The organism is Mycobacterium nebraskense (genome assembly GCF_002102255.1).
GTDB classification, from domain to species: domain Bacteria; phylum Actinomycetota; class Actinomycetes; order Mycobacteriales; family Mycobacteriaceae; genus Mycobacterium; species Mycobacterium nebraskense.
Genome location: NZ_LQPH01000188.1, coordinates 1 through 95,448, shown reverse-complemented (window position 1 = coordinate 95,448; position 95,448 = coordinate 1). Strand labels below are relative to the sequence as shown.

The window sequence follows — 95,448 nt, the reverse complement described above, 5'->3', positions numbered from 1 at the left end:
GAGTTCATCACCCAGTTGGGTCGCAACTTCCAGGTGATCTACGAGCAGGCCAACGCCCACGGGCAGAAGGTGCAGAGCGCCGGCAACAACATGGCCAGCACCGACAGCGCCGTTGGGTCCAGCTGGGCCTAACCCCAACTTCAGGCGCGGCAGCACACCACCCGTCGGTGTGCTGCCGCGTCCTGCGGTTACCGTGCACTTTGAACCCTTGAGGTATTGATGGACCAACAGACCGCCCGCACCGACATCACCGTTAACGTCGACGGTTTCTGGATGCTCCAGGCTCTCCTGGACATTCGGCATGTCGCGCCGGAGTTGCGGTGCCGACCATTTGTTTCTACCGACTCGAGCGACTGGCTCAACGAGCATCCCGGCATGGCGGTGATGCGCGAGCAGGGCATCGTCGAAAACGGTCAGGTAAACGAACATGTGGCCGCTCGGTTGAGGGTGCTCGCCGCGCCGGACCTCGAGGTCATCGCCCTGCTGTCGCGGGGCAAGCTGCTCTACGGCGTGGTCGACGACGAGAACCAGCCCCCCGGGTCACGCGACATCCCCGACAACGAGTTCCGGGTGGTGCTGGCCCGCCGCGGCCAGCACTGGGTGTCGGCGGTACGGGTCGGCGGCGACATCACCGTCGACGACGTCGCCATCGCCGACAGCGCCTCGATCGCGTCCCTGGTCCTGGACGCGCTGGAGTCGATACACCACGCAGAGCCAGCGGCGATCAACGCGGTCAACGTGCCGCTGGAAGAGATGCTGGATGCGACCAAGTCTTGGCAGGAGTCGGGCTTCAACGTGTTCTCCGGCGGCGACCTGCGGCGGATGGGCATCAGCGCCGCCACCGTGGCCGCGCTGGGACAGGCCCTCTCGGATCCGGCGGCCGAGGCCGCGGTGTACGCGCGTCAATACCGGGACGACGCGAAGGGCCCCAGCGCCTCGGTGCTGTCGCTCAAAGACGGTTCCGGTGGCCGCATCGCGCTCTACCAGCAGGCGCGAACGGCCGGGTCGGGGGAGGCCTGGCTGGCCATCTGCCCGGCGACCCCCCAGTTGGTGCAGGTGGGCGTCAAGACGGTGCTGGACACACTGCCCTACGGCGAGTGGAAAACCCACAGCAGGGTGTGACATTCGACGAAACACAAAGTTCACCAATGTCTTTGCACTCAACATGCGGTTGAGATGCCAACACGGCATACTTCTCTAAGAGATTCAGCAAATCTCAAACCACTGTCACCGAAGTTTTAATCGCAAGGCGGGGTAGATGGAATTCGGAATAGTCGAGCTGCACTTTCCCGGGGGCCGCAGCGCCTCGGAGAGTGGGCCGGCACAGACTCCCGCCGGGCTGGCGGCACGGGATTACACGTTCACGACGGTAAGGGGTTCAGGGCGATGACTGCGGTTGTTGAAGCGCTACAGCCTGACGTTGAGGGAATTTCGCAGCCTCGGGCGGTCGTGGTCGGCGTTATGGCCGGGACGGGCGTACAGATCGGCGTCCTGCTGGACGCCAACGCCCCCGTCTCGGTGATGACCGAGCCGCTGCTGAAGGTGGTGAACAGCCGACTCAGGGAACTCGGGGAGACCCCGTTGGAGGCCGCGGGTCGCGGCAGGTGGGCGCTCTGCCTGGTTGACGGCACCCCGTTGCGGGCCACCCAGTCCCTGACCGAGCAGGACGTCTACGACGGCGACCGGCTGTGGATCCGGTTCATCCAGGACACCGAGCATCGCTCGCAGGTCATCGAGCACATCTCCACCGCGGTCGCGGCAGACCTGAGCAAGCGGTTCGCCGCGATCGACCCGGTCGTTGCCGTGCAGGTCGGCGCGTCGATGGTGGCGGCCGGGGTGACTGCCGCCTCCGGCTTGCTGCTCTGGTACCGGTGGCACCACAACTCTTGGCTGCCGACGGCGTATTCCGCGGTGATCGCCGCGGTGGTGCTGGGCGTTTCCCTGATGCTGCTGATGCGGGCGCGCACCGACCAAGATCGCCGCATCGCCGACATCATGCTGCTGAGCGGCCTGGCGCCACTCACGGTCGCCGCGGCGGCGGCACCGCCCGGCGGAGTGGGATCGCCACACGCGGTGTTGGGCTTCGGCGTGCTCACCATCGCCGCGATGCTGGCCCTGCGTTTCACCGGACGCCGGCTCGGCCTCTACACCGCGCTGGTCACTGTCAGCGTGGTTACGGCGATCGCGGCCCTGGCACGAATGGTCGCGATGACCAGCGCCGTGACGCTGCTGACCAGCGTTGTCCTCGTGTGCGTGCTCGTCTATCACACGGCGCCGGCGCTCTCGCGCCGGCTGGCCGGCATCCGTCTTCCGGTGTTCCCCTCGGCGACCAGCCGGTGGGTGTTCGAGGCCCGGCCCGACCTGCCCACCACTGTGGTCCGCTCCGACGGTGGGCCCCCGGTCCTCGAGGGCCCCGCGTCCGTCCGCGATGTCTTGGTGCAGGCCGAACGCGCCCGCTCCTTCTTGACGGGCTTGCTGGTCGGACTGGGTGTGTTGATGATCGTCTCGTTGACGGCGTTGTCGGACCCGCACACCGGGCAGCGCTGGCTGCCGCTGTTGCTGGCCGGTTTCAGCGCCGGGTTCCTGATGCTGCGCGGGCGCTCGTACGTCGACCGCTGGCAGGCGATCACCCTGGCCGTGACCGCCGTCCTCATTGTCGGTGCGGTGGTGGCGCGGTACGCGCTCGTGTTGCAGTCGCCCCTGGCCGTGTCGATCAGCGCGGCGATCCTGGTGCTGCTGCCGACGGCCGGCCTCACGTCCGCGGCCGTGGTGCCCAACACGATCTACAGCCCGCTGTTCCGCAAGTTCGTGGAATGGATCGAATACCTCTGCCTGATGCCGATTTTCCCGCTGGCATTGTGGTTGATGAATGTCTATGCAGCAATCCGCTACCGGTAGTAGCAAGGTGTGGCGAGGGCGCGCATCCGGTGCGGCCCTCGCCGCAATCTTGCTTGCCTCAGGAGCATTGGCCGGCTTACCGCCCGCTTATGCGATTTCGCCGCCGACGATCGATCCGGGCGCGGTGCCGCCTGACGGTCCGCCCGGGCCGCCGGCGCCGATGAAGCAGAATTCATACTGCACCGAGGTCGGGGTGCTGCCCGGCACAGATTTCCGGTTGCAGCCGAAGTACATGGACATGCTGAACTTGCAGGAGGCGTGGCAGTTCGGCCGTGGTGCCGGCGTGAAGGTGGCGGTCATCGACACCGGTGTGAGCCCGCACCCCAGGTTTCCGCACCTGATCCCCGGCGGGGATTACGTCATGGGCGGTGACGGATTGTCGGACTGCGACGCGCACGGCACGATCGTGGCCTCGATGATCGGCGCCGCGCCGGCCAGCGGCGCGGGGGTGCCGCCGGCCGCACCACGCCGGCCGGTCACCATTCCCACCACCGAACCGCCACCGAAAGCGCCGCCGCCCCAGACGGTGACGCTGTCGCCCTTGCCACAGACCGTGACGATGGTTCCGCCCTCGCCGCAGGAGCAGCAGCCTGCTCCGGGACCGTTCGGGTTGCCGCAGCCGGCCGCGCCCGCGCCCGCGCCCGCGGGTCCACCGCCGGGGCCACCGCAGGGCGGCCAACCGGCACAGCCCGGTGGGCAGGCCCCGGCGGGCAGCCACGGCGGCGGGACGGTGACCATACCCAGCTACTCCGGTGGGAGCCACGTGGTCGGCGTCGACAACCCACGCGGCCCGCGCCCGCTTGACCCGCCGCCACCTCCGCCGCCGGCGCCGCCGGCGCCCTCGGCTGGTCCCGACGCGTTCAGCGGTGTCGCGCCCGATGTCGACATCATCGCGATCCGCCAGTCCAGCCAGGCCTTCGGCCTCAAGGACGCCTACACCGGCGACGAAGACCCGCAGACTCGGGCGAAGATCGACGACGTCCAGACGATGGCCCGGGCGATCGTGCACGCCGCCAACATGGGCGCGCAGGTGATCAACATCTCGGATGTAACCTGCATGAGCGCGCGCAACATCATCGACCAGCGTGCGTTGGGTGCTGCGGTGCGCTACGCGGCGGTCGACAAGAACGCCGTCATCGTGGCCGCGGCCGGGGACACCAGCAAGAAGGACTGTAAGCAGAACCCGGCGCATGATCCGTTGCAGCCCAACGATCCTCGCAACTGGAACTCCGTCACCACCGTTGTGACGCCGTCCTGGTTCAGCGACTACGTCCTGACGGTGGGCGCCGTCGACGAAGATGGCCGGCCGATGACCCAGGGCAACCAGGGTCAGGCATCGACGAGCGTGGCCGGTCCGTGGGTGGGCATCGCCGCACCCGGCACCGACGTCATCGGGCTATCCCCGCGGGACGACGGCGTCATCAACGCGATCGACGGACCGGACAACACGCTGCTGGTTCCGTCCGGCACCAGCTTCTCGGCCGCGATCGTGTCCGGCATCGCCGCGCTCGTCCGCGCCAAGTTCCCCCAGCTGTCGGCCTACCAGGTCATCAACCGGTTGACCCGCACAGCCCGTGCACCGGCGCGCGGCGTGGACAACCAGATCGGGCACGGCATCGTCGACCCGGTGGCGGCACTGACGTGGGACGTGCCCGAAGGACCGTTGAAGCCGCCGCAGCAACTTTCGGCGCCGCTGAACATACCGAAGCCGGTCCCGCCCCGGGATATGGTGCCAGTGTGGGTGGCCACCGGAGGCTTGCTCGGGGCGTTACTGATCGGTGGGGGCGTGTTTGGTACGGCGATGCTGATGAAGCGATCGCGGAAGCAGCAATAAGGGCGGAGCAGCAACAGTCATGAAAGCTCAGCGCAGGTTCGGGTTGTCATTGTCGTGGCCGCGGGTCACCGCGGTATTCCTGGTCGACATCGCCATCTTGGTGGTGGCCAGCCACTGCCCAGAGTCCTGGCAGGGCACCCATCGCATCGCGTTCTGGGTGGGTGTCGGCCTCGCGGCGTTGATCGCCCTGTTCTCGCTGGTCACCTATCACGGCATCACGGTGACGTCGGGATTGGCCACCTGGCTGTGGGATTGGTCCGCCGATCCGGGCACCGCGCTCGGCGCGGGCTGCACACCGGTGCGCGACTACCAGCGCCGCTTCGGACGCGACAAGGTCGGCGTGCGCGAGTACGAGGGCCAGCTGGTCACGGTGATCGCGCTGAATGTGGACGATGACGACGCGTCGTCGCGCCACCGGCACCGGACGTCACCGCCCACCCTGCTCGTGCAGGCGGTGGCTGATGGGTTGCGGCAGTTCGACATTCACCTCGATGACATCGACATCGTGTCGGTCAAGGTGCGCCGCGGCGGCAACGCCGCCGAGCTGTCGAAGCTCGAGGACTGGGGCCCCGAGGAGTGGGAGGTGGCGAACGGTGAGCCCACCTCGTACGTTCGTCGCACCTGGCTGGTGTTGCGGATGAGCCCGCAGCGCAACATCGCCGCGGTCGCCGTCCGCGATTCGCTGGCTTCGACGTTGGTCGCGGCCACCGAGCGGCTGGCCCAGGATCTCGACGGACTCACCTGCGCCGCGAGACCGTTGACCGCCGAGGAGATCACCGAGGTTGACCGCGCGGTGCTGGCCGACCTCGAGCCCACGTGGAGCCGGCCCGGCTGGCGCCACCTCAAGCACTTCAACGGCTTCACCACCAGCTTCTGGGTGACGCCCTCCGACATCACCACCGACACGCTCGACGAGCTGTGGCAGGCGGACACCGTCGCCACCGTGCTGACGGTCCGGCTCACCGCGCGCGCGGGCCGGCCGCAGGTGTCGGCCTGGGTGCGATTCCACAGCGAGAAGCGGCTGCCCCGAGACGTATCGGCCGGCCTCAACCGGCTCACCGGACGCCAGCTGGCCGCGGTCCGCGCCAGCCTGCCCGCCCCGGCGACACGCGCCCCGCTTGTCGTGCCGAGCCGTCCCGTGCATGACGACGACCTGGTGTTGTCGGTTGACCAGCTGCGAGGGAGCCCGGCGGGCGCGCCTGTAGCGCAATGACGCGGCCGCAATCAACCGCTGAGGGCGCCCGCAATGCGATGGTCGCCGGGCTGTTGGCATCGGGGATATCCGTCAACGGGCTGCAGCCGAGTCACAACCCGCAGGTGGCATCGCAGATGTTCACCACGGCCAGCAACCTGGACCCCGCGATGTGCGACGCCTGGCTGGCGCGGTTGCTGGCGGGGGAGCGGAGCATCGAGGTACTTGCCGGTGCGTGGGCGTCGATCCGGACGTTCGGGTGGGAGACCCGCCGGCTCGGGGTCACCGATTTGCACTTCCGTCCACAGGTCTCGGACGGGTTGTTCCTGCAGCTGGCCGTGACCAGTGTCGAGTCACTGGCGTGTGCCTACGCGGCCGTGCTCGCCGAGGCCAAACGCTACGAGGAGGCGTCGGAGCTGCTCGACGGGGTGGAGCCGCGCCAACCGTTCGAGCAGGAGTTGGTCGACTACGTCCGGGGCGTGCTGTATTTCCGCACCGGACGGTGGCCGGACGTGCTCAACCAGTTCCCAGAGGGCAAGGTCTGGCGTCAGCCCGAACTGAAGGCCGCCGGCGCGGCGATGGCAACCACGGCGCTGGCGTCGCTCGGCGTCTTCGAGGAGGCGCTACGGCGCGGCCAGGACGCCGTCGAAGGTGACCGGGTGCCGGGCGCGGCCAACATCGCCCTGTACACCCAGGGCATGTGCTTGCGACACCTGGGCCGCGAGGACGAAGCCGTCGAACTGCTGCGCCGGGTGTACTCGCGGGATCCGAAGTTCAGCCCGGCCCGTGAAGCGCTGGACAACCCGAACTATCGACTGGTCTTGACCGACCCGGAAACCATTGAGGCACGGACGGATCCATGGGACCCGGACAGCGCGCCGACCCGGGCGGAGACGGAGGCCGCCCGCCACGCCGAGGAGGCCGCAAGGTATCTGGCCGAGGGCGACGCGGAGCTCAACGCGATGCTGGGCATGGAGCGCGCCAAGCGGGAAATCAAGCTCATCAAGTCGACGACGAAGGTGAACCTGGCGCGCGCCAAGATGGGCCTTCCCGTGCCGGTGACGTCGCGCCACACCCTGCTGCTGGGTCCGCCCGGAACCGGAAAGACGTCGGTGGCGCGGGCCTTCGCCAAGCAGCTGTGCGGCCTGACGGTGCTGCGCAAGCCGGTGGTGGTGGAAACCAGCCGCACCAAGCTGTTGGGCCGATACATGGCCGACGCGGAGAAGAACACCGAGGAGATGCTCGAGGAAGCTCTGGGCGGGGCGGTCTTCTTCGACGAGATGCACACGTTGCACGAGAAGGGCTACCAGCAAGGCGACCCCTACGGTAACGCGATCATCAATACGTTGCTGCTGTACATGGAGAACCATCGCGACGAGCTCGTCGTCTTCGGCGCCGGTTACGCCAAGGCGATGGAGAAGATGCTCGACGTGAATCAGGGTCTGCGGCGGCGGTTTTCGACCGTCATCGAGTTCTTCAGCTATACGCCCGACGAGCTGGTCGCGTTGACGCGGCTGATGGGGCAGGAGAATGAGGACCTGATCACCGAGGAAGCGGCCCAATCGCTATTGCCTTCGTACACCAGGTTTTATCTCGACGAGAGTTACTCCGAAGACGGGGACCTGATCCGCGGCATCGATACGCTCGGCAACGCCGGCTTCGTGCGCAATGTGGTGGAGAAGGCCCGCGACCACCGCAGTTTCCGTCTGGACGACGAGGACCTGGACGCGGTGCTGGCCAGCGACGTCACGGAGTTCAGCGAGCGTCAACTCCTGCGATTCAAGGAGCTGACCCAAGAGGACCTCGCCGAGGGCCTCAGCGCGGCAGTCGCCGAGAACAAGACCACATAGGTCGCGGGCGATCCGAGTTCAGCTACTACTCGCCTGGCGTCACGGCGTAGCGGCGGATCGCACGAGGATTTAACAAACTCACGCGCCGCTACTGGCGGCAGCAGCGGCGGCTGCTCCGGCGGTTTTTACAGACCGCTTTTGAGAAAACGCGCACGTTAGGCAACGCCATAATGGTTGACGCGGAGCAGCCAGCACCCCTGAAAAAATGCCGATGAGCAGCGGAAACTGGCCTCCCAGGAAATTGTCAGCAGCTAATCAGGGGCGCGGCAGAGTAGCTCGTTTACCCTTCGCGAGGGTGAACAGAAGGGCAACGGCATGGCAATCGACCATCTATTCGGTGACATAGACGCGCACGGCGCCGCCATTCGCGCCCAGTCGGCCTCGTTGGAGACCGAGCATCGGCCATCGCTCGCAATGTGCCGGCTGCGGGTGCCTTCTGCGGGGGCGCCGGTTCGGTGGCATGCCAGGAATCTGTCCCCCGGGCTGAGTCGCAACTTCCAGGTGATCTACGAGCAGGCCAACGCCCTCGGGCAAAAAGTGCAGACTGCCGGCAGCAACATGGCCAGCACCGACAACGCCGTCGGTTCCGGCTGGGCGTAATCGCGTCCGACATTGAGGTAATTGCTTCGGGTTGACACGCTCGCTATGAGCTTGCGGGTGTAAGCCGTCCGGCGTTTCGCGGAATTGTCGGATACGGGTGTTTTCGCTGTTTTGCAATATGGTGGTAGGAGGTTTTATCTCTCGAGATTGTGCATTCATTTAGATTAAAATCAATTCAGCGTGATCAGCAATCATCTCGATCCGCAGGCGGCCAATCTCTAATATGGCGGTTTGCTAATTCCCTAGTAGACCGTTGCCGGGTCATGCCTGTAACGCGGGTCACCACGGTGTATGTAATATCACAGAAATAGCTAGGTAGACAAAAGTTCTCACATGATGAAACCGCGCTGTGACATTCCCTTTTTACATTACGTTACCTGGTGGGAACGCCAGCCGAATACGTTGCGGTCACGATGATCTTATATTCGTGGAACGGCCGCAGAGATGGCCGGTTGCCAATTTTCGGGAGAGATTTCGGCTAGGGAGAGAATGGTCCGTTGTTTGATGGATGTGAAATAACCTCATGGCTTCAATAGCGGATTCGATGCCTTTCATTAGAACCATGGCGCGGATGCGGCAGGGGCAGCAAAGCCGCGCCTACCATGGCGGCCACTTGGGGGACCGGAGGTAGTAGATGCTGGATTTCGGGGCGCTTCCGCCGGAGATCAACTCGGGGCGGATGTATGTCGGGGCGGGGTCGGGTCCGCTGCTGGCGGCCGCGGGGGCGTGGGACGAATTGGCCGCCGAGTTGCAGGCTGCCGGCGCGTCGTACAGCTCGACCATCGAGACGCTGGCGACGGGGCCGTGGACGGGTCCGTCGTCGATGGCAATGGCGGCCGCCGCCGCGCCGTATGTGGCGTGGATCAACGCCACCGGCGCCCAGGCCGAGGTGGCAGGGGCCCAGGCCAAGCTGGCCGCGGGCGCCTACGAGGCGGCGTTCGCCGCCACGGTGCCGCCACCGGTGATCGCGACCAATCGCGCCCTGCTGGCGACGTTGATCGCCACCAACATCCTCGGCCAGAACACCCCGGCGATCGCCGCGACCGAAGCCCAATACATGGAGATGTGGGCACAGGACGCCGCCGCGATGTACGGCTACGCGGCCTCCTCGGCGACCGCATCGCAATTGACACCGTTCGCCGAGCCGCCGCAGACCACCAACGAGTCGGCCACGCAGATGCAGGCGGCCGCGGTCACCCAGTCCAGCGCGCAGTCCAGCTCGAACACCGCCTCCCAGCTGTCCCAGCTGAGCACGACGATGCAAACCGTGGTGAATGCCGGCAACGCGGCGCCGAATGCCGGAACAACGGGGACTGGTGTCACCACTGGAATCGGGCAAAACCTGGACTACTGGAACAACATCTGGTCGGTGCTGACGGGCCCGTACTCCCCCCAGTCATGGAGCAGCGTTCCGGGTGGGCCGTTCCTATCGTTCGGTCAGGCGTACGCCTGGGGCCAGAACGGCCAGAGCGCCGCTGCCTACTTGTCCGGCCCGAAGGCGATCTCCGGCGCTCTCGCTCCGCTGACCAGTGGCCCGAGCGCGGTGAGGCCGATGCTCAGCTCTGCCGCGGGGCCGGTGTCGGGGTCCATGGGGAAGGCGGCCCTGGTTGGCAGCATGTCGGTGCCCCAGGGTTGGACGGAAGCCGCTCCGGCGATCCGAACGCTCGCCCAGGTGCTGCCGACCAACATGGCGGCCGCCCCAGCCGCTCTGGCCGGCGAAGAAGGCGTCTTCAGTCAGATGGCCCTGTCCAGCTTGGCGGGACGCGCGATTGCCGCCACCGCGACCCACTCTGTCGGCTCCGCCGCGGCGGCCGGCTCACTGGGCGGCGTGGTGGCCGAGGCTGACCCCGCCGCAGCCACCATCATCGTGATCCCTTGCATCGAGGAGTGACAGCGATGATCACCACGCACAGTAGTCCGGCACCGTCGACCCGAGCGCCTGAGTAAGGGGATAGCAATGTTTTACGGAGCTTTTCCGCCTGAGTTCAACTCGGGCCGGATGTACAGCGGTCCGGGAGTGGGTTCGCTGGTCACTGCGGCGACGGCCTGGGAGAACCTGGCCACCGAATTGCAGTCCACCGCTAGTGCCTATTCGTCGGTGATCTCAAGCCTGGCCAGTGGGCCGTGGGTGGGTCCGGCGTCGATCGCCATGGCGTCGGCGGCGGCTCCTTACGTGGCCTGGATGCAGCAAACCGCGGCCCAGGCGCAGGAAGCCGCGACCCAAGCCTCTTCAGCGGCGGCCGCCTACGAGACGGCGTTCGCCGCCCACGTGCCGCCCCCGGTGATCGCGGAAAACCGTGCCCTATTGGCGCAGCTGATGGCGAGCAACCTCTTCGGACAGAACACGGCGGCGATCGCAGCCACCGAGACCCAGTACGGCGAAATGTGGGCCCAGGACGCCGTGGCGATGGACACCTACGCCAGCTCGTCGGAGGCGGCCACGCGGTTCGCGCCGTTCACCGAACCGCCGCAGACCACCACCGGCACGGGCACGACGATGCAAGCGGCCGCGGTGAGCCAAGCCGCGGGCACGTCGGCCGGTAGTGCGGGGTCGACCATCAACGCGGCAGCCACCTCGCTGACTGCGGGCCCGGGCAACCCGATACTGGCATGGCTCTCGCAGCTCGCCACCGAATACAACACCGCCGTCAGCACCTTCTTGAAAGGCTTCGGCACGACTCCTGGCGGCACCCCATTGATCACGGCCATGTACAACGCGGTCAAGGTGCCGTTGGGGCTGACCACGCAGTTCAACGACGTCGGGCTGCTGATCAACTTCCCCCTGTCGCAATGGCTCAAGTTCGCCCCACCCGCCGGCTACGGCGCGCTGCCGAAGGATGCGCTGGGAGCCGGGCTCGGGGCCCTGGGCTTCGGCCGGGGCACCCTGTACAGCGCCATCAGCCCGACGGCGGGCTTTGCGCGAGGCACTTTGGTGGGGCAGTTAACCGTTCCGCCCAGCTGGGCCTCGGCCACGCCGGCCATCAGGACGGTTGCCGCCGCATTGTCGGCCGCCGGGCCCGAGGCGGTGCCGGCCGCCGCGCTGGGCGAGGGCAGCCTGTTCAGTTCGATGGGGATGGCGGGGATGCTGGGCAGCGCCCTCGGCTCCGGGGGGCCCACCGTGGTCGGCGCCGGCGTGCGCAACCGGATGAAGCCGATCAAGGACCTCCAAGACAAACAATCGCCGGAACAACTGAAGCGTCTGGTCGCACAGATATCGGAGAAACCCGAAACCGTGCAGCACCACAATGTCGACCAGGAAGGTCTCGACGCCCTGCTCGAGCAGCTGGCGAAGAAACCCGGCATCCATGCGGTGCATCTGAAAAAGGGCGACAAGTCCAAAGGCTTGCCCGCCGATGCCCAATTGGGTTAGGGGGCAACATGACTCAGGACTCCACAGCTACCCGCGATAACGGAAGGTGGGCAATGAAACGGTTACTGGTTCTATTGGGCATCCCCGTCATGATCGGCCTGGCCGCACCGGTGTACGCCGATCCTCCACACGTACCGGACGGCGATGACGGGGCCTTCCTGGCCGCCCTGCATCAGGCCGGCTTCGGCTTTGCCAGTCCGGATGCGGCCGTTGGGGCCGGCCGGGCGGTGTGTTCGTGCCTGAACAACGGGGAATCGGGCCTGGAGTTGGTTCACGACGTGAAGATGCACAATCCGGGCATGGACATGGAGATGGCTTCGAACTTCGCCATGATTTCCGCGAAGTACTACTGCCCGCACCAACTCAGCAAAGCCTGATTGAGGCTCGCCGATTGCCGTATTGCGCTGGCCGATGGGGTGTTTCGGCAACTGGAGCCAGCGCTGCAGCCCGCGCCGCACCATGAGACAATCACCGGTTATGAGGCTGCTGGTGGCGCTGATCGGCGTTTCGGCTGTGCTCGCGCTTGCCGCGCCCGCGTACGGCGAGCCCGACGCGGGCGGCGTCGACGAGGCGAGCTTTCTCGCGTCGCTGCGAAGCGCGGGCATCACCTACAAGACGCCGGAGGCAGCGGTCCAATTCGCTCAAGCGGTGTGCACTGCAATGGGCAATGGCGAGTACGGCCCCCAGATGGTCAACGATCTGAAAGGTCAAAACCCGGGGCTCACTACGGATCACGCCACGTCGTTTCTGGCGATAGCCGCGAAGTTTTACTGCCCCCAGCAACTCAACAAGAGCTGACCAGGCGCCGCCACAACATCCGCCGGTTGCCCAGAGGTTTCGCGCACGTGGCCGCATCGCATCCGGTTCCGTTGGGGTCCACCCACTGTTTACCTGGGCCTGGTTAGCTGCGGCGAGCCGCATGCGGGCGCCGCGAACGAGGGGGAAGGAGTGCCGATGGAGACGCTGAGTGTCGCCGATTTCGCGCTCCGGCTCGCCGTCGGGGTCGGCTGTGGCGCCCTCATCGGCCTGGAGCGGCAATGGCGCGCGCGCCGGGCCGGCCTGCGCACCAACGCGCTGGTCGCCGGCGGCGCGACGTTGTTCGTCCTGTACGCCGCCGCGACCGCAGACACCAGCCCCACCCGGGTCGCCTCGTACGTCGTGTCCGGCATCGGATTCCTCGGCGGTGGGGTGATCCTGCGTGAAGGGGTCAACGTCCGGGGCCTCAACACCGCCGCCACCCTGTGGTGCTCTGCGGCGATTGGCGTCCTGGCCGCGTCCGGGCATCTGGTCTTCGCGTTGATCGGCACCGGGACCGTCATCGCCATCCACGTATTCGGGCGCCCACTGGGCCGGCTCATCGACCGCGACAACACCGGCGACGAAGACGAAAGTCTGCGGCCCTACTTGGTGCAGGTGATCGCCCGCCCGAAACACGAGAAGTATGCGCGCGCCCAGATTGTCCAGCACGCGAGCGGTAACGACATCACGCTGCGCGGAATCCACACCGGTCAGGCCGGCGATGACGAGATCACATTGACCGCACACCTCCTCATGAACGGCGATGCTCCATCCCGGCTGGAGCGGTTGGTGGCGGAGCTTTCCCTGCAACCGGGAGTCCGCGCGGTGCAGTGGTACGCCGGGGACGAAGCGCAATCGGACGGGCCTCGCTAGGGGCGGGACTGCAGCTCAGGCGCCGCGGCGGCCAGCAGGTCGGCGCGGTTACCGGTCAGCGGCGGGTAGATCCGCCGGGTGTTGATCGTCCGCTTCGTATCCTTGGCCCGTGCGCCGTCCGACACCACCACCCGATCCCACCCTTCGGTATAGACCGCGCCGGCCGGTCCCAGATCGAGAACCGTGACATACCAAGGGATTCGGAGAGCCAACAGCGGCTCCCCGAACAGGTCGCTGATGACGTTGTACCCGGCATAGCGGCCCATCGGGCGGCCGTGTTGGCACGACATCACCGACAGGTGGTCGTCGTCCGTGCGGGCGGCGGCGACGTCGCCCGCGGCGAAGATCGCGGGCACCCCGATTACCCGCAGATAGTCATCGACGGGTACGCGCCCCAGGCCGTCGCGCACCACCGGCAGCTGCTCGGTCAGCGAGCTCGCCCGCATACCGGCGCACCACACCACCGTGCCCGCCGCCAGCTGTTCGCCCGAGGTGAGCGACACCCGGCGCTCGCTGATGGCGGCGACGGCCACTCCCGCCCGGGTCTCGACACCGTTGGCCGATAGAGCTTCTTCGATCACCGGACGCGCCGAGGCGCCCATGTCGGAGCCGATCCGGCTGCGATCCAGCAGCACCACCCGGAGAGGGACGTTGCTTCCAGCGAACAGCCGCCGCAACCTGTCCGGTAGCGCGCAGGCCACTTCGATACCGGTCAGCCCCGCCCCCGCCACGACGACCGTGCCCGCCGCGGCCGTCGGCGAACCGTCGGCGAGCCGACGCAGATGGTCCCGCAGCGCGAGGGCACCGTCATAGGTGTCGACGTCGAAGCCGAACTCCCGCAGGCCCGGTATGGCGGGTTTGAGTACGTGGCTGCCCGATGCCAGCACCAGCCGGTCATAGTCGTACGTCGCGCCACCCGATGTGGTGACGGTGTGGGCGTCGGTGTCGATGGCGGTCACCTCGGCGGTGACGTGCACCACTCCGACGGGGTCGAGGAGGTCGGCGAGCGGAATGCGGCAGGGGCTCAGGTCGGCCTCGTAGTTGCGCACCCGGATGTCGTGGAACGGTTGGGCGGCCAACATGGTGATATCGACCGTGCCGGGCGGGATGGCGAGCTCGTCGAGCCGGCGGGCGGCGCCGAGCGCCGCCCATAATCCGGCAAACCCCGAGCCGATCACCACCACAGCGGTCAACTGCTCAACACCTCACGTCGGTCGGTCCCGTCATCACAGTGTGGGCCGCATACCGGACCAAGGCGACCCGATGGTCCCGTCGATCGTCGTAGTCTTATGCGTGTGAATGCGCTCTCAGATTTCGTGTCCGCGCTGCCCCCGCAGATGCGGGATCCGGTGCTGCCCGCCATTCCGTTCTTCTTGCTGCTGTTGACGCTGGAATGGGCGGCGGCCCGCAAGCTGGACAGCATCACCGGCGACGCGCGGCCGGCCTCCGGCGCATATTTCACCCGCGACTCGATGGCCAGCATCTCGATGGGGCTGGTTTCGGTGGGCACCACCGCCGCGTGGAAGACCCTGGCTTTGCTCGGCTATGCCGCCGTCTATGCCAATGTGGCGCTCTGGCACCCCTCGGCGACCCGGTGGTACACGTGGTTCATCGCGATCCTCGGCGTCGACCTGCTGTACTACGCCTATCACCGGATCGCGCATCGGGTCCGGCTGATCTGGGCGACGCACCAGGCCCACCACTCCAGCGAATACTTCAACTTCGCCACCGCGCTGCGCCAGAAGTGGAACAACAGCGGCGAGATCCTGATGTGGGTCCCCCTGCCGCTGTTGGGGATTCCGCCCTGGATGGTGTTCTTCAGTTTCTCGATCAGCCTGATCTACCAGTTCTGGGTGCACACCGAGCGGATCGGCAAGCTGCCACGGCCCTTCGAATTCGTCCTCAACACCCCGTCGCATCATCGAGTGCACCACGGAATGGACCAGATCTACCTCGACAAGAACTACGGCGGGATCCTCATCATCTGGGACCGGCTTTTCGGCAGCTTCCAGGCCGAGTTGTTCCGCCCGCACTACGGCCTGACCAAGCAGGTCGACACCTTCAATATCTGGAAGCTACAGACCCGCGAATACGTCGCGATCGCCCACGACTGGCGTTCGGCGACCCGCCTGCGCGATCGGCTGGGCTACGTTTTCGGTCCGCCCGGCTGGGCGCCGCGCACCGCGAGCCAGATCGAGGCGGCCGTCCCGGTGGCGACTTCGACGTAACACCGGCCGCGGACGGCGCGAAGACTTCTGCGTAACCGAAAGTCACGCCGTAATCTCAAATCGGTCGAGATTTGGCCCCGACGGATCGGAGTTAATGGTGCGTCGCCTGGCAATGCGCGCATTCACCGCGTCGATCACCGTCGCCGCGCTCGCGCAATCGCTGCCGCCTGTGCCCGCTGAAGCCGACCCCGTCATGGTCTATCCGGGCATGGAGATCCATCAGGGCAACCGCGTCTGCACGCTCGGCTACGTCGACCCCGGCCTGAAGATCGCGTTCACCGCGGGGCACTGCCGGGGCGGCGAGGGGGTCGTCACCGACCGGGGTGGCGCGGTCATCGGCCGCCTGGCGGCCTTCCGGGACAACACTCCCAGCGGTACGACGGTGGCGACCGACCAGTTGATCACCGACTACGAGGCGATCGTGCTGGACAACGGCGTCATGGCGAACAACGTCCTGCCGGGCGGGCGTCAACTGATCTCGAATCCGGCGGCGGCGCTGGCCCCCGGACAAGCGATCTGCCATTTCGGCGTGAGCACCGGCGAAACGTGCGGGACGGTGGAAAGCGTGAACAACGGCTGGTTCACCATGTCGCACGGCGTGCAGAGCCACAACGGTGACTCCGGCGGCCCGGTGTACCTGCCTTCCAGCGGCGGTCCTGGGCTGCTCGTGGGGATCTTCAACAGCGTCTGGGGGGATTTTCCGGCTGCGGTGTCGTGGCGGGCCACGTCCGAAGAAGTCCGTGAGGACCTCGGGGTGGCGCGGGGCGGCGCGCGCTAGGCGACTTCAGCGGGGCGCGTCCGCCTCCGCGAGGGCGAACACCGGGATGGTGGGCGCGACAGCGCGGAACTGCTCGTCGGTGCTGTCCGGGGTCAGCCCCGCGACGTAATCCTTGACCTGCCAGTACCAGCGGTCCAGATAGCGTCGCAGCAGTTCCGGTTTGGCCGCGTCGGCCACCTCGCTGACTCGGGCGCGTCGCCTGCGCCAGCGCGGGCCCGTCTCGACGACGCCCGCGGCCCGGACGTTGCGTGCCCACTGGGTGTTGCCGCGGGGTGAGACCAGATAATCCACACCGTCGACGGTCAGCAGGTTGATGACGACCGCCCGCGGTTTTCCGCTTTTGCGCCCGCGCACCCGCAGCGCATGGGTCCCGGCGATGCTGATCCCCATCTCCGCCAGCCAGCGGATCACCGCGTTGGCGGCCCGCGTGACTCCGTTCGGCTCTTCGTATCGCGTGGCCATGACGCGTCCTCTCTCGCAGACCTATCGAGAGCAGTGCTCTCATAGCTGGGTAGGTTGCCACAGTCCTGGCCAGAAAGCAAGAGCGGTGATCTCGGTTGTGTCAGACTGACCGCGTGGGCAAACGCCAGGAAACCCGGGAGCAGATCGAGGCGCGCATCATCCAACTCGGTCGCCAGCAGCTGGTGGATCGCGGTGCGGCCGGACTGTCCGTGCGAGCGATCGCCCGGGACCTCGGCATGGTGTCGTCGGCCGTCTACCGGTACGTGTCCAGCCGCGACGAGTTGCTGACCTTGCTGCTGGTCGACGCCTACGCGGACCTGGCCGACACCGTGGACCGGGCCCGCGAGACGGTCGGGGACCTGTGGAGCGACGATGTCATCGCCATTTCCCGGGCGACACGGCGGTGGGCCATCGCGCACCCGGCCCGCTGGGCCCTGCTGTACGGCAGCCCCGTGCCCGGGTATCACGCACCGCCGGAGCGCACGGTGTCCGTGGGAACCCGGGTGGTGGCGGCCTTCTTCGACGCCGTGGCGTCCGGGATCGCCACCGGAGACATCCGCCTCACCGATACCGTTGCCCCCCAACCGATGTCGTCGGACTTTGAGCGGATTCGCCAGGAGTTCGGGTTTCCCGGCGACGATCAGGTCGTCGCCAAGTGCTTCCTGCTCTGGGCGGCGGTGATGGGTGCGATCAGCCTCGAGGTGTTCGGCCAATACGGGGCCGACACCCTGACCGATCCCGAGGCGGTGTTCGACGCGCAGCTTCGGCTGCTGGTGGACGTGCTGGCCCAGCATTGACGGCGGCGGGCCGCCGACCGGGAATTAGAACATGTTCACCCAGCCTTCGCGCAACGGCGGTCGCCCGCCACGGCAAAGTTTTCGTGGCCCTTTCTGGCGGCCGAGCCACTGGACTATCCTGCGAGACGATGACCCTTCCCGTTCAGTCGCCGACGCAGATCGCGTGGGTTACCCCCGACCTGGAGGCCACCGAAACCGCCCTCACCGGCTTGTTAGGTGTACGCAAATGGGTGCGGATACCCGATGTGCACTTTGCTCCGGACGCCTGCAGCTACTTTGGCGAGCCGGCCGATTTCGTCGCCAGCATCTCGCTGAGCTATCTCGGCGACATGCAGTTGGAACTGATCGAACCGGTCAGCGGCGAGAACATCTATAGTGACTTTTTGCGTGACGCCGGGCCGGGTCTGCACCACATCTGCATGGAGGCCGAAAGCCCCGAGCAATTCGACGCGGCGTTGGCCGAGGCCGTGGAATTCGGGGCCGCGGTCGTGCAGCAAGGCGTGATGCCCGGCGGGATCCAATTCGCCTACGTGTCAGCGCCGCAGGCGGCAGTGCCGTTTGTGGAGATCGCATACGTTGCGCCCGAGATGAGGGCGTTTTACGACTACATCAAACAGGAGCAGCGGTGAGCACGGAGATACCGGCAACGGTCAGCGCGGACGACGTCACATCGTGGTCCGATGACGTCGACGTGGTAGTGGTCGGCTTCGGCATCGCGGGCGGGTGCGCCGCCGTCAGCGCGGCGGCCGCCGGCGCGCGGGTGCTGGTGCTGGAGCGCGCCGCGGTGGCGGGTGGCACCACGTCGCTTGCCGGGGGTCACTTCTATCTGGGTGGGGGAACTGCGGTTCAGGAAGCGACCGGTCACCCCGACTCGCCCGAGGAGATGTACAAGTACCTGGTCGCCGTGTCCCGGCAGCCGGACCACGACAAGATCCGGGCCTACTGCGAGGGCAGCGTCGGGCATTTCAATTGGCTGGAAGACTTGGGTTTTCAGTTCGAGCGCAGCTACTTCCCGGGCAAGGCGGTCATCCAGCCCAACACCGAGGGCTTGATGTTCACCGGTAACGAGAAGGTGTGGCCCTTCCTGGAGAAGGCGGTGCCGGCGCCGCGTGGCCACAAGGTGCCGGTGCCCGGCGACACCGGGGGCGCCAGCATGGTGATCGATCTGCTGCTGAAGCGCGCCGCGAGCCTGGGCGTGCAGATCCGGTACGAGACGGGCGCCAGCGAGCTCATCGTGGACGGTTCGGGTGCGGTGACCGGCGTGGCGTGGAAGCACTTCTCCGAAACCGGTGCGATCAAAGCAAAGTCGGTGATCATCGCTGCCGGGGGATTCGTGATGAACCCGGAGATGGTTGCCAAGCACACCCCGAAGCTGGCCGAGAAACCGTTCGTGCTGGGCAACACCTACGACGATGGCCTGGGCATCCGGATGGGCGTATCGGCCGGTGGCGCAACCGAGCACATGGATCAGATTTTCATCACGGCTCCGCCGTACCCGCCGTCGATCCTGCTGACGGGGATCATCGTGAACAAGCTCGGACAGCGCTTCGTCGCCGAGGATTCGTACCATTCCAGGACGTCCGGGTTCATCATGGACCAGCCGGACAGCGCGGCGTTTCTCATCGTCGACGAGGCGCACCTGGAGCACCCCAAGATGCCGCTGGTCCCGCTGATCGACGGATGGGAAACCGTCCCGGAAATGGAAGCCGCGCTTGGTATTCCGGAGGGCAATCTGGTGGCGACGCTGGACCGTTACAACGCCAACGCCGCCCGCGGCGAGGACCCCGACTTTCACAAGCAGCCCGAATTCCTTGCGGCACAAGATCAAGGCCCCTGGGGCGCGTTCGACATGTCATTGGGCAAGGCGATGTATGCCGGTTTCACCATCGGTGGGCTGGCCACGTCCGTCGACGGCGAGGTGCTGCGTGCGGACGGCACCGTGGTGCCCGGCTTGTATGCGGCCGGCGCCTGCGCGTCCAACATCGCACAGGACGGCAAGGGCTACGCCAGTGGGACGCAGCTGGGGGAGGGCTCGTTCTTCGGCCGCCGCGCCGGAGCGCACGCGGCCCGAGGGCCCGGGGGAGCGGAGGCACGCTAAGACCCAGCGCCGGAGTGCACGCGGCCGGGGCGCGCTAGACCCTCGCAGGCTCTTTCTTTTCCTCCACGGGGCCCAACCGCCACGGGCCGCCGCCAAGCAACTGCAGCTCTTGTTCGTGGTGCTGCTCGACGGTGGGCCGATGGCTCACGCTGACCACCACGCAATCCGGCAGTTCGGTCCGCATCAGTTGGTACAGCGCGAATTCCAGCCCCTCGTCCAGCGCGGAGGTGGCCTCGTCCAGGAAGACCGCCTTGGGTTTGGTGAGCAGGATGCGCGCAAACGCGACGCGCTGCTGCTCGCCGGGGGAGAGCACCTTGGCCCAATCCCGCTCTTCGTCGAGACGGTCCAGCAGTGGCGCCAGGGCGACTTTGGTGAGCACATCCCGCAACTCGTCATCGGACACGTCGTCCGGCGGCTTCGGGTAGCACACCACGGTGCGCAGGCTGCCCAGCGGCACGTATGGCAACTGCGACAGGAACATCGTCGCGTTGTCGCCCTCCGGGCGGCAGAGGGTTCCCGAAGCGTACGGCCACAACTCGGCCAGGCTGCGTAGCAGCGTGGTCTTGCCGGCACCGGAGCGCCCGGTGATCACCAGCGAATCGCCCTCGGTGAGTTGAACATCGAGCGGGTCGATGAGCCGATCGCCGGCCGGCGTGCGCACTTCGATGTCACGAAGCTCGACGGCCGTCTCTTCGCTCGGCTTGACCAGTATGGTCGGCAGCGCGCGCCCCTTGTCGTTGGCGTCGACCAGCCCGTGCAACCGGATGATCGACGCCCGGAAAGCCGCGAATGCGTCGTAGTTATTGCGGAAGAACGACAGCGAATCCTGAATATTGCCAAAGGCAGTCGCGCTCTGCCCAACGTCGCCGAAGTCGATCCGGCCGGCGAACAGGCGCGGCGCCTGAATCACCCACGGCAGCGGAACGATTGCCTGCGACACCGACCAGTTCCAGCTGTTGAAGATGATGGTCCGGCGGACGAACTTGCGATAGTTGTCGATGATCGGGGTGAAGCGCCGCCACAATTGCGCCCGCTCGACTCGCTCACCGCGGTAGAAGCCCACGGCCTCAGCGGCATCCCGCAATCGGACCAGTGCATAACGGAACGCCGCGTTGAGCTTCTCGTTGTTGAAGCTGAGCCAGATCAGCGGGTGGCCCAGCCAGATCGCCACCAACGTGGCGACTAGCACATACACCAGAACGGTCCAGAACATCGCGCGCGGGAACTCGACTCCGAACACGTTCAGGCTTCCCGACAGGTTCCACAGGATCGCGGCGAACGAAATCACGGACGCCACCGCGTTGACGGCCCCGAACAGCAAGGTGCTGCCGGTCCCGTTCGACGGGATGTTCGGGGTGCCGCCCGCATTCGCGGTGAAGATGTCGATGTCCTGTTGGATGCGCTGGTCGGGGTTGTCGATCGTGTGGTCGATGAACAGGTCCCGGTAATAGGCCCGGCCGGCGAGCCAGTCGTCGGTGAGATTGGCCGTCAGCCACATGCGCCAGGCGATGATGAACCGCTGCGTCAGATAGATGTCGATCATGAACCGGATGACGTACAAGACCGCCAGCACGCTGAAGATCGCGATCGACATCCAGAAGCCGTGGATCCCGGATTGTTTGACCGTGTCGTCGTCGGCAGCGAGACCCTGCACTGCTTTTTGTACAGCCGTGTACAGGTCGTTGCCCTGGTAGCTGAGCAACACCATCAGTCGCACCGACAGGAGTACGGATAGCAACAGCACGCCCAGCATCAGCCACACACGCACGCTGTGCGCACCGACGAAGTACCCGCGGGTGATCCGCCAGAACTGCTGGCCCCACGGCGTGAGATACCTGAAAGCGATCAGCACGATGAAGAGCACTACCGCGCTGATGACCCACGCGATGGCTACCCACCGCAAGGAATCCACGGTGGCCGTCGACCAGTCGATCGACGGCTTGAACGGCTTCGGGCCCATGGTCGCTGTCTCCTCATGGTCGAGCTGGTGGACTCTGCTGGAACTTCAAATCCTCCGGCGAAGGTACCCGAAGGATCTGGATAGGCTGCGGTTATGAGCACCGACGCCATCCCCACACAAACATTGCATGCCGGCCGGCTCATCGCGCGGCGCCTGCGGGCCAGCGGGGTCGACACCGTCTTCACGTTGTCCGGCGGCCACCTGTTTTCCGTCTACGACGGCTGCCGCGAGGAGGGCATTCGGCTGATCGATACCCGCCACGAGCAGACCGCTACCTTCGCCGCCGAAGGGTGGTCGAAAGTGACGAGGGTGCCGGGCGTCGCCGCGCTCACCGCGGGGCCGGGCGTCACCAACGGGATGAGCGCGATGGCGGCCGCACAGCAGAACCAGTCGCCCCTGGTCGTGCTGGGCGGCCGGGCGCCCGCGCAGCGGTGGGGCATGGGCTCGCTGCAGGAGATCGATCACGTGCCGTTCGTGGCGCCGCTGGCTCGTTTTGCTGCCACGGCGCAGTCCGCCGGGGACGCCGGCCGACTCGTCGACGAGGCGTTGCGGGCGGCGGTCGGCGCCCCGTCGGGCGTCGGCTTCGTCGACTTCCCCATGGACCATGTGTTCTCCATGTCCGAGGATCACGGCCGCCGCGGCGCCCTCGCCGACCTGCCGCCGGGGCCTGGCGTGGACGACCTCGATGGCGACGCGCTCGGCCGGGCCGCCGGCCTGCTATCCGCCGCGAAGCGGCCGGTGATCATGGCGGGCACGAATGTCTGGTGGGGACACGGGGAGGCGGCCCTGCTACGCCTCGCCGAGGAACTGCGAATCCCGGTGCTGATGAACGGGATGGCGCGCGGCGCGGTGCCCGCCGATCACCCGTTGGCGTTCTCGCGGGTGCGGGGAAAAGCGTTGGGCGAGGCCGATGTTGCGCTGATTATCGGGGTGCCGATGGATTTCCGGCTCGGCTTCGGCGCGGTGTTCGGGCCACAAACCCGGCTCATCGTGGCCGACCGTGTCGAACCCGAGCGCAAACACCCCCGCCCGGTTGAGGCGGAGCTCTACGGCGACCTGTTGTCGATCCTCGCGGCGCTGGCCGCCGGGGGTCGGACCGACCACCAAGACTGGATCGACGAACTGCGGACGGCCGAAATCGCGGCCCGCGGAAAGGAAAAGGCCGAGCTTGCCGACGACCGCATCCCGCTGCATCCGATGCGGGTGTACGCGGAGCTGGCACCGATGCTGGACCGCGACGCCATCGTCGTCATCGACGCCGGCGACTTCGGGTCCTACGCCGGACGGGTGATCGACAGCTACCAGCCGGGCTGCTGGCTGGACAGCGGGCCCTTCGGCTGCCTCGGCTCGGGCCCTGGTTACGCCCTGGCCGCCAAGCTGGCGCGGCCGGACCGCCAAGTTGTCCTTCTGCAGGGCGACGGCGCCTTCGGCTTCAGCGGCATGGAGTGGGACACCCTGGTCCGGCACAACGTGCCCGTCGTCTCGGTGATCGGCAACAACGGAATCTGGGGGCTGGAGAAGCACCCCATGGAGGCGTTGTACGGCTATTCGGTGGTGGCGGAGCTGCGTCCGGGCACCCGCTACGACGAGGTGGTGCGCGCCCTGGGCGGTCACGGTGAGCTGGTCTCCGCGCCGGCCGAGCTGCGGCCCGCGCTCGAACGCGCCTTCACCAGCGGCCTGCCCGCCGTCGTCAACGTCCTCACCGACCCCAACGTCGCCTATCCACGCCGGTCCAACCTCGCCTGAGCTCACGCGGGTCGCGAGCGTGCACAGATGGTGCCGCTCGGCGTGTCGCGGACAAACACGCACGCTCGCGCCCGGTTGCGGCTCGCGTACCGTTGACCTGTGCCAAAGACCACCCACGCGCAACCCGGCCGCCTGAGCAGCCGATTTTGGCGACTGCTCGGCGCCAGCACCGAAAAGAACCGCAACCGATCCCTTTCCCAGGTCACCGACGCGTCCGAGTACGACGAGGAAGCCGCCCGCCTCACCGACGAGCAGCTGCGCAAGGCCGCCGGGCTGCTCAAGCTGGACGATCTTGCGGATTCCGAGGACATCCCGCAGTTCCTGGCGATCGCCAGGGAGGCGGCCGAACGAGCCACCACGCTCCGGCCGTTCGACGTGCAGCTGCTGGGTGCGCTGCGCATGCTCGCCGGCGACGTCATCGAAATGGCCACCGGCGAAGGCAAAACGCTCTCCGGGGCGATCGCGGCGGCTGGATACGCCCTAGCCGGGCGGCACGTGCATGTGGTGACCATCAACGATTACCTGGCCCACCGTGACGCGGAGTGGATGGGCCCGCTCATCGAGGCGATGGGGCTGACGGTCGGCTGGATCACCGCCGAGTCGACAAGCGAGGAGCGCCGCGCCGCCTATGGCTGCGACGTCACCTACGCCTCGGTCAACGAAATCGGTTTCGACGTGCTGCGCGACCAACTCGTGGTCGACGTCTCCGACCTGGTGTCACCCAACCCCGACGTGGCCCTGATCGACGAGGCCGACTCGGTCCTGGTCGACGAGGCCCTGGTGCCGCTGGTGCTGGCGGGGACCACGCACCGGGAGACGCCGCGACTGGAGATCATCAAGCTGGTCGGTGAACTGTCGCCCGAAACCGATTACGACACCGACTCCGACAGCCGCAACGTGCATTTGACCGACGTCGGCGCGCGCAAAGTGGAGAAGGCGCTCGGCGGCATCGACCTGTACTCCGAGGAGCACGTCGGCACGACCCTGACCGAGGTCAACGTCGCGCTGCACGCGCACGTGCTGTTGCAGCGCGACGTGCACTACATCGTCCGGGACGACGCCGTGCACCTGATCAACGCCTCCCGCGGGCGCATCGCGCAGCTACAGCGCTGGCCGGACGGCCTGCAGGCCGCCGTCGAGGCAAAGGAAGGGATCGAGACCACCGAAACCGGGGAAGTGCTTGACACCATCACGGTGCAGGCGCTGATCAACCGCTACGAAACCGTGTGCGGCATGACCGGCACCGCGCTGGCCGCCGGGGAGCAGCTGCGCCAGTTCTACAAGCTCGGTGTGTCGCCAATTCCGCCGAATAAGCCCAACATTCGCGAGGACGAGTCCGACCACGTCTACATCACCGCCGCCGCCAAGAACGACGGGATCGTCGCGCACATCGACGAGGTGCACGAGACCGGGCAGCCGGTGCTCGTCGGCACCCGCGACGTGGCCGAATCCGAGGAACTGCACGAGCGGCTGCTGCGCCGCGGCGTGCCCGCCGTGGTGCTCAACGCGAAGAACGACGCCGAGGAGGCGGAGGTCATCGCCGAGGCCGGCAAGTTCGGGGTGGTCACGGTGTCGACGCAAATGGCGGGGCGGGGCACCGACATTCGGCTCGGTGGCTCCGACGAAGCCGACCACGACCGGGTCGCCGAGCTCGGCGGGCTGCACGTGGTCGGCACCGGGCGGCATCACACCGAGCGCCTGGACAACCAGCTGCGCGGGCGCGCTGGACGCCAGGGCGACCCCGGCTCGTCCGTGTTCTTCTCGAGTTGGGAAGACGACGTCGTGGCGGCCAACCTCGACCGCAACAAGCTACCCATGGAAACCGACGAGGACGGCCGGATCGTCAGCCCCAAGGCGGCCGGCCTGCTCGACCACGCCCAGCGCGTCGCCGAGGGCCGGATGCTGGACGTGCACGCCAATACCTGGCGCTACAACCAGTTGATCGCCCAGCAGCGTGCCATCATCGTCGATCGGCGTAATACGTTGCTGCGCACCGCAACCGCGCGTGAGGAGCTCGCCGACCTGGCACCCAAGCGGTACAAGGAGCTGTCCAAGGACATCCCGGAAGATCGCCTGGAAAAGATCTGCCGGCAGATCATGCTCTTTCACCTCGACCGCGGCTGGGCCGACCATCTGGCGTACCTGGCCGACATCCGGGAAAGCATCCACCTGCGGGCGCTGGGCCGGCAGAATCCGCTGGACGAGTTCCACCGGCTGGCCGTCGACGCATTCGCGTCGCTGGCCGCGGACGCGATCGAGGCCGCGCAGCAGACGTTCGAGACGGCGAACGTCCTCGAAGAGGAACAGGGCCTGGATCTGTCCAAGCTGGCCCGGCCCACCTCCACGTGGACCTACATGGTCAACGACAACCCGCTGTCGGACGACACGCTTTCCACGCTGAGCCTGCCCGGGGTCTTCCGTTAGGCGCGAATCGTCGAATTGGCCGCCCCTACGGCCGGTCCGTCGTGCGGACCGCATCGTCACCGCGTTAAGGTCACGGCTTATGGAGCCGGCGCTTCCGCCCAACCGGGTGCTGACGGTGCCCAACGCGCTGAGCGCCATCCGCCTGGTGCTCATCGGAGTGTTCGTCTACGTCCTGCTGGTCGCGCACGCCAACGGATGGGCCGTCGGGATCTTGATGTTCAGCGGTGCGTCCGACTGGGCCGACGGCAAGATTGCCCGGCTGCTCAACCAGTCCTCGCGGCTCGGCGTTCTGCTCGACCCTGCAGTCGACCGCCTCTACATGGTCTGCGTCCCCGTCGTGATGGCCATGAGCGGGATCGTGCCGTGGTGGTTCGTCGCCGTCCTGCTGGCGCGCGACGGGTTGCTGGCCGCGACGCTGCCGCTGCTGTGGAGCCGCGGGCTGTCCGCGCTGCCGGTGACCTATATCGGGAAGGCCGCCACGTTCGCGTTGATGTCCGGCTTTCCGCTGGTGCTGCTGGGGACGTGGGACGCCCTGTGGAGCAGAGTCGTCGGGGCTTGCGGCTGGGCGTTCCTGATCTGGGGCATGTACGCCTACCTGTGGGCGTTCGCGCTGTATGTGGTGCAGATGACGCTGGTCGTGCGGCGGATACCCCGGCTCAAAGACGGTGCACGCCAGCCCGCCGCGCCGAAGACGGTCGAGCATGGCTGACCCGGACCGCCTGCTCGGCGGCTACGACCCCAACGCCGGCCGCAGCGCCCATGTGGCGTCGCGGCCGACGCTGATCCCGGTGCCGTCCCTGCTGCGCGCCCTGCTGTCCGAGCACCTGGATCCCGGTTACGCCGCGGCGGCCGAGAAACGTCGCGACGCCGCACCACGGCGCGGGCGGGAACGCGCCTTCGGCTGGCTGTGGCAGGCATCGGCGGCGCTGCTGATCGCCACGGTCTTCGCCGCCGCCGTCGCGCAGGCCCGCTCGGTTGCTCCCGGTGTGCGCTCCGCGCAGCAACTGCTGCTGGGCAACGTGCGCTCGACGGAGAACACCGCCACCAAGCTCGCCCAGCGCCGCAGCGAGCTGTCCTCTCGAGTCGACGACGTGCAGCGCCGCGCGCTGGCCGACGACGCCGAAGGGCAGCGGCTGCTGGCGCGTGTCGATGCGCTGGGCCTGGCGGCGGCCAGCACCGCGGTCATCGGCCCCGGCTTGAAGGTGACCGTGACCGATCCGGGCGCGAGCCCGAACCTGTCCGACGTGTCCAAGCAGCGGGTCGGCGGCAGCAGGCAGATCATCCTGGACCGAGATCTGCAGCTGGTCGTCAACTCGTTGTGGGCAAGCGGCGCCGAGGCGCTTTCGGTCGGCGGCGTCCGCATCGGGCCCAACGTGACCATTCGGCAAGCCGGCGGGGCGATCCTGGTCGACAACAATCCCACCAGCAGCCCGTACACGATCCTCGCTGTGGGGCCGCCCCGCGCGATGCGCGACGTCTTCGACCAGAGCTCCGGCCGACAGCGTCTTAAGCTGCTTGAAGTCTCCTACGGTGTCGTCGTCACCGTGGACGCCGCCGACGGGCTGACGCTCCCCGCCGGATCGATCCGGGAAATCAAGTTCGCCAAACAGATTGGGCCACAGTGAGAAAAGTCCTCGGCAGACAGCTCCCCCTGTGTGCGTCGCGGACGGGAAATCGAACATGATCGGCATCGCGGCGCTGGCGATCGGCATCGTGCTCGGCCTGGTTTTCCACCCCGCCGTGCCCGAGGTCGTCCAGCCGTACCTGCCCATCGCGGTGGTCGCAGCGCTCGACGCGGTATTCGGCGGGTTGCGCGCCTACCTGGAACGGATCTTCGACCCGAAAGTCTTCGTGATCTCGTTCGTGTTCAATGTCTTCGTCGCCGCCCTGATCGTTTATGTCGGCGACCAATTGGGCGTGGGCACGCAGCTGTCCACGGCGATCATCGTGGTGTTGGGAATCCGCATCTTCGGCAACGCCGCCGCACTGCGGCGCCGATTGTTCGGGGCGTGACCGCGCCGGCGACGATGCAGAGCTGAGTGATGTGGGGGTACCTCCCGCTTGCGGGGGAGAGGAGCGGCGCTATGACGGGGATGAGGCCAACGTGAGCCAGGACCCGGCAGACGGCGGCGCCGAAAGCCGTGATGCGGCAAGCCCTGCACAGCACGGTCGCCACGAACTGCCGGCGAAGCGCCCCCGCCCCGAGATCGGGCCGGTGCGCCGCACAGGGCTGGTCCGCGGCGGCCGTTCCCGGATGGCTTTTGGAACATTGGCGGTCCTGTTGTGTCTGTTGTTGGGCATCGCCATCGTCACGCAGGCGCGCCAGAACGAGTCGGGCGATTCGCTGGAAACGGCGCGCCCGGCAGACCTGTTGGTCTTGCTGGACTCGTTACGGCAGCGCGAGGCCACCCTCAACGCCGAAGTGAACGAACTGCAGAACACGCTGAATTCACTGCAGGCATCCGGCAACAACGACCAGGCCGCCATCCAGGCCGCGCAGGCCAGGCTGGCGGCGCTGTCCATCTTGGCCGGCGCGGTGGGCGCCACCGGGCCCGGCGTCACCGTCACGATCGACGACCCCGGGCCCGGGGTCTCGCCTGAGGTGATGCTGGACGTGATCAACGAGCTGCGTGCCGCGGGCGCCGAGGCGATCGAAATCAACGACGCGCACCAATCTGTGCGCGTAGGTGTCGATACCTGGGTAGTGGGTATGCCTGGCTCGCTGACCATCGACACCAAGACGCTGTCGCCCACGTATTCGATTCTGGCGATTGGCGATCCGCCCACCCTGGCCGCGGCGATGAACATTCCGGGCGGCGCCGAGGACAGCATCAAGCGCGTCGGTGCGCGGATGTCCGTCCGCCAGGCCGACCGAGTGGACGTGACCACCTTGCGACAACCAAAACCGCACCAATACGCTCAGCCCGTCAAATGAGCAATTCCGCGACAGAACAGGACTACTTGTGAGCGATATCCCGCCCGATCTGCACTACACCGCCGAACACGAGTGGGTCCGCCGAAGCGGTGAGGACACCGTGCGGGTCGGGATCACCGACTTCGCGCAGTCGGCGCTGGGCGATGTTGTCTTCGTTCAGCTGCCCGAGGTTGGCACCGAAGTGACCGCGGGTGAATCGTTCGGCGAGGTCGAGTCGACGAAATCGGTGTCGGATCTGTACGCCCCGGTATCGGGCACGGTGTCGGCGGTCAACGCAGATTTGGAGGGCGGTCCGCAGCTGGTCAACTCCGACCCGTACGGGGCCGGGTGGCTGCTGGATGTCCAGGTGTCGGATATCGCCGCGTTGGAGTCGGCCATTTCGTCGCTGCTTGACGCCGAGGCCTACCGCGGAACGCTGACCGAATGACGATTGCTAATGTGCCTGCCAGCCCCGCGCGGCGACGCGAGCGGTGCGGCAGACCGGCGGGGGAAAGGCGGGAAATCGGGCTTCCGATCGTCGGGTGGGGGGCACATTGCAGACCTACGCGCGGTACCGTCGACACATCGACACTTGAAGGCACCAGTCTTAGCAATCGGCAGTACCGGGCGGATAAACCCAGTGAGCAGCCGGCCGAGCGGCCCGGTCAGACAACGCCACAGCGGCCAGTGAGGAGCAGCGCGTGACGGACATGGACAACGACCAGACCTCAGACGAAGTCACGGTGGAGACGACCTCGGTCTTCCGTGCCGACTTCCTCAACGAACTGGACGCTCCCGCGCAGGCGGGCACCGAGAGCGCGGTATCCGGGGTGGAAGGCCTGCCGGCCGGCTCGGCGCTGCTGGTCGTCAAACGGGGACCGAACGCCGGGTCGCGCTTCTTACTCGACCAGCCCATCACCTCCGCCGGTCGGCATCCCGACAGCGACATCTTCCTCGACGACGTCACCGTCAGTCGCCGCCACGCCGAATTCAGGTTGGAAAACAACGAATTCAACGTCGTCGATGTCGGTAGCCTCAATGGCACCTACGTCAACCGGGAGCCCGTCGATTCGGCGGTGCTCGCCAACGGCGACGAGGTGCAGATCGGCAAGTTCCGCTTGGTGTTTTTGACCGGGCCCAAGCAGGGTGAGGACGGAGGATCCGGAGGCTAGTGAGCGCACCCGATAGCCCGGCACTGGCCGGGATGTCGATTGGGGCGGTCCTGGAACTGTTGAGGCCGGACTTTCCCGATGTCACGATCTCCAAGATTCGCTTTTTGGAGGCCGAAGGACTGGTGACGCCGCAGCGCGCCGCGTCGGGCTATCGGAGATTTACCGCGTACGACTGCGCTCGGTTGCGGTTCATCCTGACCGCGCAACGCGATCACTACCTACCGCTCAAGGTCATCCGGGCGCAATTGGACGCCCAACCCGACGGTGAGCTGCCGCCCTTCGTCTCGCCCTACGCCGCGCCGCGTCTGGTGTCCGTGGCGGGGGTCGGGGAGGCCGGCGCCGAGCCGGGCTCCGGGGCCGGATCCGACACGGCCGCGGTGGCGCCTTCGAGCATCCGGCTGAGCCGTGAAGATCTGCTGGAGCGCTCCGGGGTGGGCGCCGAGCTGTTGACGGCGCTGCTCAAGGCCGGGGTGATCACCACCGGCCCGGGCGGCTTCTTCGACGAACACGCCGTCGTCATCCTGCAGTGCGCGCGGGCGCTGTCGGAATACGGTGTGGAGCCGCGGCATCTGCGTGCTTTCCGCTCGGCAGCCGACCGGCAATCCGACCTGATCGCCCAAATCGCCGGGCCGGTAGTCAAAGCCGACAAGGCCGGCGCCCGCGATCGCGCCGACGACTTGGCCCGTGAGGTGGCCGCCCTTGCTATCACACTGCACACGTCGTTGATCAAATCCGCCGTTCGCGACGTTCTGCATCGCTGAGGACTAGACTTCGTCGATAGCTTGGCTTTCAGCGGCACGGCGATAATTCGGCGTCGCCGTTGCGCCAAGAACCGACACGGCAGCGTATGCGGAGGGCAGACACAAATGGGTGAAGTTCGTGTTGTCGGCATTCGCGTGGAGCAGCCGCAGAACCAGCCGGTCCTGTTACTGCGCGAAACTGACGGCGACCGATACCTGCCGATCTGGATCGGTCAATCGGAGGCTGCCGCCATTGCGCTCGAGCAGCAGGGTGTCGAGCCGCCCCGCCCGCTTACACACGATCTGATCAGGGATGTCATTGCCGCGCTTGGCCATTCGCTGAAAGAGGTGCGGATCGTCGACCTCCAAGAGGGCACCTTCTACGCCGATCTGGTCTTCGACCGCAACATCACCGTGTCGGCGCGGCCCTCGGATTCGGTGGCGATAGCGCTGCGCGTCGGCGTTCCGATCTACGTCGAGGAGGCCGTGCTCGCCCAGGCCGGCCTGCTCATCCCCGACGAGACCGACGAAGAGGGTGGCACCGCCGTCCGCGAAGACGAGGTGGAGAAGTTCAAAGAGTTTCTCGACAGCGTGTCTCCCGACGATTTCAAGGCCACGTAGGCGGTTTGAGGGCCGTTTTGGCGGGGCTTGGCGGGGCCCCGCTTGGGGCGTACTACCCTGGACAACGACATCACGGATCTATCTCATCTGGCACCTGGATGTCGACACGCCTGGCGGATAGCGCCCTCACTTAGCCCGGCAGCGGCCATACTTTGATCACGACTTAAGGGCGCGGTAGCTACTGAACAGCGTAAGCTCTCTAGCACTCGGGCCCGAGCAAACGTGGCTGCGACGCAGCCAGTGACGCAGCTGGAAACGATAGCGCGATCGGCGAGAGGAAGCACCGTGAGCGAGCAGCCACGCCAAGAACAGCTGGACCTAGCTGACCACGCGAACGCCGCACCGGAGGCACCCGTGCAACCCGGGCTCTTTCCCGACGACTCCGTGCCGGACGAGCTGGTCGGGTACCGCGGCCCGAGCGCTTGCCAGATCGCCGGAATCACCTACCGGCAGCTGGACTACTGGGCGCGCACCTCGTTGGTGGTGCCGTCGATCCGCAGCGCGGCGGGCTCGGGCAGCCAGCGGCTCTACTCGTTCAAGGACATCCTGGTTCTCAAGATCGTCAAGCGGCTGCTGGACACCGGGATCTCGCTGCACAACATCAGGGTTGCGGTCGATCATCTGCGCCAGCGCGGCGTGCAGGACCTGGCCAACATCACGTTGTTCTCCGACGGCACCACGGTTTACGAATGCACATCGGCCGAAGAGGTTGTCGACCTGTTGCAGGGCGGGCAGGGCGTGTTCGGCATCGCCGTGTCCGGCGCCATGCGCGAGCTGACCGGGGTGATCGCCGACTTCCCCGGTGAGCGGGCCGACGGGGGCGAGTCGATCGCCACCCCGGAAGACGAGCTGGCGTCCCGCCGCAAGACCCGCGACCGCAAGATCGGTTAAGCGCACCCGCGCCACCCGGCCGGGTAAACTGGGCCACGCATCGCACTAGTGCGGGAGAGTTCCGTGACGGCCAGTCACGGACGCCGAAGGAGCAACACCTCTCCGCTAACCTCTCAGGCACCCGGACCGCGCGAGTTAACGATGCCTCTGGAAAGCGGTGCTGATCCCCAGCGGTCAACACCCGCCGATGGGGAAAGGCGCTCAGACACCAGCGGGCGCCGAATCTCTCAGGCGCCCGGCGAACGGGTGAAGACAGAGGGAGAGGGCCGCTAGTCCCTTCCCTTTTGTGCCCTCTGCCGACGCCACCAGGAGTTTCGCCAGTGCCCGATCAAGCAACTTTCGCAGCCCGCCATATCGGCCCGGACGCCCAGGCCGTCGCGGCCATGCTGGCCGTCATCGGGGTCAACTCGCTCGACGAGCTGGCCGCCAAGGCGGTCCCGGCGGGCATCCTCGACAAGCTCGGCGGCAGCGGCGTGGCGCCCGGATTGGATGAGTTGCCCGCGGCCGTCACCGAGGCCGAGGCGCTGGCCGAGCTGCGGGCGCTGGCCGAGGCCAACACGGTGGCCGTCTCGATGATCGGGCAGGGCTACTACGACACGCTCACCCCGCCGGTGCTGATGCGGAACGTGTTGGAGAACCCGGCCTGGTACACCGCCTACACGCCGTATCAGCCCGAGATCAGCCAGGGCCGGCTGGAGGCGCTGCTGAATTTCCAGACGATGGTCGCCGACCTGACCGGACTGGAAGTCGCCAACGCCTCGATGCTCGATGAAGGCACCGCGGCCGCCGAGGCGATGACGTTGATGCACCGCGCGACTCGTGGCACGTCGAACCGGCTCGCCGTCGACGCCGATCTGTTCGCCCAGACGGCGGCGGTATTGGCGACGCGGGCCCAGCCGTTGGGCATCGAGATCGTCACCGCCGACCTGCGCTGCGGGCTGCCCCACGGCGAGTTCTTCGGCGTCGTCACCCAGCTGCCCGGCGCCAGCGGCCGGATCACCGACTGGGCGACCCTGGTGGAACAGGCCCACGAACGCGGCGCACTGATCGCCATCGGCGCCGACCTGCTGGCGTGCACGCTGATCGCTCCGCCCGGCGACATCGGTGCCGACGTCGCGTTCGGCACCACCCAACGATTCGGTGTGCCAATGGGATTCGGCGGCCCGCACGCCGGATACCTGTCGGTGCACTCCAAGCACGCCCGCCAGCTGCCGGGCCGGCTGGTCGGCGTGTCGTTGGATGCCGACGGGTCCCCGGCCTACCGGCTGGCACTGCAGACCCGCGAGCAGCACATCCGCCGCGACAAGGCGACCAGCAACATCTGCACGGCGCAGGTGCTACTGGCGGTGATGGCCGCCATGTACGCCAGCTACCACGGCGCCGACGGACTGGCCGAGATCGCCCGCCGCGCGCACGCCCACGCCGAGACCATCGCCGCCTCGCTGGGCGACGCGGTGGTGCACGACACCTTCTTCGACACCGTGCTCGCGCGGGTTCCGGGACGTGCCGACGAGGTGGTGGCCGCGGCCAAGGCGAAAGGCGTCAACGTGTGGCGCGTCGACGCGGACCACGTGTCGGTGGCCTGCGACGAGGCCACCACGGGCGCCGACGTGGCCGCGGTTCTGGAAGCCTTCGCCGTGTCGGCGGCCGAGCGCGTCGCCGTCGACATCGCGACCCGCACCTCGCAGTTCTTGACCCATCCCGCGTTTACCCAGTACCGCACCGAAACGGCGATGATGCGCTACCTGCGCACCCTGGCCGACAAAGATATCGCCTTGGATCGCAGCATGATTCCGCTCGGCTCGTGCACGATGAAACTCAACGCCGCCGCGGAGATGGAACCGATCACCTGGCCGGAGTTCGCCCGCCAGCATCCGTTCGCGCCGGCGGCTGACACCCCCGGGCTGCGTCGCCTCATCAGTGACCTGGAGCGCTGGCTGGTGCAAATCACCGGCTACGACGCCGTGTCTCTGCAGCCCAACGCCGGCTCGCAGGGCGAATACGCCGGCCTGCTGGCCATTCACGACTACCACGCCAGCCGGGGCGAACCGCACCGCAAGATCTGCCTGATCCCGTCCAGCGCCCACGGCACCAACGCGGCGTCGGCGGCGTTGGCCGGCATGCGCGTGGTCGTGGTGGCCTGCCACGACAACGGCGACGTCGACCTGGATGACCTGCGCGCCAAGGTCAGCCAGCACGGCAGCGAGTTGTCGTCGTTGATGATCACCTATCCGTCGACCCACGGTGTCTACGAGCACGACATCGCCGAGATCTGCGCCGCCGTCCACGACGCCGGCGGCCAGGTGTACGTCGACGGCGCCAACCTCAACGCGCTGGTCGGCCTGGCCCGGCCGGGGAAGTTCGGCGGCGACGTCAGCCACCTGAACCTGCACAAAACGTTCTGCATCCCGCATGGGGGCGGGGGGCCCGGGGTGGGACCCGTGGCGGTGCGTGCGCATCTGGCCCCGTTCCTGCCGGGCCACCCGCATGCCCCCGAGTTGCCGCAAGGTCATCCGGTGGCGTCGGCGCCCTACGGGTCCGCCTCGATCCTGCCGATCAGCTGGGCCTACATCAGGATGATGGGTGCCGACGGCCTGCGGGAGGCCTCGCTGACCGCGATCGCGTCAGCCAACTACATCGCCCGCCGGCTCGACGAGTATTTCCCGGTGCTCTACACCGGGGAGAACGGCATGGTCGCTCATGAATGCATCCTTGATCTGCGGCCGATCACCAAGTCGACCGGAGTGACCGTCGATGATGTCGCAAAGCGCTTGGCCGACTACGGCTTTCACGCGCCGACGATGAGCTTCCCGGTGGCCGGCACGCTGATGGTGGAGCCCACCGAGAGCGAGAGCCTGACCGAGGTCGACGCTTTCTGCGAGGCCATGATCGCCATCCGCGGCGAGATCGACCGGGTCGGTGCGGGGGAGTGGCCCGTTGACGACAATCCGCTGCGGGGCGCGCCGCACACGGCCGAGTGCCTGCTGGTCGCCGACTGGAAGCACCCGTACACGCGCGAACAGGCCGCCTATCCGCTCGGCAAGAACTACCGGCCAAAGGTCTGGCCGCCGGTGCGGCGCATCGACGGTGCCTACGGCGACCGCCACCTGGTCTGCTCGTGCCCGCCGGTGGAGGCGTTCGCGTAAATCCGCGTCACGCGCTGGGCAGGCAGTTCAGCCGAAACGCTCGATGATCGCCGCGGCGATCTGGTCTGGCGCATCCTCCTGGATGAAGTGCTTGGCGTTGGGCAGTTCGACCAGGACATGGTCGGGGAAGGCCGCGCGCATGCGCGGGATGGTGGGGCCGGGCCGAAACGCGAAGTCCTTCATCCCCCAAACGAACAGGGCGGGTTTGCCGCCCAGTTTTGCCGGCACGTCCCGGGCGAGCCGCGCCAGCAGGGGACCGGCGGCCAGGATCTGCTTGGGCATCTCGGCGACGCCTTTGCGGGCGTCGGGGCTGGGCTGTACCGCGCGGTAGTGCTCCATCACCGCTGCACTTGGTCGGTGCTCGGTGCCCGCGGGGACGAGACGCTCGACGAAGAAGCTGTGGCGCAGAATCGCGTATTGCATTGGGGGACTTGACATGACCCGGCTGAACATCTTCGTCGTGAATTCGTCCGTCGGCCAGAACCAGGTGTTGCCCAGGATGATGCCGCGCACCCGCTCGGCGCGCTCCACCGCGACCGCCATGCTGATGGGACCACCCCAGTCCTGGCCCATCGTCAGGTAATCATCGAGGCCGAGATGGTCGATGAACTCGCCGACCACCCGGGCGTGCTCCTCGATGGTGTAGCCGAACGCTGCGGGTCGATCCGAAAGCCCGAACCCGAGGTAATCCGGTGCGATGCAGCGGAACCTGTCACGCAGCGCGATGACGATGTTGCGGTACAGGAAGCTCCATGTCGGGTTGCCGTGGCAGAGCAGGATCGGCGGCCCGTCACCTTCGTCGATGTAGTGCATCCGTCCCTGCGAGCTGTCGAACCAGCGCGACTGGAACGGATAGAGCTGCGGGTCGGGGGTGAAATCGATGCTCATGGCGCTCCCGAGCTTGTGACGGCGGTTGCCGATCAGTATCTGCCGAAGGCCAGCGCGACGTTGTGGCCGCCGAACCCGAACGAATTGTTGATGGCGTACTGGTAGCTGCCGCGCCGCGGATTACCCGACACCACGTCCAAATCGATTTGCGGGTCCAGGTTCTCGAGGTTCAACGTCGGCGGAACGACCTGATCGCGCAACGCCAGCACAGTCAGTATCGACTCCACCGCGCCGACCGCGCCGACCGAATGCCCCAGGGCGGATTTGGGCGCGTACACCGCCGGCCTGTGGCTGCCCAACGCGTTGTTGATGGCCTTGCCCTCGGCCAGGTCACCGATCTGTGTTCCGGTGGCGTGGGCGTTGACGTGGTCGATGTCGTCAGGTGTGAGACCCGCTAGCTGGATGGCGCGCGTCATCGCCTGGCCGGCGCGGTTCCCGCTCGGGTCCGGCGCCACCATGTGGTAGCCGTCGGACGTGACGCCGGCCCCCATCAACCGGGCCAGGATGCGCGCCCCACGAGCCTTGGCGTGCTCCTCGGTCTCGAGGACCATCAGCGCGCCGGCCTCGCCAAACACGAAACCGTCGCGGTCCTTGTCGAACGGGCGACACGCCCCGGCCGGATTCTCGTTGTTCGTCGACATCACGATCCGCATGTTCGAGAAGGCGGCGATGGGCACCGCCTCGATCCTGGTCTCGACACCACCGCAGATGGCGACGTCCGCCTCACCGAACACGATCGCCTGCCAGGCGCGCGCGATGCCCTCCGAACCCGACGCGCACGCCGACACCGGTGTCATCACGCCGGCTCTGGCGTGCCGTTCCAGCCCCACCGCCATGGCGGCGGCGTCGGGCATGTACTTGCTGACAGCCAGTGGCGAGACCGCTTTGACGCCACGGGCGCGCAGGGTGTCGCGGGCGAATACCAGCTCCTCCCCGGAACCGAATCCGGTGCCGATGGACACCAGTAGGCGGTTGGGGTCGACCTCGGGGGAGCCCGCATGGTCCCACGCCCGCCGGCCGACGATGGCGGACATCCTCGCCAGGTAGCCCGTCCTGCGCAGCTCGGCCGGGGTCAGCTCACTGTCGAATTCCTCCAGCAGATGCCCGCCGATGCGAACCGGCAGGTCGAACTCCTCCACGAACGGGTCATCGAGCTCACGGATTCCACTCTGGCAGTCGAGTAACAACTTCCAGGTGGTCTCGGCATCGGTGGCCAATGCGGTGGTCATGGCGATCCCGGTGACGACTACGTTCGGAAGCGCTTGGCCGGTAACCAGATTCGTCATTGCAGTCGCGGATCATCCTTTCGCAGCGCCGCCTCGGCCGCGCCTTCACGGAGACGCGTGTCAAAGCGGACCTCCCGAATGGTGAAGGAAGGCGCTTGACCGGAAACCTTCGCACGCTCCCCTAGCGTTGGCCGTAGATTCACCCTCGGTCGAGCCTAGCGCCAACTTGCGGTCCCGCCCGGAACACCCGCCGAAACGTTCGCTTGCCCGTCCGTACGCGAGCGTACCCGGGCCTCAGCTCAGGAAGGCGTTGATGGCCGCGGCGAGGTCGGGAGACGCCGAGGTGGCGAGGTTCTGGTAGCCGCCGCCGCTGAGCTGGGCTACCGCTTCCCACGTTGCGCGGTCCGGATCGCCGCCGAAGTCGATGACGTTCACCGCGATCGGTTTGGCCGGGTCCGCGCTCTTGCGGATGAAATCCTGCAAACCGGGGCCGTCCAGGGTCTGGTCGGTGTGTGGGCCCGCCGTGATGACCAGTATCGAGTTGGTCTGGCCCGCGTGGTAGTTGGCCTGCAGGTCCTGGTAGAGCATCCGCAGCGTGGTGAACGAGACCGCACCACCGGCCGACGAGTACTGCTTGTCCAACGCGGCCGTCAGCGCCGCCGACCGCGGTTGGCCATTGGAGGGATTGACGGGGTCTCCCAGCGGCCCACCGGGCACCTCCGAACGACCCTCGTGGCCGTCGAACGTCCACAGGCCCACGACGGAGGTGGGCGGCAGCGCCCTGATCTTGTCCTGAAGTGCCGCAATGACGTTCGCCAGCCGGGACTTCCCGCCTTCCTGGCCGGGCATCGACTGGTCGAGCATGATGGTCGCGGCCAGTCCGCTCGACGGGGTGGCCATGGCCTCGGCCAGGGTCGCGCGCATCGCGTCGTCACCCACCGACAGCGCCGCGGGCAGCGCCGGGAACGTGGTGACCGGGCTGCTCGGCGGTGTGACTCCGTTGACCCGGAAGCCGGCCTTGGCCAGCTTGGCGAGTTGATCGGGCTTGTGCATGAAGCGGGCGAACTCGCTGGCGGCCGAGGTCTGCTCCTGGGTCAGCCACGAGCCGCTGAGCAGCACCGTGGGGTAGTCGGCGACCGGCACCGGCCCGGGCGGCAGCCAGGAAGCCAACGCGCCCTTGGCGTTTGGCAGCGACTGGCCGCGCTGGAACAGCTGCTGCTCGGTGGTGATCACCGCGTGCACCGGCGCGGTCGCCGCGTCACCGGGCTTGAGCAGGGCGTTCATCGCCTCGGTCAGCGAGTTGTCCGCGAGTTTGGGTTGCGCGCTCAGCAAGGTGCGCACCGCGCCGGTGCCCTGGGTCGCCGGCGCGCCGGAGGGTGCCGATGCGGCCGCCACCGCTTCCCCGGCCAGCAACGCCGCGTCACCGTTGCCGTTCATCGGCATGGCCAGCCGCAGCGACCCCCACGCGGGCAGGTTCACGCCGGCCAATCCGTTCGGGTTGGTCTGCAGCCCGGGCAGCGCCGCCCAGTTCTGGTTGGCCAGGGCTTGCTGGAGTTCCGGCCGAACGGCGAGCACCACCGGCGACGTCACCAGCGAGCGGCTGTCGGTGATCGTCTTCTGCGCCGTCGCCCCGGCGAGCCGCGCGGCCGAGACCGAGCTGCCTGGAACCCACAACGCCGGCTGCCCGCCCAGCTCGGCTGGCCACTTGCCGATGAATCCGTTCAAGACCGCATCGGAGCCCGCCGGTTTGACGCTGACCTCCACGCAGTGGTCGCCGATCGGGCCGGCTGTGGAGTTGTAGCTTTCCGCGAACTGCTGCACGGAATCGGCGATAGCCGGGTCGGCGATGACGGCGACCGTCTCCTTGCCGCCAACGCAGCGCCCGGCGGCCTTGTGCGAGCGGTTGGACAACGCGTCACCGAAGAAGCTCCACAGGATCACGCTGCCCACCACCACGACAACGGCGACGAGGGCCACGATCACGCCGATGCTGACGCCCCGGCGCCCGCCCTCGCTGCGGTGCCCGCCCCGCCAATCGCCGAGTCCCCGGTGGCCGCGGCTAAACAGCGACGGCGACGCAGCGGGCGGCTCCGAACTCGACGGGCCCGGCTGCCGCGGCGGAAACTCCGGGTACTCGTCGGCGTTGCCCGCCGGGAAGTCCTCGTCGGTGTAGGTGTCGTCTTCGGCGGAGAAGTCGTCCGCGCCCGCCGGGAAGTCCTCGTCGGGCGGGTAGTGACCCTCGTCCGAATAGTCCTCGGTGACAGCGTCCCGGTGATGATCGTCCGCCTCGCCGCTTTCGTGCGGCTCGTCGACGGAGTCCTCAGGGTCGGGCAAACTGTGCCTACCCATAGCGGTGCCCGTCGCCTTTCCGTCGATCCATCCGAAATGTTGTGAACCCGCCGCTGATCTTAGTCATCAGCGGCATCGATGCGTGGTGAGCCCGATTAAGGCACCAGCTCAATTTGATTGCGCCGCGCGGGCCTTGGCTTCGCGCCGACGCCGATGCAGGATCGGCTCGGTGTAGCCGTTGGGCTGCTGGGTTCCGGTCAGGATCAAGTCCTGGGCGGCCAGGAATGCCAGGCTGTCGTCGAAGTCGGGCGCCATCGGCAGGTACGCCGCATCCTTGGCGTTTTGCGCGTCCACCAGCGGCGCCATCCGCTCCAGGCTAGCCCGCACGTCCTCCTCGGTGATCACGCCGTGGCGCAGCCAGTTGGCCAGCAACTGGCTCGAAATCCGCAGCGTGGCACGGTCTTCCATGAGCGCCACGTCGTGAATGTCGGGCACCTTCGAGCAGCCGACGCCCTGGGCGACCCAGCGCACCACGTAGCCCAGGATCGACTGGCAGTTGTTGTCGACCTCCTCGCGGATCTCCTCGGGAGCCCAGGCCAGTTCCTTCGCCAGCGGGATGGTCAACAACTCCTCGATCTTGGTGCGCGTCTTGCCCGCGAGCTCCTCCTGCACGGCGCCCACGTCGACGTAGTGGTAGTGCATCGCGTGCAGGGTGGCCGCCGTCGGCGAGGGCACCCACGCGGTGGTCGCGCCCGCCTTCGGCTGGCCGATCTTCTGCTCGACCATGTCGGCCATCAACTCGGTCATCGCCCACATGCCCTTGCCGATCTGCGCCTTGCCCTTGAAGCCGGCGGCCAGCCCGATGTCGACATTGGCGTCCTCGTACGCCTTGATCCACGCGGTGTTTTTCATCGCACCCTTGCGGATCATCGGACCGGCTTCCATCGAGGTGTGGATCTCGTCGCCGGTGCGGTCCAGGAAGCCGGTGTTGATGAACACGACCCGGTTGGCCGCGGCCTTGATGCACGCCTTGAGGTTGACCGTGGTGCGCCGCTCCTCGTCCATGATGCCGACCTTCAGGGTGGCCTGCGGCAGGCCCAGGACGTCTTCGACGCGGCTGAACAGCTCGCAGGTGAACGCGACCTCGTCGGGCCCGTGCATCTTGGGCTTGACGATGTAGATCGACCCGGTGCGGCTGTTGGCCAGCGGGCCGTTGGCCTCGCCCGTCTTCAGCCCGTGGATCGCGGTCAGGCCGGTGAACAGCGCGTCCATGATGCCCTCGAACACCTCGTTGCCGTCGGCGTCCACAATCGCGTCGTTGGTCATCAGATGCCCGACGTTGCGGACGAACAACAGGCTGCGGCCCGGCAAAGTCAGCTGGCCCTCACCGTCGGGCGTCGTGTAGGTGCGGTCCTGGTTCAGCACCCGGGTGAAGGTCTTGCCACCCTTGGCGACCTCTTCGGACAGGTCGCCCTTGTTCAGCCCGAGCCAGTTGCGGTAGCCGAGCACCTTGTCGTCGGCGTCGACGGCGGCCACCGAGTCCTCGAAGTCCATGATCGTGGTGACCGCCGATTCCAGGACCACGTCCTTGATGCCGGCGCGGTCGGTCTTGCCGATCGGCGATTCGGGGTCGACCAGGATCTCGATGTGCAGGCCGTGGTTGACCAGGAGCACCGACCAGTCGGGGGAGCCGAGCTCGCCGGTGTAGCCGGCGAACCTCTCCGGGCTGGCCAGGCCGAGGGATCCGTCGGCGGTCGCGACCTTCAGCTGGCCGTCTTCTACGCTGAGTCCCGTCGCGTCGGCCCAGGACCCGGATTCCAGCGGCACCGCCTGGTCGAGGAAGTTGCGCGCATAGGCGATGACCTTGTCGCCGCGAACCTTGTTGTAGCTGGTGCCCTTTTCGGCGCCGTCGCTCTCGGGGATGACGTCGGTGCCGTACAGGGCGTCGTACAGCGAGCCCCAGCGCGCGTTCGCGGCGTTCAACGCGAACCGGGCGTTGAGCACCGGCACCACCAGCTGCGGGCCCGCGGTCGTGGTGATCTCGTCGTCGACACCCGAGGTCGTGATCGTGAAATCCCCGGGTTCGGGCAGCAGATAACCGATTTCGGCGATGAACTGGCGGTACGCATCGACATCGAATGGTTCGATCACGCGCTGCCGGTGCCACTTGTCGATCTGGGCCTGCAGCTCATCGCGGCGGTTCAGCAGGTCCTGGTTCTTCGGCGTGAGATCGTTGACGACCTTGTCGACTCCCGCCCAGAAGCTGTCCGGGTCGATGTCGGTGCCGGGCAGGGCTTCGTTGTTCACGAAGTCGTAGAGCACTCGGGCGACGCGCAGGTTCCCCGCCGACACGCGATCAGTCATGTTTCTCCTCCATAATGAAGCCTCACCAAGCCGCCATTGGCCCGGAGTGGCAATGTCTTCAGCGTACCGAGCAGCAGCCTGGTGAGCGTATCCGCCCGACCGGCCACACCAGGTCAGGCCGCGCTGACAGCTCCAACCATGCCGCTGCGGCGAGCCCGGGGATCGAATTCCAGCAACGCATCAGCGCGCCAGGGATCCTGCGCCCTCCAGCAGTTTCTTGACTGGTAGCCGTTGGAAATCATACGGGCTCTGGGCAGTCCGACCCGGCGACCAGTACCTCTACGCCTCGCGCATCGTGCCGACGAGGTCCTCAACCAGGTCTTCCATCGCGACCATCGCGACCACGTCGCCGCCCGCATCGGTCACCAGCGCCAGATGGCTGTTGCTGCGGCGCATCCGCGACAAGGCGTCGGCCAACGGCAGCGACCTGGGCAGCCGCGGAAGGGGGCGCACCATCGCCAGGTCGATCACGGCCCCGGGGTCGTCACCGAGCGTCAGCATGTCCTTGATGTGCAGGTAGCCGATGAACTCGCCATTGACGTTCGCCACCGGAAACCGCGAGTAGCCCGTCTGGGCCAGGGCTTCCTCGACGGCGCCGACCGTCGGGCCGGTGCCCGCCGCGACCACCGGCACCGCGTGGACATCGGCGAGCGGAACGGCAACGTCACCGACCACCCGGGTGCCGATCTGCAGCGCCCGGGTCAGCCTGCTGTGTTCCTCGCGGTCCAGCAACCCTTGGGACTCCGATTCGGCGATCATCTCGCTCAACTCGATGGGGGAGACGGTGATCTCGAGGCCCTCCTTGGGCTCCACGCCCAGCGCGCGCACCACGACGCTCGCGCACTTGTTGTAGAACACGATGAACGGCCGCGCTGCGCGCACATAGGCCAGGTAGGCCGGCACCAGCAGCATGGCCGTGCGCTCGGGACCGGCCAGCGCGATGTTCTTGGGCACCATCTCGCCCAGCAACACGTGCAGTGTGACCACGATCGCCAACGCGATCGCGAACGACAACGTGTGCAGCAGCGCCGGGTGAATGCTGGTCAGCCCCAACGCCGTACGCAGTAGATCGGACACCGCTGACTCGCCGATCCGCCCGAGCAGCAGCGAGGCGGCCGTGATTCCGAGCTGGGCCCCGGCCAGCATGGCCGGGAGCTGCTCTCCGGCGCGGATCACCGTGACCGCCCGGGCCTTGCCCTGTTCGGCCAGCGCTTCGAGGCGGTCGCGCCGGGCCGAGATCAACGAGAATTCCGCGCCGACGAAGAAGGCGTTGACGCCGATCAGCAGCATCGCCAACAACACGCCCAGGGTGTTGTTCATCGGTGCCCACCTGCCGCCGGGGTGTCGCCTTGACCCCGAAGCTCAATCAACTCCAGCAGGTCGATCCGGCGCCCCTCCATCCGGATGACGGTCGCTTGCCAGCGCAGCGAGGTGTCCAACAGCCCGTCGGCGTCCAAGGCCGGCAACTTCACCGTTTCACCGGCCACCGGGATGTGGCCGAATTCGCGCAGCGCCAGCCCGCCGATGGTCTCGTAGGGTCCCTCCGGGGCCCGGAAGCCGGTGGCGGTGGCCACCTCGTCGATGCGCAGCAAACCCGAGACGCGCCAACCGGTTCCGGCCGCCACCACATCCGGAGTGGCGTCGTCGTGTTCGTCGCGGACGTCGCCGACGATCTCTTCGATCAGGTCCTCGACGGTCACCATGCCCGCGGTGCCGCCGTATTCGTCGACAACCATCGCCGTCTGCAGGCTGTTGGCGCGGATCTCGGCCATCACGGCGTCGCCGTCCAGCGTCGACGGCACCACCGGAACGGGCTGCGCCACCGTGATCAGCGGCGTGCGCGCCCGGTCGGCCGCCGGAATGGCCAGCACCTGTTTGACGTGCACGATGCCGACGGTTTCGTCGAGGTCGCCGTCGACGATCGGGAATCGGGAGAATCCGGACTCGGCGGCCGCGGCCACCAGGTCGGCGACCGTGTCGTCGGTCTGCAACGCCACGATCTTCGACCTGGGTGTCATCAATTCCTCGGCGGTGAGGGCGCCGAATTGCAGGGAGCGCCGCACCAGCGACGCGGTGGCCGCATCCAGGGAGCCGCTGCGCGCGGACGAACGCACCAGCGACAGTAGTTCCTGCGGCGACCGCGCCGAGCGCAGCTCTTCGGCCGGCTCGATACCCAGCTGGCGCACGATCCAGTTCGCAGCGCCGTTGGTGAGTCGGATGGCCGGGGTGAAGAGCAGCGAGAACAGCAGCTGAACGCCCACCACGGCCCGCGCGGTGGACAGCGGCCGCGCAACGGCAAGGTATTTCGGGACCAGCTCGCCGAACACCATCGACACCGAGGTGACGATGACCAACGCCGGGAACGCCATGATCGCGTCGGCCACCCGGTCGGAAATCCCGATGGCGTCAAACCATGGGTGTGGGAGGTTGGCCAGCATCGGATCGGTCAGGTAGCCGGCCGCCAATGTGGTGGCGGAAATGCCCAATTGCGCGCCGGACAGCTGAAACGACAACCTGTGGTGCGCGCGCCGGATCGCGCGGTCGCGGCGTCCGCCGGCGCGGGCGTTGGCTTCCACCGCGCTGCGGTCCAGCGTCGTGAGCGAGAACTCGGCGGCGACGAAGATCGCGTTGCCGAAAATGAGCACGGCGATGGCCAAGACGCTGATCACGATGACGGCGACGTTCATGGATTACCGCCCCCCGCTGGCCGATTGGCCTGTCCGGCGGGCCGGGGGAGGCTCCGCATCGGGCGGCTCGTCCGACGGCTGCCGCGCTCGGAAGCCCATGGCCTGCATGGGTGCCTGCGGCACGTCGATCCCTTCGCTGCCTGAAACCGGTGCGGACGCGGTCGCTTCCGTCTTTGCTGACTTATGGTAGCCGGATCGCCCCCGCCCTCGGTCGACCACCGTTTTCGGGAAGCCGCGATCGCCTCTCATGAGGCGACCCGAGTATGGGTTGCCTAACCTTACCCAGTTATGCTCGCGCATTATGGCGTCCGAAGCCCCACCCGAAACCCGATCAGCTCACGTCCTGCCCCGCGAGCGCCTCGACCTCACCGACGAGATCGCGCGCGTGGCCCGGCCCCCGCTTCCCGCGCTGGATCCGCCCTTCGCGCTGCGCGTCGCGGAGCGCAACGACGCGGGCATGGTGTCGGAATGGATGAACCTTCCGCACCTGGCGGCGGCCTGGGAATACGACTGGCCGACGCCCCAATGGAAGCGCCACCTGGGCGCGCAACTCGACGGAACGTACTCGCTGCCGCTGGTGGGCAGCTTCCGCGGCAGGGATTTTGCGTACCTCGAATTATATTGGGGCGCAAAGGATCTGATTTCGGAGCACTACGATGCCGAGCCGTATGACCTGGGGCTGCACGCCGCCATCGCCGACCCGGCCCTGGTGCACCGGGGACTGGGCCTGATGCTGTTGCCGCGGATCGTCGCCAGCGTCTTCTCCGTCGAGCCCCGCTGCCGCCGCATCATGTTCGATCCCGATCACCGCAACACCGCGGCGCGCCGGGTGTGCGAGGAGGTCGGATGCGCGTTCCTCGGCGAGTACGACACGACGAACCGGCGCATGTCGCTGTACGCGCTGAAACGCCCCACCGCCGAGGCGTGACCCGGGATGGTGGCCCGGCGTCACCAACCCAGCGGCAGGGGATGGCCTTCGGCGAAGCCCGCGGTCGACTGTACCCCGACGACGGCTTGCTCATACAGGTCCGTCAGGTTGGCGGCGCCGACGTAAGTGCACGTGCTGCGCACGCCCGAGGTGATGTGGTCGATCAAATCCTCGACGCCGCCGCGGTCGGGGTCGAGCTCCATCCGCGACGTCGAAATGCCTTCCTCGAACAGCGCTTTGCGGGCGCGGTCGAAGGCGGTGTCGGCGGCGCTGCGGGCGACCACCGCCCGCTTGGACGCCATGCCATAGCTCTCCTTGTAGGGCTGGTCTTCGCGGTCGCGCATTAGGTCGCCGGGCGATTCGTAGGTCCCGGCGAACCACGACCCGATCATCACGTTGGACGCCCCGGCGACCAGCGCCAGCGCCACGTCCCGCGGATGCCTGACGCCGCCGTCGGCCCAGACATGCCCACCCAGCTGCCTTGCCGCCGAAGCGCATTCGACCACGGCGGAGAATTGCGGGCGGCCCACGGCGGTCATCATCCGGGTGGTGCACATGGCGCCCGGCCCGACACCGACCTTGACGATGTTCGCTCCGGCGGCGAGCAGGTCGCGGGTGCCTTCCGCCGAGACGACGTTGCCTGCAACCAGCGGCACACCGAGTTCGAGCGATGAGACCGTCCGGATCGCTTCGAGCGTCTTGACCTGATGCCCGTGTGCCGTATCGACGACAAGCACGTCGACGTTCGCCTCGACTAGGGAGCGGGCCCTTGCTCCTACATCGCCGTTGATACCGACGGCCGCGCCGATACGCAGCCGACCGCCGGCGTCGACCGCCGGGGTGTAGAGGCCGGTCCGGACGGCCCCGGTGCGGGTCAGCACGCCGGCCAGCGTGCCGTCCGCGTTCGTCACCACGGCGACCCCGATCGGGGCGTGCTCGAGCAGGTCGAAGATCTTGCGGGGCTCGGTGCCGACCGGGGCGGTGACGAAGTCGGTGATCGCGACGTCACGCACCCTGGTGAAGCGGTCCACGCCGAGGCAGCACGATTCGCTCACCAAGCCCATCGGGCGGCCCTCGAAGACGACGACGGCGACCCCGTGCGCGCGCTTGTGGATCAGCGCGGTCGCATCCGACACCGAATCGTCGGGCGACAGCACCACAGGGGTGTCGAGCACCAGATCACGGCTCTTGACGAACTCCACGGTCTGCTGCACGGCGGTGATCGGGATGTCCTGCGGCAGGATGACCAGGCCGCCCCGCCGCGCAACCGTCTCGGCCATCCGCCGGCCGGCCACCGCGGTCATGTTGGCGACCACGACCGGGATGGTGGTGCCCGAGCCGTCGTTGGTGGACAGGTCGACATCGAAGCGCGACGCGACCTCCGACCGGTTCGGCATGATGAAGACGTCGTTGTAGGTCAGGTCGTACCCGGGCCGATGCCCGTCCAGATATCTCATCGCCGTCGCCCCTGCCCCCTCGTGTCCTGTAAGTAGTACCCGGCTAGGCGGGTACTTCGCTGCGGTCTCCGCTCCACAGCGTGTGGAAGCGCTTGTCCGGGTCGTCGTCGGTCCGGCCGTAGGTGTGGGCGCCGAAGAAGTCCCGCAGGCCCTGGGTCAGTGCCGCGGGCAGCCGCTCGGTGCGCAGGGCGTCGTAGTAGGACAGCGCGGAGGAGAAGCCCGGGATCGGGATGCCCAGCTGCGTGGCGGTCACCACGACGCGACGCCAACCGTCGATCGCCGCCTCGATCGCGCTGCGGAAGTAGGGCGCGACGATCAGCGTCGGCAGGTCGGGGTCTTCGTCGAACGCGTCCTTGATACGGTTGAGGAACTTCGCCCGGATGATGCAACCGCCGCGCCAGATGGTGGCCAGGTCGCCCGGCGTGATGCCCCAGTCGTATTCGGCGCTGCCGGCCTGTATCTGGTTGAAGCCCTGCGCGTACGCGATGATCTTGGATGCGTAAAGGGCCTGCCGCACGTCCTCGACGAACTGCTTTGAGTCGCTCGGTTTGGCGCCCAGCTCGCCCGAGGCCAACCCCGTGGTGGCCTTGCGCTGGGTGACCGAGCCCGACAGCGCGCGGGCGAACACGGCCTCAGCGATGCCGGTGACCGGAACCCCGAGGTCCAGGGCCGACTTCACCGTCCAGCGGCCGGTGCCTTTCTGCTCGGCCTCATCGAGGATGACGTCGACGAGCGGCTTCCCGGTCTTGGCGTCGGCCTGGCGCAGCACCTGAGCGGTGATCTCGACCAGGAAGCTGTCCAGGTCGCCCTTGTTCCACTCGTCGAAGACGTCGGCGATCTCGCCCGCGGTCTTGCCGAGTCCGTCGCGCAGCAGCTGGTAGGCCTCGCCGATCAGCTGCATGTCGGAGTACTCGATGCCGTTGTGCACCATCTTGACGAAGTGGCCGGCGCCGTCGGGCCCGATGTGCGTGCAGCACGGGACGCCGTCGACGTGGGCGGAGATCTCCTCGAGCAGCGGGCCCAGCGACTTATAGGACTCGGCGGGACCGCCCGGCATGATCGACGGGCCGTTCAGCGCGCCTTCCTCGCCACCGGAGATCCCGGCGCCGACGAAGTGCAGGCCCCGGTCGCGCATCGCCTTCTCGCGGCGAATGGTGTCGGTGTAGAGCGCGTTGCCGCCGTCGATGATGATGTCGCCTTCTTCCATGGCGTCGGCGAGCTCGTTGATGACGGCGTCGGTGGGGTCGCCGGCCTTGACCATGAGGAGCACCCGCCGCGGCTTCTCCAGGGCGTCCAAAAACTCCGCGATGGTCTCCGACCGCACGAACTTGCCCTCGTCACCGTGCTCTGCGAGCAGCGCGTCGGTTTTGGCGACCGAGCGGTTGTGCAGCGCCACGGTGTAGCCGTGGTGGGCGAAATTGCGGGCGATGTTCGAACCCATCACCGCCAGGCCGGTGACGCCGATTTGCGCGGTAGCGGTCTTGGAACTCGGGGGGGTATCCGACGAACCCATGTCTTCGCCTCTCAAGTCGGAGAACTGTGCCGAAAAGCTTTCCGTCACACTGTGGCACAGCGGACATACGGCCGCCCGGGGTGATGGCTCCGGTGCTGCGTCAGAGGTTGAACAGGCGCCGCAGCTCCGTGAGCCACGGTACGGCCAACGCGACGGTGGGCACCACGAACACGGCTACCGCGGCCAGGTATGCGGCCGCCGACAACGCCAGGCTGTTGCCACCCCCGCACAGCCGGCGCACGCGGACCACCGTGCTGGTGCCGCCCGCCGCCAGTGCTCCGGACGGCGCCCGCCCGGACGCGCAGGCAACCAGCGCCCGCGCCAGGGGAGCGCGACCCTCCGCGCGCACGGCGGCGTCGTCGGCGAGCAACTCGACGAGCAGCTGTACCGCGCCGAGCGCGTTCGCGCTACGCACCAGCCGGGGAAACGCGGCGTGCACCGCGGTGAAGGCTTCCAGGACGAGGTCGTGCCGGGCCCGCAGATGCGCCCGCTCGTGAGTGAGGATCGCCGCGACTTCCGCATCGGCGAGCGCGCTCAGCGCCCCCTCGCTGACCACCACCCGACTGCGCACCCCCGGCAGGCAGTAGGCAAGCGGCTGCGGAACGTCCAAGACGCGGAGGTCGCGCGTACGGGCACAAGGCTGGCGAAGCGGCGCGCCGTGGCCGACTCCGACCAGATCGACCACCATGCGGTGATGGGCCCGTCGGCGCCGATTGGCGATGGCCACCCGGACAACGGCAACCATCAATCGGGCGCCGACCAGCACGGTCAGTGCGAAGACGCTGATGTATGCCCCCCACAGCGGCCACCCGAGCCGGCCGGCTGCGCCGATGATGCTGGCGGTGGGTCGCCCGTCGGGGCCGGGCATGAGCAGGCGACTGGCGGTCGCGATGCCGGCGCTGAACGCCGAGAGAACCGCGGCCAGCGCGATGGCCTGCCACAACACCATCGCGGCGCGGGGGGCGCGCAGCGGCCAGCTCGCGTGTGCCAACATGGCCGGCACCGGGCCGACCAGCAGCACCGCAAGGATGGTGAAGGCCAGCGCGGACACGCTGTCAGTCTCCCTCAGTCCTCCGTCGACGCGCCAGCGGATGGCGCATTATGGCGTGGATTGGCTTCCAATTCGGCGAGCGCTCGCCGAAGCGCGTCGGCCTCGTCGGCGCCCACCCGCTCGACGAAATGGACAAGCGCGGCCTGCCTGCCGCCGGAATCTTCGGCCTGGGCCAGCGCGTCGACCATGAGCCCGGCGACGAGCTCGTCGCGACCGTGCACGGGTGCGTACCGGTGGGCCCGGTCGTCGCGGATCTGGGAAACCAGATTCTTCTTGGCCAGCCGTTGCAGGACAGTCATGATCGTCGTGTAGGCAAGGTCGCGTCGCGCGGACAACGCATCATGGACCTGGCGGACCGTTTGAGGTTCCGGCGTGGACCACAAGTGATCCATCACGGCTCGTTCCAGATCCCCTAGCCGGGTCAGTTTCGCCATAGTGCGTTCTCTCCTGAGCGTCGACCTCATCGTACTCCGGGTTACTACCGACGGTCGTACCGCAGCGTCTCACCGCGCCGCCGAATAGGTCCTTGCAAAATTAGGGCAGGCTTGCCTATTCTAACCGGGTCGAGCGAACAACGACCGCGGCAGAGTCCTGAGGGCTGCAGTGACCCCCGGTCTACTCGATCGGCGAGCCCCGTGCCCGAGTGGCACGGGGCTCAGCCGCTTCCGGGACAAGGATTCCCGCCGCGAGCGCCGTCACCCGACCGATGGTGTAGACACAGAACGTGCCACAGCCTCCGGAGACGACCATCCCGCCGGATTTCACCGCACCCTTCGATCAGGAGATCGGGCTGCAATTCACCGAACTCAGCCCCGACGGCGCCCGGGCCCAACTCGAGGTCACCCCGAAACTGTTGCAGCCGATGGGCCTCGTGCACGGCGGTGTCTATTGCTCGATCATCGAAAGCATGGCCAGCGTGGCCGCCTATACCTGGCTCGCCACCCGCGGCGGTGGGAACGTCGTGGGAGTCAACAACAACACCGACTTTCTGCGTTCCATCGGCTCCGGCATGGTGTACGGCGCTGCCGAACCGATCCACCGCGGCCGCCGCCAGCAGTTGTGGCTGGTCACCATCACCGATGCCGACGACAAGGTGGTCGCCCGCGGCCAGGTGCGGCTGCAGAACCTCGAGGCGTAGGCGAACCGGGTGGGGTTGCGCGAGCGGGCGCGGGTGGAGGCGAAGGGGTGGCTACCGTCACGTTCCGCCGCTGCGATCCACGAATTACGCTATCCCGAAACGTCTTTCGCGGGCTGCTGAGTACCTGGCAAGCCGAACGGCCGGCCGGTCAACTCGCTCGCTTGGCGGCCGCCGGGCGCTTGGCTTCCGCGGAGAGCACCGCCAGTTGTTCGAGGCGGGTGCGGGCGAATGCCTGCTGCTCGGTGATGGTCAGCTGGCCGCGCCGGGTGCTCAGGAAGGTCACCGTCCACGACAGCAACGTGCTGACCTTGGTCTTGAACCCGACCAGGTAAACCAGGTGCAGCACCAGCCACATCAGCCAGGCGATGAAGCCGCTGAACTCCAACGGGCCGACCTTGGCCACCGCGGAGAACCGCGAAACGGTGGCCATCGACCCCTTGTCGAAGTACTGGAACGGCTCGCGCTCTGCCGGGTCGGCCCCGCCCAGTTCGGCTTTGATCGTGTTGGCGACATACTTGGCGCCCTGGATCGCGCCCTGCGCCACGCCTGGAACGCCTTCGACGGCGGCCATGTCGCCGACCACGAACACGCTGGGGTGCCCCGGGATCGACAGGTCGGGCAGCACCTTGACCCGGCCGGCCCGGTCGAGTTCCACCGACGACTGCTCTGCCAGGTCTCGGCCCAGCCCGCTGGCCTGCACACCCGCGGACCACACCTTGCAGGCAGACTCGATGCGCCGGATCGTGCCGTCGGAGTCCTTGACCGTGATGCCGTTGCGGTCGACGTCGGTGACCATCGCTCCCAACTGGATCTCCACGCCCATCTTCTCCAGCCGGTCGCGCACCCGCGTACCCAGCTTGTCGCCGAACGGCGGCAGCACGGCGGGGGCGGCGTCGAGCAGGATCACTCGCGCCTTGGTGGAGTCGATGCCACGGAACGAGCCCTTCAGCGTGTGGGTCGCCAATTCCGCAATCTGCCCGGCCATTTCGACGCCGGTGGGGCCGGCGCCGATGACGGTGAACGTCAGCAGCTTGGCCCGTCGTTCCGGATCGCGCGACCGTTCGGCTTGTTCGAACGCGCTCAAGATCCGGCCGCGCACCTCTAGCGCGTCGTCAATCGACTTCATGCCGGGCGCGAACTCGGCGAAGTGGTCGTTGCCGAAGTACGACTGGCCCGCGCCCGCGGCGATAATCAGGCTGTCGTAAGGGGTTTCGTAGGTGTGGCCGAGCAAATCGGAGACCACGTACTTCCCGGCCAGATCGATATGCGTGACGTCACCGAGGAGAACCTGGACGTTGCGCTGCCTGCGCAGGACGACCCGGGTGGGCGGGGCGATGTCGCCTTCGGACACGATGCCCGTCGCCACCTGGTACAGCAACGGCTGAAACAGGTGATGGGTGGTGCGCGCGATCAGTTTGATGTCGACGTTGGCATGCTTGAGTTTCTTTGCCGCGTTGAGTCCACCGAATCCCGAACCGATGATGACGACCTGGTGGCGACGTTCGGTTCCAGCTGTGGTTTCTGGTGGGGGACTCATGTTTCCGCTGCTCCTGACTGGGGCTTTTGGACACGCGACTGCAGTTAGCCACAACGCTAGTCAGGCGGATACCCGGAAACCTAATAGATAAGCATGTGTTGTTTGCAACACTAACGTTCTACAGGGCCGAAATGCCTGGTGGGCGACGGGCGCTGTGGCGTACTTATCAGCCTCTCCGGCACCAAGCCGCGGTCACTGGCTGGAGCCTTCTCCCGCGCAGTGGTCGTGGCCTTGTTGGATCGTTCCGCCGGGGGCGCGTCCGAGCGCGGCTGCCTCCGCTTCTTCGCGCGTCGGACCCCAGCCACCGAAGTATCTCGATTTGGCCGCGTTCAATACGAGCGCCACGCATCCGCCCTGCCCGCTGGCCAGCAGACGACAGTCGCTGATGGTCTTGCGGCACGTTTCCATCACCGCCTTCTCGGCAGCACCCGGGCTGGCGGCTCCGTCGGCGATGTCGATGTGGCCGGTGGAGTCCGATATCGCCATCGCGATCGCGTTGTTGTCGGCGTGCGCGATCGAGGGCGCGGCGAACGCCACACCGACCGCGATCACCGCCAGGGCTCGTTTCTTCATGGCCTCTCCCGGCCCTCTTCTGCGCTGCGCCGTTGTGGCGCAGGTGAACGCTGCTAGGAGGAAGTATTACCGCGGCGCGACTAATCCGCGACCCCACGCGAGCGGCGTCGGCGGCTAAAGGCCGACGACCGGGCGCAGCGCGTCACCCACGGCGCTGATCACGCCGGGGGTGTAGAAGGGCAGGTTGATGATCACGCCGTCGATGCCGGCGTCCACGACTTTGGCCTTGATCTGGTCGGCGACCGAGTCGGGGCTGCCGACCACCATGCGCTGCGCCATTTCGGCCGGAATCTGATCGGGTTTCGCGTTCTCGTCGATCAGCACCGTGGTCAACGTACTGGTTTCCAGCGTCGCCGGGTCACGGCCGATGTCCTCGCAGCGCCGGCGGACAACCTCCAATTTGCCTGGCAGCTCGTCGAATCCGGCGATTACGTTCAGGTGATCGAAGTGGCGCGCGGCGAGGGGGATTGTCTTCTTCTCACCGCTGCCGCCGATCATCAGCGGAATGTGTTCGCGGAAGCGCGGATTCGCGAGCGCCTCGCGCACCTGGTACCACTTGCCGGAGAAGGTCGGCCGCTCACCCTTGATCATCGGCAGGATGATCTGCAGCGCCTCCTCAAGCCGGTTGAACCTGTCGGTGAAGGTGCCGAATTCGAAACCCAGTTGGTCGTGTTCGAGTTCGAACCAGCCGGTGCCGATCCCCAGGATCGCGCGGCCCTGGCTCACCACATCGAGGGTGGTGATGGTCTTCGCCAGTAGCGCCGGGTTGCGGTAGGTGTTGCCGGTTACCAAGGTGCCCAACTGAACTCGTTCGGTGGCGGTGGCCAGCGCGCCCAGGGCGGTGTAGGCCTCCAGCATCGGCTGGTCGGGATCTCCCAGCATGGGCAGTTGGTAGAAGTGGTCCATCACGAAGACCGAGTCGAAACCAGCCGATTCGGCCTCGCGGGCCTGAGCCAGAACAGTGGGGAAGAGCTGCTCCACCCCGGTGCCGTAGGAGAAGTTGGGAATTTGCAGACCGAGTCGAATAGCCACGCGATCTACCGTAGTGCGGCGCCGCGCGGGACGGTACGGCTCGGCCGCGGATTACGCCCTCAGCCGAATTGCGCGAGCGCGCCGTGGCTGACGTGCAGCGTCTGGCCGGTGATGTGGCGCGCCGCCGGGGTGGTCAGGAACAGCGCCAAACGGGCGACCTCGACGGCGACCGACGGGGGCGTGCGGGAGAGGCCGTCGTAGCCGGGCTGGGCGCTGCGCCCGCTGGCCACGGCGTTGACAGTGATGCCACGCGTGCCGAAGATGCTCGCCTGTCCCGCGACCCAATTCGACAGGGTCGCTTTGATCGCGGCGTCGACGCTGCCGGCGGGCGGGTTCTCGGGCACCACGCTGATGATGGAGCCACCCGAGCGAAGGTGATCACCCACGGTCTGCACCGTCAGCACCGCCGAAAGCACGTTGGCGTCCAAGGCATTCCGCCACGCGTTGGCCGTGTCGGCGATCGAGTAGGTGCGTGGGTCACCGGCTTCCCAGGAGGGCGCCGGCACGTTAACGATGGTGTCCAGGTGGTGGGGGAACAAGCCACGGGCCTCGGTCAGGCTGGCCGGGTCGGTGGTGTCGCAGACGATCGCGTCCACGTCCAATTCCTTGGCGGCGACCTCCAGATCGCTGCGCCGCGCACCCACGAGGGTCACCTTGTGACCGTCATCGCGAAAGCCTTCGGCCACTGTGCGCCCCAGCTCGGTGTCCCCGCCGGTGACCAGCACCTCCACTGCCATGACCTCCTCGTGTTCAACGTTGAACCCAGACCCTGGCAGTTCGTGTGGCCAGGAACCACAGGACCGCTGACCAAACCTGCCTGGATCTCAGCGCGTTATGGCATCAATCCCTGTCGATGTTACTGGACAGTAGCTAGTCGGGGAAATTCTTGACGCCGCGACGCGCGGATCATTTGCGTAACTCTTTGGTCGGCACTTTTTTGCGACGATTAAGCCGCCAAGAGGTCCGCATCGTCGGCGGGTTAGGGTGCACGCATGCGGCGGATCGGGATCCTTGCCGGTGTGGGTTCGATGATGCTGGCGGCGGGCCTGGCCGGATGCGCTTCGAAACCGTCCTCGCCCTCCGCGGCGTCCGGCAGGGTAGTGGCGTTTGCCGCCGCCTCGCTGAAGCCCGCGTTCACCCAGATCAGTGCGCAGTTCAAGGCCCAAAATCCGGGCAGCAATGTCGAATTCGAGTTCGCGGGTTCTTCGGAATTGGCCACTCAGTTGACGCAGGGCGCGACCGCCGACGTCTTCGCGTCGGCGGACACCGCGCAGATGGACACGGTCGCCAAGGCCGGCTTGCTGTCCGGCAACCCGACGAACTTCGCCTCGAACACATTGGTGATCGTCACCGCACCGGGCAACCCCAAGAAGGTCGAATCCTTCGCCGACCTCGCGAGGCCGGGGCTGGGCGTGGTGATCTGCCAGAAGCCGGTGCCGTGCGGATCGGCGAGCCAACGGGTCGAGGACAGCACCGGGGTCCACCTCAACCCGGTGAGCGAGGAGCTGAGCGTGACGGACGTCCTCAACAAGGTCACCAGCGGTCAGGCCGACGCCGGGCTCGTGTACGTCACCGACGCCCACAGCGCCGGGAACAAGGTGACGACCGTCGGTTTCCCGGAGGCCGCCGGCGCGGTGAATGTCTATCCGATCGCGGTGTTGAAGAACGCGCCGCAACCTACGTTGGCGCAACGGTTCGTGGCCATGGTGACCGGGGACACCGGTCAAACCATCCTGGCCCAATCGGGCTTCGCCAAACCCTGAACCGTGCACCGGCCTACGGATCTGCCGCGATGGGTGTACGTCCCCGCCGCCGTGGGGACCGCGTTCGTGGTGCTGCCGTTGCTGGCCATCGCGATCAAGGTCGACTGGCCGAATTTTTGGTCGCTGATCACGACCTCCTCGTCACAGACCGCCCTGCTGCTCAGCCTCAAGACCGCCGTCGCCAGCACCGTGCTGTGCGTCTTGCTGGGCGTGCCGATGGCGCTGGTGCTGGCCCGCAGCACGGCGCGCCTGGTGCGGCTGCTGCGGCCGTTGATCCTGTTGCCCTTGGTGCTGCCGCCGGTGGTGGGCGGGATTGCGCTGCTCTACGCTTTCGGCCGGCTCGGATTGCTCGGCCGGTACTTCGAAGCGGCCGGCATCAGCATCGCGTTCAGCACCACTGCCGTGGTGTTGGCACAGACCTTCGTATCGCTGCCGTTTCTGGTGATCTCCGTGGAGGGCGCCGCGCGTACCGCGGGAGCCGACTTCGAGGTGGTGGCGGCGACGCTGGGCGCGCGGCCCAGCACGGTCTGGTGGCGAGTCACCCTGCCGCTGCTGCTGCCGGGCCTGATGTCGGGGGCGGTGCTGGCGTTCGCGCGCTCGCTGGGGGAGTTCGGCGCAACGCTGACGTTCGCCGGGTCTCGCCAAGGGGTCACCCGCACGCTGCCGCTGGAGATCTACCTGCAGCGGGTGAGCGACGCGAACGCGGCGGTGGCGTTGTCGATCCTGTTGGTGGCCGTGGCGGCTCTGGTGGTGTTGGGGCTGGGCGCGCGCCGGCTGACCGGAACCGACGCGAGGTGGCCGCGATGAGCGAATTGCAGCTGCGCGCCGTCGTCGCCGAACGCCATCTGGATGTGGAGTTCTCGGTGTCCGCGGGCGAGGTGCTGGCCGTCCTGGGACCCAACGGCGCGGGCAAGTCGACCGCGCTGCACGTCATCGCCGGGCTGATCCGCCCGGATCGCGGGTTGGTGCGGTTGGGGGATCGGGTGCTGACCGACACCGCGGCCGGGGTGAACGTCGCGACCCACGACCGCCGCGTCGGCCTGCTGTTGCAGGACCCGTTGTTGTTCCCGCACATGAGCGTCGCCGCCAACGTGGCCTTTGGGCCGCACAGCCGTCGCGGGTGGCTTCGCCCGGCTCGGGCGGCGGAGAAGGCGACGGCGCTGCGCTGGCTGCGCGAGGTTGACGCCGAGCGGCTCGGCGACCGGAAGGCGCGGCAGCTGTCCGGCGGTCACGCTCAGCGGGTGGCGATCGCGCGGGCGCTGGCCGCCGAGCCCGACGTGTTACTGCTCGACGAGCCGCTCACCGGTCTCGATGTCGCCGCGGCCGCGGCGATCCGAGCGGTGTTGCGCGGCGCGGTCAGCCGCACCGGTTGCGCGGTCGTCCTGATAACTCACGACCTGCTCGACGTGTTGACGCTGGCCGACCGGGTGCTGGTTATCGAGGCCGGCAAGATCGCCGAGATCGGTCCCGTCTCCGACGTGCTCACTGCGCCGCGCAGTCACTTCGGGGCGCGCATCGCGGGCATCAACCTGGTCAACGGGACGGTCGCCGCCGACGCTTCGCTGCACGCGTCCTCCGGCGGGCGCTGGCACGCGGCCCCCGCGCTTCAGGGGGGCGACCAGCTCGCTGCCGGGCGAAACGCGATCGCGGTCTTCCCGCCCACGGCGGTGGCGGTTTATCGAGAGCAACCGCACGGCAGCCCACGCAACACAGTCCAGGTGACGGTGGCGGAGATGGACATTCGCGGGTCGGCGGTGTTGGTGCGCGGCGAGCAGCAACCCGACGGCGCCCCCGGCCTGGCCGCGGAGATCACCGTCGACGCCGCCTCGGAGCTGCGGCTGGCGCCTGGAGAAAAGGTGTGGTTCTCCGTCAAAGCTCACGAGGTGGCGTTGTATCCGGCGGCGCACTGAGAGACGAGAGTTCAGCGCCCGGCTGCGTCATCGGTTGCACATCGGCAACATCGGCAAAACGGCACTGCAATTGTCCGCAAGGCTCCTTGCGTCACAGCGGTAACACGGTAGGTTCGTCGCCATGGAGCAGGTGGAACCCAACTCGACACGTCGCAAAGGCCTGTGGGCGACGCTGGCGATAGCCACAGTGACCAGTGCCAGCGCCGTCACGATCGCGTTGCCGGCGATCTCGAACGCCGATCCGGAGGTCCCGACCCCGGTCCCGCCGGCCACGACGACGGCGCCACCTCCGGCGGCCGGCCCGGCGGCTCCCGCAACCGCTGCGCCGCCGGCCGCTCCGGCGCCCGGCGCGCCCCCGGCACCAGTCGATCCCAACGCCCCCCCGCCACCACCGCCGCCGCCGGTCGACCCGAACGCACCGCCGCCGCCTCCCGTCGACCCGAACGCCGGGCGGATCGCCAACGCGGTGGGTGGCTTCAGCTACGTGCTTCCCCCCGGCTGGGTGGAGTCGGATGCGTCCCACCTCGACTACGGCTCGGCGTTGCTGAGTAAGACGACGGGGCAGCCGCCGCTGCCCGACCAGCCGCCACCGGTCGCCAACGACACCCGCATCGTGATGGGCCGACTGGACCAGAAGCTTTACGCCAGCGCCGAGGCCAACAACTCCAAGGCCGCGGTGCGGCTGGGCTCGGACATGGGTGAGTTCTTCCTGCCGTATCCGGGCACCCGAATCAACCAGGAGAGCACCCCGCTCACCGGGGCCAATGGCATCACCGGCAGCGCGTCCTACTACGAAGTCAAATTCAGCGACGCGTCCAAGCCCAACGGCCAGATTTGGACGGGCGTGGTCGAGCTGCCCGCGGCGAGCACGCCCAACGGCGGACCGCCGCAACGCTGGTTCGTGGTGTGGCTCGGGACGGCGAACGACCCGGTCGACAAGGGTGCGGCCAAGGCGCTGGCCGAGTCGATCCAGCCCTGGGCGGGCCCGCCCGCACCGGCAGCTGGAGCCCAACCCGCGCCAGGAGCTCCGGCTCCGGCGCCGGCTCCGGCAGCCCCGGGAGCGCCCGCGCCGGCGCCGGCGGGAGAGGTCAGCCCCACACCCACGCCGGCACCACAGCGGACGCAATCCACCTGACCGCCCCGATCGGGGCGGTCAGGATGACGCGCCAACCGTCTCCAAAACGGCACCTTTTTCGTTACGCAAAGCGGGTATACCGAAATGACGGCCCAGCAACTTGCTGGGCATTGCCAGCGATTGCAAGGAGACCCGCATGGACGTCATGGCAGCTACCGAATACCTGGCCCGCTCAACAACGTTCACAAGCGTCGGCATCATTGGATACATCATCATCGGCGGTCTGGCGGGTGCGCTCGCCAGCAAGATAATCCGGGGCAGTGGCGCCGGCATCCTGATGGACATCGTGATCGGCATCGTCGGTGCATTGATCGGCGGCTTCCTCCTGAGCTTCTTCGTCAACACCGCGGGTGGTGGCCTGATCTTCACCTTCTTCACCGCGCTGCTCGGATCGCTGATCCTGCTCTGGATCGTCGGCATGGTGCGACGGACCTAAACGCAGTTACCACGTTGCGGCAGTGGTGGTTAGCGGGATGATGGACGGATGGTTCCACCGCTGACCACCATGCACGCATGGCGGGTGCGCAGGCCCGGACCGATGGACACCGCCCCGCTCGAGCAAGTCACCACCGATGTGCCGCACCCGGGGCCGTCCGAGTTACTGGTCGCCGTGCGAGCCTGCGGGGTATGCCGCACCGACCTCCACGTCACCGAGGGCGACCTGCCCGTGCACCGCGACCGGGTCACGCCCGGCCACGAGGTGGTGGGGGAAGTTGTCGAGGTTGGCTCCGAGGCGGGCGACGGGTTTGGCGTGGGAGACCGGGTGGGGATCGCCTGGCTACGCCACACCTGCGGCGTGTGCAAGTACTGCCGCCGGGGCGATGAGAACCTGTGCCCCCAGTCCCGCTACACCGGTTGGGACGCCGATGGCGGCTACGCCGAATTCGCCACGGTTCCCGCCGCTTTCGCGCACCCCCTGCCGGCGGGCTACAGCGACAGCGAGCTGGCGCCATTGCTGTGCGCCGGCATCATCGGCTACCGCTCGCTGCTGCGGGCCGACCTGCCACCGGGCGGGCGGCTCGGGCTTTACGGCTTCGGCGGCAGCGCCCACATCACCGCGCAGGTCGCGTTGGCACAGGGCGCCGAGGTGCACGTGATGACCCGCGGCGCCGAGGCGCGCGAGCTGGCGACGCAGCTCGGCGCGGCGTCGGCGCAGGGCGCGGCCGATGCGCCGCCAGTGCCGCTGGATGCGGCGATCCTGTTCGCACCGGTCGGTGACCTGGTGCTGCCCGCGCTGGAAGCGCTGGATCGCGGCGGCACCTTGGCGATCGCCGGCATCCACCTGTCCGATATCCCGCCCCTCAACTACCAGCGTCATCTGTTCCAGGAACGCCAGGTCCGCTCGGTCACGTCCAACACTCGGGCCGACGCGCGGGCGTTCCTCGACTTCGCGGGCAAGCACCACATCGAGGTGACAACGCCGCAATACCCGCTGAGCCAAGCCCATCGGGCGTTGGCCGATCTCAGCGCGGGTCGCATCGCGGGCGCGGCCGTGCTGGTGGTGTGACCGGCCTCAGGCCGTCAGGTGCCAGACCAGCGCGGCTGCCAGCGCGCCGAGCCCGTTGAGCGACCAGTGCAGCGCGATCGGCGCGATCAGGCTGCCGCTGCGCCGGCGTAGCCAGCTGAAGACGAACCCGGCCGCTCCCGTGGCCAGCACGGCTCCGGTCACCCCCGCCAGCATCCCGACGATGCCGCCGCCGAAAATCCGGGTGAAGCCGACGTTGCTGCTGGTCAGCCCGAGCGACGTCGCGACATGCCAAAGGCCGAACAGCAACGATCCCGCCAGCGCGACCCCGCGGAATCCCCAGGCCCGATGCAGCGCGCCGTGCAGGACGCCGCGAAAGGCCAGCTCCTCCGGGATCACGGTTTGCAGCGGGATGATGACCATCGAGGCGATCAGCGCGCCGGAGACGGTGGCGTACCGGTGGTTCAGGAACATCGGCCGGGTCATGGGAAGCAGCACCCCGACGGCGATCACCGAGGCAACGATAACGACCGCGGCCAGCGCATAGCCCGCACCCGACTTCCAGTGTTCGCGTCCCAGGCCCAAGTCGGCCCAGTCCAGGCCGTTGGCGCGCATCAGGAACACCAGGCCGACGGCAGCGGCGGGAACGACGCCGATGCTCGCCCACGGCGTGGTGAAGTGCGCGACCAGATTGGTCAGCACCAGCACGACGACGACGACGACGATGTCGAGATGGATCCGAAACCTGTGCAGCGCCGCGAGCTGCGAGATCACCGGATGGGTGTCAGGGATAGCCGGCGCCTCGAGCATTCGACAAGCTTACCCGCGGGCCGCGACTACCCCATCAGTCTCGCTTTCGCCTGCGGGGCGGACATCCGTTCCAGCGGCTGTGGGCTCGGGTGAATGCGGCGGTCTCCGAGTACCCCAGCCGGCGCGCGGTTTCCTCGACGGTGAGACCCGAGTTCAACAGTTCGGCGGCCAGGGTCGCGCGGACCTCGTCGAGCAGCGCACGGTAGCTGGTGCCCTCGGCGGCCAGTCGGCGGTGCAGAGTTCGTTCGGTGATGCATAACTCCTTGGCGACCGTGGCCATCGCGGGAATCTGTGTCGAGTCCTGGACCATCCGCGTGCGAATGGCACCAGCCAGCCCCCGACGAATGCGCCGCCGATTCAACAGCTCCTCGCACTGGCGAACGCAGATCGCCGCGGTCTGCGGGTCCGCCGCCGGCATAGGCTGGTTGACCAGGTCAATCGGGATAACCAGCACGTTGCGAGAGGTCTCCTCGACGACGACCGTCAGGTTTTCGATTTCCACCGTATCGGTGGGCAACTGCAGGTCCGCGAACTCGACTCGAACGGTGATCGGCGAATGGCCGGCGCCCAGGAGCAGCGGCAGGATCCGCAACATGATCGCGAAATCGCGCTCCAGCAGAAACTGGCGAATGTCGCGGGGAACCTGTGCGTCGTCGAAAGCGATGACGGCTTCGGTAGTCGTCACCTCCGGGCCGACCAGGCACAGGTACGACGCGGTCAGGGCGGCGTACTTACACGCGACGTCGATGGCATCACCGAACGTCGGACTGGCCATCAACGCGTAGCCCAGGATGCCGGTGTCGGCGAAGTTGTAGCGCGACCCGGTTTCCATGCCCAACCCCGGTTGGTCGCCCAGCAGCGCGACCAGGTTGCGGATCATCGTCAGCTCCTGGCTGGCGTAAACCTCGGTGGCGGGGTTGGCCAGGTCGTCAGCAGTCAGTCCCGTTCCGGACAGGCACGTCGCGGGATCGAGTCCGTGCTGCCCGGCGGTTTCGAGGATGTGCCGGCCCGTCGCCGAGGACAGCGCGATATCCCAGATTGTCGTCGCGGCACCACGCACGTGTCTGAAAGTATCAAATGCCTGTCTGAATCGGTCATTACCGCGGTCGCGACGTGTCCCTAGCGTCATCGGTATGGCGACTGATCTCCTTCGGCCCCCGCTGCGGGCCGTTGCCTCGGCGGCACGCAGTTCCGTGACGGATCTCTGGCGGCCGGTCGCGACCGGCGCCTACCGCGACCTGCGTCGACCGCGACCGCATTCGGGGGACCGGTCGGTGCCGCGCACCGGGTTCGACCCCACACTCCCGCAGAGCATCGCCAATCCGTACCCCGACTTGGAGCGGATTCGAGAGCATCCCGTCGTCGTCAACGAGCGACTCGGCGTCTGGATGGTCGGGCGATACGACGATGTGCACACCGCCGTCCGCGACAACGACACATTCTCTTCGAGAGACGGCATCATGCTGCGGTCATTCGTGGCCAGCATGGTGATCTTTACCGACCCGCCCGATCACAGCCGATTGCGGCATGTCGTCGCACCACTGTTTAGCAAGCGGGCGGTGCAGGCATGGGCACCCGGCATCCGCGACTTGGCCCGCGACACGAACGCGGCCCTGAACAGCGGGGAGATCGTCGACATGGTCTCGGCTCTGACCGTCCCGATGCCCATCAACGTGATCGCCAATATCCTTGGCATTCCGCGAGAGCAGTGGCCGGCATTCCGATCGGTGTCGGAGAAGTTCGCGCAGATGTTCGCTCCACGATCCCTACCGGAGGTCGTGCGGTTGATCGGGTCCGCCATGCAAGCCTATCTGCGGCTGCGCAGCTTCGCCGACGCCGAAATGCGCTGCCGTGCAACGCAGCCCACTGAAGACCTGTTGAGCCGATTGCAATCGGCGACGGCGACCGGTGACCTCACCGATCACGAGGCATTCCTCTACATGCTGGTCCTACTGGTGGCCGGTAACGAGACGACGACAAACCTGTTGGGGATGCTGTTGGTGCAACTGGCCGAGGACCCGGAATTGTTTGCCCAACTCAAAGCCGACCGCAGCCTGCTCCCCGCCGCGGTCGAAGAGACGGCCCGTTGGGGTTCGCCGGTTCAGTGGGTGACCAGAACCGCGACCACCGATTATGAGATCGGCGACACGGTAATCCCCGAGGGCGCAAGAGTATTGCTTTTTTATGCCTCGGCCAACCGTGATCCCGCCAAGTTCGACGAGCCGGACCGATTCGACATCCATCGCAACACGATCGGGCATCTGGCGTTCGGCCACGGCCTGCACTTCTGCCTGGGCGCGCATCTCGCCCGGCTCGAGGCCATCGCAGCCATCGACTGCCTGCTCGACGAGGTTGACAGCCTGGAGCTGGCCGGACCGGTGCAGTGGAGCGTCACACCCTCCCTACGCGGACCGATTTCACTACCACTGCGCATCGGGCGGGGCTAGCGAGCGAGGTTGCATACTCGACTCCCAGCCCGATGGGTCGTCTCACTCCCAGGTCCAGCCGGCGATCTGCGGGTCATCCTCGCCGTGCTCGCGGGTGTAGGTGCGCGCGGCGAGCCGGGCATCGACCATGCGCTGGCGCAGCACGGCGGCCCGGCTGGCCAGCCCGTCGACCCGGTCGATGACGTCCATCACCAAATGGAAGCGGTCCAGATCGTTCAGCATCACCATGTCGAACGGCGTCGTGGTGGTGCCGCGCTCCTTGAACCCGCGCACGTGGATGCGCGGGTGGTTGGTGCGGCGGTAGGTGAGCCGGTGGATCAGCCACGGGTAGCCGTGGTAGGCGAAGATGACCGGCTTGTCGCGGGTGAACAGCGCGTCGAACTCCCGGTCGGGCAAGCCGTGTGGATGCTCGGAATCCGGCTGCAGCCGCATCAGGTCGACGACGTTGACCACCCGGACCGCCAGCTCCGGCAGTTCGCGACGCAGGATGTCGGCGGCCGCCAGGGTCTCCAACGTCGGGATGTCCCCGGCGCAGGCGAGCACCACGTCGGGTTCGGCGGTGGCGGTGCTCGCCCATGGCCAGATGCCCACGCCGCGCGCGCAGTGCGCGACCGCTTGGTCCATGTCCAGGTAGGCCAGCGCCGGCTGCTTGCCGGCGACGATGACGTTGATGTAGTCGCGGCTGCGCAGGCAATGGTCGGCCACCGACAGCAGCGTGTTGCCGTCCGGCGGCAGGTACACCCGGGTCAATTCGGCCCGCTTGTTGGCCACCAGGTCGATGAAGCCGGGATCTTGGTGCGAGGCGCCGTTGTGGTCCTGACGCCACACGTGCGAGGACAGCAGGTAGTTCAGCGACGCGATCGGCCGCCGCCACGGCAGCTCCCGGCTGGTGGCAAGCCATTTGGCGTGCTGGTTGAGCATCGAGTCGACGATGTGGACGAACGCTTCGTAGCAGTTGAACAGGCCATGCCGGCCGGTCAGCAGGTAGCCCTCCAGCCAGCCCTGGCACAGGTGTTCGGAGAGCACCTCCATCACCCGTCCGTCGGCGGCGAGGTTCTCGTCGTCCGGCCCGAGCTCGGAAAGCCAGACCTTGGCCGTCGACCCGTAGACGGCGTCCAGCCGGTTGGAGGCGGTTTCGTCGGGACCCATCAGGCGGAACCGGTCGCAATTGCGGGCGATCACGTCCCGCAGGAAGGTGCCCAGCACCCGGGTCGCCTCGTGCGTCACGGCGGCCGGCCGCGTCACCGTGACCGCGTAGTCGCGGAAGTCCGGCAGGTCGAGGTCGTGCAGCAGCAGGCCGCCGTTGGCGTGCGGGTTGGCGCTCATCCGGCGATCACCGCTGGGTGCCAGCGCCCGCAGCTCGGCCCGCAGTTTGCCGTCGCCGTCGAAAAGCTTCTCGGGCCGGTAGCTGCGCAGCCACTCCTCGAGCTGAGCCCGGTGCTGGGGGTTGTCGTGCGTCTCGGCGAGCGGAACCTGGTGTGATCGCCAGGTGCCTTCGACCTTCTTGCCGTCCACCACCTTCGGCCCGGTCCAGCCCTTGGGCGTGCGCAGCACGATCATCGGCCAGACGGCTCGCTGCGCCTGGTTGCCGCTGCGGGCGGCGCTCTGAATGGCCGCAATCTCGTCGAAGGCGTCGTCGAGCGCGGCGGCCAGCTGCTGGTGCACGTTGGCCGGGTCATCACCGGCGACCGTGATGGGCCGGTAGCCGTAGCCGCGCAGCAGCGCCTCGAGTTCGGTGTGGGGGATGCGTGCCAGCACGGTCGGGTTGGCGATCTTGTAGCCGTTGAGCTGCAGGATGGGCAGCACCGCGCCGTCGGTGGCCGGGTTGAGGAACTTGTTGGAATGCCAGCTGGCGGCCAGCGGCCCGGTCTCGGCCTCGCCGTCGCCGATCACACAGGCCACGACCAGATCCGGGTTGTCGAAGGCCGCGCCGTAGGCATGCACCAGCGCGTAGCCCAGTTCGCCGCCCTCGTGGATGGAGCCGGGCGTCTGGGCCGCGACGTGACTGGGGATACCGCCGGGAAAAGAGAACTGCCGGAACAGCTTTCGCAGCCCTTCGGCGTCCTCCTCGATGCCGGTGTACACCTCGCTGTAGGTGCCCTCGAGATAGGCGTTGGCGACCAGCGCCGGGCCGCCGTGGCCGGGCCCGGTGACGTAGATGACGCTGGCGTCGCGGGCGCGGATGATCCGGTTCAGATGCGCGTAGATCAGGTTGAGCGCCGGAGTGGTGCCCCAGTGTCCCAGCAGCCGCGGTTTGACGTGCTCGGGCGACAGCGGTTCGGTCAAAAGCGGGTTGTCCAGCAGGTAGATCTGTCCAACGGACACGTAGTTGGCGGCGCGCCAATATGCGTTGATCAGGTCGAGTTCGTCGTCGGCAAGGGGAGCGGTTGTCTGGGTTTCTAGGCTCACCCCGTCGATTGTCCGCGCCTGCGGTGAACGGCGCCCGACGCGATGCTCATTCTTCGCCGCGAGCGCGCGACTCGTAGGCCTTGCGCTTCTCGGCATCGACGTGGTCGGTGAAGACGTGCTCGCCGCCGAGCGCGCGGTTCAGTCCCTCGGACAGCGCGCGCGGCATGAATTTCTGCGACGCGATGATCGCGCCGGCCGTCTTCGTGACCCGCACGCGCGGCCTGGGATGCGCCACCAGTTTGACGATCGCCTCGGCGATGTCGGCCGGCTCGGCGTTCTTGATCCCCTTGGCCCCGGAGGTGCCGGCGATCAGTTCGGTGTTCACGAACGTCGGCATGACGACCGAGAATTTCACGCCCGCCCGGCGGTTTTCGACCCTGGCGGCATCGGTGAACCCGATCACCGCGTGCTTGCTGGCGCAGTAGGTGGCCGCCCCGGCGATATAGGTTTCCCCGGCGAGCGAGGCGACGTTGATGACGTGTCCGGAGCCGCGGGGGACCATCCGCTGGGCCGCCAGCTTGCTGCCCAGGATCACGCCGTAGACGTTGATGTCGAGGACGCGCCGGGTGACGGCGTCCGGCTCGTCGACAATCCGGCCGAGCGGCATGATGCCGGCGTTGTTGACCAGCACGTCGATCGGGCCCAGTTGGCGCTCGACCTCGTCGAGGAAGTCGGAGAACGAGTGCGGGTCGGTGACGTCGAGTTTGCCGTACACATCCAGGCCGAGCGCGGCGCCGGATTCCTTCACCCGCACCTCGTCGACGTCGCCAATGGCCACTTTGGCGCCCAAATTGTGCAACGCGGTGGCGGTGGCCAGCCCGATGCCCCGGGCGCCGCCGGTGATCACGATGACCTTCCCGCGGACCCTCAGCCCGATGGATGCCGTGTCTGCCATTTCGTACCCTCCGGATTCTTGACGGGTGTCAACTACGCACCCGGGTAAGCACAGCACTCGACGCGAGGCTGCGCAACAACCCGGATCGTCGAATACTGCAACGATGACGGAGGTGCGGGCGGCGGTCCCTGCGGATGCCTACGAGGTGGCCTGCCTGCACGCGCGGTCTTGGCGCTCGGCGTATCGCGGGCTCGTCGACCAGGACTACCTCGAGGGCCTCACCCCGGAGGCGTTGGTCAATCGGTACACCTTCGGCCGGATGGGCTTGCGGATGCCGTCCACCTTCGTCGCGGTCGACGGGTCTGCGATTCGCGGCTTTGCCACCGTGGGCCCGTGTCGCGACAACGACTTACCGAACTTCGGTGAGCTGATGGCCCTTTATGTCGACCCGGCCTGGCTGGGTGCGGGCCTGGGTGGCTTGCTCATGACGGCCGCCCGTGAGCGGCTGCGGGCGGTCGGTGTGACGGACGCCGTGCTGTGGGTGCTGGACGCGAACATCCGCGCTCGGCACTTCTATGAACGCGAGGGCTGGCGACCCGATGGGACTTGGCGCACAGCGGATTTCGGCACGTCGTCAGTCGAGCAAGTGCGCTACCGACATGCGACGCTTTAGCGAGCCTATGGCGTCCAATATTCGTTCAGCGGTTGGGCGAATTTGTCGTTGTTGGTGAGGCGGGGAAGTTGAAAAGAGTCCTCGATGGTGCGCAGCAAGCTGTAATGGTCGTTGTGGGCGGCAGCCACCAAATGGCTTTGGTGCATACCGGAATTCGGCGACGGGATGACGATCATCGGGATGTGGTTGCCTTCATTGCCGATGGTCAACGACAGGTTGTTGAAGTCCTCGTCCCACGTGATGAAGATGGCGCTGCGTTGCGTCTGGAAGGCGGGCGAATTCACAATCGTCGGTAACACCTGCTGCAGAAACTGGTCGCCGGCCTTGATGTTGTATTGATGAGACGTGAGCTCGCTGCCGACGAAGCGGAGGTTGATCGGGCCTTCCATGTTGTTGTTCTCGTCTGCGGCGAACCACACGAAGTTCGGGGTGGTGTTGGCCGAGGCGAGATCCGTGGCCATCCGCGTCAGCGGCAGCACGTGGGACTTGCAGCGGGCGGTTTTGGAGACGATGTCGTGGAAGGCGAGAAAGGGAAGTTCCCCTGGGGTGTAGGGACCGCTCGACGGGGTAGCGCACGGGGCGGGCATGCTCTGCTCGTAGCCGGCCCAGGTCTTGCCGGTTGCCTCGAGGGAGTCGGCCAGGTTCGGCGCGTCGCAGCAGTTCATTTCGCAGTTGTAGATGGCGCCGAAGTCGGATCCCCCCAGGATCGGGTAGTAATTCGGCAGGCTCGGGTGGGTCAGCGCGAAGTAGTTGGACCCATATCCGTAGGAGTCGATCAGGCTGTTGATGTATGGCGCATTGGGGCTGCCCACAACGTCTTTCACGCCGTGGTTCTCCATGTAGACCAGGAACACGTGATCGAGTGGGCCGACGGTCGATGCGGGTGGCGTGGGGAGCGGCGGGTTGGGCAAGGGGGCACCGATGGTGAAGGAGAGGTTGTCGGCGTACGAGTGGTTGTAGGTGCCGCCCGCCCAGTGGGTGTCCTTGAAGGTCACGGTGACGCGTGCGCTGCGGGTGCCCGCCGGAATCGTCCCGGTGGTGTCGCGTTCGAACAACTCGGTTTGGAATCCGCGCTGCAGTATCGAGACCGGCCCGATTTTGCCTGTGCCCAAAGGCAATTGGCTGGCAGCTAGGAAGTCGACGGTGGCCGACGCCTCGGACAGTTCCAGCCTGCTGCCGCCGAGCCAGCCGCTGAGCGTGTAGGGCACCGTGCCGGTATCGATGGCCGCCGCCGCACCGCTGAGGTCGACGACTTGGGTGATGGTGGACGTCGCCACGTTGCCACCGCCGAAGTACTGCACGCCGCCGTCGGGTGGGCCGTGCTGGGCGGACGGAAAGGCCAGGAACTTCGGCATGGTCGGGGCCCGGCGACCCGAGCGGCGAGGGCAGCCGGACCAAGGTGTTGTATTTGATCACCGTCGGCGTGCCGGTCACGGTCCAGCCCGGTATCGTGACCCCGCTGTATGCCGACAATGGCGGGTCGCCGAGCTCGGCGCCCGGGTTGACCAACAGATTCGGGCTCATCGTGGCGGCGGCGGTCGCTCTGGGTGCGGTGAACGTCGACCGCACCAGCAGGGCAGCCCCGACGGCGGCACCAGCCACACGACAAAGGCGACATTCAGGCCTCACCTCTGTAGTTGAGATGCCGCGCATTGCTCCGTCGATGGTGGGCTACGCCACGCTGCGCGCATGCGCTGTTGCGTGAACCGATACCCAGCAGTTGCCATTTGGTGACCGAGTCGGTGACGTGATTTCACCGCAATCGTGTACGCGACTGCTCTTCAGCTGACGGCGAGCCACACCAGGCTGGCTCCGCCGGCCAGCCCGCAGTAGATGGCGAACGGTGTCAGGGTGCGGGTCTGGAAGTACCGCGTCAGAAACTTCACCGCGAGGTAGGCGGCGACGAAGGAGGCGACGCTGCCGGCCAGCACCTGGCCGTGGATTCCGGTGGCGCGGGGGCCGAAGAGTTCGGGGATTTTGTACACGCCGGCGGCCAGGATGATCGGTGTCGCCAACAAGAAGGAGAACCGGGCGGCGTCCTCGTGGGACAAGCCGCGCCACAGGCCGGCCACCATGGTGATGCCCGAGCGGCTGATTCCGGGCAGCAGCGCCAGGATCTGCGCGGCGCCGATCAAGATGCCGCGGCGCAGGGGGAGTTGGGCCAGGCGATTGTCGACGGCCTCACCGGTGTGCGCGGGCTGTTCCTCGGCCGGCTGGTTCTGGTCGGGACCGGGTGCAACACGCCGGCGAAGCACCTCGCCCGCGTAAAGGGCAATGCCGTTGAGCAGCAGGAAAATCGCCGCCGGGACGGGCTTGCCTAGTGTGGTGCGGAAAGTCCGTTCCAGGACCAGCCCGGCCAGCCCCACCGGGATGGTGGCCCCCACGATCAGCCAGGCGAGCCGCTCGTCGAGAGTCTCAATTCGGCGATACCGCAATGAAGACACAAATCCGGCCACGATGCGCAGCCAGTCCCGCCAGAAGAAGACCAGCAGGGCGGCGGCGGTGGCCACGTGCAGGCCGACGATGAACGCGAGGTAGGGCGATTCGGGAGCGGAGATGCTCAGGTCCTGGGCCCATCGACCGCCGACCACCGCGGGCACCAACACCGCGTGCCCGAGGCTGGAAACCGGGAACAGCTCGGTGACGCCCTGGAACGCGCCAACCACCACGGCCTCGATGTAGGTCAAGTGCGCGCTCACGTTGGGTGCCTCCGTCGGATCGTGTCGGCAGATACGGCCTGGCCAATCGGCCTGTGACGATAGCCGACAGCGGGTCCGCCCACCCAATCAGCTTGCCCAGTTGGCTCTTTGGCTGGTGGGGCCACCGTAGCCCCGGCCGGACCCCGCACCTGCGGGTACGGTGTGCTGATGTCCGACGGCTTGCTCGACGCCGTGCGCGTCCTCGACTTGTCGAGCGGTAACGGCGACGCGGTGACGCGGCTGTTCGCCGACTTGGGCGCCGACGTGCTCAAAGTCGAACCTCCGAGCGGAAGCCCGGCGCGCGATGCCCCGCCGACGCTGGCCGGTGCCAGCATTCCGTTTGCTCTACGCAACGCCAACAAGCGCAGCGTGGTGCTGGACCCGTTCGACGAGGACGACTGCGCCGTGTTCCTCGATCTGGCCGCGCAGGCCGACATCGTCGTCGACGACGGCTTCTACGGGGAGGCCCCCACCTTCGGCACGTCGGTCGAGGAGTTGGCCGCCCAGCACCCGCATCTGGTGGTGCTGTCGATCACCGACTTCGGTGCGACGGGCCCGCGGTCGTTGTGGCGGGCGACCGATCCCGTGTTGTACGCGATGTGCGGCTCGTTGTCGCGATCCGGTCCCACCACCGGCGCCCCGGTGCTGCCACCGGGCGGTATCGCGTCGGCCACCGCCGCCGCCCAGGCGGCGTGGGCAGCCCTCGTTGCGTACTACAACCGATTGCGTTGCGGCACCGGCGAATACATCGACTTTTCGCGATTCGACGCCGTGGTCATGTCGCTCGACCCGGCGTTCGGCGCGCACGGGCAGGTCGCCGCCGGAATCCGCCGCACCGGGCAGTGGCGGGGGCGGCCGAAGAACCAGGACGGCTACCCGATCTATGAGTGCAAGGACGGCTACGTCCGGCTCTGCGTCATGGCGCCGCGCCAATGGCGTGGTCTGCGGCGCTGGCTGGGCGAGCCGGACGATTTCCAAGACCCCAAATACGATGTGATCGGCGCGCGCTTCGCCGCCTGGCCGCAGATCAGCGAGTTGGTCCAGGCACTGTTCGCCGGGCAGACCATGAAGGATCTGGTGACGGCGGGGCAGGCCCACGGTGTGCCGATCGCCGCCGTGCTGACGCCGTCGTGGGCGATGGGTTCCGAGCATTTCCAGGCGGTGGGCGCGATCACCGACGCCGAGCTTGTCCCGGGCGCGCGAACGAGCGTGCCGACCGGCTATTTCGTCGTCGACGGGCGGCACGCGGGCTTCCGCAGCCCGGCCCCCGCCGCGGGGCAGGACGGACCGGGCTGGCGCGGAAATCCGGCGGTGGTGTCCTCGCCGTCGGGCCGCGTCGGCGAGTATCCGTTTGCGGGACTTCGCATCCTGGATCTGGGCATCATCGTTGCCGGCGGCGAGCTGAGCCGGCTGTTTGGCGACATGGGCGCCGAGGTCATCAAGATCGAAAGCGCCGAGTACCCGGACGGACTGCGGCAGGCCCGCGTCGGCGAGGCCATGAGCGAGTCGTTCGCGTGGACGCATCGCAACAACCTGGCGATGGGCCTTGATCTGCGCAGCGGCACTGGCAAGGAGATCTTCACTCGGCTGGTCGCGGAGTCCGACGCCGTGTTTGCCAACTTCAAGCCGGGAACGCTTACCGCGCTTGGCTTTTCCTACGACCAATTGCGTGCCGTCAACCCGCGGATCGTGCTCGCCGAGAGCAGCGCATACGGCGACCAAGGCCCGTGGAGCACCCGGCTGGGCTACGGGCCGCTGGTCCGCGCCGCGACCGGTGTCACCCGGCTGTGGACGAGCGACGATCCGGAGAACCACGATGGCGCCGCGCGGCACGCCTTTTACGACGCGACCACGATCTTTCCCGACCACGTGGTCGGGCGGATCACCGCCATCGCGGCGCTGGCCGCGCTGATCCACCGCCACCGAACGGGTGGCGGGTCGCACGTGCACATCTCGCAGGCCGAGGTCGTGATCAATCAACTCGACACCTTGTACGTCACCCAGGCCGCGCTGGCCGCGGGCGTGCCGAGAATCTCCGAAGACACCAGCCTGCACGCCGTTTACCCGTGCGCGGGCGACGACGAATGGTGCGTCATCTCGATCGGTTCAGACGAGGAATGGCGTTGCGCTGCAGGCGTTTTCCATCACCCGGAATGGGCCGACGACCCGCGCTTCGCCACCGGCGAGGCGCGGCTGGCGAACCGGCGAGAGTTGGTGGAGTTGGTGTCGGCCTGGACCCGGACGCGCACCCCGGCGCGGGCCGCCCAACTGCTGCAATCCTCCGGAGTTGCCGCCGGACCGATGAACCGGCCGCCGGACATCTTGGAGGACCCGCAGCTGGTCGAGCGGAAACTGTATTCCGAGATGGTGCATCCACTGGTCGAACGTCCGCTGCCGGCGGAGACGGGCCCGGCGCCGTTCCAGCACATCCCGCGGGCCGCACAGCGCCCGGCGCCACTGCCGGGCCAGGACACCGTCGAGGTCTGCCGGGGGCTGCTCGGCATGAGCCCCCAGGAGATCGACCGGCTGATCGCCGAGGGCGTGCTGTTCGGGCCGCCCTGAGGCGCGGCGAATCCGGCCCGCACGACCGTGCGGATTGATAGCCACGCTAAATTCGTCGTATGACCGTGGACCCCAGGACACCGGTGTTGATCGGCTACGGCCAGGTCAACCACCGCGACGAGATCGATCCGGAGAAGCGGTCCGTCGAGCCGATAGACCTGATGGCGGCCGCGGCCCGGCAGGCCGCCGATTCGCGGGTGATCGAGGCCGTGGATTCCATCCGGGTGGTGAACATCCTGTCGGCGCACTACCGGGATCCCGGGCTGCTGCTAGGCCAGCGGATCGGCGCAAGCGACTTCATCACGCTGTACAGCCCCGTTGGCGGCAATGTGCCGCAGTCGCTGGTCAACCAGGCGTGCCTGGACATCCAGCGGGGCCGGGCTCAGGTGGTGTTGCTGGCGGGGGCCGAGACCTGGCGCACCCGCAGGGGTCTGCGGGCCAAAGGCGGCAAACTCGAGTGGACCGTTCAGGACGCCTCCGTCCCGATGGCCGAGGTCAGCGGCGACGACGTCCAGATGGCCGGCGACGCGGAGATCAGGATCGGGCTGGACCGACCGGCCTACGTCTACCCGCTGTTCGAGCAGGCGCTGCGGATTGCGAACGGCGAGTCGGTCGAGCATCACCGCAACCGCATCGGCGAACTGTGGGCCCGCTTCAACGCCGTCGCGGTCGCCAATCCGCACGCATGGATCCGCAAACCGGTGACCGCCGAGGAGATCTGCGAGCCCGGCCCGCAGAACCGGATGATCAGCTGGCCGTACACCAAGCTGATGAACTCCAACAACATGGTCGACCAGGGCGCCGCGCTCGTCGTGACCTCGGTGGAGCAGGCGAGGCGCCTGCAAGTCCCCGCCGACCGCTGGATCTACCCGCATGCGGGCACCGACGCGCATGACACCTCCGCCATCGCCGAGCGTGACGAGCTGCACCGCTCTCCGGCCATCCGGATCGCCGGTGGCCGGGCGCTGGAGCTGGCGGGCCTCGGCATCGACGACGTCGACTACGTCGACCTGTACTCCTGCTTTCCGTCGGCCGTTCAGGTGGCCGCGGCCGAACTCGGCCTGCCGGTCGACGATTCCGCCCGCCCGCTCACCGTCACCGGGGGGCTGACGTTCGCAGGCGGCCCGTGGAGCAACTACGTGATGCACTCCATCGCCACCATGGCGGAGTTGCTGGCGGCCAACCCCGGGCGGCGCGGCCTGATCACCGCCAACGGCGGCTATCTGACCAAGCACAGCTTCGGCGTGTACAGCACCGAGCCGCCCGCCGAATTCCGTTGGGAAGACGTGCAACCGGCCGTCGACCGGGAGCCCACCCGGGATGGCTTGGTGGAGTGGGAAGGCGTCGGCACGGTCGAAGCGTGGACGACGCCGTTCGACCGCGAGGGACGACCGGAAAAGGCCTTCCTGGCCGTGCGCACGCCCGACGGGTCGCGCACCCTGGCCGTGATCGCCGACAGCGCCGCGGCGCAGGCAACTGTGCGTGAAGACATCGGCGGCGCCAAGGTTGCCGTCGCCGCCGACGGCAGCGGCGCGCTGCAATAACCCGGCCGGAGCCATCCCACCAGCCCAGGGTGCCGTTTCCCCAGTAACGGTCGCTAGGTCATGCCGTCTTGCCTATTGTTTAGTTTTGAGGTCGGGGGAGGTGAGCCCCAGGTGCAGATCCTGGTTACCGACGCCACCGGCGCACTCGGGCGGCTGGTCGCACGACAGTTGATCGCTGCCGGGCACACGGTCACCGGCATTGCTGATAGCCCGCATCCCTGCCTGGACCGCAACGTCGACTTTGTTTGCGCATCGCTGCGCAACCCCGTCCTGCGGGAGCTCACCGAAGAAGCCGACGCGGTGATCCACCTGGCCCCGATCGACACCACAGCGCCCGGCAGCGCCGATATCGACGGCCTCGCGCATGTGACCGATGTGGCCGCCCGCGCCGGCGCCCGGCTGCTGTTCGTGTCCCAGGCCGCGGGGCGGCCCGAGGTGTACCGGCCGGCCGAGGAACTGGTGTCCACGAGTTGGGGGCCCAGCCTGGTAGTCCGCATCGCCCCGCCGGTCGGTCGTCAGCTCGACTGGATGGTGTGCCGGACCGTGGCGACGCTGCTGCGCGCCAAGGTTTCGGCGGAGCCGATGCGGGTGCTGCACGTCGACGACCTGGTCCGCTTCCTGGTTTCGTCGGTGAACGCCGACCGCGCGGGCGTGGTGGACCTCGCCTCCCCGGACACCGTCAACGTGGTCACCGCGTGGCGGATGCTGCGATCCGCCGACCCGCGGTCCCGACTGAATCGGGTGCGCAGCTGGCCCCAGCTCATACCGGACATGGATATCGCGGCGGCACAAGAGGATTGGTCTTTCGAGTTCGGCTGGCAGGCGCTCGAAGCGGTAGCCGACACCGCCCGCGGCCTGGTCGGCCGCCGGATCGCCGCTGCTGGCGCCACCGGCCACGGGCGCCAACTGGCGCTCCCGGTCGAGGTCGCCCCACGCTCCCAACCTTCCGGCGAGGAGCACAGCGCGGCAGCGGAGGGTGTCGAGGGCGAATTCGACGACCGGATCGACCCCCGCTTCCCGATTTTCAGTGCGGGCAAGCTCGCCGAGGCGTTGCCCGGGCCGCTCACCCCCATCACGCTGGACGTCCAGCTCAGCGGATTGCGAACGGCGAACCGGGTGCTGAGTCACGTGCTGGCGCTCGGCGGCGTGGCAGGCGACGAGTGGGGGAACAGGGCCATCGCCGTGTTCGGTCATCGGCCCTACGTCGGGGTGTCGGTCAACATGGTCGCCGCGGCGCAGCTGCCCGGCTGGGATCAGGACGCCGTCGCCCGCAACGCGCTGGTCGGCCGGCCACACGTCGGAGACCCCCTCCCGTTCGGTGAGCCCGCATTGGCGGGTGGGGCCCTGGGGTCCATCGCCAAAGCCGTCGTCGCGGGACGGTCGCTGGCCCTGCTGCGTCATCTCAAGTCCGACACGCGGGCGTACAGCGCAGCCGCCGAAAGGGAACAGCTCGACGCCGCACAGCTGGCGTCCCTGCCCGACGCCGGCCTCGAAGTCCGGATTCGCTTGCTGCGGGACCGCATTCACCAAGGCTGGATCCTCACCGCGTTGTGGCTGATCGACACCGGGGTGACCGCGGCGGCGCTGGAGCACGGCAAGGCGGCGCGCCGCGTGCCCGGTGTGGAAATGATCATGGACAGCACCCGCGTCGCGGCCGAGACCGCCCGGCTGGCCGCAGTGCTGCGGGCAGACCCGCCGCTGTGTGCGCTGGCCCAGGAAGGCAACCTCGCCAGCATCCGTGCTTTGTCGCCCACCACCGCCGCCGCCGTGGATGCCGCCGTGGCCCGCATAGCGCACCGTGGCCCCGGGGAAGCCGAGCTGGCCAGCCAGACATACGCCGACAACCCGGCGATGCTGCTGGCGGCGGCCGGGGAAGTCGCCGTGGCCGCCGCGTCGACGGAGCCGCCGCAGGCGACGCTGGCCCAGCGGCTGGCCACCAACGCTCGCGATTCCCGTGAGCTCGCCCACGACACGACGTTGCAGTTCACCCATCAACTCCGGATGACGTTGCGGGAACTGGGATCCCGTCGAGCCGCGGCGGACCTGATCGACGTCGTCGAGGACGTGTACTACCTGACGTCCGACGAGCTGGTCACCATGCCGGGCGACGCCCGGCTGCGGATCAAACGCCGCCGCACCGAACGGGAACGGTTGCAGGTGCAGCGCCCGCCCGACGTCATCGACGGGACGTGGACTCCCGTCGAAGCGTCAGCCCAATAGCTCCGCCAGCGGGAACTCAGGATCGGCCAGCTTGTCGGGGTCGACGGAAGTCCTGGATCTGATCAGCGCTTTGACGTCGTCGAGCACATCCCAGATGTTGACGTTCATCCCGGCCAGCACCCGGTTGTCGCCGTCGAGCCAAAACGCGACGAATTCACGTTTGGCAACGTCACCCCGGAACACCACGCGCTCAAAGCCGGGCGCGTGCCCGACGTACTCCATTCCGAGGTCGTATTGGTCGGTGAAGAAATAGGGCAGCTCAACGTATTCGCCCGGCTTGCCTAGCATCCCGGCCGCCGCCACCGCGGGCTGCTTGAGCGCATTGGCCCAGTGCTCGGTGCGGATCCGGCCGCCAAGCAGGGGGTGTTCTGCGGCGGCGATGTCGCCAACCGCATAGATGTCAGGATCGCTCGTCCGCAGTGACGCATCGACCAGCACACCACCGTCGCCGACGGCGAGCCCGGCCTGTTCGGCGAGTTCGACGTTCGGCTTGGCGCCGACGGCCACCAACACCGCATCAGCGGCAACCGTCGACCCATCACGCATTTTCAGTCCGGTGGCTTTACCGCCGGTCGTCATGATCTCCTCCACCTGCGCCTCGAGCCGCAAGTCCACCCCGTGATCGCGATGCAGTCTGGCGAACACTTCGCCCGCCGCTTCGCCGAGCGCGGCCACCAGCGGTTGTTTGGCCGTCTCGACGACGGTCACGTCGACGCCACGCTGGCGGGCAGCGGCGGCCACCTCCAGGCCGATCCACCCGGCTCCCACCACCGCCAGCGAAGACCCTTCCGTGAGAACAGAATTCAGGGCCACAGCATCGTCGTAGGTGCGCAGATAGTGGACAGCGTCGGCGCCGGCCCCCGGTATCGGCGGGCGCCGGGAGGCCGATCCCGTCGCCAGCAGCAGTTTCTCGTACCGCACTGTGGTGCCGTCGGGGAGCGCGACGGCATGTTCGCCTGGGTTCAAGGCCGACACCCGCGCACCGAGTCTCAGGTCGACATCGTGGTCGTGGTACCAGTCGGAGTTCTGCACGGTGAAATCGCTCAGGGCCTTCTTTCCAGCCAGGTACTCCTTGGAAAGCGGAGGCCGCTCGTAGGGCAGATGTTCCTCTTCGGCGAATAAGGTGATTTGCCCGTCAAATCCGCCGTCGCGCAATGCTTCCACCGCTTTTGCTCCAGCAAGCCCGCCGCCGATGATGACGAATCTGATAGAGCGGGCCATGATTGTCACTCCGTTCCGTCGTCGACATCCCCAGCCTACTCGGCCCCGCCTATCGCAAAAGTTCTTGCAATGTCAGCGCGTTGCGCACCGCGTGGCCGCCCAGGTCGTTGTTGAAATACATCCACACGTCCTTGCCGTCGCTCTGCCACGCGACGATCCGGTCGGCCCACCGCCGCAGCTCGTCATTCGAATAGCAGCCCGCATAGATCGCGTCCTGATCGGGACCGTGCATGCGGACGTACGCCAGATCGGTGGTCGCCCGCGGCACGCAGGCCAGTCCGGCGCCGCTCATCACCACGTAGGCGGCGCGGCGGCGTTCCAGCAGGTCGTAGACGCCCGCGTCGTTCCAGGACGGATGGCGCAGCTCGACGGCCACCCGGATCCACTCCGGTACGCTGCCCAGGAAAGCATCCAGGCGCGCGTCGTCGCGCTGCTGCTCGGGGTGCAGTTGAACCAGCAGCACCCCGCGGCGATCACCCAGGAGTTCCCAGCAGCGCTCGAAGCGCTCGATCCACGGCCCGGCGGATGCCAGGCGGCGATAATGGGTCAGTCCCCGGTGCGCCTTGACCGACATCTTGAAGCCATCCGGCAGTTGGTCGCGCCATCCGGCGAACGTCGAATCCTTGGGCCAGCGGTAGAAACTCGCATTCAACTCGACGGTGTCGAACACCTCGACGTAGCGGGCCAGCCTGCGCGCGGCGGGCAGGCCGGGTGGGTACAGCACGTCCGCCCAATGGTTGTAGGACCACCCGGAGGTACCGATCCGTACGGTCAACCGCTCACCTGCCGCCGCACGTCGTCGTCCAGCGACATCCGGATGAGCGCGGCGGCCAGCCGGGCATTGCCCTGCGGCGCAAGGGCTCCCAGCTTTTTCGGCTGCGTGGGCAGGCCCAGTTGCTTGGCCGCTTCGGTGGCGCGGTCGTCGAAATAGGGCCGCACCCAGCTCCACACGTCTTGCACCTCGCGCAGGTAGATGTCGGCGCCGGTATCCCCAATTCCCTTGAACTGCTTGAGCAAACGCTTCGCCGCGGCGACGTCGTGCCGACTGCGATCGGCGAGCTCCCGCAGATCGCCTGAATATTCGTCGCGCACCCGTTCGGCGATGTCGGTGAGCCGGGTGGCCGAGCTTTCGTCGTAGCGCACGTAGTGGGCGCGGCCGAAGGCGTCGATCATGGTCTGCCGATCCGCGGCCAGCAGCGCATTGGGTGTGCGCAGGCCCGCCTTGAACAGTTCACTCCCGGCGCGCATCGCGATGGCGGCGTCGATCGGCTTGCTGGCCAGCATGCAGATGACCAGCAGTTGAAACAGCGGCATCGGCTTGTCGCTGAGCTTGATTCGCGCCTCGGCGGCATAGGTGGTCCCGGCAACGTCAAGCAGCCGTCGCACCAGTTGCTCACGTGTGGACATACCTGATCACCTATCCACGGCGAGTCCCAGCAAACCGGGCCGGTCACTTGGCCGGCAGGCTGCGCGCGTAGCCGACACCGCGCGTCACCCAACTTTGGAGCTGGCGTTTTGTCCGCACTCCGGCGGCGTCCACCCGTACCCAGCCACGCACGTCACGGCCTGCCATCGCCATGGGGCTGACGTGGGGGCGCTGCAGCATTTTGTCGAGGTCGGCCGCGGGCACCCGGACCAGCAGGCCGCCCTGCCGGCTGACGGCCACGGACATGTTGCCGTTGACCAGGAACGCGAGACCGCCGAACATGCGTTTCTCTTCCACGCCGCGCTCGGAGGCGACAAGTTCGCGGATTTCATTGGCCAGGTCTTCGTCGTAGGCCATGCGCGGCGCGTCAGTCCAGATCGACCCGAATGGTCAGCAAGTCGCTGCCCATCAGGCGCACCACCGCGCTGTTGAGCCGCGGGAGCTCGCCGAGCCGCTGCAGCGGGTCGTCGTCGGGCAGCAGCTGCGCGGTGCCGCTGCGCCACTGACCGCCGATGCGCACCCGAACGGCGGGATTGGCCTTGATATTGCGGACGTAGTCCGAGTGTTCGCCGTGTTCGGAGACCATCCAGAACTGGTTGTCGACCAGGCGTCCGCCGACGGCGGTGCGCCGCGGCTTGCCGCTCTTGCGGCCGGTGGTCTCCAGGATGATCCCGGGCATCTGCCGGCCCACCGGGTTCACGAGCAGCCGTTGCACACGGTGGACCACTTGGCGTTTGAGAGTCATGTACCTATTCAACGCCGCGCCTGCTTGCGCTGTCACCGTGCGACGAGAACAGCCGCCCCCTTTCGGGGGCGGCTGCCACATTCCGGCTTTCAGGTACCGGCTTTAGGTCCCGGGGTTGATCCCGCCGCTGACCTGGCCTGAGCCTGAGGTCCCGCCTACGGGCGTGAACACCTGGAAACCAGTAGACGTGTTGACGCCCCACTGGCCCAGATCCGGGTTGAATACGACCGGAAGTGCGGTCCCGTCGGGGTCACCCACCGGCGGAACCCAGGTTGCCGGCAGTCCGTAGCGGCCCGGGTCGTTGTAGTGCCCCGGCGGGGGGAACCGATCCTGTCCCGGCGGAAGCGGGGTGCCCGGTCCGTTGCAGTTGACGCCCGGTCCGCCGTTACAAATTGGCCACCCCTGTGCGGGCAACTGCCCGTGCCCAGGCAGATCACGGTCCGGACCCGGCACATTCGGGCCCGGAATGTTCGGGCCGGGCCCCGGCACACCCGGCTCGGCTTGCGCCAAACCGGCGCCGATTCCGAACGCCGCGGACGTGATGGTGCCGGCCATGACCGCGCCGGCTGCGATTCTGTTCAACTTCATGATGAATCCCCTTGTCGAGCAGTTTGGCTGCCTACGCAGCTGAAACAATTGACTTGGTGATTCGCTCACCCCATCGCCCTTACGGGCAGTCGAACCTCCAACCATCAATTACCCGACGCAAGCACGTTGAAAACCTCTTCGGCTTACTTGCTGGTAGCCGGGCCGATAGCTCGACACACAGTGAATAGGCTCGGCGTCGACATATCAGGCCGCGGCCGTCACCGTCTGCGCGACCGGTTCAAGGGCCTGCGCGACGATGTCGGCGACGTCGGTCATCGGGCGCACGTCCAGCGTGTCGAGCACCTCGGCCGGCACGTCATCCAGATCCGGCTCGTTGCGCGACGGGATGAAGACCGTTGACAGGCCCGCCCGCTGGGCCGCAAGCAGCTTCTGCTTCACGCCGCCGATCGGCAACACCCGGCCGTTCAGCGTGACCTCGCCGGTCATGCCGACATCGGATCGCACCTGACGTCCGGTGGCCATCGACACCAGGGCGGTCACCATGGTGACACCTGCCGACGGGCCATCCTTGGGCACCGCGCCGGCGGGCACATGCACGTGGATGCGCCGGTCCAGGGCCTTGGGGTCGACACCCAACTGGTCGGCGTGGGAGCGCACGTAGGACAGCGCGATCTGCGCCGACTCCTTCATCACGTCACCCAGCTGGCCGGTTAACTGCAAACCCGCCTCGCCGTCCGTAGCGCCGGCTTCGATGTAGAGCACGTCGCCGCCCAGGCCGGTGACGGCCAGGCCGGTGGCCACACCGGGTACCGCCGTGCGTTCGGCCGATTCCGGCGTGAACCGCGGACGGCCAAGGTAGTCGACTAGGTCCGGCTCGTCGATGGTGATCGGCTCGGACGTTTCCGCCAGCTTGGTGGTCACCTTGCGCAGCGCCTTGGCCAACAGCCGCTCGAACTGCCGCACTCCGGGCTCCCGGGTGTAGTCGGCGGCGATCTTGCGCAACGCGGCATCGGTCAGGGCGACCTCGTCCTCGGTCAGCGCCGCCCGTTCCCGCTGCCGGGGCAGCAGATAGTCCCGCGCGATGGCGACCTTGTCGTCTTCGGTGTAGCCGTCGATCTGCACCAGTTCCATGCGGTCCAGCAGGGCCGACGGGATGTTCTCGATCACGTTGGCGGTGGCCAGGAACACCACGTCGGACAGGTCCAGATCCAGGTCCAGGTAGTGGTCGCGGAAGGTGTGGTTCTGCGCCGGGTCGAGGACCTCCAGCAGCGCCGCGCTCGGGTCACCCCGATAGTCGGAACCGACCTTGTCGATTTCGTCCAGCAGCACGACGGGGTTCATCGTCCCCGCCTCACCGATGGCACGCACGATGCGGCCCGGCAGCGCGCCCACATAGGTGCGCCGGTGCCCGCGGATCTCGGCCTCGTCGCGCACACCGCCCAGGGCGACACGCACGAACTTGCGGCCCAGCGCCCGGGCGACGCTCTCACCCAGCGACGTCTTGCCGACGCCGGGGGGACCGGCCAGCACCATCACCGCGCCCGAGCCGCGGCCGCCGACGACCTGCAGCCCACGCTGGGCACGGCGTGCACGCACGGCCAGATATTCGACGATGCGGTCCTTGACGTCCTCGAGGCCGTGGTGGTCGGCGTCCAGAACGTCGCGCGCGGCCTTCAGGTCGGTCGAGTCTTCGGTCCTGACGTTCCAGGGCAGGTCGAGCACGGTGTCCAGCCAGGTGCGTATCCAGCCGCTTTCCGGGCTTTGGTCGCTGGACCGTTCCAGCTTGCCGACCTCCCGCAACGCGGCCTCGCGCACGTTCTCGGGCAAATCGGCGGCCTCGACGCGGGCGCGGTAGTCGTCGGACCCGTCGGGCTCGCCCTCACCGAGTTCCTTGCGGATGGCGGCCAGCTGCTGGCGCAGCAGGAACTCCTTCTGCGTCTTCTCCATGCCCTCGCGGACATCCTCGGCGATCTTGTCGTTGACCTCTACCTCGGCGAGGTGGGCGCTGGTCCAGTCGATCAGCACGCGCAGCCGCTCGGCGACATCCTCGGTCTCAACCAGTTGCCGCTTCTGCTCGCTGGACAGGTAGGACGCGTATCCCGAGGTGTCCGCCAACGCCGACGGGTCGGTCAGCCTGTTGACGTAGTCGACGATCTCCCAGGCCTCGCGCCGTTGCAGCATGGCCAGCAGCAGCTTCCTGTACTCCGCTGTCAGCGCCTTGACTTCGTCCGTGGTCTCGACCTCGGGGACTTCGGTCACCTCGACCCACAGTGCCGCGCCGGGCCCGGACGCTCCCGTCCCGATCTGCGCCCTGCGCTCACCGCGCACGACGGCCGCGGTGCCGCCCCCTGCGATGCGTCCGACCTGCAAGATCTTGGCGATCACACCGTGCGACGGGTACCGGTCGTCTAGCCGGGGCGCGATCAGCAGCTGCCCCGATTCACTGGCCTGGGCGGCGTCGATCGCCGTCCGCGCGGCCTCGTCGAGCGCGATCGGAACGACCATTCCGGGCAACACGATGGTGTCGGTGACAAACAACACCGGCAAAGATTTGGCTTCAGCCATCAATCCTCCAAAAACTGAGTCTGATGCGCTCAACCCAGCTCGGTGCCGGTTTGTTCCCGTCGCGACCGCGCCACACGTGCGCGAGGAATGTGGTGGCCACCACCTCAGCGTTCTTGGATAATCATCCCGTGCCGCTGACCATTGCCGTCCCGCACACGCTTGACCCGGACATCCTCGAATCCGCGGCCAGAGACCTCGCATCCACCGGTGCGATCACGTTCCTCGTCGACCACGAGGCGGTTACCTACGCCGTCGACGGTTCGACGATCTGCGTCCGTGAGGGGCAGGGTGACGGTGATGTCGCGGTACGCCTTTCCCGGCAGGCCTGGGACGACATGACTGGCCAGGTCCGCACGATCATCAACCTGCTGCTGAGTAACGACCTGGCTTTCGAGCGGGGCGGATTCGAGCAGCTCGCCGACTGGGACCCGATCCTGCGATACCTGCACGCCGGCATCCCGCCCTACGATCCGGCTCGAGCCGACTTGGAGGGGCGCGACCCACACGCCGCGTTCGCGCTCGATGCGAGCGATGCGGAGCTGGCCGCACAGCTGCAGACGATGGGCTACCTGCACGTCAAGGGGGTGTTCGGCGCCGACGAGATGCGGGTCGCCAACCGCGAGATCGACCGCCTTGCGGCGCAGGCCCATGCCGGGGATGACCAGTCCTGGTGGGCCACCGCTGAGGACGGCAGTAGCGTGCTGTGCCGCTTGGTGTACGCGACGTTGCGCTCGCCGGCTCTCGCCGCGCTGGAAAGCGATCCGAGAGTGCGCAGGCTCGGCACCCTCATCGATCCCGCGCTGCGCGTGGCCCCCGACCGCATGGAAGGCAGCGCCGTACTGCTCAAGGTGCCGGGGAACACCAGCGGGCTATCCAACATCCCCTGGCATCAGGACTGCGGCGTGGGCGGGCACGCCATCATGTGTCCCGCGGTCAGCGTCGGCATTCAGATCACGGGCTCGGATTCCTCGACCGGCAATCTGCAGGTGGTTCCGGGCAGCCACGGTCAGGCCATTCACTACCGGTGGGAACAGCGGCTACAACAGGTACCGGTGGTGAGCATCGACACCGCCCCCGGCGATGTGACCGTCCACATCCAGGACCTGATGCACGCCTCGCCACGGCCGTCCGGCGTCGGCGGACGGCGCACCATGTACGTCACCCACTACCCGCCGCAGCTCTTCGACTACGTCGGGCCGGGGCAGGCCTTCAACGACCTGGTACGCAACCGCACTGAACAGGTCGCCCGCCTGCAGTAACGCCGCTGAGATTGCCGCCGTGGTCGTCCTGGAAACTCAAAGCACAGCCCTCACGGCAATCTCGGCGGACAAAGTGCACCGCCGTCACTGAACGGGTCCCAGCCGCCGCAGTTGCGTCACGTGCTTGGGCGAAAGCTCCTCGAGACAGGTCACACCCAGCAGCCGCATGGTGCGGATCACCCCTTCGGCCAGGATTTCGATCGCGCGGGTGACGCCGGCTTCGCCGCCGGCCATCAACCCGTACAGGTAGGCCCGGCCGACGAGCGTGCACCGCGCGCCCAGGGCGATCGCCGCCACGATGTCGGCGCCCGACATGATGCCGGTATCCAGCAGGATCTCGGTGTGCTTGCCGACCTCACGCGCGACCGAGGGCAACAGGTGAAAGGGCACCGGGGCCCGATCCAGTTGGCGCCCACCGTGATTCGACAACACGATGCCGTCCGCACCGCGGTCGACGACGGCGCGGGCGTCGTCGAGCGTTTGGATGCCCTTGACGACCAACTTGCCCGGCCACTGCGCCTTGATCCACTCCAAGTCATCGAAGGTGAGACTGGGGTCGAACATGGTGCTCAGGTACTCGGCGACGGTCCCCGGCCAGCGGTCCAGCGACGCGAAGGCCAGCGGCTCGGTGGTCAACAGGTCGAACCACCATTTCGGGTGCGGCACCGCATCCAGGACGGTGCGCAGGGTCAGCGTCGGCGGGATCGTCATCCCGTTGCGGTTGTCGCGCAACCGGGCCCCGGAGACCGGGACGTCGACGGTGGCCAGCAGGGTGTCGAAACCCGCGTCGGCGGCGCGCCGCACCAGCGCCATCGAGCGTTCGCGGTCGCGCCACATGTACAGCTGAAACCATTTCCTGCCCTGGGGAACAGCAGTCACCAGGTCCTCGATCGCGCAGGTGCCGAGCGTGGACAGCGAGAACGGAATGCCGGCCCTGGCCGCCGCCGACGCGCCGGCGATCTCGCCCTCGGTGTGCATCAACCGGGTGAAGCCGGTGGGCGCGATGCCGAACGGCAAGACGACCGGTTGACCCAGGACGTTCCAGCCGGCGGTGACGTTGGTGACATCACGCAGGATCGCCGGGTGAAACTCGATGTCGCGGAAGGCTTGTCGAGCGCGCTCGAGGGAAAGCTCGTCCTCGGCGGCGCCGTCGGCGTAGTCGAACGCCGCCCTCGGCGTGCGCCGTTGGGCGATGCGTCGCAGATCTTCGATGGTGTGCGCGGCGTCGAGGCGACGCTTGGTCGCGTCGAACTGCGGTCTCTTGAACTGGATCAGCGGCGCGAGATCGCGCACCTTGGGCACTCGTCGTTGGACTGCCATATGTGCAACCGTAGTCACATGGCACCGGAGAGCGACCCCTTCGACCTGGAGCGCTTCGTCGACGCGCAGGCCCCGGTGTACCGCAACGTGGTCGACGAACTACGCGCCGGACGAAAACGCAGTCACTGGATGTGGTTTGTCTTCCCGCAGCTGCGCGGCCTGGGCGGCAGCCCGACCGCGGTGCACTACGGCATCTCTTCGCTCGAGGAGGCCCGCGCATACCTGCGGCATGAGCTGCTCGGGCCGCGACTGCACGAGTGCGCTCAGCTGGTCAACCAGGCGCAGGGCCGGTCGGCCGGGGACATCTTCGGCTCGCCCGACGACCTCAAGCTGCGCTCGTCGATGACGCTGTTCGCCCACGCGACCGACGACAACGAGGATTTCCTCGCGCTCCTCGACAAGTACTACGACGGCCGGCAGGACGAACTGACGCTGGCGCGCCTAGACAGTGCTTAAAATCCGCCACCCATGCGGCTCGACAACCACCGCGTCGACAACTTCCTGCGGTGGCGCCGAGGATCCGCCGACGACCTGGCGGTGGGCCGTGCCCAGCTCCGACAGCGGCACCCGCAGCGGCTCATCGCCGATGTTCAGCGCGACCAGCAGCGCGTGGTCACCGCTGCGGGTCTCGTACACGTAGTGCCGGTTTTCCAGCCGCAACGCGGTGGTCGACGCCCTGTGCAGCCATGGATGACGACGGCGCAACCCGACAAGGAACTGGTGCAACGCCCACACATCCGCACCGAAGGCATCCAATTCCATTGGGGGAGAGCCGAATTCAGGCCGCACCGCGTCGTCCCCGCCGTAGCGCTCCTCCTTGACACCGCGGAATCCCAGTTCGTCGCCCGCGTACACGCTGGGTACGCCGCCGACGGTCAGCAGGATCACCAGCGCATGCGCCACGTGCTCAAGGCGTTCCAGCCGGCTGGCGATGCGGGTGACGTCGTGGTTGCCGATGAAGGTGAGCGGGGCGAAGCTCTCCAGGAACTCGCCATGCCGCTGCAGCGCCCAGTCCAGCTCGAAGAAGTTGCCGTCGTTGAGGCTGCTCCAGATCGCCTTCCAGAGCTCGTATTGGGTGGCGGAGTCGAACGTGGCGGCCCGCACCACCGCGGCGTAGTCGCCGTGGATGAGCTCGCCGACGAACCAGGCGTCCGGGAACCGCTCGCGCACCCGCGGCAATGTCGACGCCCAAAACCGTTCTGGGACCGTGTAAGCCGCATCGAGGCGCCAGCCGTCGGCGCCGCGTTCCAGCCAGTGCGCCATTACGTCCACGGTGTAGTCGACCACGTCGGGGTTGTCATGGTTGAGCGTGATCAGCTCCGAGTGGCCCTCGAACGTGTGAAAGCGCCCCGGGCGCCCGCGAAACCAGCGCGCGGCCGCCTCGTCGTGCGGCGCCTCTTGGTAGCGCGGGAAATTCACGCCGACGTGATTGAATACGCCGTCGAGCAGGATGCGCAGGCCGCGGCGACCGGCTTCGGCGACGAGGTAATCGAAATCGGCGTCGTCACCGAGCCGGGGATCGATGCGGTAGTGGTCGGTGGTGTCGTATCCGTGTGCGCGCGAGGCGAAGATCGGTCCCAGCGCAACGCCCGACGCGCCCAGTGCGATGGCGTGGTCGAACCAGTCGACGAGCCGCCGCAGCCGGCGTTCGTTCGGCTGCGGCGGCTCTGACGACGCGGGAAAGGCGCCGACGAACCCCAGCGGATAGACCTGCCACCAGATCGCGTGCTCTACCCAGGCTGGTGCCGTCACTGCGTCAGCCGACGGTGGTCAGCGTCTGGGAGGCCACGATCGCTTGTGCCACGCCCGAAACGATGGCCGCGGCCTTCAGCGCCTCCTGGATGGTTTCCCGGGTTACACCCGCCTCGCGCAGCGTGTGTTCGTGGGAGGCCACGCAGTCCGGGCACCCGTTGATCGATGACACCGCGAAGCACCACAGCTCGAAGTTCGCCTTCTCCACGCCGGGATTGGCGATGATGTTCATCCGCAATCCCGCACGCAGATCGTCGTACTTGCCGTCGAGGAAGCCCCGGCCGCGGTAGAACACATTGTTCATACCCATGATCGACGCGGCTCCCAGCGCCGCGTTGTAGGCCTCGGCGGACAGGATGTCGGCCGCGTCGGCACCGATCTCGCTGATTACCTGGGTGTTCCGTGTCGCCGCGGCGCTAGCCAGCAGGGTGCCCCACAGCTGCTCCTCGTTGAGCTCGGTAGTGCGCGTGATCGAGCCCAGGTTGAGCTTGAGGTCCTTGGCGTACTCGGGTAGCGCTTCCTTGAGGTTCTCGACGCTCATCTCGCCTCCCTGATCAGACCCTAGGTGATTAAGCCGACGCCTTGAGCAGCTCGGCGGCGTTCAGCGTCGGGTCGCCCTTGCGCCAGTTGCAGGCGCACAGCTCGTCGGACTGCAGCGCGTCCAGAACCCGCAGCACTTCCTCCACGTTGCGTCCCACGGAACCCGCGGTGACCGAAACGAATTGGATCTCGTTGTTGGGGTCGACCAGGAAGGTCGCCCGGTCCGCCACACCCTCGGCGTTGAGAACGCCGGTGGCCAGGCTCAGCTCCCGCTTGATGTCCGAGAGCATGGGGAACGGCAGCTTCTTCAGGTCTTCGTGCTGGGCGCGCCAGTTGAAGTGCACGAACTCGCTGTCGATCGAGACGCCCAGGACCTGCGCGTCGCGGTCGGAGAACTCGTCGTTCAGCTTGCCGAACGCGGCAATCTCGGTCGGGCACACGAAGGTGAAGTCCTTGGGCCAGAAGAACACAACGCGCCACTTGCCGGCGTGGTCCTCGTCGGTGACGGTGGTGAAGTAGTCCTCGGGCTGTTTGGCGTCGACCTTGGACAGGTCGCCCGCGATCAGCGCAGTGAGCTCGTAGGCGGGGAACTGGTCGCCGATGGTCAGCAAAGGCATGGCTCTCCTAATTTGGATTTAGTCAAGATTAGCTTTCGTCCCTCATGTTGCCGCGTACGCCGTCTGAAGTAAAGGTGATATTTCCCACTACACTTATAGGTATGCCCGATAGGATTTATCAGCCGACGATCGCCGGCCTCCGCGCGTTCGCCGCGATCGCCGAGAAGCGTCAGTTCAGTTCCGCCGCAACCACTCTCGGTGTCAGCCAGTCCACGTTGTCGCAGGCGCTGGCCGCGCTGGAGACGGGGCTGGGCACCCAGCTCGTCGAGCGCTCGACGCGGCGTGTCCTCTTGACGGCGGAGGGCACGGAACTGCTGCCGCGCGCCCAGGCCGCGATCGAGGCGGTGGACGCGTTCACCGCCGCCGCCGCGGGGTCATCCGATCCGCTGCGGGCCGGGATGCGGCTGGGACTGATTCCGACGGTCGCGCCGTACGTCTTGCCGACCGTGCTGGCCGGCCTCGCCGAGCAATTCCCCGGAGTGACGTTGCGGGTGACGGAAGACCAGACCGAACGGCTGATGACGGTGTTGCGCGAGGGGGCGCTGGACGCGGCGCTCATCGCCTTGCCCGCCGACGCCGGCGGAGTCACCGCGATCCCGATCTACGACGAGGATTTCGTCCTCGCGCTACCGCCCGGGCACCCGCTGTCGGGAAAACGGCGGGTCCCGGCAACGGCATTGGCCGACCTGCCCCTGCTGCTGTTGGACGAGGGGCACTGCCTGCGCGATCAGGCGCTGGACGTGTGCCACAAGGCGGGCGTGCGAGCGGAGCTGGCCAACACCCGGGCGGCGTCACTGGCCACCGCGGTGCAATGCGTGACCGGCGGCTTGGGGGTGACGCTGATTCCGCAGAGTGCGGTACCGGTCGAGGCGACGCGGAGCCGCCTCGGCCTGGCGCAGTTCGCCGCGCCCCGGCCCGGACGGCGCATCGGTTTGGTGTACCGCTCGTCCAGCGGCCGCGACGAGTCCTACCGGCAGCTGGCCGGGATCATCGGCGCATTGATCAGCAGCCAGCACCAGGTGCGGCTGGTCAAATAGCGCGGCCGACGAGGTCCCCCCGCGGGTAGGTTCTGCCTATGGAAAAGGTCATCGCCGTCCTGATGCGTGCCGATTCGGACGAGGGGTGGTGCGCGCGCCAGCGGGGTCCCGTCGCCGACGCCCTGTTGGAGCTGGGCCTGCCGGGGCTGTCGGTCAACGTTCGCGACGACGCCGTGCGCCATTCGCTGATGACGCTCACGACGCTGGACCCGCCGGTCGCGGCGGTGGTGAGCATGTGGACCCAGCAGTGCTACGGAGAGCAGATGGCGGCAGCGCTGACCCTGCTCGAGGCCGAATGCGAGCAACTCGCCGCGTACTTGGTCACCGAGTCGGTCCCGCTGAAAGCACCGGCGAACGAACCAGGTGCTCGCACAACGGGTTTGGCCAATATTGCGCTGCTGCGCCGGCCCGCCGGACTGGACCAGGACAGCTGGCTGACCCGCTGGCAACGCGACCACACCTCGGTGGCCATCGAAACGCAGTCGACCTTCGGCTACACCCAGAACTGGGTGGTGCGGACCCTCACCCCGGACGCACCGGGAATCGCGGGCATCGTCGAAGAGTTGTTCCCCGAGGAGGCGATCACCGATCTCAAGGCGTTCTTCGGTGCCGCCGACGACACCGACCTGCAGGACCGGTTGGGCCGAATGGTCGCCAGCACCACGGCGTTCGGCGCCAACGAGAACATCGACACCGTCCCCACCAGCCGCTACGTCTTCAAGACACCGTTCATCGAGGAACTCACATGACAACTTTGCGCGACGCCGTGGCGTTGGCCGCGGCGGAAAATGGCCTGGCGATCGTGTCCACCGTTCGTGCCGACGGAACGGTGCAGGCTTCGCTGGTCAACGTCGGCCCGTTGCCGCACCCCGAAAGCGGCCAGGACGTCTTGGGCTTCACCACCTACGGCAAGGTCAAATTGGCCAACCTTCGGGCGCGACCGCAGCTGGCGGTCACCTTCCGCCAGGGATGGCAGTGGGCGACGGTCGAGGGCCGCGCGGAGCTGGCCGGTCCGGACGACACGCAGCCCTGGCTGACGGCTGACGACCAGTTGCGGCTGTTGCTCCGCGAGGTTTTCACCGCCGCGGGCGGCGCCCACGACGACTGGGACGAGTACGACCGCGTCATGGCCCGGGAGCGCCGCGCCGTCGTGCTGGTCGCGCCCACCCGCGTCTACAGCAACGGCTGACCTCGTTAGGCTGCAGCCGTGACGCTGCAGATCAATGACGAAAAGCGGGTGCGCACCCTCACGCTGAACCGGCCCGAGGCGCTGAACGCATTCAACGAAGCCCTCTACGACGCCACCGCGGAAGCTCTGTTGGCCGCCGCCGAGGATCCCGAGATCGCCGTGGTGCTGCTGACCGGCGCGGGGCGCGGCTTCAGCGCCGGTACCGACCTCGCCGAGATGCAGGCCCGCATCACCGATCCGGATTTCACGCCGGGCAAGCACGGATTCATCGGACTCATCGATGCCCTCAGCGCGTTCCCCAAGCCACTCATCTGCGCGGTCAACGGTGTCGGCGTCGGCATCGGTGCCACGATCCTGGGCTACGCCGATCTGGCGTTCATGTCGTCGACGGCCCGGCTGAAGTGTCCATTCACCAGCCTGGGGGTGGCGCCGGAGGCGGCGTCGTCGTATCTGCTGCCGCAGCTGGTGGGCCGGCAGAACGCGGCCTGGCTGTTGATGTCCTCGGAGTGGGTTGACGCCGACGAGGCGTTGCGGATGGGCCTGGTCTGGCGGGTCTGCGATCCCGAGGATTTGTTGCCCCAAGCCCGTCGGCACGCGGAAATCCTTGCCAGCCGCCCCATTTCGAGCCTGATGGCGGTCAAACACACCATGATGGAACCGGTCCGTCCGGAAATAACCGCCGCCACCGCGCGGGAAAACGCCCACTTCGCCGAACTGATGGGGGCACAGGCCAACGCCGCGGCCCTGGCGGACTTCAACAAAGCCCGCTGATCCGGCGGCGGCCTAGATCGACGGAGCGGTCTCTAGATTCGCCGACGCGGCGATGATCGCCCGCAGCGTCCGTTTGCAGCGCCCGCAGTCGCCACCGGCCCCGCAGGCGGCCGCGACCTCTTTGGAAGTGGAGGCACCGCGCGCGACCACCTCGGACACCGTGTGGTTGGTCACGCCGACACACAGGCAGACGTACATCAGCGCATCCCCTGCATGCGGGCGACATTCCCTTCGTCGACGGCGTGGCCAAGTGAGCGCACTTCGTCCTCCCTCTCGGCATCCCGTGTCACCGGGATTTCGGAGAAAAAAGGGCCGAACCGAAGCCCAGTATTAGTTGAGTCTAACCTAAGTTCGTTAGCGCAGTCTAACCTTACCCGCCAGCAACGTGCCGGACGCGGGCTCCGCACGCCACACACTGAGCACAGCCATACCTTGCTGGAAGATTGCAACCCGTCGTGGCAAAGTGCGGGTACGGCTCGGCTTGGTGTGTTCAGCCCAATGCACCCGGCCCGGGCCCGAGAATGACCACCGTTTCACGTCACCGTAGGGGAGTGATCATGCAAGGGGATCCGGATGTTTTGCGCTTGCTCAACGAGCAGTTGACCGGCGAGCTCACCGCGATCAACCAATATTTCCTGCATTCGAAGATGCAGGACAACTGGGGATTTACCGAGCTCGCCGAGAAAACCCGGGCCGAGTCCTTCGACGAGATGCGGCACGCCGAGGCGATCACCGATCGCATTCTGCTGCTCGACGGCCTGCCCAACTACCAGCGCCTCTTTTCGCTGCGCATCGGCCAGACGCTGCGCGAGCAGTTCGAGGCCGACCTGGCCGTCGAGTACGAGGTGATGGACCGGCTGAAGCCCGCCATCATCCTGTGCCGGGAGAAGCAGGACTCCACCACCGCCAATCTCTTCGAGGAGATCGTGGCGGACGAGGAAAAGCACATCGACTACCTCGAAACGCAGCTGGAGCTGATGGACAAGCTCGGCGTGGAGCTCTATTCGGCGCAGTGCGTCTCCCGGCCGCCGAGCTAAGCCTCGGTTAGGCCGGCGGCCCGGCTGCCCCGACGGGCGCCGTTGCCGCAGCGGTGAGATTGCCTTTGGCCAACCCTGGGCATCCGTTAGCGACGGTCGCCGACGGAAGGCAGGCATGACGAGCCCGACAGCAATCCGAGCCGGTTCCTCGACGGACGCCGCGCCCAGCAGCGCGCTGATCACCCCGCAACGTCGCAACCTGATCTTCGTCGCGATCGTGCTCGGGATGCTGCTCGCGGCGCTGGACCAGACGATCGTCGCGACGGCGCTGCCGACCATCGTCGCCAACCTGGGCGACGCCGGCCACCAATCCTGGGTTGTCACCAGCTATTTGCTGGCTTCGACGATTGTCACCGCACTCGTCGGCAAGCTCGGTGACTCGTTCGGCCGCAAGCGGGTGTTTCAGGGCGCGGTGGTGTTCTTCGTCGTCGGGTCGGTGCTCTGTGGGCTCGCCCAATCGATGGCCATGCTGGTGGGTGCTCGCGCGCTGCAGGGGATCGGCGGTGGCGGGATCACCGTCACGGCCAGCGCGCTCATCGGCGAGGTCGTGCCGCTGCGGGAACGGGGCCGCTATCAGGGCATCCTCGGCGCGGTCTTCGGTGTCACGACGGTCATCGGTCCGTTGCTGGGCGGCTACTTCACCGACTACCTGACGTGGCGGTGGGCCTTCTGGATCAACGTGCCGATCTCGGTGGTGGTCATCTTCGTGGCCGCCGCCGCGATCCCGGCGCTGGCCGCTGCCACCAAACCGGTCATCGATTACGCGGGGATCATATTCATCGGCCTCGGTGCGGCCGGCCTGACGCTGGCCACCAGCTGGGGCGGCACCCTCTACCCGTGGGGTTCGGCGACGATCATCGGGTTGTTCGTCGGCGCCGCGGCGGCGCTCGCGGTGTTCGTGGTGGTGGAACGTCGTGCCGCCGAACCGATCCTGCCGATCCGGCTGTTCAGCAGTCCGGTGTTCACCGTGTGCTGTGTGCTGTCCTTCGCCGTGGGCTTCGCGATGCTGGGCGCGATGACGTTCCTGCCGACGTACATGCAGTACGTCAACGGCGTCTCGGCGACCACCTCGGGTCTGCGCACGTTGCCCATGGTGGTCGGGATGCTGATCACCTCGACGGGCAGCGGCACCATCGTCGGCCGGACCGGCCGTTACAAGATCTTCCCGGTGGCCGGCACGGCCCTGATGGCGCTCGCCTTCTTTCTGATGTCGAGGATGGAGCCGTCCACGTCGGCGCTGATCCAGTCGCTCTATCTGGTCGTCCTGGGTGCCGGCATCGGATTCTCGATGCAGGTGTTGGTCCTCATCGTCCAAAACACCTCGAACTTCGAGGATCTCGGCGTCGCCACCTCCGGTGTGACGTTCTTTCGCACCATCGGCAGTTCATTCGGTGCCGCGATATTCGGCTCGCTGTTCGTCAACTTCCTCAACCGCCGAATGGGCCCGGCGCTGGCGGCAAGCGGCGCGCCCCCCAGCGCCGTGAGTTCCCCGGGGGCCCTGCACCGGCAACCGCACAACGTGGCCGCGCCGATCGTCGCGGCCTACTCCGAATCGCTCACCCAGGTGTTCCTCTGGGCGGCGCCCGTCGCCGTGCTCGGTTTCGTGCTGGCGCTGCTGCTGCGCGAGGTACCGCTGCGGGATATGCACGCCAGCACAGTGGATCTCGGCGACGCCTTCGGGATGCCGACCACCGAGACGCCGGACCAGATGCTCGAGACCGCCATCGCCCGCATGTTGCGTGGCCAGCCGGGCATGCGCCTGCGCAGCATCGCCATGCGGCCCGATTGCCGGCTTGACGTCGCCGGGTTGTGGGGGGTGCTCCGGATCAACCGCTATTCGCAGATGTACGGGACGGCCCGGCTGACCGACATGGCCGACTATTTGCGGATCCCGTTCGAGGTGCTGGAGCCGACCTTCGCGCGCCTGGTGTCGAACGGCTACGCCCAGCGCGAGGGCGAACAGATGTGGCTGACGCCGGCCGGGGCCCAGCAGGTCGCCTATGTGCACTCGCTGCTGCTGGCCTGGCTCGTCGACAAGCTTGCCCGGTCACCGGGCTTCGAGGGCAGGCCGGACCGCCGTGCGGTGGAAGCCGCGCTCGAACGCGTCGCGCATCGCGTGCTGGCGCAACGTGATTGGCCCGACGAGCAGCCGACGATGGCCATCAACGCGGCGCCTGCCGGAGTCACGCGCTAGGACTTGTTCGCCGATAATCCGCGGTGCGGGCGTACCATCACGCCATGAGCCGAATCGGAACATTTGCTGACGACGACCTGGCCGGCTGGTTTGCGAAGTCTCCCGACATCGGCGGCGCGCTCGGCGGATTCAGCCAGGCTGTCTACACCAAGAACCGATTGCCGCTGCGCACCCGCGAACTGGCACGCGCGGTGATCGCCCACCGCAACGAATGCGTCGTCTGCGTGAACACCCGCGACGAAGACGGGCCCGCGGCCGGCGTCGACGAAGAGCTGTACGACCACGCCCGGGAGTGGCGCACCTGGCCCGGCTACAGCGAACAGGAGCGGCTGGCGGCCGAGTTCGCAGACCGATTCGCCAGCGATCACACTGCCTTGCGCGACGACGAGGACTTCTGGAGCCGTTGCTCCGAACACTTCTCCGACGAGCTGCTGGCCGACCTGGCCTTGTCGTGCGCGCTGTGGGTCGGCATGGGTCGAGTGTTGCGGACCCTCGACATCGGCCAGGCTTGCAAGCTGACCATTCCCAGCCGCGCATAGCCGACGACATCACCGCTTCGCCTTCGGGCGGGCCTATCGCGCTGCGACACATAAACGTCTGCGACGACACGCCGGGTGGATTCATACGGTCAGTGCAACATCCGTGGATTTGGGAGGTTGCCATGCCGAGTGGATATCCG

General features: G+C 67.4%; 84 protein-coding genes, 2 pseudogenes and 2 riboswitches. Of the genes and pseudogenes, 51 read left to right on the top strand and 35 right to left on the bottom strand.

The features are described 5' to 3' along the window. The 12 genes and pseudogenes from AWC17_RS31425 to AWC17_RS31370 form a co-directional block, all read left to right on the top strand. Positions 1-132, top strand: a pseudogene (locus AWC17_RS31425) (type VII secretion protein EsxI); the annotation flags it as partial. Positions 133-219: 87 nt separating this feature from the next. After that, positions 220-1,122: an ESX secretion-associated protein EspG gene (locus AWC17_RS31420; protein WP_047323132.1), complete on the top strand. Its 903-nt coding sequence runs from the start codon at positions 220-222 to the stop codon at positions 1,120-1,122. Positions 1,123-1,386: 264 nt separating this feature from the next. After that, positions 1,387-2,898 (top strand): type VII secretion integral membrane protein EccD, encoded by a 1,512-nt coding sequence (gene eccD, locus AWC17_RS31415; protein ID WP_047323131.1) that lies wholly within the window; start codon positions 1,387-1,389, stop codon positions 2,896-2,898. Continuing rightward, entirely contained in the window at positions 2,876-4,732 is a 1,857-nt protein-coding gene (locus tag AWC17_RS31410) for a type VII secretion-associated serine protease mycosin (protein ID WP_047323130.1), read from the top strand. The genes eccD and AWC17_RS31410 overlap by 23 nt, the downstream gene beginning before the upstream one ends. A gap of 19 nt (positions 4,733-4,751) precedes the next feature. Beyond that, complete coding sequence (gene eccE, locus AWC17_RS31405; RefSeq protein WP_047323129.1) at positions 4,752-5,945, top strand: type VII secretion protein EccE; 1,194 nt, start codon at positions 4,752-4,754, stop codon at positions 5,943-5,945. Next, positions 5,942-7,774 (top strand): type VII secretion AAA-ATPase EccA, encoded by a 1,833-nt coding sequence (gene eccA, locus AWC17_RS31400; RefSeq protein WP_047323128.1) that lies wholly within the window; start codon positions 5,942-5,944, stop codon positions 7,772-7,774. Before eccE ends, eccA begins: the two co-directional genes overlap by 4 nt. 315 nt (positions 7,775-8,089) lie before the next feature. Next, positions 8,090-8,374: pseudogene (locus tag AWC17_RS31395) on the top strand (WXG100 family type VII secretion target). Between the two features lie 634 nt (positions 8,375-9,008). After that, entirely contained in the window at positions 9,009-10,265 is a 1,257-nt protein-coding gene (locus AWC17_RS31390) for a PPE family protein (protein ID WP_047323126.1), read from the top strand. Positions 10,266-10,331: 66 nt separating this feature from the next. Then, on the top strand, positions 10,332-11,744 hold the full coding sequence (locus tag AWC17_RS31385) for a PPE family protein (protein WP_047323125.1): 1,413 nt from the start codon (positions 10,332-10,334) through the stop codon (positions 11,742-11,744). 53 nt (positions 11,745-11,797) lie between these two features. Further along, complete coding sequence (locus AWC17_RS31380) at positions 11,798-12,121, top strand: DUF732 domain-containing protein (protein WP_046184877.1); 324 nt, start codon at positions 11,798-11,800, stop codon at positions 12,119-12,121. 100 nt (positions 12,122-12,221) lie between these two features. Next, the gene (locus tag AWC17_RS31375) at positions 12,222-12,542 is read left to right on the top strand and encodes a DUF732 domain-containing protein (protein WP_046184878.1); all 321 of its coding nucleotides are present in this window, start codon (positions 12,222-12,224) and stop codon (positions 12,540-12,542) included. A 156-nt stretch (positions 12,543-12,698) separates the two neighbouring features. Beyond that, complete coding sequence (locus AWC17_RS31370; protein ID WP_046184879.1) at positions 12,699-13,415, top strand: MgtC/SapB family protein; 717 nt, start codon at positions 12,699-12,701, stop codon at positions 13,413-13,415. Here AWC17_RS31370 and AWC17_RS31365 read toward each other — a convergent pair. Further along, complete coding sequence (locus tag AWC17_RS31365; RefSeq protein ID WP_047323124.1) at positions 13,412-14,608, bottom strand: NAD(P)/FAD-dependent oxidoreductase; 1,197 nt, start codon at positions 14,606-14,608, stop codon at positions 13,412-13,414. The genes AWC17_RS31370 and AWC17_RS31365 overlap by 4 nt on opposite strands. A 96-nt stretch (positions 14,609-14,704) precedes the next feature. Between AWC17_RS31365 and AWC17_RS31360 the strand changes: the two genes are divergently transcribed. Together AWC17_RS31360 and AWC17_RS31355 are read left to right on the top strand one after the other, a co-directional pair. Further along, entirely contained in the window at positions 14,705-15,643 is a 939-nt protein-coding gene (locus AWC17_RS31360; RefSeq protein WP_276038944.1) for a sterol desaturase family protein, read from the top strand. 94 nt (positions 15,644-15,737) lie between these two features. Then, the gene (locus AWC17_RS31355) at positions 15,738-16,421 is read left to right on the top strand and encodes an Rv1815 family serine proteinase (RefSeq protein ID WP_046184882.1); all 684 of its coding nucleotides are present in this window, start codon (positions 15,738-15,740) and stop codon (positions 16,419-16,421) included. Between the two features lie 6 nt (positions 16,422-16,427). Here AWC17_RS31355 and AWC17_RS31350 read toward each other — a convergent pair whose 3' ends face one another. Further along, the gene (locus AWC17_RS31350; protein WP_046184883.1) at positions 16,428-16,883 is read right to left on the bottom strand and encodes a nitroreductase/quinone reductase family protein; all 456 of its coding nucleotides are present in this window, start codon (positions 16,881-16,883) and stop codon (positions 16,428-16,430) included. Between the two features lie 113 nt (positions 16,884-16,996). Here AWC17_RS31350 and AWC17_RS31345 point away from each other — a divergent pair, with 113 nt between their 5' ends. From AWC17_RS31345 to AWC17_RS31335, 3 genes are all read left to right on the top strand, one after another. Continuing rightward, the gene (locus AWC17_RS31345; protein WP_197083445.1) at positions 16,997-17,680 is read left to right on the top strand and encodes a TetR/AcrR family transcriptional regulator; all 684 of its coding nucleotides are present in this window, start codon (positions 16,997-16,999) and stop codon (positions 17,678-17,680) included. A 128-nt stretch (positions 17,681-17,808) separates the two neighbouring features. Beyond that, positions 17,809-18,309 carry a VOC family protein gene (locus tag AWC17_RS31340; protein WP_046184885.1) on the top strand — a complete coding sequence of 167 codons (501 nt, stop codon included), beginning with the start codon at positions 17,809-17,811 and terminating at the stop codon, positions 18,307-18,309. Beyond that, positions 18,306-19,778: an FAD-binding protein gene (locus AWC17_RS31335; protein ID WP_046184886.1), complete on the top strand. Its 1,473-nt coding sequence runs from the start codon at positions 18,306-18,308 to the stop codon at positions 19,776-19,778. The genes AWC17_RS31340 and AWC17_RS31335 overlap by 4 nt, the downstream gene beginning before the upstream one ends. A gap of 34 nt (positions 19,779-19,812) precedes the next feature. Here AWC17_RS31335 and bacA read toward each other — a convergent pair whose 3' ends face one another. Next, the gene (gene bacA / locus AWC17_RS31330) at positions 19,813-21,738 is read right to left on the bottom strand and encodes a vitamin B12 ABC transporter pemease/ATP-binding protein BacA (protein WP_046184887.1); all 1,926 of its coding nucleotides are present in this window, start codon (positions 21,736-21,738) and stop codon (positions 19,813-19,815) included. 93 nt (positions 21,739-21,831) lie between these two features. Here bacA and AWC17_RS31325 point away from each other — a divergent pair, with 93 nt between their 5' ends. The 12 genes from AWC17_RS31325 to gcvP all read left to right on the top strand — a co-directional run bounded on the left by AWC17_RS31325 (position 21,832) and on the right by gcvP (position 35,392). Next, positions 21,832-23,484 (top strand): acetolactate synthase, encoded by a 1,653-nt coding sequence (locus AWC17_RS31325; RefSeq protein WP_047323123.1) that lies wholly within the window; start codon positions 21,832-21,834, stop codon positions 23,482-23,484. Between the two features lie 99 nt (positions 23,485-23,583). Further along, positions 23,584-25,908 (top strand): accessory Sec system translocase SecA2, encoded by a 2,325-nt coding sequence (gene secA2 / locus AWC17_RS31320; protein ID WP_046184266.1) that lies wholly within the window; start codon positions 23,584-23,586, stop codon positions 25,906-25,908. A gap of 79 nt (positions 25,909-25,987) precedes the next feature. Continuing rightward, on the top strand, positions 25,988-26,617 hold the full coding sequence (locus AWC17_RS31315) for a CDP-alcohol phosphatidyltransferase family protein (protein WP_046184267.1): 630 nt from the start codon (positions 25,988-25,990) through the stop codon (positions 26,615-26,617). Beyond that, positions 26,610-27,533 carry a DUF881 domain-containing protein gene (locus AWC17_RS31310; RefSeq protein WP_046184268.1) on the top strand — a complete coding sequence of 308 codons (924 nt, stop codon included), beginning with the start codon at positions 26,610-26,612 and terminating at the stop codon, positions 27,531-27,533. The genes AWC17_RS31315 and AWC17_RS31310 overlap by 8 nt, the downstream gene beginning before the upstream one ends. 55 nt (positions 27,534-27,588) lie before the next feature. Next, on the top strand, positions 27,589-27,921 hold the full coding sequence (locus tag AWC17_RS31305) for a small basic family protein (RefSeq protein ID WP_007170008.1): 333 nt from the start codon (positions 27,589-27,591) through the stop codon (positions 27,919-27,921). Positions 27,922-28,012: 91 nt separating this feature from the next. Continuing rightward, positions 28,013-28,843 (top strand): DUF881 domain-containing protein, encoded by an 831-nt coding sequence (locus AWC17_RS31300; RefSeq protein ID WP_046184269.1) that lies wholly within the window; start codon positions 28,013-28,015, stop codon positions 28,841-28,843. A gap of 28 nt (positions 28,844-28,871) precedes the next feature. Next, positions 28,872-29,270: a glycine cleavage system protein GcvH gene (gene gcvH, locus AWC17_RS31295; protein ID WP_046184270.1), complete on the top strand. Its 399-nt coding sequence runs from the start codon at positions 28,872-28,874 to the stop codon at positions 29,268-29,270. A 262-nt stretch (positions 29,271-29,532) separates the two neighbouring features. Further along, a complete protein-coding gene (gene garA, locus AWC17_RS31290; protein ID WP_276038948.1) occupies positions 29,533-29,994 on the top strand; it encodes a glycogen accumulation regulator GarA in 462 nt (153 codons plus the stop codon). Continuing rightward, complete coding sequence (gene ftsR / locus AWC17_RS31285) at positions 29,994-30,755, top strand: transcriptional regulator FtsR (protein ID WP_046184272.1); 762 nt, start codon at positions 29,994-29,996, stop codon at positions 30,753-30,755. The genes garA and ftsR overlap by 1 nt, the downstream gene beginning before the upstream one ends. Before the next feature lie 105 nt (positions 30,756-30,860). Continuing rightward, entirely contained in the window at positions 30,861-31,355 is a 495-nt protein-coding gene (locus AWC17_RS31280; protein ID WP_046184273.1) for a bifunctional nuclease family protein, read from the top strand. Positions 31,356-31,640: 285 nt separating this feature from the next. After that, a complete protein-coding gene (locus tag AWC17_RS31275; RefSeq protein ID WP_046184274.1) occupies positions 31,641-32,246 on the top strand; it encodes a MerR family transcriptional regulator in 606 nt (201 codons plus the stop codon). Between the two features lie 41 nt (positions 32,247-32,287). Beyond that, positions 32,288-32,385: riboswitch (glycine riboswitch) on the top strand. Beyond that, a riboswitch (glycine riboswitch) is annotated at positions 32,386-32,512 on the top strand. A 54-nt stretch (positions 32,513-32,566) separates the two neighbouring features. Then, positions 32,567-35,392, top strand: coding sequence for an aminomethyl-transferring glycine dehydrogenase (gene gcvP, locus AWC17_RS31270; protein ID WP_046184275.1), 2,826 nt, complete (start codon positions 32,567-32,569; stop codon positions 35,390-35,392). A gap of 27 nt (positions 35,393-35,419) precedes the next feature. On the opposite strand, the gene AWC17_RS31265 is transcribed toward gcvP, so the two are convergent. From AWC17_RS31265 to AWC17_RS31240, 6 genes are all read right to left on the bottom strand, one after another. Then, the gene (locus AWC17_RS31265; protein WP_046184276.1) at positions 35,420-36,280 is read right to left on the bottom strand and encodes a haloalkane dehalogenase; all 861 of its coding nucleotides are present in this window, start codon (positions 36,278-36,280) and stop codon (positions 35,420-35,422) included. A 32-nt stretch (positions 36,281-36,312) separates the two neighbouring features. Further along, positions 36,313-37,566, bottom strand: coding sequence for a 3-oxoacyl-ACP synthase KasB (gene kasB / locus AWC17_RS31260; RefSeq protein ID WP_046184277.1), 1,254 nt, complete (start codon positions 37,564-37,566; stop codon positions 36,313-36,315). Between the two features lie 234 nt (positions 37,567-37,800). After that, positions 37,801-39,855 (bottom strand): substrate-binding domain-containing protein, encoded by a 2,055-nt coding sequence (locus AWC17_RS31255; RefSeq protein ID WP_047323122.1) that lies wholly within the window; start codon positions 39,853-39,855, stop codon positions 37,801-37,803. Positions 39,856-39,963: 108 nt separating this feature from the next. Next, complete coding sequence (locus tag AWC17_RS31250) at positions 39,964-42,159, bottom strand: malate synthase G (RefSeq protein ID WP_046183913.1); 2,196 nt, start codon at positions 42,157-42,159, stop codon at positions 39,964-39,966. 279 nt (positions 42,160-42,438) lie between these two features. Then, the gene (locus AWC17_RS31245; protein ID WP_046183914.1) at positions 42,439-43,479 is read right to left on the bottom strand and encodes a hemolysin family protein; all 1,041 of its coding nucleotides are present in this window, start codon (positions 43,477-43,479) and stop codon (positions 42,439-42,441) included. Beyond that, complete coding sequence (locus AWC17_RS31240) at positions 43,476-44,846, bottom strand: hemolysin family protein (protein WP_046183915.1); 1,371 nt, start codon at positions 44,844-44,846, stop codon at positions 43,476-43,478. The genes AWC17_RS31245 and AWC17_RS31240 overlap by 4 nt, the downstream gene beginning before the upstream one ends. A gap of 301 nt (positions 44,847-45,147) precedes the next feature. On the opposite strand from AWC17_RS31240, the gene AWC17_RS31230 reads away from it, so the two are divergent. Next, positions 45,148-45,774: a GNAT family N-acetyltransferase gene (locus AWC17_RS31230; RefSeq protein ID WP_046183916.1), complete on the top strand. Its 627-nt coding sequence runs from the start codon at positions 45,148-45,150 to the stop codon at positions 45,772-45,774. 20 nt (positions 45,775-45,794) lie between these two features. Here the strand turns inward: AWC17_RS31230 and AWC17_RS31225 are convergent, their stop codons facing one another. The 4 genes from AWC17_RS31225 to AWC17_RS31210 form a co-directional block, all read right to left on the bottom strand. Then, entirely contained in the window at positions 45,795-47,231 is a 1,437-nt protein-coding gene (locus tag AWC17_RS31225) for a GuaB1 family IMP dehydrogenase-related protein (protein WP_047323119.1), read from the bottom strand. A 43-nt stretch (positions 47,232-47,274) separates the two neighbouring features. After that, positions 47,275-48,744 (bottom strand): NADP-dependent phosphogluconate dehydrogenase, encoded by a 1,470-nt coding sequence (gene gndA, locus AWC17_RS31220; protein ID WP_046183918.1) that lies wholly within the window; start codon positions 48,742-48,744, stop codon positions 47,275-47,277. A 100-nt stretch (positions 48,745-48,844) separates the two neighbouring features. Then, positions 48,845-49,795, bottom strand: coding sequence for a M56 family metallopeptidase (locus AWC17_RS31215; protein WP_046183919.1), 951 nt, complete (start codon positions 49,793-49,795; stop codon positions 48,845-48,847). Between the two features lie 14 nt (positions 49,796-49,809). Next, entirely contained in the window at positions 49,810-50,229 is a 420-nt protein-coding gene (locus tag AWC17_RS31210; RefSeq protein ID WP_046183920.1) for a BlaI/MecI/CopY family transcriptional regulator, read from the bottom strand. A 290-nt stretch (positions 50,230-50,519) separates the two neighbouring features. On the opposite strand from AWC17_RS31210, the gene AWC17_RS31205 reads away from it, so the two are divergent. Next, on the top strand, positions 50,520-50,933 hold the full coding sequence (locus tag AWC17_RS31205) for a PaaI family thioesterase (protein ID WP_046183921.1): 414 nt from the start codon (positions 50,520-50,522) through the stop codon (positions 50,931-50,933). Positions 50,934-51,081: 148 nt separating this feature from the next. Here the strand turns inward: AWC17_RS31205 and AWC17_RS31200 are convergent, their stop codons facing one another. The 4 genes from AWC17_RS31200 to AWC17_RS31185 form a co-directional block, all read right to left on the bottom strand. Continuing rightward, on the bottom strand, positions 51,082-52,470 hold the full coding sequence (locus AWC17_RS31200; protein WP_046183922.1) for an NAD(P)/FAD-dependent oxidoreductase: 1,389 nt from the start codon (positions 52,468-52,470) through the stop codon (positions 51,082-51,084). A gap of 192 nt (positions 52,471-52,662) precedes the next feature. After that, complete coding sequence (locus tag AWC17_RS31195; protein WP_046183923.1) at positions 52,663-53,043, bottom strand: DUF4189 domain-containing protein; 381 nt, start codon at positions 53,041-53,043, stop codon at positions 52,663-52,665. Positions 53,044-53,157: 114 nt separating this feature from the next. Continuing rightward, a complete protein-coding gene (locus AWC17_RS31190; protein ID WP_046183924.1) occupies positions 53,158-54,075 on the bottom strand; it encodes an LLM class F420-dependent oxidoreductase in 918 nt (305 codons plus the stop codon). A gap of 59 nt (positions 54,076-54,134) precedes the next feature. Then, positions 54,135-54,812: an SDR family oxidoreductase gene (locus AWC17_RS31185; protein WP_046183925.1), complete on the bottom strand. Its 678-nt coding sequence runs from the start codon at positions 54,810-54,812 to the stop codon at positions 54,135-54,137. A 255-nt stretch (positions 54,813-55,067) separates the two neighbouring features. Between AWC17_RS31185 and modA the strand changes: the two genes are divergently transcribed. From modA to AWC17_RS31155, 6 genes are all read left to right on the top strand, one after another. After that, a complete protein-coding gene (modA, locus tag AWC17_RS31180) occupies positions 55,068-55,838 on the top strand; it encodes a molybdate ABC transporter substrate-binding protein (RefSeq protein WP_046183926.1) in 771 nt (256 codons plus the stop codon). A 3-nt stretch (positions 55,839-55,841) separates the two neighbouring features. Beyond that, the gene (locus AWC17_RS31175) at positions 55,842-56,645 is read left to right on the top strand and encodes an ABC transporter permease (protein ID WP_141224868.1); all 804 of its coding nucleotides are present in this window, start codon (positions 55,842-55,844) and stop codon (positions 56,643-56,645) included. Continuing rightward, on the top strand, positions 56,642-57,748 hold the full coding sequence (locus AWC17_RS31170) for a sulfate/molybdate ABC transporter ATP-binding protein (RefSeq protein WP_046183928.1): 1,107 nt from the start codon (positions 56,642-56,644) through the stop codon (positions 57,746-57,748). The genes AWC17_RS31175 and AWC17_RS31170 overlap by 4 nt, the downstream gene beginning before the upstream one ends. 121 nt (positions 57,749-57,869) lie before the next feature. Further along, positions 57,870-58,883 (top strand): alanine and proline-rich secreted protein Apa, encoded by a 1,014-nt coding sequence (locus AWC17_RS31165; protein ID WP_047323114.1) that lies wholly within the window; start codon positions 57,870-57,872, stop codon positions 58,881-58,883. A gap of 136 nt (positions 58,884-59,019) precedes the next feature. After that, positions 59,020-59,319 carry a GlsB/YeaQ/YmgE family stress response membrane protein gene (locus AWC17_RS31160; RefSeq protein WP_046186289.1) on the top strand — a complete coding sequence of 100 codons (300 nt, stop codon included), beginning with the start codon at positions 59,020-59,022 and terminating at the stop codon, positions 59,317-59,319. 48 nt (positions 59,320-59,367) lie between these two features. After that, positions 59,368-60,390, top strand: coding sequence for a zinc-binding alcohol dehydrogenase family protein (locus AWC17_RS31155; RefSeq protein WP_046186288.1), 1,023 nt, complete (start codon positions 59,368-59,370; stop codon positions 60,388-60,390). Between the two features lie 6 nt (positions 60,391-60,396). Here the strand turns inward: AWC17_RS31155 and AWC17_RS31150 are convergent, their stop codons facing one another. Together AWC17_RS31150 and AWC17_RS31145 are read right to left on the bottom strand one after the other, a co-directional pair. Then, positions 60,397-61,158 carry a CPBP family intramembrane glutamic endopeptidase gene (locus tag AWC17_RS31150; protein ID WP_046186287.1) on the bottom strand — a complete coding sequence of 254 codons (762 nt, stop codon included), beginning with the start codon at positions 61,156-61,158 and terminating at the stop codon, positions 60,397-60,399. Between the two features lie 34 nt (positions 61,159-61,192). Beyond that, positions 61,193-62,218 (bottom strand): AraC family transcriptional regulator, encoded by a 1,026-nt coding sequence (locus AWC17_RS31145; RefSeq protein ID WP_052742830.1) that lies wholly within the window; start codon positions 62,216-62,218, stop codon positions 61,193-61,195. Positions 62,219-62,291: 73 nt separating this feature from the next. On the opposite strand from AWC17_RS31145, the gene AWC17_RS31140 reads away from it, so the two are divergent. Next, entirely contained in the window at positions 62,292-63,605 is a 1,314-nt protein-coding gene (locus tag AWC17_RS31140) for a cytochrome P450 (RefSeq protein WP_046186286.1), read from the top strand. Positions 63,606-63,647: 42 nt separating this feature from the next. Here AWC17_RS31140 and AWC17_RS31135 read toward each other — a convergent pair whose 3' ends face one another. Both AWC17_RS31135 and AWC17_RS31130 read right to left on the bottom strand, forming a co-directional pair. Further along, on the bottom strand, positions 63,648-66,014 hold the full coding sequence (locus tag AWC17_RS31135; protein WP_047323112.1) for a phosphoketolase family protein: 2,367 nt from the start codon (positions 66,012-66,014) through the stop codon (positions 63,648-63,650). Between the two features lie 46 nt (positions 66,015-66,060). Then, entirely contained in the window at positions 66,061-66,909 is an 849-nt protein-coding gene (locus AWC17_RS31130) for an SDR family oxidoreductase (protein WP_046182632.1), read from the bottom strand. Between the two features lie 103 nt (positions 66,910-67,012). On the opposite strand from AWC17_RS31130, the gene AWC17_RS31125 reads away from it, so the two are divergent. Beyond that, complete coding sequence (locus tag AWC17_RS31125) at positions 67,013-67,522, top strand: GNAT family N-acetyltransferase (RefSeq protein WP_046182631.1); 510 nt, start codon at positions 67,013-67,015, stop codon at positions 67,520-67,522. A gap of 5 nt (positions 67,523-67,527) precedes the next feature. On the opposite strand, the gene AWC17_RS31120 is transcribed toward AWC17_RS31125, so the two are convergent. Continuing rightward, positions 67,528-68,877 carry an alkaline phosphatase family protein gene (locus AWC17_RS31120; RefSeq protein WP_231588383.1) on the bottom strand — a complete coding sequence of 450 codons (1,350 nt, stop codon included), beginning with the start codon at positions 68,875-68,877 and terminating at the stop codon, positions 67,528-67,530. Positions 68,878-69,303: 426 nt separating this feature from the next. After that, complete coding sequence (locus AWC17_RS31115) at positions 69,304-70,221, bottom strand: undecaprenyl-diphosphate phosphatase (protein WP_046182630.1); 918 nt, start codon at positions 70,219-70,221, stop codon at positions 69,304-69,306. A gap of 168 nt (positions 70,222-70,389) precedes the next feature. On the opposite strand from AWC17_RS31115, the gene AWC17_RS31110 reads away from it, so the two are divergent. From AWC17_RS31110 to AWC17_RS31100, 3 genes are all read left to right on the top strand, one after another. Beyond that, complete coding sequence (locus tag AWC17_RS31110; RefSeq protein WP_414738866.1) at positions 70,390-72,783, top strand: CoA transferase; 2,394 nt, start codon at positions 70,390-70,392, stop codon at positions 72,781-72,783. Between the two features lie 59 nt (positions 72,784-72,842). Beyond that, complete coding sequence (locus tag AWC17_RS31105; protein WP_046182628.1) at positions 72,843-74,327, top strand: acetyl-CoA acetyltransferase; 1,485 nt, start codon at positions 72,843-72,845, stop codon at positions 74,325-74,327. A gap of 111 nt (positions 74,328-74,438) precedes the next feature. Continuing rightward, positions 74,439-76,547 (top strand): NAD(P)H-binding protein, encoded by a 2,109-nt coding sequence (locus AWC17_RS31100; RefSeq protein ID WP_046182627.1) that lies wholly within the window; start codon positions 74,439-74,441, stop codon positions 76,545-76,547. On the opposite strand, the gene AWC17_RS31095 is transcribed toward AWC17_RS31100, so the two are convergent. The 7 genes from AWC17_RS31095 to lon form a co-directional block, all read right to left on the bottom strand. After that, positions 76,536-77,768: an NAD(P)/FAD-dependent oxidoreductase gene (locus tag AWC17_RS31095; protein ID WP_046182636.1), complete on the bottom strand. Its 1,233-nt coding sequence runs from the start codon at positions 77,766-77,768 to the stop codon at positions 76,536-76,538. The genes AWC17_RS31100 and AWC17_RS31095 overlap by 12 nt on opposite strands. 49 nt (positions 77,769-77,817) lie before the next feature. After that, positions 77,818-78,543 carry a DUF72 domain-containing protein gene (locus AWC17_RS31090; RefSeq protein ID WP_046182626.1) on the bottom strand — a complete coding sequence of 242 codons (726 nt, stop codon included), beginning with the start codon at positions 78,541-78,543 and terminating at the stop codon, positions 77,818-77,820. After that, positions 78,540-79,175, bottom strand: a complete 636-nt coding sequence (locus AWC17_RS31085; protein ID WP_046182625.1) for an endonuclease — start codon at positions 79,173-79,175, stop codon at positions 78,540-78,542. Before AWC17_RS31085 ends, AWC17_RS31090 begins: the two co-directional genes overlap by 4 nt. 43 nt (positions 79,176-79,218) lie before the next feature. Beyond that, on the bottom strand, positions 79,219-79,551 hold the full coding sequence (locus AWC17_RS31080; protein WP_046182624.1) for a TfoX/Sxy family protein: 333 nt from the start codon (positions 79,549-79,551) through the stop codon (positions 79,219-79,221). Positions 79,552-79,561: 10 nt separating this feature from the next. Beyond that, positions 79,562-79,951 (bottom strand): nitroreductase family deazaflavin-dependent oxidoreductase, encoded by a 390-nt coding sequence (locus tag AWC17_RS31075; RefSeq protein ID WP_141224870.1) that lies wholly within the window; start codon positions 79,949-79,951, stop codon positions 79,562-79,564. A 90-nt stretch (positions 79,952-80,041) separates the two neighbouring features. After that, positions 80,042-80,527, bottom strand: coding sequence for a hypothetical protein (locus AWC17_RS33760; protein ID WP_231588382.1), 486 nt, complete (start codon positions 80,525-80,527; stop codon positions 80,042-80,044). Positions 80,528-80,731: 204 nt separating this feature from the next. Further along, positions 80,732-83,053, bottom strand: coding sequence for an endopeptidase La (lon, locus tag AWC17_RS31065; RefSeq protein WP_046182622.1), 2,322 nt, complete (start codon positions 83,051-83,053; stop codon positions 80,732-80,734). A 23-nt stretch (positions 83,054-83,076) separates the two neighbouring features. Here lon and AWC17_RS31060 point away from each other — a divergent pair, with 23 nt between their 5' ends. Next, the gene (locus tag AWC17_RS31060; protein WP_082122899.1) at positions 83,077-84,312 is read left to right on the top strand and encodes a phytanoyl-CoA dioxygenase family protein; all 1,236 of its coding nucleotides are present in this window, start codon (positions 83,077-83,079) and stop codon (positions 84,310-84,312) included. 84 nt (positions 84,313-84,396) lie between these two features. Here the strand turns inward: AWC17_RS31060 and AWC17_RS31055 are convergent, their stop codons facing one another. Continuing rightward, positions 84,397-85,632 carry an alpha-hydroxy acid oxidase gene (locus tag AWC17_RS31055; protein WP_046182620.1) on the bottom strand — a complete coding sequence of 412 codons (1,236 nt, stop codon included), beginning with the start codon at positions 85,630-85,632 and terminating at the stop codon, positions 84,397-84,399. Positions 85,633-85,650: 18 nt separating this feature from the next. Here AWC17_RS31055 and AWC17_RS31050 point away from each other — a divergent pair, with 18 nt between their 5' ends. Then, positions 85,651-86,088 (top strand): DUF1810 domain-containing protein, encoded by a 438-nt coding sequence (locus tag AWC17_RS31050; protein WP_046182619.1) that lies wholly within the window; start codon positions 85,651-85,653, stop codon positions 86,086-86,088. Here AWC17_RS31050 and AWC17_RS31045 read toward each other — a convergent pair. The 3 genes from AWC17_RS31045 to AWC17_RS31035 are packed head-to-tail and all read right to left on the bottom strand — an operon-like array spanning position 86,074 to position 88,541. Next, positions 86,074-87,384, bottom strand: a complete 1,311-nt coding sequence (locus AWC17_RS31045) for an alpha-amylase family protein (RefSeq protein ID WP_046182618.1) — start codon at positions 87,382-87,384, stop codon at positions 86,074-86,076. The genes AWC17_RS31050 and AWC17_RS31045 overlap by 15 nt on opposite strands. 4 nt (positions 87,385-87,388) lie before the next feature. Next, a complete protein-coding gene (locus AWC17_RS31040; RefSeq protein WP_046182617.1) occupies positions 87,389-87,925 on the bottom strand; it encodes an alkyl hydroperoxide reductase in 537 nt (178 codons plus the stop codon). A gap of 28 nt (positions 87,926-87,953) precedes the next feature. Continuing rightward, complete coding sequence (locus AWC17_RS31035) at positions 87,954-88,541, bottom strand: peroxiredoxin (RefSeq protein WP_046182616.1); 588 nt, start codon at positions 88,539-88,541, stop codon at positions 87,954-87,956. A gap of 101 nt (positions 88,542-88,642) precedes the next feature. On the opposite strand from AWC17_RS31035, the gene AWC17_RS31030 reads away from it, so the two are divergent. Genes AWC17_RS31030 through AWC17_RS31015 form a run of 4 tightly spaced genes read left to right on the top strand, consistent with a single transcriptional unit; the run spans position 88,643 to position 91,538 of the window. Beyond that, positions 88,643-89,578: a hydrogen peroxide-inducible genes activator gene (locus AWC17_RS31030; protein ID WP_046182615.1), complete on the top strand. Its 936-nt coding sequence runs from the start codon at positions 88,643-88,645 to the stop codon at positions 89,576-89,578. Between the two features lie 38 nt (positions 89,579-89,616). Further along, positions 89,617-90,327 (top strand): EthD domain-containing protein, encoded by a 711-nt coding sequence (locus AWC17_RS31025; protein ID WP_046182614.1) that lies wholly within the window; start codon positions 89,617-89,619, stop codon positions 90,325-90,327. Continuing rightward, entirely contained in the window at positions 90,324-90,767 is a 444-nt protein-coding gene (locus tag AWC17_RS31020; protein WP_046182613.1) for a TIGR03618 family F420-dependent PPOX class oxidoreductase, read from the top strand. The genes AWC17_RS31025 and AWC17_RS31020 overlap by 4 nt, the downstream gene beginning before the upstream one ends. A gap of 18 nt (positions 90,768-90,785) precedes the next feature. Further along, entirely contained in the window at positions 90,786-91,538 is a 753-nt protein-coding gene (locus AWC17_RS31015; RefSeq protein ID WP_046182612.1) for an enoyl-CoA hydratase/isomerase family protein, read from the top strand. A gap of 12 nt (positions 91,539-91,550) precedes the next feature. Here the strand turns inward: AWC17_RS31015 and AWC17_RS31010 are convergent, their stop codons facing one another. Next, a complete protein-coding gene (locus AWC17_RS31010; RefSeq protein WP_046182611.1) occupies positions 91,551-91,736 on the bottom strand; it encodes a (2Fe-2S)-binding protein in 186 nt (61 codons plus the stop codon). A gap of 359 nt (positions 91,737-92,095) precedes the next feature. On the opposite strand from AWC17_RS31010, the gene bfr reads away from it, so the two are divergent. From bfr to AWC17_RS30995, 3 genes are all read left to right on the top strand, one after another. Next, on the top strand, positions 92,096-92,575 hold the full coding sequence (gene bfr / locus AWC17_RS31005; RefSeq protein WP_046182634.1) for a bacterioferritin: 480 nt from the start codon (positions 92,096-92,098) through the stop codon (positions 92,573-92,575). 115 nt (positions 92,576-92,690) lie between these two features. Then, the gene (locus tag AWC17_RS31000; protein WP_046182610.1) at positions 92,691-94,769 is read left to right on the top strand and encodes an MDR family MFS transporter; all 2,079 of its coding nucleotides are present in this window, start codon (positions 92,691-92,693) and stop codon (positions 94,767-94,769) included. Positions 94,770-94,813: 44 nt separating this feature from the next. After that, positions 94,814-95,308, top strand: coding sequence for a carboxymuconolactone decarboxylase family protein (locus AWC17_RS30995; protein ID WP_046182609.1), 495 nt, complete (start codon positions 94,814-94,816; stop codon positions 95,306-95,308). Positions 95,309-95,448 lie beyond the last annotated feature (140 nt).

Excerpts from the sequence above, each read along its gene's own strand:
- AWC17_RS31420 (WP_047323132.1), top strand. The coding sequence starts at position 220 with ATGGACCAACAGACCGCCCGCACCGACATCACCGTTAACGTCGACGGT.
- eccD (WP_047323131.1), top strand. The coding sequence starts at position 1,387 with ATGACTGCGGTTGTTGAAGCGCTACAGCCTGACGTTGAGGGAATTTCG.
- AWC17_RS31410 (WP_047323130.1), top strand. The coding sequence starts at position 2,876 with ATGCAGCAATCCGCTACCGGTAGTAGCAAGGTGTGGCGAGGGCGCGCA.
- eccE (WP_047323129.1), top strand. The coding sequence starts at position 4,752 with ATGAAAGCTCAGCGCAGGTTCGGGTTGTCATTGTCGTGGCCGCGGGTC.
- eccA (WP_047323128.1), top strand. The coding sequence starts at position 5,942 with ATGACGCGGCCGCAATCAACCGCTGAGGGCGCCCGCAATGCGATGGTC.
- AWC17_RS31390 (WP_047323126.1), top strand. The coding sequence starts at position 9,009 with ATGCTGGATTTCGGGGCGCTTCCGCCGGAGATCAACTCGGGGCGGATG.
- AWC17_RS31385 (WP_047323125.1), top strand. The coding sequence starts at position 10,332 with ATGTTTTACGGAGCTTTTCCGCCTGAGTTCAACTCGGGCCGGATGTAC.
- AWC17_RS31380 (WP_046184877.1), top strand. The coding sequence starts at position 11,798 with ATGAAACGGTTACTGGTTCTATTGGGCATCCCCGTCATGATCGGCCTG.
- AWC17_RS31375 (WP_046184878.1), top strand. The coding sequence starts at position 12,222 with ATGAGGCTGCTGGTGGCGCTGATCGGCGTTTCGGCTGTGCTCGCGCTT.
- AWC17_RS31370 (WP_046184879.1), top strand. The coding sequence starts at position 12,699 with ATGGAGACGCTGAGTGTCGCCGATTTCGCGCTCCGGCTCGCCGTCGGG.
- AWC17_RS31360 (WP_276038944.1), top strand. The coding sequence starts at position 14,705 with ATGCGTGTGAATGCGCTCTCAGATTTCGTGTCCGCGCTGCCCCCGCAG.
- AWC17_RS31355 (WP_046184882.1), top strand. The coding sequence starts at position 15,738 with ATGGTGCGTCGCCTGGCAATGCGCGCATTCACCGCGTCGATCACCGTC.
- AWC17_RS31350 (WP_046184883.1), bottom strand. The coding sequence starts at position 16,883 with ATGGCCACGCGATACGAAGAGCCGAACGGAGTCACGCGGGCCGCCAAC.
- AWC17_RS31340 (WP_046184885.1), top strand. The coding sequence starts at position 17,809 with ATGACCCTTCCCGTTCAGTCGCCGACGCAGATCGCGTGGGTTACCCCC.
- bacA (WP_046184887.1), bottom strand. The coding sequence starts at position 21,738 with ATGGGCCCGAAGCCGTTCAAGCCGTCGATCGACTGGTCGACGGCCACC.
- AWC17_RS31325 (WP_047323123.1), top strand. The coding sequence starts at position 21,832 with ATGAGCACCGACGCCATCCCCACACAAACATTGCATGCCGGCCGGCTC.
- AWC17_RS31315 (WP_046184267.1), top strand. The coding sequence starts at position 25,988 with ATGGAGCCGGCGCTTCCGCCCAACCGGGTGCTGACGGTGCCCAACGCG.
- AWC17_RS31310 (WP_046184268.1), top strand. The coding sequence starts at position 26,610 with ATGGCTGACCCGGACCGCCTGCTCGGCGGCTACGACCCCAACGCCGGC.
- AWC17_RS31305 (WP_007170008.1), top strand. The coding sequence starts at position 27,589 with ATGATCGGCATCGCGGCGCTGGCGATCGGCATCGTGCTCGGCCTGGTT.
- garA (WP_276038948.1), top strand. The coding sequence starts at position 29,533 with ATGGACAACGACCAGACCTCAGACGAAGTCACGGTGGAGACGACCTCG.
- AWC17_RS31280 (WP_046184273.1), top strand. The coding sequence starts at position 30,861 with ATGGGTGAAGTTCGTGTTGTCGGCATTCGCGTGGAGCAGCCGCAGAAC.
- AWC17_RS31265 (WP_046184276.1), bottom strand. The coding sequence starts at position 36,280 with ATGAGCATCGATTTCACCCCCGACCCGCAGCTCTATCCGTTCCAGTCG.
- kasB (WP_046184277.1), bottom strand. The coding sequence starts at position 37,566 with ATGACGAATCTGGTTACCGGCCAAGCGCTTCCGAACGTAGTCGTCACC.
- AWC17_RS31255 (WP_047323122.1), bottom strand. The coding sequence starts at position 39,855 with ATGGGTAGGCACAGTTTGCCCGACCCTGAGGACTCCGTCGACGAGCCG.
- AWC17_RS31250 (WP_046183913.1), bottom strand. The coding sequence starts at position 42,159 with ATGACTGATCGCGTGTCGGCGGGGAACCTGCGCGTCGCCCGAGTGCTC.
- AWC17_RS31245 (WP_046183914.1), bottom strand. The coding sequence starts at position 43,479 with ATGAACAACACCCTGGGCGTGTTGTTGGCGATGCTGCTGATCGGCGTC.
- AWC17_RS31240 (WP_046183915.1), bottom strand. The coding sequence starts at position 44,846 with ATGAACGTCGCCGTCATCGTGATCAGCGTCTTGGCCATCGCCGTGCTC.
- AWC17_RS31230 (WP_046183916.1), top strand. The coding sequence starts at position 45,148 with ATGGCGTCCGAAGCCCCACCCGAAACCCGATCAGCTCACGTCCTGCCC.
- AWC17_RS31225 (WP_047323119.1), bottom strand. The coding sequence starts at position 47,231 with ATGAGATATCTGGACGGGCATCGGCCCGGGTACGACCTGACCTACAAC.
- gndA (WP_046183918.1), bottom strand. The coding sequence starts at position 48,744 with ATGGGTTCGTCGGATACCCCCCCGAGTTCCAAGACCGCTACCGCGCAA.
- AWC17_RS31210 (WP_046183920.1), bottom strand. The coding sequence starts at position 50,229 with ATGGCGAAACTGACCCGGCTAGGGGATCTGGAACGAGCCGTGATGGAT.
- AWC17_RS31200 (WP_046183922.1), bottom strand. The coding sequence starts at position 52,470 with ATGAGTCCCCCACCAGAAACCACAGCTGGAACCGAACGTCGCCACCAG.
- AWC17_RS31195 (WP_046183923.1), bottom strand. The coding sequence starts at position 53,043 with ATGAAGAAACGAGCCCTGGCGGTGATCGCGGTCGGTGTGGCGTTCGCC.
- AWC17_RS31185 (WP_046183925.1), bottom strand. The coding sequence starts at position 54,812 with ATGGCAGTGGAGGTGCTGGTCACCGGCGGGGACACCGAGCTGGGGCGC.
- modA (WP_046183926.1), top strand. The coding sequence starts at position 55,068 with ATGCGGCGGATCGGGATCCTTGCCGGTGTGGGTTCGATGATGCTGGCG.
- AWC17_RS31170 (WP_046183928.1), top strand. The coding sequence starts at position 56,642 with ATGAGCGAATTGCAGCTGCGCGCCGTCGTCGCCGAACGCCATCTGGAT.
- AWC17_RS31165 (WP_047323114.1), top strand. The coding sequence starts at position 57,870 with ATGGAGCAGGTGGAACCCAACTCGACACGTCGCAAAGGCCTGTGGGCG.
- AWC17_RS31160 (WP_046186289.1), top strand. The coding sequence starts at position 59,020 with ATGGACGTCATGGCAGCTACCGAATACCTGGCCCGCTCAACAACGTTC.
- AWC17_RS31155 (WP_046186288.1), top strand. The coding sequence starts at position 59,368 with ATGGTTCCACCGCTGACCACCATGCACGCATGGCGGGTGCGCAGGCCC.
- AWC17_RS31150 (WP_046186287.1), bottom strand. The coding sequence starts at position 61,158 with ATGCTCGAGGCGCCGGCTATCCCTGACACCCATCCGGTGATCTCGCAG.
- AWC17_RS31140 (WP_046186286.1), top strand. The coding sequence starts at position 62,292 with ATGGCGACTGATCTCCTTCGGCCCCCGCTGCGGGCCGTTGCCTCGGCG.
- AWC17_RS31130 (WP_046182632.1), bottom strand. The coding sequence starts at position 66,909 with ATGGCAGACACGGCATCCATCGGGCTGAGGGTCCGCGGGAAGGTCATC.
- AWC17_RS31125 (WP_046182631.1), top strand. The coding sequence starts at position 67,013 with ATGACGGAGGTGCGGGCGGCGGTCCCTGCGGATGCCTACGAGGTGGCC.
- AWC17_RS31120 (WP_231588383.1), bottom strand. The coding sequence starts at position 68,877 with ATGCCGAAGTTCCTGGCCTTTCCGTCCGCCCAGCACGGCCCACCCGAC.
- AWC17_RS31110 (WP_414738866.1), top strand. The coding sequence starts at position 70,390 with ATGTCCGACGGCTTGCTCGACGCCGTGCGCGTCCTCGACTTGTCGAGC.
- AWC17_RS31105 (WP_046182628.1), top strand. The coding sequence starts at position 72,843 with ATGACCGTGGACCCCAGGACACCGGTGTTGATCGGCTACGGCCAGGTC.
- AWC17_RS31095 (WP_046182636.1), bottom strand. The coding sequence starts at position 77,768 with ATGGCCCGCTCTATCAGATTCGTCATCATCGGCGGCGGGCTTGCTGGA.
- AWC17_RS31085 (WP_046182625.1), bottom strand. The coding sequence starts at position 79,175 with ATGTCCACACGTGAGCAACTGGTGCGACGGCTGCTTGACGTTGCCGGG.
- AWC17_RS31080 (WP_046182624.1), bottom strand. The coding sequence starts at position 79,551 with ATGGCCTACGACGAAGACCTGGCCAATGAAATCCGCGAACTTGTCGCC.
- AWC17_RS33760 (WP_231588382.1), bottom strand. The coding sequence starts at position 80,527 with ATGAAGTTGAACAGAATCGCAGCCGGCGCGGTCATGGCCGGCACCATC.
- lon (WP_046182622.1), bottom strand. The coding sequence starts at position 83,053 with ATGGCTGAAGCCAAATCTTTGCCGGTGTTGTTTGTCACCGACACCATC.
- AWC17_RS31060 (WP_082122899.1), top strand. The coding sequence starts at position 83,077 with ATGCGCTCAACCCAGCTCGGTGCCGGTTTGTTCCCGTCGCGACCGCGC.
- AWC17_RS31055 (WP_046182620.1), bottom strand. The coding sequence starts at position 85,632 with ATGGCAGTCCAACGACGAGTGCCCAAGGTGCGCGATCTCGCGCCGCTG.
- AWC17_RS31050 (WP_046182619.1), top strand. The coding sequence starts at position 85,651 with ATGGCACCGGAGAGCGACCCCTTCGACCTGGAGCGCTTCGTCGACGCG.
- AWC17_RS31040 (WP_046182617.1), bottom strand. The coding sequence starts at position 87,925 with ATGAGCGTCGAGAACCTCAAGGAAGCGCTACCCGAGTACGCCAAGGAC.
- AWC17_RS31035 (WP_046182616.1), bottom strand. The coding sequence starts at position 88,541 with ATGCCTTTGCTGACCATCGGCGACCAGTTCCCCGCCTACGAGCTCACT.
- AWC17_RS31030 (WP_046182615.1), top strand. The coding sequence starts at position 88,643 with ATGCCCGATAGGATTTATCAGCCGACGATCGCCGGCCTCCGCGCGTTC.
- AWC17_RS31025 (WP_046182614.1), top strand. The coding sequence starts at position 89,617 with ATGGAAAAGGTCATCGCCGTCCTGATGCGTGCCGATTCGGACGAGGGG.
- AWC17_RS31020 (WP_046182613.1), top strand. The coding sequence starts at position 90,324 with ATGACAACTTTGCGCGACGCCGTGGCGTTGGCCGCGGCGGAAAATGGC.
- AWC17_RS31010 (WP_046182611.1), bottom strand. The coding sequence starts at position 91,736 with ATGTACGTCTGCCTGTGTGTCGGCGTGACCAACCACACGGTGTCCGAG.
- bfr (WP_046182634.1), top strand. The coding sequence starts at position 92,096 with ATGCAAGGGGATCCGGATGTTTTGCGCTTGCTCAACGAGCAGTTGACC.
- AWC17_RS31000 (WP_046182610.1), top strand. The coding sequence starts at position 92,691 with ATGACGAGCCCGACAGCAATCCGAGCCGGTTCCTCGACGGACGCCGCG.
- AWC17_RS30995 (WP_046182609.1), top strand. The coding sequence starts at position 94,814 with ATGAGCCGAATCGGAACATTTGCTGACGACGACCTGGCCGGCTGGTTT.